The following is an 88,444-nucleotide window of genomic DNA, read 5'->3' as shown; positions in this document are numbered from 1 at the left end:
CCGCCCCCCCCCCCCCCCCCCCCGGCAGTGCGGGAGGGATTTACGTCGGCTCGGTGAGCCTGGCTGAACACGGTCCGGACGATCCTCACCGAATGGAAACCTTGCTTGAACTCGGCGACGGGCAGCGCTTCGGCAGCGAAGAGGAGGCGCTCGTCTTCGTCGAGCAGGCGGCGCGCGATTACGTCGACCGCTTGTTGGGAGGCGCTTGATGGCAGTGCGTAAGGCGGAGCAAAGCGTGACTGCGAGCATCGACAAAACCGCTGACGAAAGCGCTGCGGCAGGCTGGACCGCGGTCCGGCCGCGCGAGTACCATATCGACGTTGTCCGGGGCCGGCCAGTTCTCGCCGGCGCCGGTTCCCTGCCGGATCTTTCTGATGAGGCGACCATGGAAATTCGGTTTCCCGCGGACGCGCCCGCTTACCGCGACTCGAATCTGACCGTTGTCTTTCCCGCACTGGTGGACGGCGAGCCGGTGCCGTGCGCGATCTCGGTGGAAGCGCTCGAAGATCACTTCGGCGCCTACTCCGAGGACCTGGAAGGCTGGATGCGAGCGTTCGACGCCGGACGTCCGCGCATCGAAGCGGTCGCGCGCGAGCACTTGCAGATCAGCAACGGCACGCCCGTGCTGCTCAAGAGTGGCCACTTTCCGCCGGGCAACGTAGCGGGGTAGTGGCGCTGCCACACCACCGCCGTACCCGGACCGTGCTCGTATTCTCATTCAAGCCGCGCTCGCGGCGCTTCTGTTCGCTCCTGCATTTGCCGATGCCGACTCACGCGCGGCATCGAACGCATGGCGGATGCCTTCTTCATAAGACGTCCTGGCGATCGGGCCGATCAGTTCGGTCAACGCCGAGTCGTCGAGCACGACCGGTTCGGTCATCAGGTAATTCATCTCCACCAGTTCCCGCATCAACGGATTGAACAGGCCGAGTACGCGCAGCAGGGTTTTGCCCGCCACCATCAGCTTCGGTTGGCGGCCCGCCAGCGCGTAGGCTTGCCGCGCCACTTCGCGCTGCGTGATGGTGCCCGTGCCGGCGAGGTGCCACCATCGTCCATACGCTTCGGGCGTGCGGGTGAGCTGTTCGACCACCGGTCCGATATCCGGCAGATAGATGAATTCATGTGGCACATCCACGGGGCCGATCACCTGCGCGCGTTTGCCGTTAGCCGCGGCTTCGAACACGCCGTTCAGCAGACTGCGTTCGATACCCGGACCGTAGAAGTCGGGCAGGCGCAGCACGAGGGTCGAGAGGCCGTCCTTGCCATGCGCGGCCAGCACCAGATTTTCCTGCGCGAGCCGCATTTGGCCCTTGAACGTATGCGGCTCACGCGGATGGTTTTCGCGGATCGGATTGCCGCGGGCACGGCCGTACGGATACACCGTGCCGATCAGAATGAAGCGCTCGACGCCCGCCGCGGTCACGCCGGCAAGCGTTCTCTCCATGAGCGGCGGATGCGCGGCGAACTGATCGTAGGGCACGCCGACCAGATAAATCACCGTCTGCAGGCCTTGCGACGCCGCGCGGATCGAAGCCGGGTCGTCCGGATTCCACGTGACGATCTCCGCGTGCGGATCGTGGCCGAACGCGGCCTCGAGCGGCTGGCGCGAGCGGCCGACTACCCGATAGTCGCGGCCCGCCGCGCCGAGCGCCGCCGCGATGATCTGACCGGCCGCGCCCGCGGCGCCGAATAAACCCACCTTGCCTGTGACTTGCATGACGACTCCTTGAAGCGGCGCCGCATCGCGTCCGCATGAGTTGCGACTGATGTTCGAAAATTTAATGAACACCGTTCAGTGAACAGTGTTCAGTTTAATTTGACTTTTCAGTTTGTCAACCCGAAAATGCTCGTCATGGGAATCGCCGAACGAAAGAACCGCCAGAAACAGGCACTGCGCGAACGCATCCTCGATGCCGCGCGGCGTATCGTGATGCGCGAAGGCTTTGCCGCGCTGTCCATGCGCAAAATCGCCGACGCCATCGAATATTCACCGGCCACGCTGTATCTGCACTTCGCAAGCCGCGATGAGATCGCGCAAGCGTTGTGCGCGGAGGGCTACGCGCAACTGCTGGAGACGTTCGTGCCGCTCGCGGGCATCGCCGATCCTGCCGAGCGGCTCAAGGCGCTCGGGCGGGCTTATGTGGCATTCGGCGTCGCGCATCCGGAAACGTACCGGCTCATCTTCATGGAAGATCCGAGCTACACCGGCGCGGCGTTGGGTGGCGCGGCGAAGGGTAAGGCGGTGGCGGGCGAGGGCAACGGGATCACGGCGTCTGACGAGGCAAGCGGCGAAGCGGCCGCACCCGAGGACGATCCCGGCGAGGCCGCCTTGCACATCATGATTTCCGCGCTCGAAGAACTGAAAGCGGCGGGGCGTCTGTCGGCGTCGATGGATGTGGCGGTGTGGGCCGAGGCCTTCTGGGCGAACCTGCACGGCATCGTTGCCCTGAACCTCACGTGTCCCGTGTTTCCGAGCGCGCCGCTCGATACGGTGGTGGAGGTCGCGCTCGACGCCTGGCTGGGCACATCGCACGCAACGCAACCGCAGAGCACCAAGACCACCGCCGGCACGCGCAAGAAAAAATCCCCTGATGTGCGCACCGAATCGTCAGAGGAGTCGGAGCCGGAGCCATACAACGAGCCCGCCGCTCAGCCTTCAGCCAAAAAATCGGCGAAAGCGGCGAGCAGTGTCAGCGTGCCCGCTCCTAGGCGCAAAGCCACGAGTGCGTGATAACGTTCAATTCCACCTCACTTTGCGCCGTTGCGCTTAGCTCTCCATGTCCATTTCCGCCTCGCCCGCCATCAGCGACGAAGTCGCGACTTACGTAGCCAACCGCATCGGTTTCATCGAACTGGAAAGGCCGAAGGCGCTCAACGCGCTGTCGACCGGCATGATTCGCGCGATGCACGCGGCGCTCGACCAGTGGCGCGAAGATCCGGACGTGCTCGCCGTCGTGGTGCGCAGCCAGCACCCGCGCGCGTTCTGCGCGGGAGGCGACATCCGCTTTCTCTACGAGTCGGCGCAGCGCGGCGCGCATGACGCGCGCGACACGTTTTTCATCGAGGAATACCGGCTCAACCACGCGATCTTTACCTATCCGAAGCCGTATATCGCGTTGATGAACGGCGTCGTGATGGGCGGCGGCATGGGCATTTCGCAGGGCGCGCATCGCACCGGCGGTCTGCGCGTCGTTACCGGTTCGATCAAGATGGCGATGCCCGAAACCCGCATCGGCCTCTTTCCCGATGTCGGCGCGGGCTGGTTTCTGGCCCGCACGCCGGGCGCGATCGGCCGCTATCTGGCCGTGACCGGCGAAACGATCGGCGCGGCCGACGCGCTCTACGCGGGTCTCGCCGACACCTATATGGACGACGCGGCGTTGCCCGCGCTGGTCGACACCTTGCGCGGCGAGCGGTTCGAGCGCGGCGCGGACGTGGTGGCGTGCGTCGAACGCGAGACGCTCGCGCATCAGGTCGTGCCGCGACCGGAGGCGTCGTCGCTGGCGAACGCGCGTGCGTTGATCGATCGTCACTTCGCGTTGCCGGATGTCGCGCGGATTCTCGCGTCGCTCGAAAGCGAGCGCAACGGCGGCGGCGACGCCGCCGATTGGGCCGAACAGATGATTGCGGTGTTGCGCGAACGTTCGCCGCTGTCGATGGCGGTGTCGCTGGAAGTGGTAACGCGCGCCGAGGGTTCGATGGCCGATGTGCTGCGTAGCGATCTCGATCTGACGCGCTCGAGCTTTCTGCACGGTGACACGATCGAAGGCATTCGCGCGCGCATCATCGACAAGGACAACGCGCCGCGCTGGCGCTTTGCGCGCATCGAAGACGTGAACCCCGCCGAGGTCGAGAAGATGTTCGAGAGCCCGTGGCCGGCGAACGAACACCCGCTGCGGGATTTGCGCGGTTAAGGCGCGAGCGATTCCAAGTTCAGCATGCTATGCGGCCCTTGCCGGCGGCATAGCGTTGCGACTGACCCTGCGGCCAAGCGGCCAAGCCGCTCATTCCTCGTCTTCACTCGCCATGAACGCGCGCATGAACACCAGCGCGCCCCAGCCCCACATCGCATTCGCCGCGAATCCCACGGAGAGGCGCGGCAGCATGTTGCCGCTCGGCCAGATGCCGCGCAGCGGATCGATCACGAACACACTCGCCGCTGTCAACGCAATGCCGCCGAACACGAAGGCCGGCACCCACGGCGCACGCCGATGCGGCGCGACGCGCAAGAGCCACGCCATCAGCACGGCCCAGACCGCGCTCCAGATCGCATTGGCGATGAACTCAGGCAGCCCGAGCGGTAAAAACGGCGCGGTCGAAAAACCGGTCGGGTCGATCATCCCGGCTGCATGCAGCAGCGCCAGCGTCGATTCGTGGAAGAACAGGGAAGCCAGAAAACCGGCGACGAACGGCAGGATGAGTTTTTGCATGCATTGCACCGCCAAGGTACAGGCGGCGTGGTTCGCATGGCCTGTACCGGGATTATTGGAAACGTGCGCCATTATATATAGTGACCCTGCCTTTCCAGCGTGCACAACGCGCAACATCCGTATGCTTTAGCGTCGGGCTAATCACGAAAGTGGAAAACCTAAGCTAAAAAAAATCGTTCAAAAGCCGCAGCCCGATCCATAGACTGTTTCTCCATGCAGACGGTGTTTGCCGCCGTCGCCGTTTAATCGAGCGCATGACGCGCACGTTTGGTCGAGGGAAGCCGTCGCGATGTCCTGCCTGATGCCGATCTTCACCCGCCACATGGCGCGCGCGCGCCGGTGGGTCCGCTGTCGCCGCTAACCGGCGCCGCTACCGAATTTTTCCGCCTCTTTGCGATGCACCGTCCGGCTGTGTGCCGGATGGATGGGCGCGGCCGGCGTGTGCGCGAACGCTCGACGCACCGTATTCATTCAATCCAGTTTCGACCATGCAGGAGCAGCAAATGAATGTGTTCTGGTTCATTCCGACTCACGGCGACAGCCGCTATCTCGGTACGTCCCAAGGCGCACGCGCAGCCGATTACGACTATTTCCAGCAGATCGCCGTCGCCGCCGATACGCTCGGCTACGAGGGCGTGCTGCTGCCGACGGGCCGCTCGTGCGAGGACGCATGGGTCGTCGCGTCGAGCCTGATCGCCGCGACCAAACGCCTGAAGTTTCTGGTGGCGATCCGCCCTGGCATTTCGTCGCCCGGATTGGCCGCGCGCATGGCGGCGACCTTCGACCGCCTGTCGAACGGGCGTCTGCTGATCAATGTCGTGACCGGCGGCGACGCGGCCGAACTGGAAGGCGACGGCGTGTTCGTCGACCACGACACGCGCTATGAAATCACCGACGAATTCCTGCACATCTGGCGCAAGCTGCTGGCCGCCTCGCACACCAACGACGCGATCGATTTCGAAGGCAAGCATCTGAGTTCGAAGGGCGGCAAGGCGTTGTATCCGCCCGTGCAGAACCCGCATCCGCCGCTGTGGTTCGGTGGTTCGTCGCCGGCCGCGCACGACATGGCGGGCGAGCATATCGATACCTATCTGACGTGGGGCGAGCCGCCCGCAGCGGTGGCGAAGAAAATCGCCGATATTCGCGCGCGCGCCGCGGCGCATGGCCGCCAGATCAAGTTCGGGATTCGTCTGCACGTGATCGTGCGCGAGACGGAAGAAGAAGCGTGGGCCGCCGCCGACAAGCTGATCAGCAAGCTCGACGACGAAACCATCACGCGCGCCCAGGCCTCGTTTTCGAAGATGGACTCCGAGGGTCAGCGCCGCATGGCCGCGCTGCACGGCGGCAAGCGCGGCGGCCGCGCGGAGCTCGAGGTTTATCCGAATCTGTGGGCGGGCGTCGGCCTCGTGCGTGGCGGCGCGGGCACGGCGCTGGTCGGCAGCCCGGAGCAGGTGGCGGCGCGCATGAAGGAGTACGCCGATCTCGGCATCGACACCTTCATTCTGTCGGGCTATCCGCATCTGGAAGAGTCGTATCGCTTCGCCGAGCTGGTGTTTCCGCTGCTGCCGAACCGTCAGAACAAGGTGTCGAATGGACCGCTGTCGGGGCCGTTCGGCGAGATCGTCGGCAACAACTATCTGCCGAAGGCGGCGAGTTCGAGCTGAACTCGCGTGTTGTGAGCAGCAGGCATCACCACCGATAAGCAATGAGGAACGCAAGCATGGCTCAATCCACTGTGAGCGCCGGGCAGCACGAAGGCGCCGAGGCCGGCGTGGCTTTGAACGCGTTGCGCCGGATCGGCGCGCATCTCGCGCCGTGGCTCGCGCCGCTCGCGATTCTGCTGGCCTGGGAATTCGCCGCGAGGAGCGGCGTGCTGTCGACGCGCGTGCTCCCTGAACCGCTCGCGGTCGTGAAGGCCGCGTGGTCGCTGATCCAGTCCGGCGAAATGTGGGCGGACGTGAAGGTCAGCACGTGGCGCGCGGTGTCGGGTTTCGCGATTGGCGGCGGTATCGGCCTCGTGCTTGGACTCGCGACGGGTCTGTTCAAGCCCGCCGAGATCGCGCTCGACTCGACCGTGCAGATGATCCGCAACATCCCGGCGCTGGCGATGATTCCGCTCGTGATTCTGTGGTTCGGCATCGAGGAGCAGGCGAAGGTGTTTCTCGTCGCGCTGGGCGTGTTTTTCCCGATCTACGTGAACACCTTTCACGGCATTCGTTCGGTCGACGCCAACCTTATCGAAATGGCGCGCAGTTATGGCGTGAAGGGTTTCGCGCTGTACCGGCACGTGATTCTGCCGGGCGCGTTGCCCTCGATTCTGGTCGGCGTGCGCTTCGCGTTCGGGCTGATGTGGGTCACGCTGATCGTCGCCGAAACCATTTCCGCGCAATCGGGTATCGGCTACATGACGATGAACGCGCGCGAATTCCTGCAAACCGATGTGGTGGTGGTCGGCATTCTGCTCTACGCGGCGCTCGGCAAACTCGCCGACGTGCTGGCCAAGAGTCTCGAGCGCGTCTCGCTGCGCTGGCACCCGGCCTATCAACGAGGAGCGAAATCATGAGCGCAACGACCTTGTCCGCGTCGTTCGGCGGGATTGCCGGCAGCGATCTCGAAGCCGAGTTGGCGCAAGCGCGCACCGTCGATCATGACGCGCATGAAGCTGCGGACCGCGAATATGCCGATGCAGCGCACCATCATCAGGCGCGTGTCGATACGGCGCTGTCGGCCGGCGCGCTCGCGCGCAACGACGCCCGCCGCGCCGGGGATTATTCGGTGGAATTGCGCGGCGTCGGCAAACGTTATGGCGAGCGCCAGGTGCTGTCCGATTTCAATCTGTCGATCGAACGCGGCAGTTTCGTGGCGATCGTCGGCCGCAGCGGCTGCGGGAAATCGACCTTGCTGCGGCTCGTCGCCGGTCTGGAAAAGACCACTTCGGGTGTGCTCGAAAAGCGCACCGAGGAAGGCGGCCCGCTCGACACCCGCATCATGTTTCAGGACGCGCGTCTGCTGCCCTGGAAGAGCGTCCTGCAAAACGTGATGCTCGGCCTCGGCCGCAGCGCCCGTGAGGACGCCCGCGCCGTGCTCGCCGAAGTCGGCTTGCTGGAGCGCGCCAACGACTGGCCCGCGCAGCTTTCCGGCGGTCAGCGTCAGCGGGTGGCGCTGGCGCGGGCGCTCGTGCATCGGCCGCAATTGCTGTTGCTCGATGAGCCGCTCGGCGCGCTCGATGCGCTGACGCGCATTGAGATGCACGCGCTGATCGAGCGGTTGTGGCGCGAGCATCAATTTACCGCGCTGCTGGTCACGCACGACGTGCATGAAGCCGTGGCGCTCGGCGACCGGATCCTGCTGATCGAAGAAGGGCGCATCGCGCTCGATCAGCCGGTGCCGCTGGCGCGTCCGCGGGCTCGCGCGTCGGCCGGTTTTGCCGCGCTCGAAGAACATGTGCTGCAACGCGTACTGAAGACGGCGCCGAATGACGACGCGCTGTCCCACCGCGCATACGACGCACGTGACGAAGGCCGTCTCAGGCGGCCGACGGAAGTTCGCTGGGCCGTTTGACATTGCTTGACTGACTGTTTCTAAATCGCTTTTCTGGAGTCACTCGATATGGGCATTTCCGCAATCAACGTACGCAATCAGTTCAAAGGCAAGGTCAAGGAAATCATCCGCGGACCGGTGGTGTCCGAAGTCGATGTGGATACGCCGTTCGGTATCGTCACCTCGGTGATCACCACACGCTCCATCGACGAACTTGAGCTGACGGTCGGCTCGGAAGTGATCGCGCTGGTGAAGTCGACGGAGGTGTCGATCGCGCGCCTTTGAGGCTCGCTATTTTGCGTTCGCGCCGCTGGCGGGCGGCTCGTGCGTCATCCTGTCGTTGGTCGGCTTGGTCGGACGCTTGATCGGCATGTTGTCGGGATTGCTCGAGCCGCCTGAGCCCGAGGCGGACTCGGGCGGCTTGACCATCGACGAGTTGTCGTTTTGCGGCGCTGCCTGGGCCGGGTTTTTCGTCGTTTGTCCGGTTTGCCCTGCTTGTTGCGCGGTTCCCGGTTTCGCCGTCTGTGCGAATGCCACCGTGCCACTCGTGCCGGCTACCGCCAGCGCGACGCCCGCTGTCAGCGCCGCCCATCTGCTTCGCTCCATGTCTGTCCTCCTTGGCGATGCCGCCTGGCGGTTTCGCCGCTGTCACGCTGGTGGGATGACTCCAGCCACGCAACCCGCGTGCCTCGACGCGCGCCTGCATACGTCCCCGAAACTTGCTAGGATGAATTGAGCATGTAGACGGAGACGGCCATGTCGAAGTCATTGAGTCCCGAAGCGGTTGAAGCCTTGCGGCGTCTGAACGACGTCGGCGTCGGACAGGAGGCGCCGAAACTGGCGCAGTCCATCACAGCCGAATTGCTGGCGGGCGGCCTGGTTGCCGAAGCGAGCGGCGGCGACGTCGAAATCACCTGCAACGGCCGGCAATATCTTTCTGGCGATTGCGATTGATCGTCAGCGCAAGGTCGGCCTGACGCTCGGGCCGAATCGTTCCGCGAGCCGTCGAGCGTGCTCGCCGGACAAGTCTGGCCGTCACATTCACGGCGACACCACGGAGGCGCACATGGAGCCGAAGGGCCTCGACATGGGGGACTACCAGGAGCGCTATCAGGACTACGACATCGAGGTCGCCGTCGAGCAGGTGCTGACAGGCGTGAAAGCGCATTTTCGGGTGTTGCGAGGCGACGTGGTTGTGCTCGACTGGCGGCTCGTGCACATCGAGACCTTATGGTGCACGGAGCATGCCGCGGCCGAGGCGGGCTTCCAGGCGGCGCGCGCAGCGATCGACGCGGGCGGGCTGGCCGCCTAGCCTGGCCGCCTGCTCCTTGCGCGCCTGGGTGAAATTGCGAACGCGTTCGATTAAGCTGGCTGTCCCGCCATGACTAGCTGGAGACCGCTGTGCATTTCGCGCGTGCCATCCCGATCATCCGTATCTTTTCCGAGGAAAAAGCCCGGGAGTTTTACGTGGACTTTCTCGGCTTCACTGTCGAATGGGAACACCGGTTCGAAGAGAATTTCCCGCTCTATGCGCAGGTGCGGCGCTCCGATCTGATCCTGCACTTGAGCGAGCATCATGGCGACGCCACGCCGGGTTCGACGATTTTCGTGCCGATGCAGGACATCGACGCGTTTCATGCCGAACTTCAGCGCAAAGACTACAAATATGGAAAGCCGGGTGTTGAAACGTTGCCGTGGGGAAGGGTGCTGGAGACGGTCGATCCGTTTGGCAACCGGATCCGGTTTTGCGAATCGCCGAAGGGCGACTAGGCGGGCGATCAGTCGCTGAGCAGTAAGCGGCGTGCAATGGTGCGGCTTCAATGCCGCGTCAACGCAACTGGGCGCCGGCATCGATACTGCATGCGCGGCGCCCAGTTTACCGGTTGCCCTCGTGAGGCAGCCGGTTCAACGGCAACTGCTTAGTGGCCGAAGAAAACCGATTGCGGGCCCGAAACCGGCTCTTTGGCGCCCGATTGCGACGACACATTGTTCACGCCGCCGTAGGCATTCGATTCAGCGTTGGCGCGTTCAGCTGCGACGGTTTGTGCGTTCTGGCCTTGTTGCGAAGCCGGTGCGCCGACCGACGGACGGTAGAACGGTGCCGGGCCGTAGCCGCTAGCAAAGGCGGGAGCAGCGATCGAGGCAGAAACAGCAACCAGCAGGGCGGCGATGAGCTTGGTCTTCATGGTGTGACTCCGATAACGTTTCGACTTCAATTCAGGAAGGCGTCGCAGGGGCCGGTGAGGTGTGTCTGCAACGTCGATGGGAGGCAGTGTATACCCCTACTATTGAAAATTTGTGCCGATAATCTGAAATTACTGTTCTTGATTCTGAAATAATCGGCTGAAGGTAAGCGGGACAAGCGTCAGCGGTGTTCCGACCCCGCGGGCCAAGCGTTTTGGGCCGTCAAAGACCCGCGTGGCGGTGCGGGTTAATCGCAATTGGCAGCGGGGTGCGAATCGGCGTTCAGTCTGATTAGTTGCCTTGGGGAGCACTTCGATGGACCTGTGGATTCAACCGTGCGCCGACTGCTTCGAGCTTTTTGGCTTGCCGGCCGCCCATCGCCCGCATGACAACCTGACGTTGAATAGTCGCGGGGCAGTGAAGGACGAGCGAGCGGAGGAGCACTACACGTGCGTGCGCTGTCGAGCGGCGTTCGCGCGCGTCCTTGCCGGCGAGCCTCGGAAGCAGATATGGATGCTGTTGAACGCGGGGCAGCACTGATGGCTGATCTGTTCCGCGAGGGGCGACCGTTTCGCATGCTCTCGTGAGCCCGCTGTAAAGTTTTCGGCGCGCCTGCCGAAAACGGGAGCATGAAATACTTCTTCGACTACAAGCTCGCCGATAAATATGGCTATGGGATGGCCGTATATATCGCCGCTGAAACTTCCGATTTGCAGCGCGCGATCGATTTGACGAACGCACGACGCCTGCGCGCCGGCCGACGCCTGATCGAGGACGCGCGCATTGAGGACGTGGTATCGGCCATGCGCAACACCGACTTGCTGCAGGCTAAAACGGATGAGGGCGGAACGAACGTCTCGGGCGCGACTCGCTGAAGCTCAGCGTTTTGGTGTCAATCAATCGAAGCGCAGGTGACCAGTAGCCCGCCCGGGCCGGCGATTTCACGCCTTGCGGTAAAATCGGTGTTTTGAATCAAGCCGTCTGGCCGCCCCATGTCTTCACCTCACACTCCCAGTCCGCGCCGCGTATCGGTTGCACCGATGATGGACTGGACCGATCGTCATTGCCGTTCTCTGCATCGCGTGATCTCTCGCCATACGTGGCTTTACACGGAAATGGTGACGACCGGCGCGTTGCTGCATGGCGACGTGCCGCGCCATCTCGCGTTCACGCCCGAAGAAGCGCCGGTCGCTTTGCAACTGGGCGGCAGCGAACCTGACGACCTCGCGCGCTCGGCGAAGCTCGGCGAGCAATGGGGCTACGACGAAATCAATCTGAACTGCGGCTGCCCGTCCGAACGCGTGCAGCGCGGCGCGTTCGGTGCGTGCCTGATGAACGAGCCGCAACTCGTCGCCGACTGCGTGAAGGCCATGCGCGATGCGGTGTCGGTGCCGGTCACCGTGAAGCACCGCATCGGCGTGGATGCCGTGGAAGAGTATGGTTTCGTGCGCGATTTCGTCGGCACGATTGCGGAAGCCGGCTGCAATGTGTTCGTGGTGCATGCGCGCAACGCGATTCTCAAGGGCTTGAGTCCGAAGGAGAATCGCGAGATTCCGCCGCTCAAATATGAGTATGCATATCAGTTGAAGCGCGACTTCCCGGATCTGGAGATCATCATCAACGGTGGCATCAAGACGCTCGATGAAGTGGAGACGCATCTTCAACACGTCGACGGTGTGATGCTCGGGCGTGAGGCTTATCACAACCCGTATCTGCTGGCCGATGTCGATGCGCGCTTCTATGGTTCGACGGAAACGCCGCTGACTCGCGAGCAGGTCGAAGCGAAGCTGATCGAGTATTGCGCCGCTGAAATGGCGCGCGGCACTTATCTCGGCTCCATCACGCGCCATGCGCTCGGTCTCTATCGCGGCGAAGCGGGTGCACGTGGATGGCGTCGCGCGTTGTCCGATAGCAAGCGGCTCGCCGCGCGTGATCTGACCATCTTCGACGAGGCAAGACAGCATCTGCGCGAGCCCATCGAAATTTTTGAATAAAGGACTAGGCAAACGGGATTCTTGTTCGTATAATCTCGTTTCTTCATCGGCGAGCCAAGTTTTACGGCGAGTCAAGCAGATGTCAGTGGTGGCTGTAGCTCAGTTGGTAGAGTCCAGGATTGTGATTCCTGTTGTCGTGGGTTCGAGCCCCATCAGCCACCCCAAAGAATTCAGGCAGTAAAAGTTTTACGAACGGCGTTGTGAGAAATCACAACGCCGTTTTTGTTTTGGGTTCGCGGTTTCAATGCCCATGTCCTCCGTGGCCGCCACCGCCGCTGCTCCACGAACTTCCCCCGCCGCTAGCGCTGCTGCCGCCGTGAGATCCGCCGTATCCACCGCCATGCCAGCCACCGCCGCCGCCGTGCCATCCGTTTCCGCCATGCCATCCATGGCCGCCATGCCAGTACCCGCCGTGGTAACAGCAGGACCCACCCCAGCCGCCATAGATGCCGACGCTGCCATAAACCGGCGCATACGGCGGCCCGTAGGCATAGCCGTAATCAGGGTAATAAGGTTGCGCGTAGCCGTAGTCATATCCCGGTGCGACCGCGCATCCGGTCAGACTGGCCGTCACTGCCAACAGCGCCATTGATGCAATGAGCTTGCTCACGATTTTCTCCTTCGTATGTGATTCAGAAAAAACGCACGCGCAGGAGTTCAGCAGCATTTGTGTCCACAAATTACGGTTTGCGCATGACATGGCGCGGCGCTCAGACTTGCATGGCGATCGAAAGCCATGGCGATAAGGCGGGGCGACAAGCTTTCGAGACCTTACTCATGCGTCGTGCTGTAACAGTTAGTTAAATATTCGAAACGCAACTGTAGGGCGCGCCTGTTAAGTTGCCGTCAGACAATTACCTTCGACTCCCGACCGTGCCGCTTGCCGGGCTGGATGAAAAGATCGCACTCGCTCACTGTCAGGACCGCTCGATGCGAAGCCTGCAAAAATCCAGCCGTCAATGAAGCAAGATCCACAGCCGGCTACCGCATCGGAATGGCGCGCCGAAGGCGACGCTTGCGCCGCGCGCGGTGAACTCGACGCCGCGCTCCAACGTTACGAAACTGCCCGCGCGCTCGATCCTTCGGACGCACTCGTTCAGCAGCGCCTCGCGGCCACGCTCGCCGCGCTGAACCGTTTTCCCGAAGCCGTCGTCCGTTACCACGAAGCAATCGCGCTCGATCCGCGCGATACGGATTCGCATCACGGCCTCGGCTGGACGCTCGAGCAGATGCATCGGCTCGAACCGGCGGTGGAAGCCTATCGCGAGGCGACGCGCGTAAATCCGCAAGCCGACGGCTCGCACAACAACATGGGCAACTGCCTGCAGGCGCTCGGCCGTTTCGACGAAGCGCACGAAGCGTATCGCCGCGCGATCGAAGCCGCGCCGCAAGTGCCGCTGTATTACCGCAACTTCGTGCAGTCCAAGCGCCTCGCCGCCGACGATCCCGTGTTCCTCGCGATGGCGCGCCTCGTCGACGACGCCGCGTCGCTCACGCCGGCCAATCAGGCGGAGCTTCACTTCGCGTACGGCCAGGCGCTGTCCGACGTGGGCCGCAACGACGTATCGTTCGATCACTTCCTGAAGGGCAATGCGCTGCACCGCGCCGGCGTGCGGTACAACGAAGCGGAAACGCTCGGCCTGTTCGCGCATCTGCCGGAGCTGATGACCTCCGACGTGCTGGCGGCGAAGCGCGGTCTCGGCGACGCATCGCAGGCGCCGATTTTTATCGTCGGCATGCCGCGCTCGGGTTCGACCTTGATCGAACAGATTCTTGCGAGCCATCCTCAAGTGTTCGGCGCGGGCGAGCGCACGGAATTCGGCGAGGCGCTGGTGAATTGCATCCGCCGCGATCTCGGCGATCCGTTGCGGATCGATATCGAAGCATTGTGGGACGTCGGCGCCGCGCCGTTGCGCACGCTCGGCGCGGACTATCTGCGTCGCATGCGCAATGCGTTGCCGGAACTCCAGGACTTCGCTCAAAACGACGAGTGCAGTCCGGCTGCGAACTACACGCACTTCACCGACAAATATCCGTTCAACTTCATCAACCTCGGCCTGATCCATCTCGCGTTGCCGAACGCCCGCTTCATTCACAGCCGCCGCGCGCCGTTACCAACCTGCCTGTCGATTTTTTCGCGGATCTTTCACGACGTGCCGTTCAGCTATGATCTCGGCGAACTGGGCCGCTACTACCGCGCGTACGACGCCTTGATGGCTCACTGGCAACGCGTGCTCCCTGAAGGTGTGATGATCGAGGTCAAGTATGAAGAACTGGTCGGCGATTTCGAAGCCAATGTGCGCCGCGTGCTCGCGCATTGCGGGCTCGACTGGGACGAACGCTGTCTGTCGTTTTATCGGACCACTCGCCAGGTGAACACGGCCAGTTCCGCGCAGGTGCGCCGTCCGCTGTACAAGACGTCGCTGCAACGCTGGCAGCCGCAACGCGCGTTGCTGCAACCATTGCTCGAGGGCTTGGGCCCGGAACTCGCTCCGGCGTGTCACCACGAGGCTGACGAGGTCGCGGCCAGCGGCGCGGAGCGTCGCTCATGAGCGCGTCCCGCGGCGCCGTGATCTGGATGACGGGGCTTTCCGGCGCCGGCAAATCGACGCTCGCCAACGCCTTGCATCAGCGGCTGAAAAAAGCGGGGCATGCCGCGATCGTGCTCGATGGCGATGTGCTGCGGCGCGGACTGAACGCCGACCTCGGCTTCACGCCCGAGGACCGCACCGAGAACTTGCGGCGGGTCGCGCATGTCGCGGCGCTCTTCATGCAGCAGGGCTACGTTGTGATTGCCGCGGTGATTTCGCCGGAGCATCGGCATCGGCGTTCGGCGCGTGAAATTGTCGGTGACGGTTTCGTCGAAGTGTTCGTGAATGCCCCGTTGAAGGTCTGCGAAGCCCGCGATGCCAAAGGGCTTTACGCTCGCGCGCGGCGCGGCGAGATTCCGCATTTCACCGGCATTTCCGGGCCTTTCGAAGCGCCGCTCGCATCCGATGTGGAGATCGAGAGCGACCGGATGCCAGTCGACGAATCAGTGGATCGCCTGCTCGCGCATCTGGTCGCGACGGGGCGTCTGAGCGGTCAGCGCGCTTCGTCCTGAAACCCGGCGAGCCATGCGCAGATTTCTCACCCGGCCCACGACGTTTCGCTATACCGTTTCGATTTCTCGGGGACAGAAGGGGTGAAGCGTCGATGCCGACATTGCCGATACGAAAACTCAGGCTGAACGTCGAAACACTGGTGCTGGCGGCCGACCTGGCGGGCACGGTGGTCTTTGCGCTCGAGGGTGCGCTCAGCGCGATACGCGGCGGTCTCGACCTGTTGGGCGTGATGGTGATTTCGTTTGTCGCGGCGCTCGGCGGCGGCGTGATTCGCGATCTGCTGATCGGCGATTCGCCGCCGAACGCGATCCGCGACTGGCGCTATCCGGCGCTGACCTTCGTCACCGGTTTGCTCACCTTCATTTTCCACTCGACGGCGCAGCAGTTTCCCGTCGCGCTTGTCACCGTGCTCGATGCTGCCGGCCTCGCGCTCTTCGCCGTGGCGGGCGTGGAAAAAGCGCTGCTGTTCGGCATCCGTCCGTTCATCGCGATGTTGATGGGGACGGTCACGGGTGTGGGCGGCGGCGTGATTCGCGACGTGCTGCTGGCGCGCGTGCCGCTCGTCCTGCATGCCGACATCTATGCGACGGCTGCGTTCGCGGGGGCGTTCATCGTGGTGGTGGCGCGTCGCGCCGGCTTGCCACCGGGCGCCGCGGCGTTGGCGGGCGGCTCGGCGTGCTTCATCTTGCGCGTGCTCGCCGTGACCTACGGCTGGCAGCTGCCGAAGGTGTCGCCCGTTTAAGCGATGCGCATCGACCGTAGGCACACGCACACGCATATGCAAGGCGCGCTTCGAATCGGCTTCGCGTTACCGCAACAACCCGGCCGAATGATGCAAAGCCGGGTACACGCCGATGATGAACGCCGCATAGATGGCAGCCATCGTGACGCCGGCGGCGGTGCCCCAGATGTCGCGCGATGCGGCGCCCTGGCGGAAATGCACAGGCAGTCCGACGACGAGGTAGCCGATCAGGAAGAACGCGATGACCGCCCGTACCGGCGAGAGGTCGTGGCCGATAAATTCGAGCAGCGCGGACAAGCTGAATTCAGACATGGACAGACAGGCAAGATGACAGGCGGACGATAGCGCGAATCATGGAAGTTTGCGCGAAGACCTACGTGGATTAAAGTCCATTCAGCCGGCAAGGTACAAGCAAAAGACTGTATAAATTTGTACAGGCCTACATTGCTTGCACGATGCCTGCAGGGCAACTTTCAGCCATGCTTCACGGCGCTTCACGCGGCTTTCACCGGGAGGCGATCAGCGCTTGCGCAACGGCTCGAGCAGCGACTTCAAACCGTTGTGATCGATCTCGTGCATTAACGCCAGCAGCCGGCCGATTTCGCCCGGCGGAAAGCCTTGGCTAGCAAACCAGTTTAGATAATGACCGGGCAGGTCCGCAATGATGCGGCCTTTATATTTCCCGTAAGGCATGACGCGCGTGACCAGCAGTTCGAGATGTTCGGGATTCATTGCAGAAGGGTCGGCGCTGGGAAACCGCCGCGACACGTTTTGCGCGGCAAAGCGGGCGGCGCCCGCTGGAACCGCATTTTAGCCTGCCCTGCAGGTATCGCGCGGGCATGGTAACGTCATGCGCTTTTCGTTCAACCTATCAACAGGACAAGTTCAATGGAATACCGCAGACTCGGCGACTCCGATGTGCAGGTTAGCCTGATCGGTCTCGGCACCATGACGTGGGGCGAGCAGAACACGGAGCAGGAAGCGCACGCGCAGATCGATTACGCACTCGATCACGGCGTCAATCTGATCGACACCGCTGAAATGTACCCCGTGCCGCCGCGTGCCGAGACGCAGGGTTCGACGGAGCGCTTCATCGGCACGTGGCTCGCGCAGCATCGCAGCGCCCGCGAGAAAATCGTGCTGGCCACCAAGATCGCCGGCCCGGCGCGTCAACCGCACAACCCGACCCATATTCGTGGCAAAGGCAACCAGTTCGACCGCAAGAATCTGACCGAAGCGCTCGACGACAGCCTGAAGCGCCTGCAAACGGATTACGTCGATCTGTATCAGCTGCACTGGCCGGATCGCAGCACGATGACGTTCGGCCGCCCCGCGTATCCGTGGGTCGACGACGCCTATACGGTGCCGATCGAAGAAACGCTGTCGGTGCTCGCCGAATTCGTCAAGGCGGGGAAGGTGCGCCACGTTGGCGTGTCGAATGAAACGCCGTGGGGCGTCGCGCAGTTTCTGCGCGCGGCCGAAAAGCTCGGCTTGCCGCGCATCGTCAGCATTCAGAATCCGTACAGCCTCGTCAATCGCACGTACGAAGTGGGTCTGTCCGAGTATGCGCATCGCGATCACATCGGCTTGCTGGCTTATTCGCCGCTGGCCTTCGGCTGGCTGACGGGCAAGTATGAAGGCGGCGCGCGTCCGGCCGGCGCCCGCATCTCGCTGTTCGAGCGCTTTCAGCGCTACAGCAAGCCGCAAGCGGTGCAGGCGATCACGCGCTACGTCGAGCTGGCGAAGCGTCACGGTTTGTCGCCCGCGCAATTCGCGCTCGCGTTCGTCAATAGCCAGCCGTTCGTGACCAGCAATCTGATCGGCGCGACCTCGCTCGATCAGTTGAAGGAAAACATCGCCAGCGCCGAGGTGAAACTCTCGCCGGAAGTGCTGGCGGAAATCGACGCGCTGCATGAGTTGCAGCCGAATCCGGCGCCTTGATGCGCGAGCGTTGAGCGCATGGTTTGGGTCCGGCTCGAATCATGCGTGACTGTGCCCCGGCTTCGCGGCCGGGGCGTTCGCAAGGCGGTGGTGTGCTTCGCTTCCACAACGCCGCCGCCTTGACCTCGACGTACGCTCTCAGCGGATTTTCAGCTTCCCGCGTACAGCATAAAGCGCGAGCAAACTCGCCACCGCACAGAACATCAGATAGAAACCAGGCGCGAGCTTGTTGCCGCTTGCGTCGATCAGCCACGTGATCACGAACGGCGCAAAGCCGCCGAACACTGTCACGCCGATGTTGTAGCTCACCGCGAGCCCGGTCGCACGCGTCTGCGTCGGGAAAATCTCCGACATCAACGCGGGCAGCGCGCCGAAATACGTCGCCTTCAATACGCCGATCCAGATCAACGCGAGCAGCATCGTCGCGAACGAGGGATGCGCGTTCATATACATAAAGGCCGGATACACCGTCACCAGCATCAGCACGGCGGCCGTCGCCATGATGCGGATGCGTCCGAGGCTATCGGACAGATGGCCCGCGAACGGCGTCAGCACCGTGAGCACCACGCCGGTGGCGAGTGTCGCCGCGAAGCCGGTCGAGGCGGGCAGGTGCAGCTGCTTGATCGCGTAGGTCGGCATGTACAGGATCATGTAATTGGCCGCCGTCGAAATGATCAGCGAGCCGACCGCCAGCGTCATGCGAACCTTCTGCGTGCCGAACAGGTCGCGCAGCGGCGTGCGGGCTTTGGGCTCTGCATTGAACTCCGCGCCTTCATCTACATAGCGGCGGATGTAGAAGCCGACCGGACCGATCGCGAGGCCGAACAGAAACGGCACGCGCCATCCCCATGATTCGAGTTGCGCGCTCGTGAGCTGGCTCGTCAGCAGCGCGCCGAAACCGGAGGCGAGCAGCGTCGCCATGCCCTGGCTCGCGAACTGCCAGCTACCCATGAAGCCGCGGCGCTCGGGCGCATGTTCGACCAGAAACGCGGTGGACGCACCGAACTCTCCGCCCGCCGAAAAACCTTGCACGAGCCGCGAGAGCATGATGCCCGCGGGCGCCCACAGGCCGATCGCCGCATACGGCGGCATCACGGCGATCGTCAGGGTGCCGATCATCATCAGCGCGATCGACAGCAGCAGCGACGCCTTGCGTCCGGCGCGATCCGCGAGCGAACCGAGCACGAGTCCGCCGAGCGGCCGGATCATGTACGAGATGCCGAAGGTGCCGAGCGTGAGCATCAGCGAGATCGCTTCGGTGCGCGCCGGGAAGAACAGCTTCGCGATGGTCACCGCGAAGAAACCATAGACGACGAGGTCGAACCATTCGAGCGCGTTGCCGATCGACGCCGCGAGAATGATGCGATGGACCTTCGCGGCGGACGGCCGCGCGGCGCTGGCTTGCAAAGTGGACGTGCTCATCGTGGACGTGCCTCGTGACAGATGCGGATAACGGCGGCTTGCGCCCGGTTGGTCCGGGCGTCGCTCAGGTTGCGGCGTGAGGTACGGCGCGCGGCGAGTTCTCGCCGAGATCCCAGAAGAGGCCCGCCATGATCTGCAGGCCTTCGCGCACGACCGGGCCGAGCAGGTGCTCGTTCGGCGCGTGCTGCGAACAGGCGGGGTAGGAGTGCGGCACCCAGATGGTCGGCAGGCCGAGCGTGTCGGCGAACACTTCGTTGGGCAGCGTGCCGCCCAGATTCGGCAGCACGGCGGTCTTCTTGCCGGTGGTCTGCTCAAGCGAGGCGATCGCCCAGGTGACCCACGGATCGTCCGGGTTCAGACGCGTGGCGGGCGCGCCGCGCTCGACGTCGATCCGCACCTGCGAGAAGCCGTGCGCATCCAGATGCATGCGCAGATGCCGTTCGAGGTTGTCCCAATCGGTGCCGACCACGAAGCGCAACTGGCAATGCGCGAACGCCGACGACGGGATCGCATTGACCGGGTTCTCCGGATTGCCAGCCTTGAACGCGAGTATTTCGAAGCTGTTCCAGCCGAACACGCGCTCGGGCGCGGAGAGGCCGGGCTCGCCCCAGTTCTCGTCGACGGCCGGATCGCCCGGGCCGCCGCCTACCGTGATATCCGCGAGAGCACGGCGCACCGCTTCGGGAATCGGCGGCGGGCGCAAACCGGCGACAGCGATCACGCCGCGTGCGTCGACGAGGCTCGCCAACGCGTTCGCGAGCACCGTGGCCGGATTGCGCAGCAGACCGCCCCAATTGCCCGAATGATGCGCGCCCTCGCGCAGATTCAACGACAGCTTGAAGTTCACCGAGCCACGCGAGCCGAGGAACACGGTGGGGCGGCGCGCGGCAAGACGCGGACCGTCTGAGGCGATCAACACGTCGGCGGCCAGTTCTTCACGGTGCGCGTGGCAGATCGCGTCGAGTCCGGGCGAGCCGGTTTCCTCGCCCATCTCGATCAGCAGCTTCGCGTTGAAGCCGAGCTTGCCGTCGCGCGCGGCGAGCACGCTCGCCAGCGCGGCGAGGTTGATGCTGTGCTGGCCTTTGTTGTCGGCGGTGCCGCGGCCGAACCAGCGCTCGCCATCGACGGTCACGGCCCACGGCGTGAGCGGCGCGCGCCACTGGCTGTCGTAGCCGCGCACCACGTCGCCGTGGCCGTAGATCAGCACGGTCGGCAGATGGTCACCCTCGTGGCGGCTCGCGATCAGGAAGGGCCCGAAGCCATCCACCGGATTCGTGACGATGCGCGTGCGGAAACCGAGGGCCGCCGCTTCGGGCGTGATCTCGTCGGTCAGATACGACAGCAGTGTGGCGGCGCGATCGTCCTCCTGACTTTCGGTGCGAAAACCGACGCGACGGTTGAGGGTCTCGAGAAAGGCGCCGGATTCGAAATGCTGGGTGGCGTGCTCGATGGCCTGTGTGCGGCTCATGGGTGTCTCCAATGCGGGCGGAATGTGGGGGCGGGCGGCGCGTGGTCTTGTCTGATTTCGATTGGACGTGGCCTGCAGCTTCGAACCGATTCTAGAAGGCCGTTTTTTTTGTCACAATGATCGTCTTTCGAAGCTTGCGTTGCCGAAAAGGCAAAGCTCGCTGCATTGAGTTGAAGCGCTCGCGGACATTGGCTCGGCGGCGCATACCGTTGAACGAGGCACAAGGCATGGCACTTTCGCTGCATGGCATCGCGCTGCGCTATTTCGTCGAGGTCGCTCGCACCGGCTCGCTCAGCGACGCGTCCGCGCGCTTGCATGTCGCTGTCTCCGCGATCAGCCGGCAAGTGGCGCGGCTCGAAAGCGACCTCGGCGTGGCGCTCTTCGAACGGCGTCCGCGCGGCATGGCGCTCTCGGAAGCCGGCGAGCGCCTGCTCGCCTACGCGCAGCGCAGCCTGCTCGAAGCCGAGCATGTGATGAAGGAGATCGGCGGCCTCGAGACCTTGCATGGCAGCATGATCAAGGTGGCGAGTTCCGAAGGCTTCGCCGCCGACTTCCTGCCCACCGCGATGGCAAGCTTCCGGGTTCAGTATCCGGGCATCGACTTCACGCTCTCGGTCATGTCGCCGGGCGAGGCGACCCGTCAGGTGCGCGACGGCGACGCCGACCTTGCGTTGACCTTCAGCCTCGCGCCGGAGAAGGGCGTCAAGGTCGAGCACACGGAACGCGCACCGGTGCTGGCGCTGCTGCGCGCCGATCATCCCTTGGCCATGCGCGCGAAGGTGTCGCTCGCCGACTTGCAGCGCTACCCGCTCGTGCTGCCTGAACCCGGCACGACGATTCGTCAGTTGATCGACATTACCTGTGCGCTCGAAGGCGTCCTGCTCGAGCCCGAGCTCACCTGCAACAACAGCGGCGCCATGTACCGCTACGCGCAGAAGTCCGGCGCGATCATGTTCACGGGCCTGCTGTCCGTGCGCGATCGTTATGCCGGCGACGGCTTCGTCGTGATGCCGATGACGCATCCGCAGATGCGCCAGCGCAGCATTCAGGTGCAGACCATGGCGGGGCGTGCACTGCCGCAGTCGGTGAGGGCATTCCGGGATCATCTGATCGCGGAAATCGCGGGCGCGAAGCCAGCCGATGCGGCTTCCTCTAAGGCCATGCGAAAGCGCGGCAAGAGCACCCGCTGACGGCTCCAGGGCTTGGAAAATCCACGTGGCATCAACGCGGCGAAACAGGGTTTGCGAGCGCCCGCGCACCACGAAGCAGGCTGGCCGCATGCGTGCGATAGCGATCCATTCGCTACCAAATGAAAGGCAAATGTCCCAGCCGGAACGCGAATCACGACCTAAACTGTGGTGGACGGGGCGGGTTGAAGACGCGGACTGCACGGCAGGCAATGCTGCAGTGCACGCACCGAAGGAAGTCACCTTGGGGACACCGGTGGTAGGATTCAGCCCGAAAAATGGACAGCGGCGCGCGCTCGAATTCGCGTGCCATCCACAACAGAGCGATAGGACTCAGGACATCGAATGGCGCAACAAAAAACAAACCCAAAACTTGAGCAGGCGCTGACGCGCGGGGATCTCGCAATCCGTCAGGCGAATTCGGCGCGGGCCACGGCGTTGCTGCGCGCGTTGGGCAAGATGATCGTGGACGCGTCGGCGACGATCGGCGTGGAAGCCTTCACACTGATTCCCGACGGCGACAAGATCTACGATCCGGCCGATGGGCTGTGGCCGCAGGAACTGCAGATTTCGCTCGACGGTCCCGTCGAAGAAGCCGATCCGGACGAAGTGCGTACGGTCCGTCTGATCGCCGACGATCCGGGCACGGTGTTCCGGGTCGAGTGGCAGCGCGCCGACGGCAAGATCGGGCGTCAGGACGGCGGCCCATTCGCCACGGTGGCGTTTATCTCCGACGTGGACATTCCGTGGACGGACGACGAGGACTAAGCAAGCCCGGCTCGCGGCAGGCGCCGATGCCAGGTTGATTGCGGGTATCCGCGCCTGTGGTCCGTGGTTGTCGAAAGCCGGAAAACCTACTTCATCATCCGGCGCCGAAACAGAATCGCCGACACGATAAACCCGCCCACCGCATACGCGGCCAGCACGGCCACATGCCACAGCGCATTGTCGACGGGCCGGCCCAGCATGGCCGGCCGCATCAAGTCGACGGCATGCGCCAACGGCAACAGCTGGGTGGCGCCTCGCGCCACTGCGGGCAGTTGCGACACGGGAAAGAACACGCCGGATAACAACAGCATCGGCGTCAACACCAGCGTCTGGTAAAACATGAAGAAGTCGTACGAAGGCGCAAGCGCCGTCACGACCATCGCGACGCTCGCAAACGCGAGCCCGGTCAGCACAATGACCGGCAACGCCAGCAGCATCGACGGAAAATTCGCGTAGCCCAATGCGCCGGCCACCAGCATGATCGCCGCGCCCGAGAGCGCCGCCTTGCTGGCTGCCCAGATCACCTCGCCGAGCACGATGTCGCCGAGTGTCAGCGGCGTATGCATGATCGCTTCCCAGGTGCGCTGCACGTGCATGCGCGAGAAGCCCGAATACATCGACTCGAAACTCGCCGACATCATCACGCTCGAGGCCACCGTGCCCGCCGCAAGAAACGCGATATACGACACGCCGTCGACATGCCCCACCATCAGCCCCAGCCCGAAGCCGAGGCCGAACAGATAGATCATCGGATCGGCCAGGTTGCCGAACATCGAGGCGATCGCGAGCTTCTTCCACACCAGATAGTTGCGGCGCCACACGGCGATCCAGTTGCTTGCGTTCGCGGGAAAGGCGGCGAAGGCTTCCTGTTTCGACGGCGTATCGCCCGGGGTTTCGTAAGTGCGTGCGTCCATTGCGTGTCTCGTGCGGTGTTCCTCTACGGAACTTCCTTTTGGGGTGTCTTTGTATCTGTAGCGCGTTGCGTGCGAGTCCGGTCTCGATGCGCCTCTAATCCTGCATCTCGCGACCGGTGAGCCGCAGGAACACATCCTCCAGATTCGCCGGTCGATGCAGATAGCGCAGATCCGCGCGCTGCTTGAGCCGCGCATGCACCGGCTGCGCGTCGTTGACATAGCAGAACAGCGTCTCGCCGCTGATCTCGGTGCGCTCGACGAGCGGCGCCAGTTCATCGCGCAACGCCACCGGATCGGGCCCGAAGATCTCGATCACATCGCAACCGATCTCGGATGCGATCAACGCGCTCGGCGCGCCTTCCGCGATCTTGCGCCCTTCCTCGATCACGCACAGCCGGTGGCAGAGCCGTTCGGCTTCTTCCATGAAGTGCGTGGTCAGCAGAATGGTCTTGCCGCGCGCGAGCAAGGAGCGCAGCCGCTCCCAGATCAGATGCCGCGCCTGAGGATCGAGGCCGGTGGTCGGCTCGTCCATGATCAGCACATCGGGATCGTTGACGAGCGCGCGCGCCAACGTGAGGCGCCGCTTCATGCCGCCTGACAATTCGCTCACGCGCGCGTCCGCCTTGCTCTCGAGCCGCGCGAATTCGAGCAGCGACGGCACCATCGCACGGCATTGCGCGGCGCTCAGACCGAAGTAGCGGCCGAACACCAGCAGGTTCTCGCGCACCGTGAAGTCAGGATCGAGATTGTCGAACTGCGGCACCACGCCGACGCGCGCCCGCGCCACGCGCGCGCGGCCGGGGATCGGCTCGCCGCACAGACGGATCCTGCCCGCATCCGGCGCCGCGATACCGAGCAGCATGCGCAACGTGGTGGTTTTGCCCGCGCCGTTTGGGCCGAGCAGGCCGAAGCATTCGCCGGCGTTGACATGAAACGACAGTCCATCGACGACCGTTTTTTCGCCGTAGCTTTTTTTGACCTGATGAAATTCGATGGCGGCTTCGGGCATGGATCGAACGAGTCTCCGGAAAAGACGTGAATGACGCGAATGGCCGGGGGAGGCCGCCTATTCTAGGGCATCGGCGGGACGCTGTTGGTTCGCCCCCGACAGTCCGAAGCGGGTTTCTTGCACTGCGGCATCGGCGCGCGGAGGACCCGCGGGCGGCTCGCGCACCTGTTTAGGGCGTCGTTAAGGGGCAGTTAGCGCACAGTTAGCGTTTTCCATCCCTTGCAACCTGAATTGCGGCGCACCATGATTAATTCAGATCGCGCGTCCCGCGCGAAGGGAGAAAAATCATGGCGAGCTACCAGAAAATCCTGCTGTGCTACGACGGCTCGCGTGAAGGCCGCAAAGCACTACGTTGCGGCGCCGACCTGGCGTTGGATCTGAAAGCGGAAACGCACTTGTTGTCGGTCGTCGACATGCGTTCGAGCATTGCGCAAAGCGCGGGCCTGTTGACCGACGTGGCCTGTGGCAGTTTTGAAAAGACCGCGCGCGACATCCTGCAGGAAGGCGTGGACTGGCTCACGGAGCGAGGCGTGAGCGCCCAGGGGCATTTCGCGTTCGGCCATCCGATCGACGAGATTGCCAACCTCGCCAATGAATTGCATGTCGACCTGGTCGTGGTCGGCCACCGCTGCCGCACGGGCTTGTCGCGATGGTGGATGGGCGCGGGCAATACGCCGCTGCTCGACCGTGTCTCGTGCAGCATTCTGGTGGCGTGTTCTTCAGCGCAGGAGCAGCAGCAAGCGGCGGCTTGAGGCGGGCTAGTCACGCGACCGGCCGCCTCGGCCTGACGGCATCAGGTGATCACTCGTTCAGGTTGACCGCGGCCAGCTTCCACGTGAATACGCCCTCGCGCTGGAAGATCGCCGAGTAACGCGCGTCGCCGGCGCCATGCTGGTACGTGACGACGAACTCGTTGAGGCCGCGATAGCCCGCCGTGGTTTGCGGCGGTTGCGGTGGCGCGGAGTTGACATTGGCCGCGTTGCCGTTTGCGGGAGCTGCAGGCGCAGGTGCGGTCGCAGCGGCGTCCGGCGGATTATTTGCGGCCGGGGGCGCGGGCGGTCGCTCGCCCGGATCGCCGCGCGGCGGCATGCCGTTCAGCAAGGCCGCCACGCCGTCCGGTGTGGCATACGCATCCACGAGCGGACCGATCAACGCAACGCCGATCATCGCGCCAATGGCGGCCAATGGATTGCCGTTGCTGTGCGCGCCAAGCCGCCGTGTCAGCAAGCCGGCGACTTGCTCCTTCAGGCTCTCACGCAACGCGGGGAAGTCGACATACTGATTGACGGTTTGCGCGTCGCGCGCATCGGCCGCGCGTTTGAGATTGTTCAGCGCGATGTACGGTGTCGCGTAAGCAAACCCCAGCGCGGCGATCACCACGATCACGATCAGCGTGACTATCAGCGGCCGGGTGGCGCCGCCATGCATGCCGCGCTTGCTGCCGCGCTTGCTGCCGCGTTTGGTACGTTTTGAAACTGCCATCGAGTGGGACTCTCCATCAGGTGTGATCTAACGTGGACCGCAGCCACGCGAAAACGATCCCACGCAATACATCTCTCGCTGTCCCGTTCAAGACCCTTCAAGACCCCTCAAGACTCGAACACCGCCCCATGCACGTTGGCTTCATCGGCGATGCAGCGGTCGATCATGCGGCAAACCGCGTCCATCGTGCCGACCATGATCAGACGCGACGGCCCGTGATAAACCCGCACCGGTGCGCGACGCGCCGGTTCCGCCGTATTCAAGCCCGAATTCAACGACACGCGGGCAAATGCCGGCATCGACGACGGCAGGCTCGGCGCGGCCTCGGGCGAGTCGAACAGCGACGGCGTGCCGAGCGTGGCCGCCTCGATCAATGAGCAGGGCACCAGCTTGCGAAGATGGCGCAGACGACCGAACTGGCGAAAGGGCAGCAGGCGGGCAAGACGTTCCATGAGACTCTCCAGGCGATGCAACGTTGATGCGGCGTTGGCGCGGCTTCTTATTTTGTCGAACGGGCGAGAGGGTTAAAACTCGCCGGGGCGGATCAGCCCCACGGCGATACCCTCCAGCGCGAACTCCGCACTGCCGGTTTCAACGAAGATGTTTTCGTAATCGGGATTCTCGGCGATCAGCTCGAGCCCGTTCGGCCTGCGCTTCAGGCGCTTGACCGTGACGTCGTCACCAAGCCGGGCAATGATGATCTGGCCGTCTTTGGCTTCGCTGCGCTTTTGCACCGCGAGCAGGTCACCGTCGAAGATGCCCGCGTCGCGCATGGACAGCCCGCGCACCTTCAGCAGGTAGTCGGGCTTGCTCGAGAACAGCGCCGGGTCGCACGCATAGTGCTGCGAGATATGTTCCTGCGCGAGGATCGGGCTGCCCGCGGCAACCCGCCCGATGAGCGGCAGCGACAGTTGCATGATGCTGGCGTGCGGCAGCGTGAACTGGTGCGGCGAGTCTTCCGGGCCGGCCAGCAGGCGAATGCCGCGCGATGCGCCGGCCGCGAGTTCGATCACGCCCTTGCGAGCCAGCGCGCGCAGATGTTCTTCTGCCGAGTTGGCCGAGCTGAAACCCAGCTCGGCGGCGATCTCCGCGCGGGTGGGCGGAAAGCCGGTGCGTTCGATAGCCCTGCGGATCAGATCGAAAACCTGCTGCTGTCGTGCGGTGAGTTTGGTCATGGCGCCACTGTATGTATGAACAGGTGACTGTATTTTTATACAGTATTCGGCGCAATTCAAGCTTTACTTTAAGTTCGGGGTGAAGGGTGTCGTTCCAGCGCCGTCAAGCGACGCTCAAACACCCGTTTTCGTGCCGCAACGCCTTATCCAGCTGTCATTACCACTTTTGCGTATTAAAGAATGAAGAAACATTATTTTTAATGATGAAAGCCCTTCGATAGACTGGCCTCCAGTTGGCGCTCATGTGCACGTGACCGCGACGTAAAAAGACACCACACGCTGTTTCAGCGGACACAACGCGGAGAAAGTTGACATGGATCACCAAGGTACGGGGCTGGCAGGCAGGACGAAAAAACTGATCGCGGCGCTCGCATTGGGCGCGGCGGGCGCGCTCGGCGTGATGGCGCAGGCGCACGCCGCCGACACGACGCTGCTGAACGTGTCCTACGACCCGACCCGCGAGCTGTATCAGGACGTCAACCAGGCGTTCGGCAAGGAATGGAAGGCGAAGACGGGCGAGACGATCACCTTCAAGCAGTCGCACGGCGGCTCGGGCGCCCAGGCGCGCTCGGTGCTCGACGGCCTGCAGGCCGACGTGGTGACGCTGGCGCTTGCATACGATATCGACGCACTGGCCGGCAAGGGTTTGCTGGACAAGGGCTGGCAGAAGCGCTTGCCGGATAACGCGTCGCCGTACACGTCGACGATCGTGTTTCTGGTGCGCAAGGGCAACCCGAAGCACATCAAGGATTGGGACGATCTGACCAAGCCGGGCGTGTCGATCGTCACGCCGAATCCGAAGACCTCGGGCGGCGCGCGCTGGAACTACCTCGCGGCCTGGGCGTATGCCGAGCATCAACCGGGCGGCAATGATCAGAAGGCCAAGGAATTCGTCGGCAAGCTCTATAAGAACGCCGGCGTGCTGGATTCGGGCGCGCGTGGCGCGACCACCAGCTTCGTGCAACGCGGTATCGGCGACGTGCTGATCGCGTGGGAAAACGAAGCGTTCCTGTCGCTGAAGGAATTTGGTCCGGAGAAGTTCGAGATCGTGGTGCCGTCGGTCAGCATTCTGGCGGAGCCGCCGGTCGCCGTGGTGGACAAGGTCGTCGACAAGCACGGTACGCGCAAGGTCGCCGAAGCGTATCTGAACTTCCTGTATAGCGAGCAAGGGCAGGAGATTGCGGCGAAGAACTTCTACCGTCCGCGTTCGAACAAGGTGCCGGCTGAGCTGACCGCCAAGTTTCCGAAGCTGAAGCTGTACACGGTGGACGATTCGTTCGGCGGCTGGGCCAACGCGCAGAAGACGCACTTTGCCGATGGCGGCGTGTTCGATTCGATCTATCAACCGCAATAACACTGCCGATGCCGGAACCGGCATAGGCAACGAAGCGGCGCGGCAACGCGTCACTCCCGAGCGCGCCCATGGGCGCGCTTTTGGCCGCCAGGGCCCGGCGGCCAGCAACACGAGCATCAACCTGAACGAGTAACGAGCATGACGACGTTGACCTTCCGAAAACCGAGCGCGTTGCCCGGTTTTGGCCTGACACTCGGCATCACGGTGGCTTATCTGAGCCTCGTGGTGCTGATTCCGCTTGCGGCGACCTTTCTCAAGACCGCGACGCTCGACTGGAGCCAGTTCGTGCGCGCGGTGAGTTCGCCGCGCGTGCTCGCGTCGTATCGGCTCACCTTCTTTTCCGCGCTCGGCGGCGCGCTGATCAACGCGGTGTTCGGTTTTCTGGTGGCGTGGGTGCTGGTGCGCTACACGTTCCCGTTCAAACGTATCGTCGACGCCGTGGTCGATCTGCCGTTCGCGCTGCCCACCTCGGTCGCCGGCATTTCGCTCGCGGCCGTGTACGCGGGCAACGGCTGGATCGGGCAGTTCCTCGAACCGCTCGGCCTGAAGATCGCTTTTACGCCCGCGGGCGTGCTGGTCGCGCTGACGTTCATCGGCTTGCCGTTCGTCGTGCGCACGGTGCAGCCGGTGCTCGAAGAGTTCGAGCGTGAACAGGAAGAAGCGGCGGCGTGCCTCGGCGCCTCGCGCTGGCTGACGTTTCGCCGCGTGGTGTTGCCGGCGGTGTTTCCGGCCTTGTTGACGGGCTTCGCGTTGGCATTCGCCCGTGCGCTCGGCGAGTACGGTTCGGTGATTTTCATCGCCGGCAATGTACCGATGAAGTCGGAAATCACGTCGCTGCTCATCATCACCAAGTTGGAGCAATACGACTACGCGGGTGCGACAGCGCTGGCGGTGGTGATGCTGGTCGTGTCGTTCCTGATGCTGCTCTTCATCAACACTTTGCAGTGGTATTTGCAGCGCCGCACGAGTCGCGGCGGTGCAGGCCCGGCGCCTGCCGCTGCGAGTGTCGCGGCGATCGGTGTCGGCGGAGGTGCGCAATGAGCCGCCGCGCCGCGAACGAAGTGAATGGCGTGAACAACGCCGTAGCCGTGGCACCGCGCGCGCCGCTGAACGTCGCGCGCCGGCCCGATCCGGTCACCGAGCCGCCCGTTGTGCGCTGGATTCTGACCGGCGTCGCGCTGCTGTTTCTCGCGCTGTTTCTCGTCGTGCCGCTCGTCGCCGTGTTCTATCAGGCGTTGAACAAGGGGCTCGGTTTCTATCTGGAATCGCTCGCCGATCCGGACGCGCTCTCGGCGATCAAGCTCACCGTGATCACCGCCGCGATCGCGGTGCCGCTGAACCTCGTGTTCGGCCTCGCGGCTTCATGGTGTATCGCCAAGTTCGAGTTCCGCGGCAAGGCGCTGCTGACCACGCTGATCGATCTGCCGTTCTCGGTGTCGCCGGTGATCTCGGGCTTGATCTATGTCTTGATGTTCGGCGCGCAGGGCTGGTTCGGCCCGTGGCTGCAGGACCACAACATCCAGATCATTTTCGCGGTGCCGGGCATCGTGATGGCGACGATCTTCGTCACGTTCCCGTTCGTCGCGCGTGAACTGATTCCGCTGATGCAGGCACAAGGCAACGACGAAGAAGAAGCCGCGCACGTGCTCGGCGCGTCGGGCTGGCAGATCTTCCGCCGCGTCACGCTGCCCAACGTCAAATGGGGCCTGCTGTACGGCGTGATTCTGTGCACCCGCGGGCGATGGGCGAGTTCGGCGCGGTGTCGGTGGTGTCGGGCCATATTCGCGGCCAGACCGACACCATGCCGCTGCACGTCGAAATCCTCTACAACGAATACAACTTCTCGGCGGCGTTTGCCGTGGCGTCGGTGCTGGCTCTGCTCGCACTCGTGACGCTCGGGCTGAAGCTGCTCGCCGAGCGCCATATGTCGGCGGAACTCTCGGCCGCGCGCGATGTGCCCGCGTACGCCGGGCCCGTCACGCCGCCGGCCAATGCCACACACGCAACACACGCAACACGCGCAACGCAAACAACGCATGCATCGCAGCAACACCCGCTCAAGCAAGGAGAGCTGTAATGGGTATCACCGTTCGTAACCTGCAGAAGCGCTTCGGCGATTTCGTCGCGCTCGATAACGTCTCGCTCGACTTTCCGCCGGGTGAACTGGTTGCGCTGCTCGGGCCGTCGGGTTGTGGCAAGACGACCTTGCTGCGCGTGATCGCGGGACTCGAATACGCCGATGGCGGCCAGGTCGTGCTGCAAGGCCAGGACGTGGCGACGGTCGGCGCACGCGAGCGGGAAGTGGGCTTCGTGTTCCAGCATTACGCGCTGTTCCGTCATATGACGGTGTTCGAGAACGTGGCGTTCGGCTTGCGCGTCAAGCCGCGCAAGGAGCGTCCCTCGGAAGCGGTGATTCGCGAGAAGGTGCATGAACTGCTCAAGCTCGTGCAACTCGACTGGCTCGCGCAACGCTATCCGTCGGAATTGTCGGGCGGCCAGCGGCAACGTATCGCGCTCGCGCGCGCGTTGGCGGTCGAACCGAAAGTGCTGCTGCTCGACGAACCGTTCGGCGCGCTCGATGCGAAAGTGCGCAAGGAACTGCGCAGCTGGTTGCGGCGCCTGCACGACGATCTGCACATCTCGACGATCTTCGTTACGCATGATCAGGAAGAAGCGCTCGAAGTGGCCGACCGTATCGTCGTGCTCAATCGCGGGCACGTGGAGCAGGTGGGCAGTCCGCAGGACGTGTACGACCATCCGCAAACCTCGTTCGTCTACGAGTTTCTCGGCGCGGCCAACCGTTTGCACGGCAATGTCGACGCGAGCGGTTTCGTGGTTGACGGCGCGGCGCTGCCGGTCTCGATCAAGGCCGATTTCAGCGGCCCCGCGTTCGCCTACGTGCGTCCGCACGATCTGCAGTTGTATCCGCAGGCGTCCGGCCATCGCGAAGGCATCGTCGTCGACGTGCGGCGCGTGGTGACGCTGGGCGGCTCGGTGCGGGTCGAACTCGCGGGCCGCGAGGGCAACCTGCTCGAAGCCGAACTCGATCGCGAAGCATGGCGCGATCTGCAACTCTCCATCGGCGACGGCGTGACCGCGGTGCCGCGCGCCTTGCGCGTTTTCCCGGCGCAATGAGTGCCAGCAAGCGCAAAGCAACACGACTCCGTGTTTCAATCAAACTCAAATAACTCAACTCTGGCTGAACCGGAGACATCAAGATGAATTTTCAGCAATTGCGCTTTGTGCGCGAAGCCGTGCGTCAGAACATGAATCTGACCGAGGTGGCGAACGTGCTGTACACGTCGCAGTCGGGCGTATCGAAACAGATCAAGGATCTCGAGGACGAACTCGGCGTCGACATTTTCATTCGACGCGGCAAGCGTCTCACGGGTCTCACCGAGCCGGGCAAGGCGGTGCATCAACTGATCGAGCGGATGCTGCTCGACGCCGAGAATCTGCGCCGCGTCGCGCGCCAGTACGCTGACCAGGATAGCGGCCACCTCGTCGTGGCCACCACCCACACGCAGGCGCGTTATGCGTTGCCGAAGGTGATCCGTCAATTCACCGAGGTGTTCCCGAAGGTGCATCTAGCGCTGCGTCAGGGCAGTCCGCAACAGATCGCGCAGATGATCATCAACGGCGAAGCGGACATCGGCATCTCGACCGAAGCGCTCGACCGCTTCCCGGATATCGTCACGTTCCCGTGCTATTCGTGGCATCACGTCGTGGTCGTGCCGAAAGATCATCCGCTGGTGGGCCGCCCGAATCTGACGCTCGACGAGATCGCCGAATTCCCGATCGTCACGTACGACCAGGATTTCACGGGCCGCTCGCATATCGACCAGGCGTTCGCGAAAGCGGGTGCGTTGCCCGACGTCGTGCTGACCGCGATCGACGCCGACGTGATCAAGACGTATGTCGAACTCGGCATGGGCATCGGCGTGGTCGCGGCGATGGCTTACGATCCGAAGCGCGATACGGAACTGGTCGCGCTCGACACGCAGCATCTGTTCGAGGCGAGCACGACACGGGTCGGTTTGCGCAAGGGCGCGTTCCTGCGCGCGTACGCTTATCGGCTGATCGAGATGTTCGCGCCGCAGTTGAACGAAGCGGATATCGCCGCGCAGTTGCGCGAAGCGGTTTAAGGAATGCGCCCGGCTGTCGAGGTCCGGCGCGAAAGGCCAATGGCGCCGCGCGGATCGTCCGCGGCGTCAGTGTGAACTTCATGCGGGCGGCGGCTGGCCTTGATGCAAACGGCACGCAAACTCGTGGCGCACAGAGTGCTGGCCTCATCCAGCTCCGAAACGAACGGACATCCGTTTTTTCACGCATGGCGGCGTGCGGCGCATCGCTTACAATCGCCGCCATGAATACTTCGACTTCTTCCTCCGCTATACCTTCAGACGAAGGCGCCACGCCGCTGCTGCCGCGCATCGTCGTCCTGGCGACCGGCGGCACGATTGCCGGCGCGGCCGCGAGCGCTACCAATACATCCGGTTATCAGGCCGGTGTGATCGGTGTCGAGCAACTGCTGGCCGTGGTGCCGGCCTTGTCCACGGTGGCGCGAATCGAGCGCGAGCAGATTGCGAGCGTCGACAGCAAGGACATGGCAATGCCGCTGTGGACCACGCTCGCGCAACGCATCAACACGCTGCTCGCCGACGACGACATCGACGGCGTGGTGGTCACGCACGGCACCGACACGCTCGAAGAAACCGCTTACCTGCTGCATCTGACCATCAAGTCGGACAATCCCGTCGTGCTGACGGCGGCCATGCGCCCGGCGTCGGCGCTGTCCGCCGACGGCCCGCTGAATCTGCTGAACGCCGTGACGGTTGCGGCGCACGCAGCCTCGCGCGGGCAGGGCGTGCTGGTGGCCTTCAACAACAGGATCCATAGCGCGCGCGACGTGGTCAAGACGAGCACGTATGCGGTCGATGCTTTTCATTCGCCCGAAATCGGCGCGCTCGGCTGGGTGCAGGACGGTCGCGTCGAATTCCAGCGCGGCGTGGTGCGTCCGCATACGCTCGCGACCGAATTCGTGATCGGCGCGAAGTGGCCGCATGTGGAGATCGTCGTGAGTTACGCGGGCGTCTCGCGCATTGCCGTGGACGCGTTGGTTGCCGCTGGTGTGCGTGGCATCGTCGTGGCGGGCACGGGCAACGGCTCGATTCACGCTTCGGTGCAGCAGGCATTGGCCGATGCCGCTTCGCAAGGCGTCGCGGTGGTGCGTGCTTCGCGTGTGGGTTCGGGACATGTGATGCGCAACGGCGCAGCCGCCGACGACGCACTCGGTTTCGTCAGCGCAGGTTCGCTGAATCCGTACAAGGCACGCGTGTTGCTGATGCTGGCATTGGCCGCGGGCGGCACAGGACCGGTTGCGTTGCAGAAGACTTTCGATACGTACTGATTGATTGAGCACGGACGGCCCGGTTCAAAGTCGCAACCGTGTCTCGCGCATGAAGCTTAAATGACAACGCGGCGCCCAGGTCATCGACCCGAGCGCCGCGTTGTCGTTTCAGCTTGAGGTTTGTCGCTATCGCCAGAGATAGGCGGTGTCGGCAAGCAGCTAGTCCGCCAGATCCGCAGGCAACTTTCCGCCGTTCGCCGCCAGCGCTTTCATCACCTGCTTGTGCAGCCAGATGTTCATGCTCGCCGAATCGTTCGTGTCGCCGCTGTACTTCAATTCCTTGGCGAGCTCCTTGCGATGATCGAGGCTGCTGTCGACGCCGAGCGCCTTCAGCGTGTCGACGATCGAGATCCGCCAGTTCAGCGTTTGCCCGCTCTCGCTCACGAACTGGTCCATCACGACAGCGACGTCGACGTCGGCCAGCGGCGCGGGCGCCGGTGCAGCCGCCGGCGCAGCAGCTTGCGCCGCTGCCGGATCCGGTGTCGGCTCAACCGCGGGCGCAGGCTGGTCGGGCTTCGCTTTGCCGAAGAGCTTGTTTACGATGTCACCAAAGATGCTCATTCTGAATCCTTTGCAGAGGGGTTACTGGCGCGAGCACATTCCGCTCACGGGTTGAACACTGGTTGGGAATCGGGCGAATGGTGCAGAGGACATGCGTTGCCTTGATCGGCAAGCCGCACTTGAATGCCGATACGCCCGCAACCAGACTCAACGAGTGTAGGAGAAAAGCGCGAGCCGATGTGTCAAAAAAGGTCGTGCAAAGGGGACGGAGTTGCAAGCAAATGCAAGCGGACTTGCGAGCACACGTGCGAGGAGACCTGCAAAGAGACGTGTCGGCAGGCGGCGTCATGACGCACCCGCTGCGAGAGTTTGGCCGAAAAAGCATAAGCATCGTTAAACATGAAATCCGACAGCCGGACACCCGACGACGACGTCTGACCGACCAAGGCTTCCCCGGCGCCGCCGGGTGCCGCTGCGGACCCCACTTGCCGCTCTCAGCCCAGAGCGGCACGATTTGCCCGTTCCGCCGTGCTTGCCGCACGACGAACCGGGCGCCCCACCTGCGACTGCCATGACGTTGAGCATGCAACGATCACGGCAGTCCGTATCACTTCCTCAAGCTGCCTTGGCTTCGCTGCCCGGCGCTTGCGCGACTTCGTAATTCGCCATGATTTCGAGCGCGCGCACCATCGCCGAGTGATCCCATGCCTTGCCGCCATTCGCCGCGCATACGCTGAACAGTTGCTGCGCGCTTGCTGTATGCGGCAGGGCGATACCCAGCTTGCGTGCGCCGTCGAGTGCGAGGTTCAGATCCTTCTGGTGCAGTTCGATACGGAAGCCCGGATCGAAGGTGCGCTTGGTCATGCGCTCGCCGTGCACTTCGAGAATCCGCGACGAGGCGAAGCCGCCCATCAGCGCTTTGCGCACACGTTCCGGATCGGCGCCCGAGCGCGAGGCGAACAGCAGCGCTTCGGCCACCGCTTCGATGTTCAGCGCGACGATGATCTGGTTCGCGACCTTGCAGGTCTGACCCGCGCCGTTGTCGCCGATCAGCGAGATGTTCTTGCCCATCACTTCGAACAGCGGCCTGGCCGTGGCGAAGGCTTTTTCCGGACCGCCCACCATGATCGTCAGCGTCGCTTCACGCGCGCCGACTTCGCCGCCGGAGACCGGCGCGTCGAGATAGTCGACGCCGAGCGCGTTGATCTTCTTCGCGAACGCTTGCGTGTCGAGCGGCGAGATCGAGCTCATGTCGATCACGAGCTTGCCCTTCGAGAGGCCGGCGGCGACGCCGTCGTCGGCGAACAGCACATTGGCGACGTCAGGCGTGTCCGGCACCATGATGATGACGATGTCGGCGGCTTGCGCGACAGCGGTCGAATTCGCGACGACGCTCGTCGTTTTGCTCAGATCTTCCGGCACCGGGTATGCGCCATTCACGAACAGCGAGTGGCCGCCCTTGATGAGGTTGCGCGCCATGTGCGCGCCCATGATGCCGAGGCCGATGAAACCGATCTTTGCCATGTGTCTAAATCTCCAGTGTTGTTTGGTGTCCCGCAAGGGGACGTCCTTCGGGGCGAGAAGCGCCTGATCCGACCGATCAATGCAGCGATGCGGCGCTCAGGCGGCGGCGTGAGCCGCGCCGCGGGTTTGCCCGGCCACGCTCTGCACCCAGCCGAGGCCGGCGGCCGTGGTCGTGCGCGGTTTGTATTCGCAACCGACGTAGCCGTCGTAGCCGAGCGAGTCGAGCAGATCGAACAGGAACGGGTAGTTGATTTCGCCGGTGCCCGGTTCGTTGCGGCCCGGGTTGTCGGCGAGCTGGATGTGTGCGATCTGCGGCAGGTTCTTCTTGATGGTCGCCGCGAGTTCGCCTTCCATCCGTTGCATGTGATAGATGTCGTATTGCAGGAACAGATTGTCCGAACCGACTGCGCGAATCACGTGGAGGCCTTCGCCCGAGCGGTTCAGTGCGAAGCCCGGAATGTCGTAGGAATTGCACGGCTCGACCAGCAGCTTGATGCCGGCCTTCTTCAGTTCGCCCGCGGCGAAGCGCAGGTTGTCGACGATCGTCGAGCGTGCCTTGTCCGCATCGACGCCGGCCGTCGGAATGCCGACGAGGCAGTTCAGTTGCGGCACCTTCAGTGCGGTCGCATATTCGATCGCGCGGCCGACGCCTTCCTGGAACTCGCTCACGCGATCCGGCAGGCACGCAATGCCGCGTTCGCCCGCTTCCCAGTTACCCGCGGGCAGGTTGTGCAGCACCAGCTTCAGGCGGTTCTGCTGAAGACGTTCGCTCAATTCAGCGATCTGATACGGATACGGAAACAGGAACTCGACGGCATGAAAGCCCGCGTCCGCCGCAGCCGCAAAGCGGTCGAGGAACGGGACTTCGTTGAACAGCATGGTGAGATTCGCTGCAAATTTCGGCATGGTGCGTCTGTCTCTCTGGTCGGTCAGTGGAATAACTTTCGTGAGGCGGTTCGGTGTTGCTGAACCGCGCTCAAGTGATGCTTATTTGTTCAACACGTCAGGCCGCTCAGTCGAGCATGCTGATCGCGGTCGGTGCGTCTTCGCGCTTCGCGGCCAGTTCTTCGAACTCGTTGATCGCGTCGATCTCGGTGCCCATCGAAATGTTGGTCACACGCTCGAGGATCACTTCGACGATCACCGGTACGTTGAACTCGGAGAGCATCGACTGCGCCTTCAGCAGCGCGGGCTTCAGTTCTTCCGGCTTGAACACGCGGATCGCCTTGCAACCCAGGCCTTCCGCCACCGCGACGTGATCCACGCCGTAGCCGTTCATTTCCGGCGCGTTGATGTTCTCGAAGCCGAGCTGCACGCAGAAGTCCATGTCGAACGCGCGCTGGGCCTGGCGGATCAGGCCGAGGTACGAGTTGTTCACCACCACATGCACATACGGCAGCTTGAATTGCGCGCCGGCTGCCAGTTCTTCGATCATGAACTGGAAGTCGTAGTCGCCCGAGAGCGCCACGATCGAACGTTGCGGGTCGGCCGCACGCACGCCGAGCGCTGCCGGAATCGTCCAGCCGAGCGGGCCCGCCTGGCCGCAGTTGATCCAGTTGCGCGCCTTGTAGACATGCAGGAACTGCGCGCCGGCGATCTGCGAGAGACCGATCGTGCTCACGTAGCACGTGTCGCGGCCGAACACCTGGTTCATCTCTTCGTAGACGCGCTGCGGCTTCATCGGCACGTTGTCGAAGTGCGTCTTGCGCAGCATCGTCTTCTTGCGTTGCTGGCAGTCGGCGACCCATGCGCCGCGGTCCTTCAGCTTGCCCGCGGCCTTCCATTCCTGCGCCACTTCGACGAACAGTTCGAGCGCGGCCTTGGCGTCCGACACGATGCCCAGATCCGGGCCGAACACGCGGCCGATCTGCGTCGGTTCGATATCGACGTGCACGAACTTGCGGCCCTTCGTATACACCTCGACGCTGCCCGTGTGACGGTTCGCCCAGCGGTTGCCGATGCCGAGCACGAAGTCGGAGGCGAGCATCGTCGCATTGCCGTAGCGGTGCGAGGTTTGCAGGCCGACCATGCCGGCCATCAACGGATGGTCGTCGGGAATCGCACCCCACGACATCAGCGTCGGGATCACCGGCACGCCGACGGTTTCAGCGAACGTGACGAGCAGGTCTTCAGCGGCTGCGTTCAGCACGCCGCCACCCGAGACGATCAACGGCTTGTCCGAGTTGTTCAGCAGCGTGAGCGCGGCTTCGATCTGTTTGCGCGTCGCTTTCGGCTTGTAGACCGGCAGCGGTTCGTACGTGTCGATGTCGAATTCGATTTCGGCGAGCTGCACGTCGATCGGCAGATCGACCAGCACCGGACCCGGACGGCCCGAGCGCATCAGGTGGAAAGCCTGTTGGAACACGCGCGGCACCAGCGCCGGTTCACGCACGGTGACGGCCCACTTGGTGACGGGCTTGGCGATCGATTCGATATCGACGGCCTGGAAGTCTTCCTTGTACAGACGCGCGCGGGGCGCCTGGCCCGTGATGGCGAGAATAGGAATGGAGTCAGCCTGAGCCGAATACAAACCGGTGATCATGTCGGTGCCGGCGGGGCCCGACGTGCCGATACACACGCCGATGTTGCCCGGTTGGGCGCGCGTATAGCCTTCGGCCATATGCGACGCGCCTTCGACGTGGCGGGCCAGCACGTGGCTGATGTTGCCTGCCTTGCGCATGGCCGAGTAGAACGGGTTGATCGCTGCGCCCGGAACGCCGAATGCGGTGTCGATGCCTTCTTTTTCGAGCACCAGCACGGCTGCGTCGACGGCTCTCATCTTGGCCATGAATGTCTCCTGAATGTCTGGGAATGGGCGAATTAAACGTGTTGAGTGCACTTTAGGCTTGACGTAAAGGTTTGATAAGATCAGTCCGGGTCGCTTATTTCGAAACAAAAAGTATGGAATGGCCCGCAGCCTGGCGCCCGGCCAGTTGGAGACAAAAATGGACCGCTTCAAACAGATCGAAACCTTCGTGCGCGTCGCGGACGCGGGCAGCCTGGCGGCCGCCGCGCTGGAGGAGGGCGTGTCGCCGGTGATTCTCGGCCGCCGCATCGACGCGCTGGAAAAGCGCCTCGGCGTCAAACTGATGTACCGGTCGACGCGCCGGCTGGTGGTCAGCGAAGACGGTGCCGCGTTTCTGGAGCGCTGCCGGGGCCTGCTGACCGAGTGGGATCAGGCGGAAAACGAACTGAGCGCCGGGCGGCGCGCCGTGAACGGCCATCTGATCGTGTCGGCGCCGGCCGCGTTCGGGCGCAAGCACGTCGCGCCGCTCGCGCCGACGTTTCTCGCCGACAAGCCGGAATTGCAGGTGTCGTTCAATCTGACCGACCGGGTGGTGGATCTGGTGCGCGAGGGCTACGACCTGTCGATCCGCATCGGCGGCGCGGTCGATCCGAATTTCGTGGCGGTCAAGCTGGCGTCGAACCGGCGCGTGGTGTGCGGCACGCCGGAGTATTTTCGCCAGCACGGCAGGCCGAAAACACTCGAAGACCTGCCGCAGCACAACTGTCTCGCGTTCAATCTGCAAGGCGGACAGAACCGCGGCTGGTACTTCCGCCGCAACGGCAAGCTGGCGACGGTGCGGGTGGGCGGCACGCTCGACTGCAACGACGGCGAGCTGCTGCACCGCTGGGTGTCGGAAGGGCTCGGGCTCGGCTGGCGCTCCACGTGGGAGATCCAGCAGCAACTGGCGCGCGGCGAGCTGGAAACCGTACTCGACGAATTCGCGCTGCCCGACTACGACATTCTCGCGGTCTATCCGCAGCAGCGGTATGTGCCGGCCAAGGTGCGGTACTTCATCGATTATCTGAAAGAGGTGTACGCCAGCGAGGATTACTGGAACCGCCCGGCTTACTGACAGGCGGGGCGCGCGGCGGCCCGGTCGGATTTTTGGCGGATTTCGTTCGGCGGCGGGAATAAACTTCGCAAATGCCCGGTTATGCGCTGTAGAGAGTGTCACGACGAGCTCCATCGCATAGCCCGCAATGCCCTGGAGGGCCGAGGTGGTCCAGACCGATTCAGAACCTGTCCGCGCGCACGGCGAGTCCGAAGCAGCGAGGAGCCGGCGCTTTCAGCAGATGGCGCTGCCGCACCTCGATGCCGCGTATAACCTTGCGCGCTGGTTGTGCGGTAACGCCAGCGATGCCGACGATGTCGTGCAGGAAGCCTTCATGCGCGCGTTTCGCTTCTTCGACACCTTTCGCGGCGATTCGGCGCGGCCGTGGCTGCTGGCGATCGTGCGCCGCACCTGGTACACGGAATGGCGACGGCGGGCTTCGTCGCACGAAACGGTCGAGTTCGACGACACCATGGACGACGCCACCTTCGACGGCTGGAGCGTGGGCGGCGCCGACCCGCAAGCGCTCCTGATCCGCGACGAGGACTCGAAGCTCGTGCACGAGGCGCTCGCGCAGTTGCCGGTCGAATATCGGGAAGTGCTGATGCTGCGGGAGCTGGAGGAGATGGGCTACAAGGAGATCGCGGCGGTGGCCGACGTGCCGATCGGCACGGTGATGTCCCGGCTCGCGCGGGGGCGTCGCAAGCTTGCCGCGCTGCTCATGGAGAAACAGGGGGGCGCAGTGGCGTCGCACAGGTCGTCGACGTGCGCGGGGCCCGGCCCAGGTAAATCGGCCACGGCGAGCGTGACCCCATTGCGGGCGTCCGCCAACGGCCGGCCACTCAACACGCCAGGCGGCAGCGCCGCCGGCAACGCTCAGGAGACGCCAGATGGACTGTAACGAAGCGCGGCCGCTCCTCGACGCGAACGCCGATCACGAATTACCCGCGCCGGATGCCCTGCGCGTCCAGCAGCATATCGAGAGCTGCGCCGGCTGCCGGCGCGAAAGCGAGAACCTGCGGGCCTTGAGTGGCGCGGTGCGCGCGGCGCCCTATCATCGTGCGCCGCAGTCGCTGCGTGAGCGGATCGTCGCCGGGTTGCCGCCCGTCGAGGAACCGGTTGCGGCGGCGGAGGTGCCGGTTGCCAACGTCAAGACGCCGCCGCGCGAGCGTGCGCGGCGGGGCTGGCTTGATCGCTGGCTGGACGGCTGGCGCGCGCCGCAAGGCGGATTTGGCTGGCCGACGGGCGCGGGCGGCTCGGTTGGCTCAGGCGGCGTGTTTGCGCGCGGCTGGCTGACGGCGCTGGTCGTCGCGTTGTGCGCGGTCGCGGCGGGCGTGGCGTTGAACCTGCGCCGGCCGGCGGACTTCGGGCCGTTCGCCGACGAACTGGTGGAAAGCCACGTGCGCGCGCAGGTGTCGGGGCGCGACATCGACGTGATTTCGACGGACCGGCATACGGTCAAGCCGTGGTTCAATGGCCGGCTCGACTATTCGCCGCCGGTCGAGGATCTGGCGGCGAACGGCTTCGCGCTGGAAGGCGGGCGTCTGGACTACCTCGCGCATCAGCGGGTGGCCGTGCTGGTGTACCGCTACCAGAAGCACGTGATCGACGTGTACGTCTTTCCGCAGACCGGTTCCGGCGGTACAGGCCGAGACACCGGCGGCGCGGTGCCCGCGACGCTCGGTCGGGAAGGCTACTCGATCGCGCACTGGAACGCGGAAGGCATGACCTGGTGGGCGATCTCGGACGCCGCGCCCGACGCGCTGAAGGGGCTGGAAGTGGCGTTGAAGGCGCGGCTGCAAAGCGGCAGCGAGCGCACGGAAGCGGGCTCGTAGACTGCAAACGGCGGCTTGGCGGCCTGGGCGGGCCGCCTGGCCCGGGCGGCTGCTCTTGCTTAACGCGAAAAGGCTGACCGCCCGTTTCAGCCTGCCCGGCACGAAATGCCGCATCCGGCTTCGCGGCGCCACCGCCTAAACCCTTGAAAACACACCCGATTCACGCGCCGCAATAACGGGATATCTTGCAACCCGGCCCCATTCGGGTTACACTCTTTGGCTTCTCACTTGCCACACCGGTTCCGACGCCCGGGTGGCTTTAATCCACAAGGAGTGTGTATGCGTCATTATGAAATCGTCTTTATCGTGCATCCCGATCAGAGCGAGCAAGTGCCCGCCATGATCGAGCGTTACAAGAGCACGATCACGTCGCACGGTGGTCAGATCCACCGTATCGAAGACTGGGGCCGTCGCCAACTGGCCTACATGATCGAGAAACTCGCGAAGGCTCACTACGTCTGCATGAACATCGAATGCGACCAAACCACGCTCGACGAGCTGGAACACGCATTCAAGTTCAACGACGCCGTTCTGCGTCACCTGATCGTCAAGATGAAGAAGGCCGAAACCGGCCCGTCGCCGATGATGAAGGAAGTGCAGCGCGAAGAAGCCAAGAAGTCGGCTGCTACGCAACCGTCCGAAGCGCAGGCTTAAGACACACTATTTAAGCTACCAGATTCAGCGTCGTTCTCGCCAAAGGCTACATGAACCGGCTGCAACTCACGGCCAGCGTCGTCGAACGCGAACCGGTGCGGTACACCCCCGCCGGCGTTCCGATTGCAGGCTGCACGTTGCACCACCGCACGGAAGTCGTCGAAGCCGGCATCGCCCGGCAAGTCGAACTGACCATGCAGGCAGTAGCCGCAGGCGAGGCGAGCGGTAAGCTGGAAAGCTGTCAGATGGGCGTAGAAACGCTCTTCACAGGCTTTCTGGCGAAAAAGCATCGCAACGCAAGAACTCTGGTATTTCACATCACAGCATTGCAGGACATTGGAAAGGACTGAACATGCCCCGCCCGACTGGTAAGAAATTCGACAAGCGTCGTCAGCAACAAAATCCGCTCTTCAAGCGCAAGAAGTTCTGCCGTTTCACGGCCGCTGGCGTCGATCACATCGACTACAAGGACCTCGAAACGCTGAAGGACTTCATCGGCGAAAACGGCAAGATCACGCCGGCGCGTCTCACGGGTACGAAGTCGCACTATCAACGCCAGCTGGACACGGCAATCAAGCGCGCACGTTTCCTCGCGCTGGTGCCGTACACCGACCAGCACAAGGCCTAACCCGACGACGCGATAAGGAGTCTCCGAATGCAAATTATTCTTCTGGAAAAAGTCGTCAATCTGGGCAACCTGGGCGATATCGTGAAGGTCAAGGACGGTTACGCACGTAACTTCCTGATCCCGAACAAGCAAGCTCGCCGTGCAACGAAGGAAGCCCTGGCTGAATTCGAAGTGCGCCGTGCAGAACTCGAAAAAGTCGCCGCTGAAAAGCTGGCTGCGGCTCAAGCTCAAGGCGAAAAGCTGGGCGGCTCGACGGTTCAGATCAATCAGAAGGCTGGCGTCGACGGCCGTCTGTTCGGTTCGGTGACGAACGCGGACATCGCTGAAGCTCTGGTCAAGCAAGGCTTCGCAGTGGAAAAGGCGCAAGTGCGTCTGCCGGAAGGCCCGCTGAAGATGGTTGGCGAACACGCAGTTCAAATTTCGCTGCACACCGACGTTCTGGTCGATGTGACGGTGGCTGTGATCGGCGAGCACGTCTAAGTCGACCGCGTCTAAGCCGACCGCGTCTAAGCATCAAATAGCATCTGCCAGGAGGTTGCTGGCAAAAGGCAGGGGCCGGGGAACCGGCCCCTGTTTTTTTTGTGCCCGTTTTTTTGTTTTTCCCGCTCGCCGCAGCCGCCCGCGCGCCCCCGATTTGCCCGATAATCCCTCTCCATGAACGCACCGTCCAAAGATCCCCAACTCGAGTCGCTGAAAGTCCCGCCGCATTCGATCGAGGCCGAGCAATCGGTGCTGGGCGGCCTGCTGCTCGACAATGCCGCGTGGGACCGCATCGCCGACTTCCTGTCGCAGAGCGATTTTTACCGCTACGACCACCGCATCATCTTCGAGCACATCGGCAAGCTGATCGCGGCCACACGCCCGGCCGACGTAATCACCGTGTACGAGGCGCTCGGCACCTCGGGCAAGGCGGAAGAGGTCGGCGGTCTCGCCTATCTGAACGCGCTGGCGCAGAACACGCCGAGCGCGGCCAACATCCGCCGCTACGCGGAAATCGTGCGCGATCGCGCGGTGTTGCGCCGGCTGGTCTCGGTTGCCGATGAAATCTCGGCCGACGCCTTCAATCCGCAGGGCAAAGAAGTCCGCCAGCTGCTGGACGAGGCCGAGTCGAAGGTGTTTTCGATCGCCGAAGACGGCGCGCGCGGCACGCAAGGCTTTCTCGAAATCGGGCCGCTGCTCACGGAAGTGGTCGAGCGGATCGACACGCTGTATCACACCGCCAATCCGAGCGACGTAACGGGCACGCCGACCGGCTTTGTCGATCTGGACCGCATGACTTCGGGCATGCACGGCGGCGAGCTGATCATCGTCGCGGGCCGCCCGTCGATGGGTAAAACGGCGTTTTCGATGAACGTCGGCGAATACGTGGCGGTCGAGTACGGCTTGCCGGTTGCGGTGTTCTCGATGGAAATGCCGGGTTCACAGCTCACCATGCGTATGCTCGGCTCGGTCGGGCGGCTGGATCAGCACCGCATGCGAACCGGGCGCCTGACTGACGAGGATTGGCCGAAGCTCACTCACGCCGTGCAGAAAATGAGCGAGGCGCAGATTTTCATCGACGAAACCGGCGGTCTGAACCCGATGGAATTGCGCTCGCGCGCGCGCCGATTGTCGCGCCAGTGCGGCAAGCTCGGGTTGATCATCATCGACTATTTGCAGCTGATGAGCGGCTCGTCGTCGGGTGAAAACCGCGCGACCGAAATCTCGGAAATCTCGCGTTCGCTGAAGAGTCTCGCCAAGGAACTCGACGTGCCGGTAATCGCCTTGTCGCAGCTCAACCGGGGTCTCGAGCAGCGTCCGAACAAGCGGCCGATCATGTCGGACTTGCGCGAATCCGGCGCTATCGAACAGGATGCCGACGTGATCCTGTTCATTTACCGCGACGAAGTGTACAACCCGGACAGTCCGGACAAAGGCACGGCCGAGATCATCATCGGTAAACAGCGGAATGGTCCGATCGGCCCCGTTCGGCTCACGTTCCATGGCCAATTCACGAAGTTCGACAACTTTGCCGGCGCGCAGAATTTCTACAGCGATTGAGCGGAGAAGTGAAGCGATAACTGGAGCGTCGTTGTAACGGCGCTTTCAAAAGTGCGGCTCGGGTCTCGCAACGGTACAATGTGGCGGTTTTATGTCAGCCATAAATGTGACCAATTTTCGGGATCCCAATGTTCGGTCGATTCATGCCCACCGAGGGCAAGTTCTTTGAAATTTTCAATGCGCACGCAACGTGCATCGTCTCTGCAAGCCGCGAACTCGAGCTGCTGATCGACAACCTGCAGGACGCCGAGACCCATAAGCAAAACGTGCAGAAAGCCGAGAAGGCCGCTGACAAGCTCACGCACGAAACCATCGACCTGCTGCACAAGACGTTCATCACGCCGCTCGACCGTGACGAGATCCACAAGCTGATCACCACGATGGACGACATCCTCGATTTGATGGAGGACGTCGCCACCGCCATTTCGCTGTACGACGTGCAGGCCGTGACCTCCGAGGCGAGCCAGTTGGCGCACATCTGCACGGCAACCTCTGAGCGCGTGCAGTTCGCCGTGAGCCTGTTGTCCGACATGAAGCAGGCGAGCCAGATCCTGAAGGCCTGCGAGGACATCGACCGTCTGGAATCGGAAGCCGACCGCGTGCTGCGCTCGGCCATGTCGAAACTGTTCCGCGAAGAAGACAACGTCAAGACCCTGATCAAGCTGAAAGCGATCTATGAATTGCTCGAAACGATCACGGACAAGTGTGAGGATGTAGCGAACATCATCGAAGGCATCGTGCTGGAAAACGCATAATGCAATCGATACAACTCGCAATCTGGGTCGTCACCGGCCTGGTCGCCGTCGCGCTGATTTTCGACTTTATGAACGGCTTCCACGACGCGGCCAATTCGATCGCCACGGTCGTCTCGACCGGCGTGCTGAAGCCGCAGCAGGCGGTGGCCTTCGCGGCGGCTTTCAACGTCATCGCGTATTTCGTGTTCCACCTGAAAGTGGCGGCGACCGTCGGCAAGGGCACGATCGACCCGAATATCGTCGACCATTACGTGATTTTCGGCGCGCTGGTCGGCGCGATCGGCTGGAACATCATCACCTGGCACTACGGCATTCCGTCCAGTTCCTCGCATGCGCTGATCGGCGGCCTGGTGGGCGCGGCGCTCGCCAAATCGGGCTGGGGCTCGCTGAATTTCGACGGCCTGATGAAGACGGTCGCCTTCATCTTCATTTCGCCGCTGCTCGGCTTCGTGCTCGGCTCGTTCTTCATGCTGGCGGTGTCGTGGATCTACTTCCGTACGCCGCCGAGCAAGGTCGACCGGCGTTTCCGGCGCTTGCAACTGGTGTCGGCGGGCTTGTACAGCCTCGGCCACGGCGGCAACGACGCGCAGAAAACCATCGGCATTATCTGGATGCTGCTGATCGCGACCGGCTATGCGTCGTCGTTTGCGGATGCGCCGCCGCTGTGGGTGATTGGCGGCTGTTATCTCTCCATGGGCGTCGGCACGCTGTTCGGCGGCTGGCGTATTGTCCGCACGATGGGCCAGAAGATCACCAAGCTCAAGCCGGTCGGCGGCTTTTGTGCGGAGACGGGTGGCGCGATCACGCTGTTTACCGCGTCATGGCTCGGCATTCCGGTGTCCACCACGCATACCATTACCGGCGCGATCGTCGGTGTCGGCGCGACGCAGAAGCTGAGCGCGGTGCGTTGGGGCGTGGCCGGCAACATCGTGTGGGCGTGGATTCTGACGATCCCGGCTTCCGCGGCGCTCTCCGGCGCTGCATGGTGGCTCGGCCACCGCTTCCTGTAAGCGCGCGGCGGCGCTGGCCGCCGCGTTATCACACTCGGGGTTCGAAGCGCGCCGTCTAGATCAGCGGCGCGCTGCCTCCATCCATCGGGACGATTGCGCCCGTCACATAGCTCGCGCGGCGGCTCGCCAGAAACAGCGCGACGTCAGCGATTTCCTCCGGTTTGGCATAGCGTCCGAGCGGCACTTTGGCCTGCCCGCGCGCGAGCGCTTCCGCGCTCTCGATGCCTTGCTGCGTCGCTTCGAGCTTGACCGCTTCCTCGACACGCTCGGTCAGCGTCGCGCCGGGGTTGATCGCGTTGATGCGGATGCCGTAGCGCGCGTAATAGTGGGCGAGACCGACGGTCGCGAGCATCAGCGCGGCGTTCGCGGCGCCGCCTGCAATATGGATGTCGCTCGCGATCTTGCCGCCCATGCCGATGATGTTGACGATCGTGCCGGGCTCGCCGCCGTTGCTTGATTTGGCGCGCTCGGCCATGCGGCGCAGCACTTCCTGCTGGGGATAGATGTAGGGGAAGTATTTCGCTTCCATGGTGGCGCGGAACGCGTCGGCATCGAGCGTTTCCGGGTCGTAGCGGCGCGCGGCGCCGGCGCTGTTGATCAGTATGTCGATCGGGCCGACCGCGGTGCTGACTTCCTCGACGATATCGGCGGCGCTGTGCGGTTCGTGCAGATCGGCGCGGGTCCGGTGCACGTGCAGGCCTTCCTGCTTCAACTGCTCGTAAGCGCGCGCGAGGTTCGCGGGATCGCGCGAGACGATCGCGACTTTCGCGCCTTCGAGCGCAAACGCGCGGGCGCAGGCGAACCCGATTCCCTTGCTGCCGCCCGTGATCAACACCACCTTGTCTTTAAGCCCGAGATCCATCGTCATCACCCGCTGTCGAAAGAATATCGATGACGATAGCAGATCGGCGGGGTCGTTGTGGCGTGCGGGGCGATGGCGACGCGCATGATGGCGCGCAAGTTGGCGCGGCTGAGCCCCGCGTGGCGGCGTCAGTAGTTGCCGTTGGCGAAGCGGGCGATCGGATCGTCGTTGGTTTGCGTGGGGGCCGGCATGCCGCGCGAGGCCGTCGACGCGCGCATGATCTGCACGCTGCCATTCTCATCGGCTTGCTGCGCTTGTCGAGCCTGGCGCGCGGCGACGGACGCGGGCGGCGGTGGCTCGAACGCGTCGGCGGCGGCATCGATTGGATCGGGCGCGCGGGCGGCTGCCGTTTGCGGAGCGGTGTGTGAAGCCGTCGGCTGTTGTTGAGCGGGCGCGCCGGCGTCGTACGCGCTGGCTTGGGCCGCCTGAACCGGCGTCGGCGATACGGCGCCCGCCGCGCGCGCCTGCATCTGCGCTGCGCTCATTCCGGGCGGTGGTGGTTCGAACGGATCGGCTTGGGGCGTGGCCGCGGTCGTTGTCGGTTGCGCCTCAGTGGTCAACGGCGCGCGCGGCGTCGCCGCGACGCGGGCTGTCTGCTGCGATTGCGATTGGGGTTGCAGCGCGCCTGCGGCATAAACCGGCTGCTGTGTGGCTGTCTTCGCCGACGTCGGCGCCACGGCCGCCGCCGTACCCGCATAAGCCGGCGCCGTCTGCGCCACAGGCGCGACGCGCTCAGGCTGGGGCGCCGCCGCCTGATAACTCGGCGTATCGAACGGCGCCGGCGTCGCAGCCGGTCCGGCCACGCGACGAATCCCGTCAAAACGCTTGGCCCAATACGGATTGGTCAGATAGTCGAGCCGCACCGTGCCACCGGTCGACGGCGCGTTGACGAAGCGCAGCTTGCCCACATAAATGCCGACGTGCGAATGCGCGCGCCCCGTCGTGTTGAAGAAAATCAGATCGCCCGGGGCGATCCCGTCCGGTTCGATCGATTCGCCGCGCCCGCTCATGTCCGCCGTCGTGCGAGGCAGATTCACCGACGCCGCGCGCAAGACGACATAGCGAACCAATCCGCTGCAATCGAAGCCGCTGTCCGGCGTATTGCCGCCCCAACGGTATGGAATGCCGACGAGGCTCATCGCCTGAATCGAGATTTCCTCGCGGCCGATGCTGTGGTCGACGAAATTCGGGAAGCCGGGCGGCGGAGCATGATAAGCGCCGTTCGCCACTACAACCGAGCCGCCCGAGCGCGACGACGTTTTCTGCGGCGCGCCGGCGCAGGCGGCGAGCAGAAAAACGGTCAACAGCGAAAAGGCGAGTCGGCGCATGAAGACGAGGAGAGCGGTAAACGCCCGTTTAACGGCGAACGATGTCGGGATGGTAGCCCTTGGAACCTCGCTCCGGCAAGAATTCTTGACAAATTACATGAAGTTCGTGCGCTAAGTGTTGCCCGGCAAGAACGCACAGTCAAGAAAAAAGCCGCGTCCGGAATACTCCGGAGGCGGCTTCTGGTTAAAGCTAACTAACTGAAACTTAAAGAATTTCCGACGCGTAGTCGGCAAGGCGCGAGCGCTCGCCGCGCGCCAGTGTCACATGCCCGCTGTGCGCCCAACCCTTGAAGCGATCGACCACGTACGTCAAACCCGAACTGCCTTCCGTCAGATAAGGCGTATCGATCTGCGCGATGTTACCCAGACAGATGATTTTCGTGCCCGGACCCGCGCGCGTGACCAGCGTCTTCATCTGCTTAGGCGTCAGATTCTGCGCCTCGTCGATGATCAGATACTTGTCCACGAACGTGCGGCCACGCATGAAGTTCATGCTTTTGACCTTCAGGCGGGAGCGGATCAGCTCCTGAGTCGCGGCGCGGCCCCATTCGCCGGCTGCGTCGTCAGTCTTTTGCAGGACTTCGAGGTTGTCGTCGAATGCGCCCATCCACGGCTGCATTTTTTCCTCTTCCGTACCTGGCAGGAAACCGATGTCTTCACCGACCGGCACCGTCGCGCGCGTCACGATGATCTCGTTGTAGCGCTTGTCGTCCAGCACCTGCGCGAGACCGGCGGCGAGCGCGACCAGCGTCTTGCCGGTACCGGCCTGACCCAGCAGCGTGACGAAGTCGATCTCCGGATTCATCAACAGGTTCAGCGCGAAATTCTGCTCGCGGTTGCGCGCCGTGATGCCCCACACGTTGTTCTTGTGGTGGCCGTAGTCGCGCAAGGTTTGCAGCAGCGCCGTCTTGCCGTTCAGCTCGCGCACCAGCGCGTGAAACGCCGGCTCGCCGTTCTGCGGCTCGAGATAGACGAACTCGTTGACCAGCATCGAGGCGCACAGCGGACCCGTCACACGGTAGTACGTCGTACCGGTCTTGGTGTCCTGCCAGCTCTCCATGCCCTTTGCGTGCTTGGTCCAGAAATCCTGCGGCAGCGCGCGGATGCCGGAATACAGCAGATCGCTGTCTTCGAGCACCTGGTCGTTGAAGTAGTCTTCAGCGGGCAGGCCGAGCGCATGCGCCTTGATGCGCATGTTGATGTCTTTCGACACCAGCACGACCTGACGATCCATCCGGTCGCGCTGCAATGCACGCACCACGCCGAGGATCTGATTGTCGGCCTTGCCTTCCGGCAGACCTTCCACCGGCTCGATGGCGGTCAGCTTGGTCTGGAAGTACAGACGCCCGGACGCCTCGCGGCTGCCCAGACGCGCGAGCGAAATGCCGTCGGACATGTTGCCGGCGTTCGCCACCAGCGCGTCCAATGTGCGACTCACCTGACGGGCGTTGCGCGCGACTTCCGACATGCCCTTCTTGTGGTTGTCGAGTTCTTCCAACGTCATCATCGGCAGATAGACGTCGTGTTCCTCGAAACGGAACAGGCAGCTCGGATCGTGCATCAGCACGTTCGTGTCGAGCACGAAGAGCTTCTGGACTTCGGCCGGCTGGGTGCCGGTGCCGCGTTTCTTGCTGGTGCCGCGCGTGCTCGGGGCGACGGCTGCGGGTGTGCTGGCTTCGGCCTGCTTCGCGCTCGGCGTGCGGGCGACGACCGGCTGCGCAGCAGGCTCGGCTTGCGGACGGGTAGCGGGAACCGGTTGCAGCAGGGCGGCGGTCTGCTTCGATTTGCGGCCGGGCGCCGTTGCGCTGCGCGCCGGAGCGGCTTGCCCGGCGGACGCAGCAGGAGCGGCCGACGATGCCGGCACCGGCCGCAAGGTGGTCGCGGCATTGGCGGCGTGCGCCATCGGCGTGGCGACGTTCGCGCGGCCGTAGTCGGCCGACTCTGCGGATTCCCCGTCGGCAGCCTGTTTCTTCGCGGCGGAGCGCGCCGGGCTGGCGGCTTTGGCCTTGTATTCGTCAGGCGGCAGGAGATTGCCGAGCTTGCTGGGGGGGGTAGGCAAAGGCATGGTTTCCCTCGAATTAATCGGGTCACATATCGTGCGCCGCCTGTCGCATTCTGCCGGTGCCACTGAGTGCGCACGCAGATTGCGCCCGGAGGCGCGCATTCGGTCTAGAGATGCCGGTTCGCCTGGTCTTCGATCGGCTCCTTAACGGAAGCGCGTGGCCGAGTGAACGAACGGCTGCGCGCAATTAAAAAAGCCGCCGCCCCGGCGTACGGGGCAAGCGGCTCGCCTACAGTGCTCGCGTTGCACCTCACGACTCCGACGGAACCCAGGAAACGGGAAGCGGCCGTCAAGTCTGGCGCAGCGGCAAAAAATTGGGGTGTACAGGCACTCATTGCAACCCAATATAACGCGCCTCAAAGCGCTTGTACAGCCTCCAGAATATCGTCGACGTGGCCGGGCACTTTCACACCGCGCCACTCCTGGCGCAGCACGCCTTCGCCGTCGATGAGGAACGTGGAGCGTTCAATTCCCCGTACTTCTTTGCCATACATTTTCTTCATTTTGATGACGCTAAAGAGCGCGCACAGCGATTCTTCAGGATCCGAGATCAGCGGGAAGGGCAATTCGAGCTTTGCCTTGAAGTTGTCATGCGAGCGCAGGCTGTCGCGCGACACGCCGAGGATTTCCGCGCCGGCTTTCTTGAACTTCGGATACAGATCGCGGAACTGCAGACCTTCGGTCGTGCAGCCCGGCGTGTTGTCCTTCGGATAAAAGTACAGCACCACCTTCTTGCCCCGCAGCTTGGACAGCGTGATCTCGCCACCGGTAGCAGGGGCGGTGAAGTCGGGGATGGGTTGGTCGACTGCAATGGGCACGAGGTTCTCCGGTTGTGATGGCCTGCGCCGGATGAGTGCGGCGGCGTCGGCCTGGCATCGAGACTTGGGGGTGGGGCAGCCGGCGCGCGGCATGCTCTCGCGCGGCGGACGGATCGTCAGGGCCGGCTGCACGTTGATCAGTCAGGGCTGGACAATCAACTCGCCGGAGCGCCCTGGAATTTCGCCCCATGTAACAGGGTACGATGGCAGCGTGCTGCGGTCTAGCGTGGCGTAGTAATCGCCCATCGTCGCGAAGGTGTGGCCTTGCGCGCGCCAGCCTTCCAGAAGCTGCTCGAAGATCGGCGCGAGCTTTTGCCCTTCGAGTTCCGCATGCAGCGTGTACACCTGATCGTGGGGATTGTTTTCGGTGTGCTTCAACATCCATGCGGCGACGTTGTGCGCTTCGACACCGTCCACGCCGAGTACTTCGTCGAGCGTGGGCAGCGTGGTGGGCATCTGCACATGCGTGAGCGTGCGGCCGTCGACCACCGGCAGATACGGCGAGTGGCCGCGTCCGTCGGACGCGTAGTGCATGCCCCACGCGTCGATCTGTTCGAACGCATGGCCGTTCATCTGCCAGCCCGCCGCGCCGTGCGTGGTCGGCGGCGCGCCGAACACCTCGACGAAACGGTCGTGGCTTTGCTGCATCTGCGCCGTGGTCCATGCGCGATCTTTCGAGCGCACGTTGTCCTGCCAGTAGACGTGATCCCACGTATGAATGCCGCATTCAAAGCCGGCTTCGTGGATCGCGCGCATCTCCGCCGAGGCCTTGGCGCCGATGTCCGGACCGGGCAGCAGCACGCCGTACATCAGCTGCTTGACACCGTAGTGTTCGACCACCGAGGTACGCGAGACCTTTTTCAGAAAGCCGGGGCGCAACACGCGGCGCATTGCCCAACCGGTGTGGTCGGGCCCGAGGCTGAAGAGGAAGGTGGCGCGCGCCTTGAAGCGGTCGAAGATACGTGCGAGGTTCGGCACGCCCTCGCGGGTGCCGCGCAGCGTGTCGACGTCGATCTTCAGGACGATACGTGCCAAGGATCAGCCCTTATTGCTGTTCGACGAGCGCGCGCGCTTCGCCGACGTGGCCGCGATACGCTTCGAAAATCTTGCGCAGCGCTTCGTCGAAGGTCGACTTCGGCGCCCAGCCGAGTTCCTGCATCGTGTTGTCGATCTTCGGCACACGGTTCTGCACGTCCTGATAGCCCGCGCCGTAGTAAGCGCCCGACGACGTTTCGATCAGTTGCACCTGCTTGGCCGTGTCCGCGTACTCCGGGAATTCGGCGGCGAGCGTCAGCATCTTGTGCGCGAGTTCGCGCACCGAGAAATTGTTGGTCGGGTTGCCGATGTTGTAGATCTTGCCCGTGGCGATGCCGTCCTTGTTCTCGATGATCTTCATCAGCGCGCCGATGCCGTCGTCGATATCCGTGAACGCACGCTTTTGCGCGCCGCCGTCGACGAGGCTGATGTTCTCGCCGCGCACGATATGGCCGAGGAACTGCGTGACCACGCGCGAGCTGCCTTCCTTCGGCGTGTAGATCGAGTCGAGGCCCGGTCCGATCCAGTTGAACGGACGGAACAGCGTGAAGTTCAGGCCTTCCATGCCGTAACCCCAGATCACGCGGTCCATCAACTGCTTGGAGCACGCGTAGATCCAGCGCGGCTTGTTGATCGGGCCGTACGACAGTTGCGATTCTTCCGGATCGAACTGCTCGTCCGTGCACATGCCGTAGACCTCGGACGTGGACGGAAACACGAGGTGCTTGCCGTATTTGACGGCCGAACGCACGATCGGCAGGTTCGCCTCGAAGTCGAGTTCGAACACGCGCAGCGGCTGCTTGACGTACGTGGCGGGCGTGGCGATCGCGACCAGCGGCAGGATCACATCGCACTTCTTGACGTGATATTCGACCCACTCCTTGTTGATCGTGATGTCGCCTTCGAAGAAGTGCATCCGCTCATGATTGATCAGATCGCCCAGACGCTCGGTCTGCATGTCCATGCCGAAGACTTCCCAATCGGTCGTTTCGAGAATGCGTTTGGACAGGTGATGGCCGATGAAGCCATTCACACCCAGAATCAGGACTTTTTTCATGAGTAACGGGGGGTTTGGATGAGCTGGGCAAATTCGGCCGGAGTGACGACAGTCTCGCTGCCGTCGTGCTGGTGCCGCAATTCGTGGATGGCGATCGCGCGGCCGTCGCCGCATATCGCGAAAACGGCATTATCGCTTACGTGCAGGCCCGGGGGCAAATCCGAGCGAAGCGCGCCGGGCGCGGCGAGGCGGGCGCGCGTCACGACGAAACGCTGTTCTCCGATATCCGTGAAAGCGCCGGGATAGGGCGGCGCCACCGCGCGGATCAGGTTGTAGACCTGCTGCGCCGATTGTGTCCAGTCGATGCGGCCGTCTTCCGGCTTGCGTCCGCCGTAGTAGCTGCCGTGCGCGATGTCGTTCGGCAGATGCGGCGCCTCGCCCGCCAGCAGGGACGGCAGCACGCGCCACAGCGTTTGCTCCGCGGCCACGGTGACCTTGTCGAACACTTGTGCGGCGGTGTCGTCGGGCAGGATCGGCACCGGCGTTTGCGCGAGAATCGCGCCCGCGTCGGGCTTGGCGGCCATTTCGTGCAGCGTCGCGCCGGTTTCCGTTTCGCCGTGAATCACCGCCCAGTTGGTCGGCACGCGGCCGCGGTATTTCGGCAGCAGCGAGCCGTGCATGTTGTAAGCGCCCCGTGCGGCGAGCGCCAGCACGTCGACCGGCAGCATGTGGCGGTAGTAGAACGAGAAGATGAAGTCCGGGCGCGCGGCGCTTACCGCGGCGCGCAGCTCGGGGCTCTTCGGGTCGTTCGGCGTCAAGACCGGAATGCCGTGCTCGGCCGCGACGGAGGCGACGCTGCCGAACCAGATGTTTTCGGTCGGGCTGTCTTCGTGCGTGACGACGAGCGCCACGTCCACGCCGCGCGCGAGCAGCACCTGCAGGCAGCGCACGCCGACGTTGTGATACGCGAATACGACAGCGCGTGGCTTCATGGATTCGGGCCCTGATCGAGGAGCGGCGCGGCCTGCACGGCCTGCACGACGGTCTGGCGCGGCGCTTCGGTCACGGTCGTGCCGTCGCGCTGTTCGAGAATGGTCTGCACGAGGTAGCGTGGACGCGCACGCACTTGCTGATAGATCCGGCCGATATATTCGCCGAGCAGGCCGAGCGCGAAGATGATTACGCCGAGCAGGAAGAACGTGATAGCGAACAGCGTGAACACACCTTGCACTTCCGCGCCGATGATGAAGCGTCGAATCAGCAGCAGCACGAACAGTGCCGCGGACCCGAGCGACAGGATCACGCCGATGAACGACAGCCATTGCAGCGGCACGACCGAGAAGCCGGTGACGAGGTCGAAGTTCAGGCGGATCAGCGAATACAGCGAGTACTTCGATTCGCCGGCGAAACGCTCTTCGTGCGCGACTTCGATTTCCACCGGATTCTGCGCGAAGGTGTACGCGAGCGCCGGAATGAACGTGTTGATTTCACCGCAGCGATTGATCGTGTCGATGATGTGCCGGCTGTACGCGCGCAGCATGCAGCCCTGGTCGGTCATCTTGATGCGGGTGATGCGCTCGCGCAGCCGGTTCATCGCGCGCGAAGCCTTGCGGCGCCACAGGCTGTCCTGGCGTTGCAGGCGAATCGTGCCGACGTAGTCGTAGCCTTCGCGCATCTTGTTGACCAGCTTGCCGATTTCTTCCGGCGGATTCTGCAGGTCGGCGTCGAGTGTGATGACGATCTCGCCGCGCGATTGCTCGAAGCCCGCCAGAATCGCCATGTGCTGGCCGTAGTTGCCGTTCAGCAGAATCACGCGCGTCGTGTCGGGACGCGCGCGAAACTGTTCGGCGAGCAGGGCGGCGGATTTGTCGCGGCTGCCGTCGTTGATGAAGATCACTTCATAACCGGTGCCGAGCGCGTCGAGCGCCGGATACAGGCGCGCGAACAGCGCAGCCAGACCGGCTTCCTCGTTGTACACCGGGATGATGACCGACACTTCCGGTGCGGCAGCGCGATGTTCCGAATAAATCATTTCCGCTTATTTTCCGTATTGTTCGCAAATTTCATTGACCGCGCGGCACACGCGCTCCACGTCGCCTTCGTTCATCAACGTGAAGAGCGGCAGCGTGACGTTGGTCGCGCCGAACCGCTCCGCATGCGGGAACATGCCTTCCTTGAAGCCGCGCGCGCGGTACAGCGAGAACAGGTGGATCGCCGGGTAGTGCACGCCCGAACCGATGCCGCGCTCCTTCAACTGACCCATGAAGCCGGCGCGGTCGATCGACAGTTTCTCGAGCGGCAGCGTGATCTGGAACATGTGCCAGTTGCTGTTTTCAAGGTCAGCAAGTGGCAGGCCGACCCCCAGTTTTGACGCCGCGCCACCTTCCAAGCCCGCGAAATACGCGCGGACCAGTTTCCTGCGCTGCGCGAGGAAACGCTTCAGATGCGGCAACTGGCCGAGGCCGACGCGCGCGGCGACATCCGTCAGGTTGTATTTGCCGCCGAGCACGTCGCAGTCCATGCCGTCGAAGCCGGTGCGCGTGATGCCCTGCAGGCGGTATTTCTGCGCGAGGATCGCTTCTTCCTCGTTGTTCAGCACCAGCGCGCCGCCTTCGATCGAGGTCAGGTTCTTGTTCGCATGGAAGCTGAACGAGACCATGTCGCCCAGCTTGCCGATGCGCTCGCCTTTCCACGTCGAGCCGAACGCCTGCGCGGCGTCTTCGATCACGCGCAGCTTGTGGGCGCGGGCGATCTCGTACAGACGATCCATGTCGACCGGCAGGCCCGACAGATACACCGGAAGCAGCGCCTTGGTGCGCGGCGTGATGGCTTTTTCGAGCAGGTCGAGGTCGATATTGCGCGTGGCCGGGTCGATATCGACGAACACCGGCGTCGCGCCGACTTCATAGATCACGTTGCTGGTCGAAACCCACGACGCCGGTGTCGTGATGACTTCGTCGCCTTCGCCCACGCCGGCGATGCGCAGGCCGATCTCCAGCGTCGCCGTGCCCGAATTGAACGTGCGCACCGGACGGCCGCCGCAGAACTCGGAGAGCGCCGCTTCGAATTTCTGGTTCTGCGGGCCGGTGGTGATCCAGCCGGAGCGCAGCACGTCGGCGACGCCCTGAATCGTTTCCTCATCGATCTCGGGTTTGACAAATGGCAAGAACGGGACTGTTGACTGGCTCATGAATGCTTCGCTCGATTGAAAGGGCGCAACCCGAAGGGCGCGAAGTAAACCACACACTGAGCGCAAATTGTGCGCAAATCCAGGCCGCGGCAAAAAAGGGCGCAACCGCACAGCATACCGTGGTCAACCTTACGGATTCCTTAGCCGGTTGGGTTGCCCGCTTACGGTTTCTTTTGCCGTCTGCATCTTCCCAGTCGGCGCTGGCGATAAACAGTAATAAATTGTGTCCGGCACACCGTTGCCCAGGACCGCGGCATCTAGCTGCGCGCCAGCACCAGCACGCCGATCAGGATGATGCCGATACCGATCAGCTTCTGTACCGACAGCACTTCGCCGAACAGGTACCACGCCGCGAACGCATTGACGACGTAGCCGAGCGACAGCATCGGATAGGCGATCGACACGTCCACCCGCGACAGCCCGATGATCCACACCGCCACGCTGATCACATAACAGGCCAGCCCGCCGATGATCGGCGGCTGGGTTGCCAGGCGAAAGGCGATGGGCAGGATGTTCGCACGGGTGAATTCGAAGTGTCCAACGGCATTCGTACCGGCTTTGAGCAGCAACTGCGCACCGGCGTTCAACGTGACGCCTGCAAGAATGCAAAAGAGGGAAATCGGGTTCATCGAACGGTCAGATCCTGATATGGGGTCATTGTTGTGATTTTTCTACTGACGCGGGTGCCGATGCGTCGGTTGCCGGCGCGCCGGGCGCGGCCAGCGGCTTTTCCACCACCACGCGGCGCGAGTCACGGGCGATCACCTGCATCGGCAGGCCTTCCTTGAGGAGCCGGTCGTAGGTCGGCGGCGGGAGCAGTGCGAGCGCGTAGCGGTCGGCCTTCCAGCGCTCGATCCAGGCATCGATGGTCGGAATCCATTTCTGCGGCTCGACGGACACGCCGAACGCCAGTTCGTCCGGATGCTCGACCATGATCATGGCGTGGTCGACATAGAACGGCATCGTGTGATCGAGCACGCCTACCGAGTAGAACGGCGTATCCGCCGGCAACTTCGCGATCTCCGCCTTGATGGCGGGCGCGAGCGGCGCGCCGGAACTCAGGCGGCCGAACACGTCGTGACCCGTGCCGGCGATGGTGCCGAGCAGCAGCCACGCCGCCCCGAAGGTGGCGACGGCGCCGAGGCTGCCGGCCCGGCTGCGGCGGTTCAGCCACAGCGCGGCCAGCGTCAGCACGAAGGCGACCGCGAGCGCCGTCAGCACCCACGTGCGGTACTCCGCGTACAGTTCGGCCGGATTGCGGGCGCTGCCGAAGCGCGACATGAACAACGCGGCAAACGCGGCGACTACGAGAAAAAGTGCATAGCCGGCGAGATGGCGGCGCAGTTGTTCGCGCGTGACGAGCGGCAGGTACATGCCGATCAGCAGCGCGATCGGCGGCGCGATCGGCAGCGTGTAGGACAGCAGCTTCGAATGCGACGCGCTGAAGAACAGGAAGATGAAGACGGTCCACGTCAGCATCAGCGTGACCGGCGCGAAGCCGTTCGGCTGGCGCGGCAGGCGCCACGCGTGGCGCACGCTTTGCAGCGTCACCGAGAGCCACGGCAGGAAGCCGACGATCATCACCGGCACGAAGTAGTAGAACGGCCCCGGACGGTTCTGCTCGGGCGTCAGATAGCGCTTGAACTGCTGAACGATGAAGAAGAAGTTCAGGAATTCCGGGTTGCGCTGCTGCACCAGCACGAACCACGGCGTGACGATCGCGAAGAACACGATCAGGCCACCGATCAGATGCAGGCGCTTCCACACGGCCCAGTCGCGCGCGATCACCGTGTACAGCACGAGCACCGCACCCGGCAGGATCACGCCGACGAGTCCCTTGGAGAGCACCGCCAGCGCCATCGAGCCCCAGCACACCCACATCCAGCCGCGCACGCAGCCGGTCGGCAGGTTGGGCCGCTGCGCGAGCAGCAGCGCGCACAGCGTCAGCTCCATCCAGAAGGACAGGCCCATGTCGAGCGTGTTGAAGTGGCCCATCAGGTTCCAGTAGGGCGAAGTCGCCAGCACGATCGCCGCGAACACGCCGGTCGCCGCGTTGAACACGCGCGCGCCGGTGAAGCCGACCAGCAGCACGCCGGCAAAGCCCGTCAGCGCCGTGTAGAGCCGCGCCTGCCATTCGCCGATGCCGAACCACGCGAACGTGAGTGCGTTCGCCCAGGTTTGCAGCGGCGGCTTTTCGAAATACTTGTAGCCGTTGTAGCGCGGCGTGATCCAGTCGCCGGTCGTGAACATCTCGCGCGCCATTTCGGCGTAGCGGCCTTCGTCGCTCGGCAAGAGGTGGCGCCAGCCGAGCGGCACGAACCAGATCACGGCAAGGGCCAGCACCAGCAGCAAAATCGTGGTGCGGTTGAGCGGTAGCCTGGACGGCGTATCGTTCATGGATTTCAACCTTTGTGGCGACGCCGCGCGGGCGGCGAAGCGGTGTTGTTCGGAAATGGCGACCGGTCAGGCGGGCGGTCGCCCGCGAGGCGGCCGGTGCCTGGCGGGACGGCCATCCTCGGGGCGCGCGTGCATGAGACCGTCCGCGTGGCGTTCTGGTTGCGTGGCGACTCGCCGCTAGCCTCGACGGCGGCGCTTGCTTCACCTTCCGTCGACAGAGGTCGCTGCCGACGCGCGCGGCCATGCTCAGACTGGCGGTCCGGCAATCAATGGCGCGCAGTGTACGTTATCGGCCGTGACGCGGCCAGGGCGCGCGCTTCAGTGCGGTGGCGCGAACGCCCCGGACAAGTTGCACAGCAGCCCGCGCGCGCGTTGCAACCGACACGCTCCGGGTGCGGCAGCGCGACCACGGCTCTAGGCTTCGATCAGCAGCGCGGCCGCGACCTTGCGGCCCTCGGCCATCAGAATGTTGTACGTGCGGCAGGCGGCCTTGAAGTCCATCGTTTCGACGCCGATGCGCTTTGCGGTGAGCGCGGCGGTCAGGCGCGGATGCGGAAAGCGCAGCCGTTCGCCGCTGCCGAACACCACCACTTCGGGCGCGGAGTCGACCAGCATGGCGAAGTGCTCGGCACTGAGCTGCTCGAAAGAGGAGACGGGCCAAGGGATGACCGGCGCGTCCGGCAGCACGAGAATGCTGCCCGAATGGCGCACCAGATTGATTTCGACGTAGTCGGCGCCGTAGCCGGTGACGGTGTTGAGGGCGCCGCTCGAATCCTGATGTAATTTCAAATTGGTTTTCCGAAGTCGTCGTGAGACATCATGCGTGTGGGCGGCCTGACCGGGTTGAGCCGAGGCAGGGCGATTCGACGCGAGTGGGACACGCGCATGGGGCACAAACTGGCACAAACGGGGCACAAACGGGTCACAAGCGGGTCACAAGCGGCCGAAAAGGCTTGCCGTTGCGGTTGGTGCATTGCGGAAGTCGGCCAAAATCCGCTAAATTATAACTTTTTAGCCGCCTTGCGGCGCCCCTCGCTCATGCGCCGCCACAAGCCGCGCTGAGTTCACGGGTGCGGCCCACCGGCTACCCGCCTGGTTTTGCCCGCTTTCGGCCGCTTTTCGTCTGCTTTGTCTGTGTGTGTTCTGCTCGCTGCCGTACCGGTGCAATCCGCCGCTGGCGCGCCTGAGGAACGCACGTCTGTTCGCCCAAGCCATCAACCAGGATGAAGTGCCCGCCGTGAAACCGATTCTCAAATCCAACAAGTTGTTGAATGTCTGTTATGACATTCGCGGGCCCGTCCTCGAACACGCGAAGCGGCTCGAAGAAGAGGGCCATCGCATCATCAAGCTGAACATCGGCAATCTCGCGCCGTTCGGCTTCGACGCGCCGGACGAAATCATTCAGGACATGATCCTGAATCTGCCGGGTTCGTCGGGTTACTCCGATTCCAAGGGTGTGTTCGCCGCGCGCAAGGCGATCATGCATTACACGCAGCAAAAGGGCGTGCACGGGGTCGAACTGGACGACATCTACATCGGCAACGGCGCGTCCGAGCTGATCGTGATGGCGCTGCAGGGTCTGCTCAACGACGGCGACGAAGTGCTGCTGCCCGCGCCCGATTACCCGCTGTGGACCGCCGGCGTGAGCCTGTCGGGCGGCACGCCGGTGCACTACATCTGCGACGAATCGAATAGCTGGATGCCCGACCTCGACGACATTCGCGCGAAGATCACGCCGAACACGCGCGCGCTCGTGGTCATCAACCCGAACAATCCGACCGGCGCACTGTATTCGGACGAACTGCTGCTCGGCCTGATCGAGATTGCCCGCCAGCACGGCCTCGTAATCTTCGCCGACGAGGTCTACGACAAGATCGTCTACGACGGCAAGAAGCACACGTCCATGGCGGCGCTCTCCGAAGACGTGCTCACGGTCACCTTCAACAGTCTGTCGAAGAGCTACCGTTCGTGCGGTTATCGCGCCGGCTGGATGTTCATCTCCGGCCTGACCGCCGGCGAGAACCGCCGTCACGCCAAAGACTACTTCGAAGGGCTCGGCATTCTGGCGTCCATGCGCCTGTGCCCGAACGTGCCCGGCCAGTACGCGATCCAGACCGCGCTCGGCGGCTATCAGAGCATCAACGACCTGATCGTGCCGACCGGGCGCCTGTACAAACAGCGCGAACTCGCGTATGACATGTTGACGGCCATCCCGGGTGTGAGTTGCGTGAAGCCCGAAGCGGCGCTGTACATGTTCCCGCGTCTGGACCCGAAGATTTATCCGATTCAGGACGACCAGCAGTTCATCCTCGACCTTCTGCTGGAAGAGCGCGTGCTGCTCGTGCAGGGCACGGGCTTTAACTGGAAAACGCCAGATCACTTCCGCGTCGTGTTCCTGCCGAACGTGGACGATCTCGCGGATTCCATCAACCGGATCGCGCGCTTCCTCGACGGTTACCGCAAGCGTCACTCTGCCTAGCGCACAATAGGGCGTACGACGCGACTCCCATCGCGTCGCGCCGTCCGCCAGGCGCCACCCGTTTCCCTTTTAATCATCTACTCGAAAACACACGCTGCATGGAACCGATCAAAGTTGGACTGCTGGGCTTCGGCACGGTAGGCAGCGGCACCTTCACGGTACTGCGCCGCAATCAGGAAGAAATCAAACGCCGCGCGGGACGCGGCATCGAGATTGCGCGCATTGCCGTGCGCAATCCCGCGAAGGCGACAGCGGCGCTGGGCAGCGAAGCCGGCACGGTGGCGCTGACCGATGACTTCAACGCGGTGGTCGACGATCCGTCGATCGATATCGTGGCCGAAATGATCGGCGGCACGGGCGTGGCGCGCGACCTCGTTCTGCGCGCGATCAAGAACCGCAAGCATGTGGTCACGGCCAACAAGGCGCTGCTCGCGGTGCACGGCACGGAAATTTTCGAAGCGGCGCGCGCCAACGGCGTGATGGTGGCGTTCGAGGCAGCGGTGGCGGGCGGCATTCCGATCATCAAAGCGCTGCGCGAAGGTCTGACGGCTAATCGCATCCAGTACATCGCGGGCATCATCAACGGCACGACGAACTACATCCTCTCGGAGATGCGCGACCGCGGGCTCGATTTCGCGACCGCATTGAAAGCCGCGCAGGAACTGGGCTACGCCGAAGCCGATCCGACCTTCGACATCGAAGGCGTGGACGCCGCGCACAAGGCGACCATCATGAGCGCGATCGCGTTCGGCGTGCCGGTGCAGTTCGACCGCGCCTACGTCGAAGGCATCAGCAAGCTCGCGGCGATCGACATCAAATATGCCGAGGAACTCGGCTACCGCATCAAGCTGCTCGGCATCGCGCGCCGCACCGACAAGGGCATCGAATTGCGCGTGCATCCCACGCTGATTCCGGAAAAGCGCCTGCTGGCGAACGTGGAAGGCGCGATGAACGCGGTCGTCGTGCACGGCGACGCGGTCGGCACCACGCTGTACTACGGCAAGGGCGCGGGCGCCGAGCCGACGGCCTCGGCCGTGGTGGCCGATCTGGTCGACGTGACGCGTCTGCACACGGCCGACCCGGAGCATCGCGTGCCGCATCTGGCGTTCCAGCCGGACAGCCTGTCGAGCACCCCGATCCTGCCGATCGAGGAAGTCACGAGCGGCTACTACCTGCGTCTGCGGGTGGCGGACGTGACGGGCGTGCTGGCCGACATCACGCGCATTCTGGCCGACACCGGCATTTCGATTGACGCGCTGCTGCAGAAGGAATCGGAGCAGGTCGACGCGAACGGCAAGGGCGAAACCGACATCATCCTGATTACGCACGAAACGGTTGAGAAGAACGTCAACGCCGCGATTAAAACGATCGAAGCGTTGAAGACCGTTGTCTCGCAAGTCACGAAGCTGCGCATGGAAGCGCTGAACTAGGCCGAACTATGAACTACCTCTCCACGCGCGGCGCCGGAGCCGGCGAGCGCCATACCTTTTCCGACATCCTGCTGGGCGGTCTCGCCAAAGACGGTGGCCTCTACCTGCCCGCCGACTACCCGCGCGTCACGGCGGACGAACTGACGCGCTGGCGCACGCTGCCGTACGCGGACCTCGCCTTCGAGATCCTGTCCAAATTCAGCGACGACATTCCCGCCGAAGACCTGCGCGCGCTCACGCGTAAGACGTACACGGCGGCCACGTACTGCAACGTGCGCGACGACGAAAGCGCCGCGCAGATCACGCCGCTGAAAACACTGGGCGTCGAGAACGGCGCGCCGCTGTCGCTGCTGGAACTGTCGAACGGTCCGACGCTCGCGTTCAAAGATATGGCGATGCAGTTGATCGGCAACCTGTTCGAATACGCGCTCGCCAAGCACGGCGAAACGCTGAACATTCTCGGCGCGACCTCGGGCGACACCGGCAGCGCCGCGGAATATGCGATGCGCGGCAAAAAGGGCATCAGCGTGTTCATGCTGTCGCCGCACAAGAAGATGAGCGCGTTCCAGACCGCGCAGATGTACAGCCTGCAGGATCCGAACATCTTCAATATCGCCGTGGAAGGCGTGTTCGACGACGCGCAGGACATCGTCAAGGCCGTGTCGAACGATCACGCGTTCAAGGCGAAGTACAAGATCGGCACGGTCAACTCGATCAACTGGGCGCGCGTCGTCGCGCAGGTCGTGTACTACTTCAAGGGCTATTTCGAAGCCACGAAGTCGAACGACGAGCGCGTGTCGTTCACGGTGCCGTCGGGCAACTTCGGCAACGTGTGCGCGGGCCACATCGCGCGCATGATGGGCTTGCCGATCGAGAAGCTGGTCGTGGCGACCAACGAAAACGACGTGCTCGACGAGTTCTTCCGCACGGGCATTTACCGCGTGCGCAAGGCGGCCGAGACGTATCACACCAGCAGCCCGAGCATGGACATTTCGAAGGCGTCGAACTTCGAGCGTTTCGTGTTCGATCTGCTCGGCCGCGATCCGGCGCGCGTGCTGCAACTGTTCCGCGATGTCGAGGAGAAGGGCGGCTTCGATCTCGCGGCGAGCGGCGATTTCGCGCGCGTGAAGGAGTTCGGTTTCGTGTCGGGCAGCAGCAGCCATGACAGCCGCGTGGATACGATCCGCGACGTGTTCGAACGTTACGACACGATGATCGACACGCACACGGCCGACGGTCTGAAGGTGGCGCGCGAACATCTGCAGCCGGGCATTCCGATGATCGTGCTGGAGACGGCGCAACCGATCAAGTTCGGCGAGACGATCCGCGAAGCGCTGTTGCGCGAGCCGGAGCGGCCGGCCGCATTCTCGGGCCTGGAGTCGCTGCCGCAGCGTTTCGAAGTGCTGCCGGCGGATGCGCAGCGCGTGAAGGACTTCATTGTGGCGAAGGCGGGCGCTTAAGACGCGGTTGCCGTGAAGCGTGAGCGCGTTGTCCAGGGCTCACGCAGCCTGGCCGACATGCTCCAGGCGCCTCACGCAAAATGACGCTTGCCGCGAAGCCTCGCGGCAAGCGCTCAAGCTCCAAAAAACTCCCCTGATAACGCCCGCCGCCCAGGCTATCTGCTTCGACCGCTACAATATTCTTTTAACCTGCGGCTTCGAGACCTGAGATGTCCACACCCACGCCCCGCGCGCCGATGCTCGCCACCGCCGAAGCCTTGGCGACCCTGCTCAGCGCAGCGAGCCCGATTGCCGGCACAGAATCGATCCCCACGCTGGAAGCGCTGAACCGCGTGCTCGCGGCCGACGTCACGTCGCCGCTCGACGTCCCGCCGATGAACACGAGTTCAATGGACGGCTACGCGATCCGCACGGCGGATCTGACGACGCAGGGCAACAGCCGCTTGCCGGTCTCGCAGCGCATTCCGGCCGGTCACGCGCCGGAGCCCCTGAAGCCCGGCACGGCGGCGCGCATCTTCACCGGCGCTACGGTGCCGCCCGGCGCCGACGCGATCGTGATGCAGGAGCAAACCGAAGCCGCCGGCGCGGAAGTCACCATCCTGCACAGTCCGCAACCGGGCGAATGGATCACGGCGCAAGGCGCGGATATCCGCAGCGGCTCGGTCATTCTTCCGGCGGGCACGCGGCTCACGCCGCAGGCGCTGGGACTCGCCGCCTCGGTCGGTTGCGCCGAACTGGTGGTGCGGCGGCGCGTCAAGGTCGCCGTGTTCTTCACCGGAGACGAGCTGACCATGCCCGGCGAGCCGCTGAAGCCGGGCGCGATCTACAACTCGAACCGTTTCACGCTGCGCGGCCTGCTGGAGAAGCTCGGCTGCGAAGTCACCGACTACGGCATCGTCGTGGACAAGCTCGACGCGACCCGCGCGACGCTGCGCGAAGCCGCCGAGGCGCATGACCTCATCCTGACTTGCGGCGGCGTGTCGGTGGGCGAGGAAGATCACGTGAAGCCGGCGGTGGAGGCAGAGGGCCGGCTTGCGATGTGGCAGATCGCGATGAAGCCGGGCAAGCCGCTCGCATTCGGCGCGGTGCGCCGCGCGGCGCAGCGTGGTGAGGCGGCGGAGTCGGCTTCCGCTGCGGCATTGGCCTCGGCCTCGGACTCGGCGGAAACCTTCTTTATCGGCTTGCCCGGCAATCCGGTGTCCAGCTTCGCCACTTTCCTGCTGTTCGTGCGTCCGTTCATCCTGAGCCTCGCCGGCGTGCAGACGGTCGCGCCGCGCGCACTGTCGCTGCGGGCGGATTTCACGCAGAGCAAGGCCGACCGCCGCAACGAATTCTTGCGCGCGCGCATCAACCCGGCCGGCGGCCTCGATCTGTTTCCGAATCAAAGTTCGGCCGTGCTGACGTCGACGGTCTGGGGCGACGGCCTGATCGATAATCCGCCGAATCACGCGATCAGCGCCGGCGAGACCGTGCGCTTCATTCCTTTTTCTGAATTGCTGAACTGAGGCCGGCCAGAGCCGGTGGCATCCCGATGAAGATTCAACTCCGATATTTTGCGAGCGTGCGTGAAGCGCTCGACCTGGCCGACGAAACCGTCGACCTGCCCGACGGCATCGCGACCGTCGGCGATGTGCGCGCGTGGCTGCGCGTGCGCGGCGGCATCTGGGCCGACACGCTGGCTGAAGGCCGCGCGCTGCGCATGGCCTGCAATCACGTGATGACCAGCGCCGGCACGCGCGTCACCGAAGGCTGCGAAGTCGCGTTTTTTCCGCCTGTCACCGGCGGCTGAACCGCCACGCCGCTTAACCGCATAGGAGCCACAGATGCCCGTTCGCGTCCAGACGGAAGACTTCGACCTCACCGCCGAGGTCGCCGCATTGCGCGCGCGCAATCCGAAGATCGGCGCCGTGGCGTGCTTCGTCGGCACCGTGCGCGATCTGAACGACGGCAGCACGGTCGAGACGATGGAACTCGAACACTATCCCGGCATGACGGAGAAGTCGCTGGAGGCGATCATCGTGAGCGCGCGGGAGCGCTGGCCAGGCATCGAGGTATCGATCGTGCATCGGGTCGGCAAGCTCTATCCGCTCGACCAGATCGTGCTGGTGGCGACGACGGCCATGCATCGCGGGGAAGCGTTCGCGTCGTGCGAATTCGTGATGGACTACCTGAAGACCCAGGCGCCGTTCTGGAAGAAAGAGAAGACCGAGGCCGGTGAGCATTGGGTTGATGCCCGCGTCACCGACGACGCGGCGCTCGCCCGCTGGGGCATTGAATCGGGCAATCGGACGGGGGAATAGACGCGGCGGGTTCGGGTTTGCAGGATTCTGCGGGCCAAACAAGCATCTTGGCGCCACTCACGACGTTCTGAAGCGCTCCCAAAACTGTAACCGCTCGGGTGATGCTTTCCGGCCCGCCGGATGGGATAAAACGACCCTGAAGCCTGAACCCGGTTCATTCATCCCGCGCCCGGCCAATGATCCGCGCCGGAAACGGCTCGCCTGACGGACGCGCCGCGTGAGCCGCATCCTCACCGTCGCGCGGACGCCGTTTCGGCGCAACGCGCTCCAGCAGCGCCTGCTGTTCCTCCGGAATCTTGTAGTCCCAGCCGAAACGGCTCAACTGTAGACTCTGCGCGATCCGCAGCGCCGGTTCCATGAAGCGCACCGCCGCGGCAGGCTGATAACGCGATTCGACCGTATTCAGAAACAGATACAGCCAGCGGCTGAAGTGCTGCGGCTCGATTCCCTCGAGCGGCTGATGCGCCTGCTGCACGTTGCCGCGGTATTGCTTCGCGCCCAGCACGAGGCTGCCCCAGAACGTGCACATCTTGGGCAGGTGATCGTCCCAGCGGCCCGCCAGCGTCGCGTCGAATACAGGGCCGAGCAGCGCATCGGCACGCACGCGGTCGTAAAAGCCGTAGACGAGATCGCGGATATTCGCCTCGGTGGGTTCGGCGGCGCGCTCGACGACCGGCGCGGCAGGGAAGGACGGGTTCATGCAAATTCCAAAAGAATGCGGCTATTCATCGCGCCTCGCAATAGGGCGCCGCGGAGCGTCAGGAATGGCCTCAAATCGAGGCCGAATGGAAGGAAGTAGGATGCGAACACCCCGCTTTTCGTAAGAATGCCCCAGGCAGGAAACGTTACCATTACTGCCGGACGACCCACCCCGCCTGTCTGCGCAGAACCGGAAAATATGCGTAGCGCCTGCATCTTAGGGCGAAGCGACGGCCCACGGCAACCCTTGCATCGACGCGGTTATCTCCCGGATCGCGGCTTGCGCTCATTGCGATACCTGCACTCATGAGACTGACCGACTATACGGATTACTCACTACGCGTCCTGCTCTACCTCGCCGTTCGCGGCAGTGGGTTGTCGACGATCCAGGACATTTCAGACGCGTACGGCATTTCCAAGAACCACTTGATGAAAGTCGTGCAGCAACTCGGCGAACTCGGCTGGGTCGAGACCGTGCGCGGCCGCAACGGCGGCCTGCGGCTCGCGGAACAGACGAACGCGCTGACTGTCGGCGAAATCGTGCGCGCGACGGAAAGCGACTTTGCGCTGGTCGGCTGTTTTCCGGATCAGCACGGTGAGCGCCGTGGTTGCGTGATTACCGCGCAGTGCCGTCTGCGAAACACGCTCGAGGCGGCGCGCAATGCCTTCCTCGCGGAACTCGACCGTCATACCATTGGAGAGGTGGCGCAGCCGCACGGCCCGTTGGCCGCGCTGCTCGGTTTGAGCAACGTGATTCCTATTACGCCGGTCGCTTCGGCTGGTGGCGACTCTGCGTCGCTGGCCTGAATGCGCCAGGCATTTCTCTCGCGTCAAATGTTAAATAGTTGACGCTTGAGGCAAAAAAGCGCTTGAAACCTGGATAAAACGCCTCATTTTGGTGGTAATCGAAATTGGAGGTCGCTTGATGAGAATCGACAAACTCACCACTAAATTCCAGGAAGCGCTGGCGGATGCCCAGAGTCTGGCCGTCGGCCATGACAATCAATACATCGAACCGGTTCACGTCCTTTCGGCGCTCGTCGCCCAACACGACGGCTCGGCACGCTCGCTGCTCTCGCGTGCCGGCGTGCACGTGCAGGCGCTGCAAACGGCGCTCGGCGACGCCATGACGCGTCTGCCGCAAGTGCAGGGCACGGACGGCAACGTGCAGATCGGCCGCGAGCTGACCGGTCTGCTGAACCAGGCCGACAAGGAAGCACAAAAGCTCAACGACACGTTCATCGCGAGCGAGATGTTCCTGCTCGCGGTCGCGGACGACAAAGGCGAGGCCGGCCGTCTCGCGCGTCAGCACGGCTTGTCGCGCAAGTCGCTGGAAAGCGCGATCGCCGCGGTGCGCGGCGGCTCGCAAGTGCATAGCCAGGACGCCGAAAGCCAGCGTGAAGCGCTGAAGAAATACACCGTGGATCTGACCGAGCGCGCGCGGGCCGGCAAGCTCGATCCGGTGATCGGCCGCGACGACGAAATCCGTCGTTCGATCCAGATCCTGCAACGCCGCACCAAGAACAACCCGGTGCTGATCGGCGAACCGGGCGTGGGTAAGACCGCGATCGTCGAGGGTCTGGCGCAGCGTATCGTCAACGGCGAAGTTCCGGAAACGCTGAAGGGCAAGCGCGTGTTGTCGCTCGATATGGCGGCCTTGCTGGCCGGCGCCAAGTATCGCGGCGAGTTCGAGGAGCGCCTGAAGGCCGTGCTGAGCGACATCGCGAAAGACGAAGGCCAGACCATCGTCTTCATCGACGAAATTCACACCATGGTCGGCGCGGGCAAGGCCGAAGGCGCAATGGACGCGGGCAATATGCTCAAGCCGGCGCTCTCGCGCGGCGAACTGCATTGCGTCGGCGCGACCACGCTCGACGAATATCGCAAGTACATCGAAAAGGATGCCGCGCTCGAGCGCCGCTTCCAGAAGGTGCTGGTCGACGAACCGACGGTGGAAGCGACCATCGCGATCCTGCGCGGTCTGCAGGAAAAGTACGAGCTGCATCACGGCGTCGATATCACCGACCCGGCGATCGTGGCGGCGGCGGAACTGTCGCATCGCTACATCACGGATCGTTTCCTGCCGGACAAGGCCATCGACCTGATCGACGAAGCCGCGTCGAAGATCAAGATGGAAATCGACTCCAAACCGGAAGAGATGGATCGGCTCGACCGTCGTTTGATCCAGTTGAAGATCGAACGCGAAGCCGTCAAGAAGGAAAAAGACGAAGCGTCGCAAAAGCGTCTGCAATTGATCGAGGAAGAAATCGAGCGGCTGAATCGCGAATATTCGGACCTCGAAGAAATCTGGACTGCGGAAAAAGCCGCGGTGCAGGGCAGCGCGCAACTGAAGGAAGAGATCGAGAAAACGCGGGCGGAAATCACGCGTCTGCAACGTGAAGGCAAGTTGGAAAAGGTCGCCGAATTGCAGTACGGCAAGCTGCCGGGGCTCGAAGCGCAGTTGAAGGAAGTGACCAAGGCCGAGGCGAACGAGCAGAACAATCCGACGCGTCCGCGGCTCTTGCGCACGCAGGTCGGTGCGGAAGAAATTGCTGAAGTCGTGTCGCGTTCCACCGGTATTCCGGTGTCGCGCATGATGCAGGGCGAACGCGAAAAGCTGCTGCAGATCGAGGAGAAGCTGCACGCGCGCGTGGTCGGCCAGGACGAGGCGATCAGCGCGGTGGCCGATGCGATCCGCCGCTCGCGCGCGGGTCTGTCGGATCCGAACCGGCCGTACGGTTCGTTCCTGTTCCTCGGACCGACCGGCGTCGGCAAGACCGAGTTGTGCAAGGCGTTGGCGTCGTTCCTGTTCGATTCGGAAGATCATCTGATCCGTATCGACATGAGCGAATTTATGGAGAAGCACAGCGTCGCGCGGTTGATCGGTGCGCCGCCGGGATATGTCGGCTACGAAGAAGGCGGTTATCTGACGGAAGCCGTGCGTCGCAAGCCGTATAGCGTGATCCTGCTCGACGAAATCGAGAAGGCGCATCCGGACGTGTTCAACGTGCTGCTGCAAGTGCTCGACGACGGCCGCATGACCGATGGACAGGGCCGCACCGTGGACTTCAAGAACACGGTGATCGTGATGACGTCGAACCTCGGTTCGCAAGTGATCCAGTCGATGGTCGGCGAGCCGCAGGAAGCGGTGAAGGACGCGGTCTGGGAAGAAGTGAAGCTGCACTTCCGGCCGGAGTTCCTGAACCGGATCGACGACGTCGTGGTGTTCCATGCGCTCGACCGCTCGAATATCCAGTCGATCGCGCGGATCCAGTTGCAACGTCTGCACGAGCGGCTGGCCAAGCTCGACATGCAACTGGTGGTGTCGGATTCGGCGCTCGAGCACGTCGGCAAGGTCGGCTACGATCCGCTGTTCGGCGCGCGGCCGTTAAAGCGCGCGATCCAGCAGGAGATCGAGAACCCAGTCGCCAAGCTGATTCTGGCCGGCAAGTTCGGTCCGAAGGATGTGATTCCGGTCGAACTGGAAGAAGGCAAGCTGGTGTTCGAACGCGTCGTGCATTAAGCGAAACGCGTTCTTCGAAGAACGGAACGGCGGCGATCGAGCCGTTCCCGTCGACATTAAAAAGCGGCAACGAAGGTGACTTCGTTGCCGCTTTTTTTTATGCCCGTTGAATGCGCAAGCGGGCACACGGGCAGACGAGGCCGCCCGTGTTGTTAGGCGTTGCCTTTACCGAATAGCGCGGACAAGCCGCCGAGCGCGCCGAGTACGGTGGTGGCGTTCAGCTTGCCTTCGGCCGGCACTTCGCCTTCCGGCGTGGCCGCGTTGACGACGTGCGGCAGAATCTGCGACAGCAGGCCGGTGACCTGATCCGGCTGCACGCCGGCCTTCGCCGCGAGGTTGGTCACGGTCTCCGAGCCGAGCACGCTGTGCAGCGCGTCCGGCGCGATCGGCTGGTTCTCGCCGTTGCTGACCCACGAGGTCACGATGTCGCCGAGGCCTTTTTCCTTGAAACGGTCGATCAGGCCGTTCAGCCCGCCCGGCTGGCTATTGACGAATTCGAGTGCGGCCGAAACCAGGGCTTGCTGGCCACCGCCTTCGGGGGATTTGCCAACCAGGGAACCGAGTGTGTCGAGTAGGCTCATGACGGTCTCTCTTGAATGCCGACACGTGCTTGACGGGTCAGCGGGTGAAAACGCTGCGCGGTTGCGCGGCGCCGTGGAAGGAAGGCGGGCGGCGGCGCGGCGGCGCTGATGGTTCGTCGCGTGGGATCACGCGCGTATCACCTGGGCCGTTACGCTGCCGGCGCACAATCCTGTTTCGTACTCCGTTTCATTCTGTCCGGTCCTCGTTTCGTGCGGTCAGGCACCGCCCGAGGCCGCCGCAGCCGATGCGGCCTTGCTCTTCTTGGCTTTCTTCTTCGATGCTTTGGTATCCGAGGCATCAGCCGGCGCCGCCGCTGCCGCAGTAGCCGGCGCGGAAGCCGCTGCCGCCTCGGACGCCGCAGCCTTGCTCTTCTTCTTCGACTTCGACGCCTTCGCGCCGGAGGCATCCGCCGGGGCGGCTGGCGTCGTATTTGCAGCCGTGGTTGGCGCCGCCGTAGGCGCAGTAGCCGCGGGCGCTGCCTTGGTGCCGGCCGTGCTGCTCGGCTTCGCAGCGGGCTTGGCGCCGCTCGGCGGCGTGGACGAGCCATTGATCGTCAGTCCGGCCGCTTCGAGATTGGTTACCGATTTGGCTCCGATGCCCTTGACGCGCGTGGCGAGATCATCGGCGTCTTTGAACGGGCCATTCTTGGTGCGTTCGTCGATGATCGCTTTCGCATGCACCGGGCCAATACCCTTAACCGATTCGAGCGCCGCCTGATCGGCGGAGTTCACTTCGACGGCCGCCGCAAATCCGGCCGACAGCGACAAAGCCAAAGCAACGCAAAGCATTAAAAGCTTCTTCAGCATGGCAAGCACTCCATTGAGGGCAAAAAAGTGAGCCGCAAAGGGACGACTCAAACGACTCGGGACGACGCATCCTGTCAGCATTCGCTGCGCTTAAGCATAGAACAAATTGCGCGCCCTTATTTGCGAACGCGGACGATTTATACCGATCGATTCATGACAAGTAAATCAGTGTGAACAAGATTTAAACCTTTTGCCTCGTTATTAGGCTCTTATGAGTTTATCGATCAAACCCCCACGCCATAAAAAAATGACCGTGGAGACAAATGACAGCACGACGCGCTTGACTTAGAGTGCACTCGAAGTCCTAACCTGAGTTCCGTCATGTCGAATATCTCGAAAGCACTCACCATCGGGCAGGTCGCTGAAACGATCGGCGTTTCGACGCATACGCTGCGCTACTACGAACAGGCCGGGCTGATTCGCGCCGTCGGCCGCACGCAGGCGGGGCATCGGCTGTATTCGCCGGCCGATCTCGACTGGCTGCAGTTCGTGATGCGCCTGAAGGCGACCGGTATGCCGATCGCCGGCATGCAGGCGTTCGCGGCGTTGCGCGCGCAAGGTCAGCCGACGGTGGGCGCGCGCCGCGACATGCTGGTGGCGCATCGGGATGCGGTTTTGGCGCGAATCGCCGAGTTGCAGATCAACCTCGGCGCGATCATCGACAAGATCGCGTACTACGAAGCGGCCGGGCGCGCACCGGCCGCCGATCATTCGACACGACAGACCGACGAAACCCAGTCGCATTCACATTCGGAAGAGGACTCACCATGGACCACGCACACAACGACCGCTACACCCGAGGCTGGGACAAACTGAAGCAGATCGACGGCTCGGCCGGCGAGCAGGTGATCGCCGCGCTCGCGCCGATCGCGCCGGATTTTGGCCGTCTGCTGATCGAATTCGGCTTCGGCGATATTTACAGCCGGCCGCAACTCGATCTGCGCGCGCGTGAAATCGCCACCATCGCCTCGTTGGCCACGCTCGGCTCCGCGCAGCCGCAACTGAAGGTGCATATCGAGGCGGCGTTGAACGTCGGCTGCACGCGCGAGGAGATCGTCGAGGTGTTCATGCAGATGGCGCTTTATGCGGGATTTCCGGCGGCGCTGAATGCGCTGTTCGCCGCACGCGAGATTTTCGAGCGCCATGATCAGGCATTGAATGACGCGCAATCGGCGAGCGCCGCGCAGGTGCGGGAGGAGGAAACCCACGCGGGTTGAGATCCGCGAGGCAAGGGCGACAGCAAGGGTAGGGCGAGCGGCTGCTTGGATCAGCCGCTTTTTATTGAGCCTGCAACGCAACTAACGGTCTATTATTGGCAGCCACTACGACAGAGCGTATGTGGGCAGGAACCAAACAGCGGCTTATCAGGAAGAAAGCCCGGCCATTCTGCAGCCTACGACAGACAGCCCCGTCAAGCCGCCGAATCCGCCCGAAGCGCCGCCTCGGCATGCGAATACCGCTTGCTCACCACACGCCAATACATCAGCAAGCCGATGCCCGCAATCGCCAGACTCGCGGTATTCGCCACCCAGAAGCCACGCGCGCCGGTCAGCCATTCCGGCGTGACGCCGGTCACGTTGAAGCCGAGCACATAGCCGCCGCCGAGCCCGACGCCCCACAGCGCCACCGCGTAGATCACGGTCGGCACGACCGCCACCTTGTAGGCGCGCAGCACGAACGCGGTGGTGATCTGCAACGCATCGAACAGGTGGTAGCACACGACGATCAACACCAGCGGCAACGCCGCCGCCACGACCTGCGCATTCGGCGTATAGCCTTCGATGATGTAGGGCCGCAGCACCAGCACGATCGCGCCGTAACAGCAGGCGATCGCCATGGCCATCATGATGCCGTGACGCGACAGCGTGCGCGCCGCTTCCGGACGATGCGCGCCGAGCGCCTGCGCGACCAGCGTCGACGAAGCGATGCCGATCGACAGCGGCGTCATGTACAGCACCGCGCCGATATTGCCGGCGATCTGGTGGCCAGCCAAGGTCGTGGTGCCGAAGCGCGCAATGAAGAGCGCCATGAACGTGTAGGAGGTCACTTCGATCAGATACGACAGGCCCATTGGAATGCCCAGCCGCAATTGCGCCGCCTGGCGTCGCCAGACCGGCCAGCAGAACTGCGAGAAGATCGCGAACGGCGTGAATACGTCGACGCGCGTCAGCAGCAGCATGCCGAGTGCGGCCAGCGCCCAGTTGATCATGGTGCTGGCGAGCGCGCAGCCCGGCCCTCCGAGCGCCGGCACGCCGAACCCGCCGAAGATGAACCACGTATTGAGCGGTACCTTCAGCAGCAGCGCGCCGATCTGCAGGATCATCACGAGTCGCGGCTTGCCGACCGCATTGGTGATCGAACTGTAGACGCGAAAAGCGAGGCCGGCCGGCAAGCCGAAGGCCAGAATCCGCAGATACGCGACAGTGCGCTCGTGCAGCGCCTCGGGCACGCGCGCCAGCTGCAGCACGGGGCCCGGAAAAAACAGAATCAGGAAGCCGATCACGGTTAGCGCCGCCGCGAGCCACAAGGCCTGGCGAACTTCCTCGCCGATCTCGGTGTAGCGGCGCGCGCCGTAGAGTTGCGCGGTAATCGGTTGCAGCGCGGTCAGAATGCCGGTCAGGCCGATATATACGGAGATATAGATCGACGAGCCGAGGCCGAGCGCGGCCAGGTCGACTGCCGAGTAGCGGCCGACCATCGCCGTATCGATCACGCCGAACGCGATGATCGCCAGTTGGCCGATCAACACCGGCCACGCGAGGCCGGCGATTTTCCGTACGTCGGCGAGCATGCTCAGTCGGACTTCTTGTGCCAGTTGCGGCGTTTGACGACCGGCGGCTTCGGACGGTCGATGCGCACGTACAGACGGAAGCGTTCGTCACGGTCGGCCACGCGGCGGCCTTCCCACACCAGCTTCCAGACGAAGTCGGACATCGCGCTCGGTTCGCCGTAGTCCTGCGTGTCCTGACGCAGGATTACGTCGCAGTCCTGGTCGAAGGAGAAGTGCATGTCGCCGAAATAGGCGAAGGTCGCGATCTGCGCATTACCGAGGCGCACCGGTGAAATGCAGGTGTAGTCGTCCGGCAGATGGGCGGATATCTGTTCAGCGACGTCCTTATAGGTCCGGCTGTAGTTGACGACCGGCAGCCATAACGTCATGAGCAGCACCCACATCAAGGTGGTGCCGGCGCTCGAAAGCACCACGCTGCGCCACAAGACTTTCGGATGGCGCGCGAGACGCCACCGCACCAGCACGAACCAGCAGATCGTGACGGCGACCGCGCACACGAACGACAGGATCTTGAACTGCGGCGCGAAGCCCGGCGCGAGACGCGCGAGGTTGCGCGCGAGCGGATGCGGGAAGCCGGTCAGCCCCGCGATATAGACCAGCCAGACGAAGCTGCCGAGAATCGTGAAGCTCAGGAGCGCGAACCAGTCGATCGCGTTGATCGCGCCGCGCTTGAGCGTGGGCAGCGCGAAAGCGGCCAGCACTGCGAGCGGCGGCAGCAGCAGCATGTAAAGCCGGTTCGACTGATGGCTCTGCAGCACGACCAGCACGAACAGCGGCCCGATTACCGAAAGCGGAATGGCGACGTGCGGCGCGCGCCGCAGGCCCGACCAGCTGAACCATGCCCAGAGTGCCAGCGGCCACGCCGGCCAGGTGAAGAGCGGCAGATTTTTCAGCGCATAGCCGGCGACCGAGCCGGGCGGCCCGGCGAACGAACTCAAGCTGACGTGCACCCACTGATTGAGGTACCAGACGGCGTCGTTGGGGAAGGCGGCGAGCGCGGCGATCGGCCACGCCACGGACAGTGCGAGCGCGACCGGCAGACCCGCCAGCAGGAGCCAGCGCGAGCGTGTCTCGCGCACGATCAGGGTCATCGCCAGCGTGCCGAGCAGCAGTGCGCCGACCAGCACCGGGCTGCTGGCCAGGGTGACGAGCGCGATGGCGAGTCCCCAGATCAGCGCGCCCTGAATCGGCTTGTCGATCATGCGCACGAGCCCGTACACGAGCATCGCGATGCCGAAGAACTGCGCGAGCTGCGGCGTGGTTTCGTGGCCGCGCTCGGCGAGGCCGAAGCAGGCGAGCAGGATCAACAGCGCGCCGTCGGCGAGTGTGCGGCCGTAGTCGCGTGGTTCCGGCTCGCCGCCGAACGCGTACTTGAACGGCTGGACTTCGGCGCGGCGGCCGAGCAGGTAGGCGGCGTACCAGACGAACGCGCAGCCCGCGCAGAACATCAGGCCGGTGAAGACACGCGAGGCATTGCTCGCATCGACCCACGGCGCGAGCAGGCGGATCGCGCTGGCGCCGAACCAGTAGCCGAGCGGACCGTCTTCAGTGAGGTATTTGCCGACCAGATTCGGCAGCAGCCAGTCGTGCGCGCCGCCGTTCGCCATGGTCCACATGACGCCGAAGCCGGCTGCATCCTCGTTCTTCCACGGATCGCGGCCGAACAGTCCGAACGATGCGTAGACGATACAGATGGTCAGCAACAGCCAGCGCGGCAACGCACTGGTCGCTGAAGCAGTGAGGCGAACGACAGGTCTCATGCGGTGTGTGGATATCGGATAAGCGGTGCAGCCGGGACCGGACGGCATGTCCGGCTGGAATGGCCAATTTGGAGCATCCGGCATTGTAGTCGTGCCGTGCGATGCGCGTCACGGCCGGTAACGGCTCGCAACGTCGTTGGGAAAGCTGTAACACGAGTTCGGCGCTGCGCCGCGCGCGAGCGCTTGACCCTCGGGCATTGGCGATGAATCAGCCAGGCGACAAAAAAGGGCAGCTCGCGCTGCCCTTTTTGCTCCTGCTTCGCTGCCGGCCAAAGCCGGCGACGAGTCAGGTATTACTTCGCTGCTGCCTTGCCGGTAGCGCGCGAGCCGAACTTGTTGCGGAACTTCTCGACGCGGCCTGCCGTGTCCATGATCTTTTGCTGGCCGGTGTAGAACGGATGCGATTCCGACGACACTTCGATCTTGGCGAGCGGGTAGGTCTTGCCGTTGAATTCGGCGGTTTCACGCGTCTGGATGGTCGAGCGCGTCACAAACTTGAAGTCGTTCGAAACGTCGATGAACAGAACTTCGCGGTAATCCGGGTGAATGCCTTCTTTCATGGTCTTTCCTTTAATCTGGCGGTAGCCAACCCGCGTGCGACCGTATTTGAACGGACCGCATCTAGGCGCGAGCCACTTGCCTATGGTCGAAAAACGGCGATTATGCCAGAAAATCAGTCGCTTGACGACTTTTGCGCCGGCTTTTTGCTAACGGTGCATGCCGTTTTCACGGCTGTTTTGCAGGGTCGCGGCGCGTGTGCGCACCGGGCGGCGGCCGTTGCCTGGCGGGCGTTGCGCGTCAGCCGGACGTGAATGTCATGCCGACTCGCGCCGGATCCTGCCTGTAATAGCGTGCGAGCAACCGGTAAAGCTCCGGATACTCGGCTTCGAACGCCTGCGGTTGGACGAACAGCGCCTCGCTGCAAACGGCAAAAAATTCCGATGGGTGGTCTGCCGCGTACGGATCGATCAGCGAGTCGCGCTCGAAGCGCGCCCAGCGGCGCTCGGGCACCGCGTCGACTTTCGCGCAGAAGTGGTCGTAAGCGTGGTCGAACACGTCGGCCCACGCTTGGGAATCGAGCGGCGCGTGCCAGCGGCGAATGAGCGGTGGGTGGCCGTCCGCCTCGCCGTTCAGCATGTCGATCTTGTGCGCGAATTCGTGAATCACGACGTTATAGGCGTCCGAGCCGTCCGTCATCTGCGCGTCTTCCCACGACAGCACCACGGGTCCGCCTTCCCATGCTTCGCCGCTCGCGTCCTGTTCGACTTCGTGCACCACGCCGTCTTCGTCCTCGACGGTTTTGCGGATCACGAACTCGCCCGGATAGACGATCACGCCGACCCAGCCGCGATACAGATCGAGGCTCAGGTTCAGCACCGGCAGACACGCTTGTGCCGCGATCGCCACGGTCATCGCGTCGGTCAGCTCAAGCTCGTGCGCGGTCGAAAATTCCTTCTGCGCGAGGAACAGGCTCGTCAGTTCGCGCAAGCGCACGAGCTCCGGCGCATCGAGATGCGCGAGGAACGGCAGGCCGTCGAGCGTGGCCTGCCAGAGCGAATCGTCGATCGCGTAGTCGCGCAGCGCGCGCTCGCGCCGGCGTGTGCCGAACCATTGAGTCAGTTTCGAGAGCATGGCCTGAAGCAACCTTTAGTCGATCTGTTTTTGCCACGCGGCAAATAGGCCGCCGCATATCGCCACGCCGATCAGGAAGTAGAAGCCGTCCAGCGAGGCCAGAAAACTGGCCTGTTGCGCGACCGTGCGGCTGATTTCCACGATCGCCAGCGAGTGCGCCTCGGACGGCGAGCGGCCGGCGACGGCAAAGCCATTCGTCAGCGCGGCGAGCGAGTTCTGGAACAGAGGATTGTACGGATTCACGAACTCCGCGAGGCGAGTTTCGTGCAGCGCCTGCCGATGCTGCTCGACGATGATCACGGAGGCCGTCGCGAACGACATGGTCAGTTGCCGCACGATGTTTTTCAGCCGGTAGCCGTGCGTGAATTCTTCGATGGCGAAAATTCTGAATGTCAGATTGGCGACCGGCAGCACGATGAACAGCAACAACAGGCCGCGCAACAGCAGCGGCAGCAGCAACGCCGCTTCGCCGACGCCGGGCGACATGCGCGTCATCCACGCCGCCGCGAACGCGGCCACCGCGAAGCCGGGCACGATGATCCACTTCTTGCGCGGCAGCAGCTTCGCATAACGGAAATAGACGAACAGGGCACTCGCCGAAATCAGCGACGTCACGCCGACCAGTGGCCCGGTGTTTTCGACCGGATAGCCGAGTCCACTCTCGAGAAAGCGCGAGATCAGATAGCTGAACACGGTCGAGATGTAGTAGTAGAACATGTAGAGCACGAGCCCGACCTGGAAGACCTTCTCTCGCAACGCATTGAGGCGCACGAGCGGCGCGGGATGATGCCACTGGTGATAGGCGAACCAGCCTAGCGCGACGATCCCGGCGACGCTCAGCAGAATCAGTCCGGGCGACGCGCTGAACAACTGGAAGCGCACCTGCTGCATCACGATTTGCAGCGCGCCTTGTGCGAACGCGAAGATAATGTACGGCCAGAAATGGGCGGCGCCCCGTTCCTCTGGCAGGCGGTTGCCGGAGTCGGGCAGCGCGAGCAAGGCCAGCACGGCGAACAGCACGCCCACGGGCGCCGTGCACGCGAACAGCGCGCGCCAGTCGAAATGCCCGACCAGTTGGCCGCCGATCAGCGGCGCGAGCGCGCTGCTCAGGACGATCAGCACGAGAAACGCACGGGTGGCCGCGGGCCGCTGCTGCGGTTTGAAACTCATCTGAATCAGGATGCGGCAAGTGCCCATCATCGGCCCGATGAAGTAGCCTTGGAAGCCACGCGCGAACGCCAGTTCGATCGACGATTCGCACATCGCCGCGGCCATCGCACCGGCAGCATAGAGCAGCATGCAGCCGGCCACGTAGCGCCGGTAACCGAAGCGTTCGACCCACCATTGCTGCTGCAGGATGCCGAGCACCGCCGCGACTGCATAGGCGCTCGACGCCCACACCAGTTCATCGGGCGACGCGTTGATGCCGCCGGCGATATAGCTGGTGAAAAACGAGAAGATCGAGTTGTCGAAATAATCGAGGCCGGTGACGACGGCCAGCACCCAGGGGAAGAAATCGCCGCGCAGTTTTTCGACGCTGAACAACCGTACGCGGGATGACGTCGTGCTCATGAAGATTCGCCCGGCGTGGGGTCGTCAGATTCTTTTGCCTGCTTTGCGGGTGGCGCATTGCCCGCTTTGGCGCGCGCGCTGCGGCGCTGTTCGAGCAGCGCCTCTGCGTTCTCGCCAGCGAGGCGCCGCTTGAGATAGTCGAGGTCGGGGCTCAGTTCGGCGCGCAGCTTCTGCGCTTCCTTCAGTTCGCGGCGCATGCTTTCGATGCGCGCGTCGAGTGCTGCGACCTGTTGCTCGATGGCGTCGTGAATCTGCTGCAGCGATTCGGTCGAGTAGCGGTGGCCGCCGTCGACGGCCTCCAGCGGACGCTTGAGCATTTCGGTGACGCTGTGCAGCGAGAAGCCGAGCGAGCGCAAACGCAGAATGCGGCCGAAGCGCTTCAGATCATCCTCGTCGTAAAGCCGGTAGCGGCCTTCGCTGCGCGTGGGCGAAACGAGGCCGCGTTCCTCGTAGTACTTCAGGGTGCGCGCGGTGACGCCGAGACGTTCGGCGGCGTCGCGTACCGTCAGCAGAGTGGGTGAGTCCTTGGACATAGGCGTGTGACAGATATGACGGACTGGTTGCATTGTACTTCAACGTGTACGTTCACGTACATGTTGCTGCGCTAGACGACATCGACGTTGGGAAGCTGACGTGGTTTGCGCGCGACGCGGAGACGACAAAAAAGACGGACGAAAAAAAACCGCTCGTTTGCGACGAGCGGCTTTTCTATGCGATGCGGATGGAACGGCTAGTGCGGCAATATCGGCCCAAGGCCTTAGCTGCCACCGCCACGACGCATCATGTCGAAGAACTCGGAGTTGCTCTTCGTCTGACGGATCTTGTCGAGCAGGAATTCCATCGACTCGACTTCGTCCATGTCGTGAATGAACTTGCGCAGCACCCAGATCTTTTGCAGCACTTCGGGCTTGATCAGCAGTTCTTCGCGGCGCGTGCCTGACTTGTTCAGGTTGATCGACGGGTAGACGCGCTTTTCAGCAAGACGGCGCTCGAGGTGCACTTCCATGTTGCCGGTGCCCTTGAATTCTTCGTAGATCACGTCGTCCATGCGGCTGCCGGTTTCGATCAGCGCCGTGCCGATGATAGTCAGCGAGCCGCCTTCCTCGATATTGCGCGCCGCGCCGAAGAAGCGCTTCGGACGTTGCAGCGCGTTGGCGTCGACACCACCCGTCAGCACCTTGCCCGAGGCCGGCACGACGGTGTTGTACGCACGCGCGAGACGCGTGATCGAGTCGAGCAGAATCACCACGTCGTTCTTCATTTCGACGAGGCGCTTGGCTTTTTCGATCACCATTTCGGCGACTTGCACGTGACGCGCGGCCGGTTCGTCGAACGTGGAGGCGATCACTTCGCCCGCCACCGAACGCTGCATTTCGGTCACTTCTTCCGGGCGTTCGTCGATCAGCAGCACGAACAGCACGACATCCGGATGGTTCTGCTTGATCGCGTGAGCGATGTGCTGAAGCATCACGGTCTTGCCGGACTTCGGCGACGCCACCAGCAGGCCGCGTTGCCCTTTGCCGATCGGCGCGATCATGTCGATGATGCGGCCCGTGACGTTTTCTTCGCCACGCATTTCACGTTCGAGCAGCAGCACCTTGTTCGGGTGCAGCGGCGTCAGGTTTTCGAACATGATCTTGTGCTTCGAGGCTTCCGGCGGCTGGCCGTTGACCTTGTCCACCTTCACCAGCGCGAAATAGCGTTCGCCGTCTTTGGGCGTGCGCACTTCGCCTTCGATCGTGTCGCCCGTATGCAGGTTGAAGCGGCGGATTTGCGACGGGCTGATGTAAATATCATCCGTGCTGGCGAGGTACGAGGTTTCCGGCGAGCGCAGGAAGCCAAAGCCGTCCGGCAGCACTTCAAGCGTGCCGTCGCCGAAGATCGTGTCGCCCGTTTTGGCTCGTTTTTTTAGAATGGCAAACATCAATTCCTGCTTGCGCAGGCGGTTCGCACTTTCGATCTCGAGGCCATTGGCCATCTCGATCAATTCGGACACGTGCAGAGTCTTAAGCTCGGATAAATGCATACGGAGAACCCGCAGGAGAAGGTGCGACGAAATGAAATCTGGGAGGAGAGTGAGCGGAACCGCTCAAGGACTTACACGTCTTTTCGACGTTTTGCGGATTCTAGCATAGCACACGCCAGTTTCCGTCAGTGCGACGGCATGGCATCTTTCTTGTTGAGCGTGTTGCCGGCTGACAACACGCTCAACACAACGCGCCCGCGGGCCCCGGAAGGCTCGGAGCGCGCCGTTGCGACCGCTATTACAGGTTGCCGTCGAGGAACGCGGTGAGTTGCGACTTCGACAACGCGCCGACTTTCTGCGCGGCGACAGCGCCGTTCTTGAACAGGATCAGCGTGGGGATGCCGCGCACGCCGAACTTGACCGGCGTCGATTGATGTTCGTCGACGTTGATCTTGGCGATTTGCAGGCGATCGGCGTAATCCTTCGCGACTTCGTCGAGGATCGGCGCGATCATCTTGCACGGACCGCACCATTCAGCCCAGAAATCGAGCAGCACGGGTTTATCGGATTTAACGACGTCCTGTTCGAACGATGCGTCGCTAATATGCTTGATTTGTTCGCTCATTGTATGAATACCTCTATCGGTTCGAGGCCCGCCTGAATTGCTCGCCACGATACGTCAAAACCTAAGGAAACTTCCGTTCGCTTTGCCGCAATCGGAGCCTTTCGACACACGCCGGAAAAGGTGAAAGCCCGTTTCGGAATATGCGGAGAGCTCGCGCTTGCGGGTCATCCGTACGGCAGTTTAGCTTAATTCGCTATGCGTTGCCGGGGGCGATAGTACCCATCAGGGGCAGTGGGGCCAACGGCTGCCGATGAAGTGCCACCGTGTTTCATCAACCATGACGCAGCCTATCTGGAGGCTCCGCAGCCAAACTCAAGTGGCATCCGCACGGGTTGGTCGCGGCATTCGTCTATATGGTGTAAAGGGCGCGATTCGGCGCGCCGTTGACGCTTTGCTCGTATTAACAGTCGCACGACGGCCCAAGCGGTGATAGAATGTTTCGTGACGGGCCTCCTCGCATGGAGGGATGGTCAACCTGGTCAGGTCGGGAACGAAGCAGCCACAGCCGTTTTCCACCAGTGCCGAGGGTCGGGCTCGTCACCTTCCTTTTTCTGTTTTCTCTAGTTGTTCTCCGCGGGTTCTTCCGCGAACGCTTTCCATCTCCTGTTTTACCCTGAGTGCAGCGGCATGCAACCGTGCCTTATCGTGTTTTCGCGCGCCTTATCTATTTTTTTCTATCGGTCCGTTAGGCAGTTTCAATGAAGTGGCGCGAAGCGTTCGCGCGCCGTCGCGAATCGGTTTTGCGCGGCATCGTTACTGATACAATTTCCGGATGACCTATCAAGTTCTCGCACGCAAATGGCGGCCGAAGGATTTCGCTTCGCTCGTCGGACAGGAGCACGTGGTGCGCGCGCTCACGCACGCGCTCGACGGCGGCCGTCTGCACCATGCCTATCTGTTTACCGGCACACGCGGCGTCGGCAAAACCACGCTGTCGCGCATCTTCGCCAAGGCGCTGAATTGTGAAACCGGTGTGACCTCCACGCCGTGCGGCGTGTGCCGCGCGTGCCGCGAGATCGACGAAGGGCGCTTCATCGACTATGTGGAGATGGACGCGGCGAGTAATCGCGGCGTCGACGAAATGGCGGCGCTGCTGGAGCGCGCCGTCTACGCGCCGGTGGATGCGCGCTTCAAGGTCTACATGATCGACGAAGTGCACATGCTGACCAACCACGCCTTCAACGCCATGTTGAAGACGCTGGAAGAGCCGCCTTCGCACGTCAAGTTCATTCTCGCGACTACGGATCCGCAAAAGATTCCGGTCACGGTGCTGTCGCGCTGTCTCCAGTTCAATCTGAAGCAGATGCCCGCCGGCCATATCGTCTCGCATCTCGAGCACATTCTCGGCGAAGAGAAAGTGCCGTACGACGCCCAGGCGCTGCGCCTGCTCGCACGCGCGGCCGACGGTTCGATGCGCGACGCGCTCTCGCTGACCGATCAGGCGATCGCCTATTCGGCCAATCAGGTCAATGAAGAAGCCGTGCGCGGCATGCTCGGCGCGCTCGACCAGAGCTACCTGATTCGTCTGCTCGACGCGCTCGCGGACGGCGACGGCGCCGCGGTGCTGTCGGTCGCCGACGAGATGGCGTTGCGCAGCCTGTCGTTTTCGACGGCGCTGCAGGATCTGGCGAGTTTGCTGCATCGGATCGCGTGGGCGCAATTTGCGCCGTCGTCGGTGCTGGACGAGTGGCCCGAGGCGGCCGACCTGCGCCGCTTCGCTGAAGCGCTGAGCGCCGAGCAGGTGCAATTGTTCTATCAGATCGCGACGATCGGCCGAAGCGAACTGGGTCTCGCGCCGGACGAATACGCCGGCTTCACCATGTCGCTGCTGCGCATGCTCGCGTTCGAACCGGCGCCGACGGGCGGTGGTGGCGCAGTGGGTTCGGGCCGTGCGCCTGGCCAGGCGGGGGCGAGTGGGGCGAAACGCGCGGGTGCGCCGGCTGTGGCCGCGCACCAGGGCGCGTCGGGAGCGCCGGCGATCGCGGGTGCGAGCGCTGTGTTGGGGAGTTCGCGTGGAGCGAGCGTGGACGCCACTGCGCCGGTCCGCGAAACGCAGACTGGCAATGCTGCGGCAGTAGGTAAGGGCGCTGCGGCTGACGCATCGGTTCAGCCTGCGCAGCAAACCAATAGCTCGATTGAAGTACGGCCTGCTGATAACAGCATTCAAGCTACGCCGCCGGATTCTGCTCAAGGCATGGCAGCAGAGCAATCGCTTGATGCGCAGCCGGCAATCACCGCCGAGTCGGCGCCGGTTGTTCATGAGGTGAATTCAGCGCCGTTGCAGGCGGTGGACGATGCCGCCGCGACACCTGCGTCGCCAGTGTCGTCTGCAACCCCTGCGGCCGCCGCCTTGGCGCCGTGGGATGACGCGCCCGCCGACTCGGCGGTGAACGAAGCTTCCGTAACCGCTGGCGTTGATGGTTCGGCCGCAACTGAAATCCCCGCAGCCGCATCCCTCGACGACTCAGCGCCCGCGTCTTCGCTAAGCGCACCCGCAGCCGCCGCGCTCGCACGCACCGAGCAGGCCGCAGCAGTACCGTCTCAAGAGCCGTCACCCGCAGCCGATAGCGCGCCGCGTCGCGCAGGCGGCGCGAGCGCCGCACTCGATGTCTTGCGCAGCGCCGGTTTGAAAGTGTCCTCGGACCGTGGCCGCGCAACCGCGGCAGCGGCCGCGAAGCCCGCCGCGCCGGCTACGCCGAAGCCGGCCGCGCCGCGCGTCGTCGTTCCCGTGCCGACGCCGGGCGCCGCGCGCCGCGCGCCGCAGCAGGATGCCGCGCCAGCAGCCCCGGCCGCTCGCGCCGCAGGGGCAGCGCAGTCAGCGCCCGCGCAGCGTAACGGCGCCGAGCAAAGCGGCTCGTCGGTGCCCCCGTGGGACGACATGCCGCCCGACGAATACATACCGCTCACCGCCGCGGACGAAGGCTACTACGGCCTGCCGGACGACAGCTACATGCCTGTGTTCGACAGCGGCCCTGACGATGTCCGCGTAAGCGCGACGCCAGCGGCCACACCCGCGCCGGTGGTCGATCAACGTCCGCTGCCGCCCGCCGTGCCGCTCGATCCGCTGGGTTTCAAAGGCGACTGGCCGGCGCTCGCCGTCGACCTGCCGCTCAAGGGCATCTCATATCAGCTCGCATTCAACAGCGAACTGATGGCGCTCGAAGGCAACACGCTCAAACTGAACGTGCCTGTTCCGCAGTACGCGGAAACCTCGCAGGTCGCTAAACTGAAAACGGCGCTCGCCGACAAGCTCGGCCAGACTGTCGAGGTGCTGGTCGAAGTCGGTCCGGCGCGCCGCACGGCCGCCGCGCACGACGCCGCCCTGCGCGCGCAGCGTCAGCAGGAGGCGGAGCGCGAGATCGGCGCCGATCCGTTCGTGCAGTCGCTGATCCGCGAGTTCGGCGCGAGCATCGTGCCGGGCTCGATCCGCCCGATTACTCCGGACGCCGGTTCGAACGGCGCGCCGTCGGTCCACTGATTCGCCGCGCGATGCACCATAGCGCGTCCGATTTCCGAATTTCACGCTATCAAGAAGGAGCATGTCCATGATGAAAGGCCAACTCGCCGGGCTGATGAAGCAAGCCCAGCAGATGCAGGAAAACATGAAGAAGATGCAGGAGCAACTCGCGCTGATCGAAGTCGAGGGGCAGTCGGGCGCCGGTCTCGTGAAGGTGACGATGACCTGCAAGAACGACGTGCGCCGCGTATCGATCGACCCTAGCCTGCTCGCCGACGACAAGGACATGCTGGAAGACCTCGTCGCCGCTGCGTTCAACGACGCCGTGCGCAAGGCCGAAGCCACCGCCCAGGAAAAGATGGGCGGCATGACCTCGGGCCTGCCGTTGCCGCCGGGCTTCAAGCTGCCGTTCTGAACCAGGCCGCCGCAAGGCGGCGGGTCAGGCGCCGTAGCTGCTGTCGCCGCGGCGTGAACGGAACGCGCGAATTGCGCACGCTGCACGTGCCGTCTGTGCGGCACTCGCTGCGCGCGTGTTCCGGCTGGACCCGACCGGCCGTGGCTCGGCTGAAGTGCGCATCGCGCGCGCTTAACCGGGCCGTCGCCGGAATGATGTAAACCGATCGAATCAACCGCATCGCCACCCGGATAGCCGGGCACTACCCACTTCGACGCCGATCCGCATGAAACAACCTTCCGCCTTGTCGGCGCTCGTCGAAGCGCTGCGCGCGCTGCCCGGTGTCGGGCCGAAGTCCGCGCAACGCATGGCGTACCACCTGATGCAGCACGACCGTGACGGCGCCGAAAAACTCGGCCGCTCGCTGCTGTTCGCCACCGAGCATCTGCAGCACTGCGAGAAGTGCAACACCTTTACCGAAGCGCAGATCTGCGAGGTCTGCCTCGATGAAGAGCGCGATCCCACCTTGCTGTGCGTCGTCGAGACGCCCGCCGACCAGATCATGCTCGAGCAGACCATGACCTATCGCGGCCTCTATTTCGTCTTGATGGGGCGCCTGAGTCCGCTCGACGGCATCGGTCCGAAGGAGATTCATTTCGACCGGCTGGTCAGACGCGCGTCGGATGGCGTCGTCAAGGAAGTCGTGCTCGCCACCAATTTCACCAACGAAGGCGAGGCGACCGCGCATTACCTCGGGCAGACGCTCAAGGCGCGCGGCCTCGCCGTTACGCGCCTCGCGCGCGGCGTGCCGGTGGGCGGCGAACTCGAGTATGTCGACGCCGGCACGATCGCCCGCGCCATGCTCGATCGTCGCTCGATGTAGAAGGCGCCCGCCGCACGGCAACGGGCGTCAGGATCGGAACGGCTTTGCATGGGGCAGGAGTAGGCGCTAAAGCGCCAACTCCTGCCGACAGCTTTGCATGGGGCGGGAGTAGGCGCTAAAGCGCCAACTCCTGCCGACAGCTTTGCATGGGGCGGGAGTAGGCGCTAAAGCGCCAACTCCCGCCGACAAAGGAGACACATGAGCGCTACCTCTGAATCAGGCGCGAGCGCCGCGCCTCAGGATAAAACCGGCCCGCTCGCCGGCGTCAAGGTGCTGGAACTCGGCACGCTGATCGCCGGCCCGTTCGCCGCGCGCTTTCTCGGCGAGTTCGGCGCCGACGTCATCAAGATCGAAGATCCCAAGGGCGGCGACCCGCTGCGCAAGTGGCGCAAGCTCTATCCGGAAGTCGGCGGCACGTCGCTCTGGTGGGCCGTGCAGGCGCGTAACAAGAAATCCGTCACGATCAATCTGAAGGCCGAAGAGGGC

At 63.5% G+C, this 88,444-nt stretch carries 89 protein-coding genes, 1 tRNA gene, 1 other RNA gene and 2 pseudogenes (1 of these 93 running past the window's edge); 52 read left to right on the top strand and 41 right to left on the bottom strand.

The genetic code is table 11. From position 1 onward, the window contains the following. Positions 1-209, top strand: a 209-nt coding sequence (locus P0D96_RS10285; protein ID WP_408313281.1) for a hypothetical protein, incomplete at its 5' end; no start/stop codon positions are given. Beyond that, positions 209-670, top strand: a complete 462-nt coding sequence (locus tag P0D96_RS10280; protein ID WP_408288242.1) for a DUF1488 family protein — start codon at positions 209-211, stop codon at positions 668-670. The genes P0D96_RS10285 and P0D96_RS10280, both read left to right, overlap by 1 nt. A 48-nt stretch (positions 671-718) precedes the next feature. On the opposite strand, the gene P0D96_RS10275 is transcribed toward P0D96_RS10280, so the two are convergent. Continuing rightward, a complete protein-coding gene (locus P0D96_RS10275) occupies positions 719-1,717 on the bottom strand; it encodes an NAD-dependent epimerase/dehydratase family protein (RefSeq protein WP_408313279.1) in 999 nt (332 codons plus the stop codon). A 135-nt stretch (positions 1,718-1,852) separates the two neighbouring features. Between P0D96_RS10275 and P0D96_RS10270 the strand changes: the two genes are divergently transcribed. Together P0D96_RS10270 and P0D96_RS10265 are read left to right on the top strand one after the other, a co-directional pair. Beyond that, entirely contained in the window at positions 1,853-2,731 is an 879-nt protein-coding gene (locus P0D96_RS10270; RefSeq protein WP_408313277.1) for a TetR/AcrR family transcriptional regulator, read from the top strand. 46 nt (positions 2,732-2,777) lie between these two features. Further along, positions 2,778-3,914 carry an enoyl-CoA hydratase/isomerase family protein gene (locus P0D96_RS10265; RefSeq protein ID WP_408313275.1) on the top strand — a complete coding sequence of 379 codons (1,137 nt, stop codon included), beginning with the start codon at positions 2,778-2,780 and terminating at the stop codon, positions 3,912-3,914. Between the two features lie 90 nt (positions 3,915-4,004). Here P0D96_RS10265 and P0D96_RS10260 read toward each other — a convergent pair whose 3' ends face one another. Continuing rightward, on the bottom strand, positions 4,005-4,430 hold the full coding sequence (locus P0D96_RS10260) for a hypothetical protein (RefSeq protein ID WP_408288230.1): 426 nt from the start codon (positions 4,428-4,430) through the stop codon (positions 4,005-4,007). Between the two features lie 503 nt (positions 4,431-4,933). On the opposite strand from P0D96_RS10260, the gene ssuD reads away from it, so the two are divergent. From ssuD to P0D96_RS10240, 4 genes are read left to right on the top strand one after another with little or no spacing between them, the layout of a single operon-like run. Beyond that, a complete protein-coding gene (gene ssuD / locus P0D96_RS10255; protein WP_408313273.1) occupies positions 4,934-6,094 on the top strand; it encodes an FMNH2-dependent alkanesulfonate monooxygenase in 1,161 nt (386 codons plus the stop codon). 56 nt (positions 6,095-6,150) lie between these two features. Then, positions 6,151-6,993 carry an aliphatic sulfonate ABC transporter permease SsuC gene (gene ssuC / locus P0D96_RS10250; protein ID WP_408288226.1) on the top strand — a complete coding sequence of 281 codons (843 nt, stop codon included), beginning with the start codon at positions 6,151-6,153 and terminating at the stop codon, positions 6,991-6,993. Next, positions 6,990-7,991: an ATP-binding cassette domain-containing protein gene (locus P0D96_RS10245; RefSeq protein WP_408313270.1), complete on the top strand. Its 1,002-nt coding sequence runs from the start codon at positions 6,990-6,992 to the stop codon at positions 7,989-7,991. Before ssuC ends, P0D96_RS10245 begins: the two co-directional genes overlap by 4 nt. A gap of 48 nt (positions 7,992-8,039) precedes the next feature. Next, the gene (locus tag P0D96_RS10240) at positions 8,040-8,255 is read left to right on the top strand and encodes a TOBE domain-containing protein (protein WP_012432764.1); all 216 of its coding nucleotides are present in this window, start codon (positions 8,040-8,042) and stop codon (positions 8,253-8,255) included. Between the two features lie 6 nt (positions 8,256-8,261). Here the strand turns inward: P0D96_RS10240 and P0D96_RS10235 are convergent, their stop codons facing one another. Continuing rightward, on the bottom strand, positions 8,262-8,576 hold the full coding sequence (locus P0D96_RS10235) for a hypothetical protein (protein WP_408313268.1): 315 nt from the start codon (positions 8,574-8,576) through the stop codon (positions 8,262-8,264). A gap of 150 nt (positions 8,577-8,726) precedes the next feature. On the opposite strand from P0D96_RS10235, the gene P0D96_RS10230 reads away from it, so the two are divergent. The 3 genes from P0D96_RS10230 (at position 8,727) to P0D96_RS10220 (ending at position 9,740) form a co-directional block, all read left to right on the top strand. Then, positions 8,727-8,924: a hypothetical protein gene (locus tag P0D96_RS10230; protein ID WP_132374864.1), complete on the top strand. Its 198-nt coding sequence runs from the start codon at positions 8,727-8,729 to the stop codon at positions 8,922-8,924. Positions 8,925-9,036: 112 nt separating this feature from the next. Continuing rightward, complete coding sequence (locus tag P0D96_RS10225) at positions 9,037-9,282, top strand: DUF6566 family protein (protein ID WP_408313266.1); 246 nt, start codon at positions 9,037-9,039, stop codon at positions 9,280-9,282. An 89-nt stretch (positions 9,283-9,371) separates the two neighbouring features. Further along, positions 9,372-9,740, top strand: coding sequence for a glyoxalase superfamily protein (locus tag P0D96_RS10220; protein ID WP_132374862.1), 369 nt, complete (start codon positions 9,372-9,374; stop codon positions 9,738-9,740). Positions 9,741-9,889: 149 nt separating this feature from the next. Here P0D96_RS10220 and P0D96_RS10215 read toward each other — a convergent pair whose 3' ends face one another. Then, the gene (locus P0D96_RS10215) at positions 9,890-10,156 is read right to left on the bottom strand and encodes a hypothetical protein (protein ID WP_091794641.1); all 267 of its coding nucleotides are present in this window, start codon (positions 10,154-10,156) and stop codon (positions 9,890-9,892) included. A gap of 627 nt (positions 10,157-10,783) precedes the next feature. On the opposite strand from P0D96_RS10215, the gene P0D96_RS10210 reads away from it, so the two are divergent. The 3 genes from P0D96_RS10210 (at position 10,784) to P0D96_RS10200 (ending at position 12,312) form a co-directional block, all read left to right on the top strand. Next, positions 10,784-11,029 (top strand): hypothetical protein, encoded by a 246-nt coding sequence (locus tag P0D96_RS10210; protein WP_408313264.1) that lies wholly within the window; start codon positions 10,784-10,786, stop codon positions 11,027-11,029. Between the two features lie 117 nt (positions 11,030-11,146). After that, complete coding sequence (gene dusA / locus P0D96_RS10205) at positions 11,147-12,148, top strand: tRNA dihydrouridine(20/20a) synthase DusA (protein WP_408313263.1); 1,002 nt, start codon at positions 11,147-11,149, stop codon at positions 12,146-12,148. An 88-nt stretch (positions 12,149-12,236) separates the two neighbouring features. Beyond that, positions 12,237-12,312, top strand: a tRNA-His gene (locus tag P0D96_RS10200). Between the two features lie 77 nt (positions 12,313-12,389). On the opposite strand, the gene P0D96_RS10195 is transcribed toward P0D96_RS10200, so the two are convergent. Continuing rightward, complete coding sequence (locus tag P0D96_RS10195; protein ID WP_408175627.1) at positions 12,390-12,758, bottom strand: hypothetical protein; 369 nt, start codon at positions 12,756-12,758, stop codon at positions 12,390-12,392. Between the two features lie 349 nt (positions 12,759-13,107). Between P0D96_RS10195 and P0D96_RS10190 the strand changes: the two genes are divergently transcribed. The 3 genes from P0D96_RS10190 to P0D96_RS10180 all read left to right on the top strand — a co-directional run bounded on the left by P0D96_RS10190 (position 13,108) and on the right by P0D96_RS10180 (position 15,994). After that, the gene (locus tag P0D96_RS10190) at positions 13,108-14,700 is read left to right on the top strand and encodes a tetratricopeptide repeat-containing sulfotransferase family protein (RefSeq protein WP_408313261.1); all 1,593 of its coding nucleotides are present in this window, start codon (positions 13,108-13,110) and stop codon (positions 14,698-14,700) included. Beyond that, positions 14,697-15,251, top strand: coding sequence for an adenylyl-sulfate kinase (gene cysC, locus P0D96_RS10185; RefSeq protein WP_408313259.1), 555 nt, complete (start codon positions 14,697-14,699; stop codon positions 15,249-15,251). The genes P0D96_RS10190 and cysC overlap by 4 nt, the downstream gene beginning before the upstream one ends. Positions 15,252-15,343: 92 nt before the next feature. Next, a complete protein-coding gene (locus P0D96_RS10180) occupies positions 15,344-15,994 on the top strand; it encodes a trimeric intracellular cation channel family protein (protein ID WP_408313257.1) in 651 nt (216 codons plus the stop codon). A gap of 66 nt (positions 15,995-16,060) precedes the next feature. Here P0D96_RS10180 and P0D96_RS10175 read toward each other — a convergent pair whose 3' ends face one another. Next, entirely contained in the window at positions 16,061-16,306 is a 246-nt protein-coding gene (locus tag P0D96_RS10175) for a hypothetical protein (RefSeq protein ID WP_132374854.1), read from the bottom strand. Positions 16,307-16,513: 207 nt separating this feature from the next. Then, entirely contained in the window at positions 16,514-16,726 is a 213-nt protein-coding gene (locus P0D96_RS10170; RefSeq protein ID WP_132376917.1) for a DUF3820 family protein, read from the bottom strand. Positions 16,727-16,882: 156 nt separating this feature from the next. Here P0D96_RS10170 and P0D96_RS10165 point away from each other — a divergent pair, with 156 nt between their 5' ends. Beyond that, positions 16,883-17,935, top strand: a complete 1,053-nt coding sequence (locus P0D96_RS10165) for an NADP(H)-dependent aldo-keto reductase (RefSeq protein ID WP_408313255.1) — start codon at positions 16,883-16,885, stop codon at positions 17,933-17,935. Between the two features lie 138 nt (positions 17,936-18,073). Here P0D96_RS10165 and P0D96_RS10160 read toward each other — a convergent pair whose 3' ends face one another. Further along, the gene (locus tag P0D96_RS10160) at positions 18,074-19,357 is read right to left on the bottom strand and encodes an MFS transporter (RefSeq protein WP_408288194.1); all 1,284 of its coding nucleotides are present in this window, start codon (positions 19,355-19,357) and stop codon (positions 18,074-18,076) included. A 64-nt stretch (positions 19,358-19,421) separates the two neighbouring features. Beyond that, positions 19,422-20,825: a M20 family metallopeptidase gene (locus P0D96_RS10155; RefSeq protein ID WP_408288191.1), complete on the bottom strand. Its 1,404-nt coding sequence runs from the start codon at positions 20,823-20,825 to the stop codon at positions 19,422-19,424. A 227-nt stretch (positions 20,826-21,052) separates the two neighbouring features. Between P0D96_RS10155 and P0D96_RS10150 the strand changes: the two genes are divergently transcribed. Further along, the gene (locus tag P0D96_RS10150; protein ID WP_408313253.1) at positions 21,053-22,015 is read left to right on the top strand and encodes a LysR family transcriptional regulator; all 963 of its coding nucleotides are present in this window, start codon (positions 21,053-21,055) and stop codon (positions 22,013-22,015) included. A gap of 342 nt (positions 22,016-22,357) precedes the next feature. Further along, positions 22,358-22,780, top strand: a complete 423-nt coding sequence (locus tag P0D96_RS10145) for a hypothetical protein (RefSeq protein WP_106283591.1) — start codon at positions 22,358-22,360, stop codon at positions 22,778-22,780. An 86-nt stretch (positions 22,781-22,866) separates the two neighbouring features. Here the strand turns inward: P0D96_RS10145 and P0D96_RS10140 are convergent, their stop codons facing one another. Next, on the bottom strand, positions 22,867-23,694 hold the full coding sequence (locus P0D96_RS10140) for an ABC transporter permease (RefSeq protein ID WP_408288187.1): 828 nt from the start codon (positions 23,692-23,694) through the stop codon (positions 22,867-22,869). Positions 23,695-23,788: 94 nt separating this feature from the next. After that, positions 23,789-24,703, bottom strand: a complete 915-nt coding sequence (gene nodI, locus P0D96_RS10135) for a nodulation factor ABC transporter ATP-binding protein NodI (protein ID WP_408288184.1) — start codon at positions 24,701-24,703, stop codon at positions 23,789-23,791. Between the two features lie 287 nt (positions 24,704-24,990). Here nodI and P0D96_RS10130 point away from each other — a divergent pair, with 287 nt between their 5' ends. After that, positions 24,991-25,455, top strand: a complete 465-nt coding sequence (locus tag P0D96_RS10130; RefSeq protein ID WP_091794608.1) for a universal stress protein — start codon at positions 24,991-24,993, stop codon at positions 25,453-25,455. 49 nt (positions 25,456-25,504) lie between these two features. On the opposite strand, the gene P0D96_RS10125 is transcribed toward P0D96_RS10130, so the two are convergent. The 3 genes from P0D96_RS10125 to lexA all read right to left on the bottom strand — a co-directional run bounded on the left by P0D96_RS10125 (position 25,505) and on the right by lexA (position 27,360). Next, positions 25,505-26,185, bottom strand: coding sequence for a DUF2939 domain-containing protein (locus tag P0D96_RS10125; protein WP_408313251.1), 681 nt, complete (start codon positions 26,183-26,185; stop codon positions 25,505-25,507). A gap of 107 nt (positions 26,186-26,292) precedes the next feature. Further along, complete coding sequence (locus P0D96_RS10120) at positions 26,293-26,637, bottom strand: hypothetical protein (RefSeq protein WP_132374847.1); 345 nt, start codon at positions 26,635-26,637, stop codon at positions 26,293-26,295. A 72-nt stretch (positions 26,638-26,709) separates the two neighbouring features. Next, positions 26,710-27,360: a transcriptional repressor LexA gene (gene lexA / locus P0D96_RS10115; protein WP_012432789.1), complete on the bottom strand. Its 651-nt coding sequence runs from the start codon at positions 27,358-27,360 to the stop codon at positions 26,710-26,712. Positions 27,361-27,673: 313 nt separating this feature from the next. On the opposite strand from lexA, the gene P0D96_RS10110 reads away from it, so the two are divergent. From P0D96_RS10110 to P0D96_RS10085, 6 genes and pseudogenes are all read left to right on the top strand, one after another. Next, positions 27,674-28,714: a sulfate ABC transporter substrate-binding protein gene (locus P0D96_RS10110; protein WP_408288178.1), complete on the top strand. Its 1,041-nt coding sequence runs from the start codon at positions 27,674-27,676 to the stop codon at positions 28,712-28,714. 138 nt (positions 28,715-28,852) lie between these two features. Next, complete coding sequence (cysT, locus tag P0D96_RS10105; protein WP_408247270.1) at positions 28,853-29,755, top strand: sulfate ABC transporter permease subunit CysT; 903 nt, start codon at positions 28,853-28,855, stop codon at positions 29,753-29,755. Then, positions 29,752-30,791: pseudogene (cysW, locus tag P0D96_RS10100) on the top strand (sulfate ABC transporter permease subunit CysW). Before cysT ends, cysW begins: the two are co-directional and overlap by 4 nt. Further along, a complete protein-coding gene (locus tag P0D96_RS10095; RefSeq protein WP_012432793.1) occupies positions 30,791-31,849 on the top strand; it encodes a sulfate/molybdate ABC transporter ATP-binding protein in 1,059 nt (352 codons plus the stop codon). The pseudogene cysW and the gene P0D96_RS10095 overlap by 1 nt, the downstream one beginning before the upstream one ends. Before the next feature lie 83 nt (positions 31,850-31,932). Next, positions 31,933-32,859 carry a CysB family HTH-type transcriptional regulator gene (locus tag P0D96_RS10090; protein WP_106283582.1) on the top strand — a complete coding sequence of 309 codons (927 nt, stop codon included), beginning with the start codon at positions 31,933-31,935 and terminating at the stop codon, positions 32,857-32,859. A 221-nt stretch (positions 32,860-33,080) separates the two neighbouring features. Further along, positions 33,081-34,124 carry an asparaginase gene (locus P0D96_RS10085; protein ID WP_408313249.1) on the top strand — a complete coding sequence of 348 codons (1,044 nt, stop codon included), beginning with the start codon at positions 33,081-33,083 and terminating at the stop codon, positions 34,122-34,124. A 159-nt stretch (positions 34,125-34,283) separates the two neighbouring features. Here P0D96_RS10085 and P0D96_RS10080 read toward each other — a convergent pair whose 3' ends face one another. The 4 genes from P0D96_RS10080 to gcl form a co-directional block, all read right to left on the bottom strand. After that, positions 34,284-34,685: a DUF3597 domain-containing protein gene (locus tag P0D96_RS10080; RefSeq protein WP_408175606.1), complete on the bottom strand. Its 402-nt coding sequence runs from the start codon at positions 34,683-34,685 to the stop codon at positions 34,284-34,286. A gap of 555 nt (positions 34,686-35,240) precedes the next feature. Next, entirely contained in the window at positions 35,241-36,149 is a 909-nt protein-coding gene (locus P0D96_RS10075) for a 2-hydroxy-3-oxopropionate reductase (protein WP_408313247.1), read from the bottom strand. A gap of 96 nt (positions 36,150-36,245) precedes the next feature. Then, positions 36,246-37,055, bottom strand: a complete 810-nt coding sequence (gene hyi, locus P0D96_RS10070) for a hydroxypyruvate isomerase (protein ID WP_408175604.1) — start codon at positions 37,053-37,055, stop codon at positions 36,246-36,248. 106 nt (positions 37,056-37,161) lie between these two features. Then, positions 37,162-38,937 carry a glyoxylate carboligase gene (gene gcl, locus P0D96_RS10065; protein WP_408175603.1) on the bottom strand — a complete coding sequence of 592 codons (1,776 nt, stop codon included), beginning with the start codon at positions 38,935-38,937 and terminating at the stop codon, positions 37,162-37,164. Positions 38,938-39,094: 157 nt separating this feature from the next. Between gcl and P0D96_RS10060 the strand changes: the two genes are divergently transcribed. The 10 genes from P0D96_RS10060 to P0D96_RS10015 all read left to right on the top strand — a co-directional run bounded on the left by P0D96_RS10060 (position 39,095) and on the right by P0D96_RS10015 (position 46,910). After that, a complete protein-coding gene (locus P0D96_RS10060; protein WP_408175602.1) occupies positions 39,095-40,009 on the top strand; it encodes a LysR family transcriptional regulator in 915 nt (304 codons plus the stop codon). A 145-nt stretch (positions 40,010-40,154) separates the two neighbouring features. Next, positions 40,155-40,889 carry an RNA polymerase sigma factor gene (locus tag P0D96_RS10055; protein WP_408175600.1) on the top strand — a complete coding sequence of 245 codons (735 nt, stop codon included), beginning with the start codon at positions 40,155-40,157 and terminating at the stop codon, positions 40,887-40,889. Next, positions 40,879-41,823, top strand: a complete 945-nt coding sequence (locus tag P0D96_RS10050; RefSeq protein WP_408175599.1) for a zf-HC2 domain-containing protein — start codon at positions 40,879-40,881, stop codon at positions 41,821-41,823. The genes P0D96_RS10055 and P0D96_RS10050 overlap by 11 nt, the downstream gene beginning before the upstream one ends. A gap of 279 nt (positions 41,824-42,102) precedes the next feature. Continuing rightward, positions 42,103-42,477, top strand: a complete 375-nt coding sequence (gene rpsF, locus P0D96_RS10045) for a 30S ribosomal protein S6 (RefSeq protein WP_006048823.1) — start codon at positions 42,103-42,105, stop codon at positions 42,475-42,477. A gap of 50 nt (positions 42,478-42,527) precedes the next feature. Next, entirely contained in the window at positions 42,528-42,827 is a 300-nt protein-coding gene (gene priB, locus P0D96_RS10040) for a primosomal replication protein N (protein WP_007182110.1), read from the top strand. A 2-nt stretch (positions 42,828-42,829) separates the two neighbouring features. Further along, positions 42,830-43,105, top strand: coding sequence for a 30S ribosomal protein S18 (gene rpsR / locus P0D96_RS10035; RefSeq protein ID WP_007182109.1), 276 nt, complete (start codon positions 42,830-42,832; stop codon positions 43,103-43,105). Positions 43,106-43,132: 27 nt separating this feature from the next. Continuing rightward, the gene (gene rplI, locus P0D96_RS10030) at positions 43,133-43,585 is read left to right on the top strand and encodes a 50S ribosomal protein L9 (protein WP_132374835.1); all 453 of its coding nucleotides are present in this window, start codon (positions 43,133-43,135) and stop codon (positions 43,583-43,585) included. A 174-nt stretch (positions 43,586-43,759) separates the two neighbouring features. Then, complete coding sequence (locus P0D96_RS10025; protein WP_064269887.1) at positions 43,760-45,145, top strand: replicative DNA helicase; 1,386 nt, start codon at positions 43,760-43,762, stop codon at positions 45,143-45,145. A gap of 128 nt (positions 45,146-45,273) precedes the next feature. Then, a complete protein-coding gene (locus P0D96_RS10020) occupies positions 45,274-45,900 on the top strand; it encodes a DUF47 domain-containing protein (RefSeq protein WP_012432805.1) in 627 nt (208 codons plus the stop codon). Then, positions 45,900-46,910 (top strand): inorganic phosphate transporter, encoded by a 1,011-nt coding sequence (locus P0D96_RS10015; protein WP_132374806.1) that lies wholly within the window; start codon positions 45,900-45,902, stop codon positions 46,908-46,910. The genes P0D96_RS10020 and P0D96_RS10015 overlap by 1 nt, the downstream gene beginning before the upstream one ends. 55 nt (positions 46,911-46,965) lie before the next feature. On the opposite strand, the gene P0D96_RS10010 is transcribed toward P0D96_RS10015, so the two are convergent. From P0D96_RS10010 to P0D96_RS09955, 12 genes are all read right to left on the bottom strand, one after another. Further along, positions 46,966-47,772 carry an SDR family oxidoreductase gene (locus P0D96_RS10010; protein WP_408288156.1) on the bottom strand — a complete coding sequence of 269 codons (807 nt, stop codon included), beginning with the start codon at positions 47,770-47,772 and terminating at the stop codon, positions 46,966-46,968. A 128-nt stretch (positions 47,773-47,900) separates the two neighbouring features. After that, the gene (locus P0D96_RS10005) at positions 47,901-49,100 is read right to left on the bottom strand and encodes an NlpC/P60 family protein (protein WP_408313243.1); all 1,200 of its coding nucleotides are present in this window, start codon (positions 49,098-49,100) and stop codon (positions 47,901-47,903) included. A 205-nt stretch (positions 49,101-49,305) separates the two neighbouring features. Beyond that, the gene (locus P0D96_RS10000) at positions 49,306-51,165 is read right to left on the bottom strand and encodes a PhoH family protein (protein ID WP_132374804.1); all 1,860 of its coding nucleotides are present in this window, start codon (positions 51,163-51,165) and stop codon (positions 49,306-49,308) included. 353 nt (positions 51,166-51,518) lie between these two features. Continuing rightward, on the bottom strand, positions 51,519-51,980 hold the full coding sequence (locus tag P0D96_RS09995; protein ID WP_132374803.1) for a peroxiredoxin: 462 nt from the start codon (positions 51,978-51,980) through the stop codon (positions 51,519-51,521). Between the two features lie 141 nt (positions 51,981-52,121). Further along, on the bottom strand, positions 52,122-53,015 hold the full coding sequence (locus P0D96_RS09990; RefSeq protein WP_408175595.1) for a polysaccharide deacetylase family protein: 894 nt from the start codon (positions 53,013-53,015) through the stop codon (positions 52,122-52,124). A gap of 10 nt (positions 53,016-53,025) precedes the next feature. Continuing rightward, on the bottom strand, positions 53,026-54,072 hold the full coding sequence (locus P0D96_RS09985) for a bifunctional UDP-4-keto-pentose/UDP-xylose synthase (RefSeq protein WP_132374801.1): 1,047 nt from the start codon (positions 54,070-54,072) through the stop codon (positions 53,026-53,028). Continuing rightward, positions 54,069-55,004: a formyltransferase gene (locus tag P0D96_RS09980; RefSeq protein ID WP_408313240.1), complete on the bottom strand. Its 936-nt coding sequence runs from the start codon at positions 55,002-55,004 to the stop codon at positions 54,069-54,071. Before P0D96_RS09980 ends, P0D96_RS09985 begins: the two co-directional genes overlap by 4 nt. Continuing rightward, positions 55,001-56,044, bottom strand: coding sequence for a glycosyltransferase (locus P0D96_RS09975; RefSeq protein ID WP_132374799.1), 1,044 nt, complete (start codon positions 56,042-56,044; stop codon positions 55,001-55,003). Before P0D96_RS09975 ends, P0D96_RS09980 begins: the two co-directional genes overlap by 4 nt. A gap of 6 nt (positions 56,045-56,050) precedes the next feature. Continuing rightward, complete coding sequence (locus tag P0D96_RS09970; RefSeq protein ID WP_408175592.1) at positions 56,051-57,202, bottom strand: DegT/DnrJ/EryC1/StrS family aminotransferase; 1,152 nt, start codon at positions 57,200-57,202, stop codon at positions 56,051-56,053. 257 nt (positions 57,203-57,459) lie between these two features. Further along, positions 57,460-57,831 (bottom strand): SMR family transporter, encoded by a 372-nt coding sequence (locus P0D96_RS09965; protein ID WP_132374797.1) that lies wholly within the window; start codon positions 57,829-57,831, stop codon positions 57,460-57,462. Positions 57,832-57,856: 25 nt separating this feature from the next. Next, positions 57,857-59,599, bottom strand: a complete 1,743-nt coding sequence (locus P0D96_RS09960; protein WP_408313237.1) for a glycosyltransferase family 39 protein — start codon at positions 59,597-59,599, stop codon at positions 57,857-57,859. Positions 59,600-60,013: 414 nt separating this feature from the next. Next, positions 60,014-60,388, bottom strand: coding sequence for an Mth938-like domain-containing protein (locus P0D96_RS09955; RefSeq protein WP_408247224.1), 375 nt, complete (start codon positions 60,386-60,388; stop codon positions 60,014-60,016). A 439-nt stretch (positions 60,389-60,827) separates the two neighbouring features. On the opposite strand from P0D96_RS09955, the gene P0D96_RS09950 reads away from it, so the two are divergent. The 6 genes from P0D96_RS09950 to P0D96_RS09925 all read left to right on the top strand — a co-directional run bounded on the left by P0D96_RS09950 (position 60,828) and on the right by P0D96_RS09925 (position 67,268). Next, complete coding sequence (locus tag P0D96_RS09950) at positions 60,828-62,078, top strand: pyridoxal phosphate-dependent aminotransferase (protein ID WP_408175796.1); 1,251 nt, start codon at positions 60,828-60,830, stop codon at positions 62,076-62,078. A gap of 98 nt (positions 62,079-62,176) precedes the next feature. Further along, the gene (locus P0D96_RS09945; protein WP_408175587.1) at positions 62,177-63,508 is read left to right on the top strand and encodes a homoserine dehydrogenase; all 1,332 of its coding nucleotides are present in this window, start codon (positions 62,177-62,179) and stop codon (positions 63,506-63,508) included. Between the two features lie 8 nt (positions 63,509-63,516). Beyond that, on the top strand, positions 63,517-64,968 hold the full coding sequence (gene thrC / locus P0D96_RS09940; protein ID WP_132374791.1) for a threonine synthase: 1,452 nt from the start codon (positions 63,517-63,519) through the stop codon (positions 64,966-64,968). Positions 64,969-65,204: 236 nt separating this feature from the next. Beyond that, positions 65,205-66,473: a molybdopterin molybdotransferase MoeA gene (locus tag P0D96_RS09935; RefSeq protein ID WP_408288246.1), complete on the top strand. Its 1,269-nt coding sequence runs from the start codon at positions 65,205-65,207 to the stop codon at positions 66,471-66,473. Between the two features lie 26 nt (positions 66,474-66,499). Further along, positions 66,500-66,757 (top strand): molybdopterin converting factor subunit 1, encoded by a 258-nt coding sequence (gene moaD / locus P0D96_RS09930; protein ID WP_132374790.1) that lies wholly within the window; start codon positions 66,500-66,502, stop codon positions 66,755-66,757. Positions 66,758-66,791: 34 nt separating this feature from the next. Further along, entirely contained in the window at positions 66,792-67,268 is a 477-nt protein-coding gene (locus tag P0D96_RS09925; RefSeq protein WP_408288133.1) for a molybdenum cofactor biosynthesis protein MoaE, read from the top strand. Between the two features lie 154 nt (positions 67,269-67,422). On the opposite strand, the gene P0D96_RS09920 is transcribed toward P0D96_RS09925, so the two are convergent. Then, the gene (locus P0D96_RS09920) at positions 67,423-67,968 is read right to left on the bottom strand and encodes a group III truncated hemoglobin (protein ID WP_408313232.1); all 546 of its coding nucleotides are present in this window, start codon (positions 67,966-67,968) and stop codon (positions 67,423-67,425) included. Positions 67,969-68,273: 305 nt separating this feature from the next. On the opposite strand from P0D96_RS09920, the gene P0D96_RS09915 reads away from it, so the two are divergent. Next, positions 68,274-68,774, top strand: coding sequence for an Rrf2 family transcriptional regulator (locus P0D96_RS09915; RefSeq protein WP_408175583.1), 501 nt, complete (start codon positions 68,274-68,276; stop codon positions 68,772-68,774). Positions 68,775-68,892: 118 nt separating this feature from the next. Further along, the gene (clpB, locus tag P0D96_RS09910; protein WP_132374786.1) at positions 68,893-71,490 is read left to right on the top strand and encodes an ATP-dependent chaperone ClpB; all 2,598 of its coding nucleotides are present in this window, start codon (positions 68,893-68,895) and stop codon (positions 71,488-71,490) included. A gap of 152 nt (positions 71,491-71,642) precedes the next feature. Here the strand turns inward: clpB and P0D96_RS09905 are convergent. Both P0D96_RS09905 and P0D96_RS09900 read right to left on the bottom strand, forming a co-directional pair. Continuing rightward, positions 71,643-72,101: pseudogene (locus tag P0D96_RS09905) on the bottom strand (YidB family protein); the annotation flags it as partial. 186 nt (positions 72,102-72,287) lie between these two features. Continuing rightward, on the bottom strand, positions 72,288-72,878 hold the full coding sequence (locus P0D96_RS09900; RefSeq protein ID WP_408175581.1) for a ComEA family DNA-binding protein: 591 nt from the start codon (positions 72,876-72,878) through the stop codon (positions 72,288-72,290). 321 nt (positions 72,879-73,199) lie between these two features. On the opposite strand from P0D96_RS09900, the gene P0D96_RS09895 reads away from it, so the two are divergent. After that, positions 73,200-73,694, top strand: a complete 495-nt coding sequence (locus P0D96_RS09895; RefSeq protein WP_408313229.1) for a MerR family transcriptional regulator — start codon at positions 73,200-73,202, stop codon at positions 73,692-73,694. After that, on the top strand, positions 73,646-74,095 hold the full coding sequence (locus tag P0D96_RS09890) for a carboxymuconolactone decarboxylase family protein (RefSeq protein WP_132374782.1): 450 nt from the start codon (positions 73,646-73,648) through the stop codon (positions 74,093-74,095). The genes P0D96_RS09895 and P0D96_RS09890 overlap by 49 nt, the downstream gene beginning before the upstream one ends. Before the next feature lie 194 nt (positions 74,096-74,289). Here the strand turns inward: P0D96_RS09890 and P0D96_RS09885 are convergent, their stop codons facing one another. The 8 genes from P0D96_RS09885 to trxA form a co-directional block, all read right to left on the bottom strand. Next, positions 74,290-75,669: an MATE family efflux transporter gene (locus tag P0D96_RS09885; protein ID WP_408313225.1), complete on the bottom strand. Its 1,380-nt coding sequence runs from the start codon at positions 75,667-75,669 to the stop codon at positions 74,290-74,292. A 2-nt stretch (positions 75,670-75,671) separates the two neighbouring features. Then, entirely contained in the window at positions 75,672-77,429 is a 1,758-nt protein-coding gene (locus tag P0D96_RS09880; protein WP_132374780.1) for an ArnT family glycosyltransferase, read from the bottom strand. 293 nt (positions 77,430-77,722) lie between these two features. Further along, positions 77,723-77,989 (bottom strand): type B 50S ribosomal protein L31, encoded by a 267-nt coding sequence (locus P0D96_RS09875; protein WP_064269917.1) that lies wholly within the window; start codon positions 77,987-77,989, stop codon positions 77,723-77,725. Positions 77,990-78,227: 238 nt separating this feature from the next. Continuing rightward, positions 78,228-79,061, bottom strand: a complete 834-nt coding sequence (locus P0D96_RS09870; RefSeq protein WP_408288112.1) for a M90 family metallopeptidase — start codon at positions 79,059-79,061, stop codon at positions 78,228-78,230. A gap of 15 nt (positions 79,062-79,076) precedes the next feature. After that, positions 79,077-80,633 carry an MFS transporter gene (locus P0D96_RS09865; protein ID WP_408313220.1) on the bottom strand — a complete coding sequence of 519 codons (1,557 nt, stop codon included), beginning with the start codon at positions 80,631-80,633 and terminating at the stop codon, positions 79,077-79,079. Next, on the bottom strand, positions 80,630-81,166 hold the full coding sequence (locus P0D96_RS09860) for a MerR family transcriptional regulator (protein WP_408313217.1): 537 nt from the start codon (positions 81,164-81,166) through the stop codon (positions 80,630-80,632). The genes P0D96_RS09865 and P0D96_RS09860 overlap by 4 nt, the downstream gene beginning before the upstream one ends. A gap of 224 nt (positions 81,167-81,390) precedes the next feature. Beyond that, positions 81,391-82,659 (bottom strand): transcription termination factor Rho, encoded by a 1,269-nt coding sequence (gene rho / locus P0D96_RS09855; protein WP_006048863.1) that lies wholly within the window; start codon positions 82,657-82,659, stop codon positions 81,391-81,393. A 238-nt stretch (positions 82,660-82,897) separates the two neighbouring features. Further along, positions 82,898-83,224 (bottom strand): thioredoxin TrxA, encoded by a 327-nt coding sequence (trxA, locus tag P0D96_RS09850; protein WP_006048864.1) that lies wholly within the window; start codon positions 83,222-83,224, stop codon positions 82,898-82,900. Between the two features lie 443 nt (positions 83,225-83,667). Here trxA and ffs point away from each other — a divergent pair. The 5 genes from ffs to P0D96_RS09825 form a co-directional block, all read left to right on the top strand. Then, positions 83,668-83,766, top strand: an RNA gene (ffs, locus tag P0D96_RS09845) — signal recognition particle sRNA small type. Between the two features lie 230 nt (positions 83,767-83,996). Next, a complete protein-coding gene (locus P0D96_RS09840; RefSeq protein WP_408313214.1) occupies positions 83,997-86,702 on the top strand; it encodes a DNA polymerase III subunit gamma/tau in 2,706 nt (901 codons plus the stop codon). Positions 86,703-86,769: 67 nt separating this feature from the next. After that, a complete protein-coding gene (locus P0D96_RS09835; RefSeq protein WP_007182071.1) occupies positions 86,770-87,096 on the top strand; it encodes a YbaB/EbfC family nucleoid-associated protein in 327 nt (108 codons plus the stop codon). Between the two features lie 265 nt (positions 87,097-87,361). After that, complete coding sequence (recR, locus tag P0D96_RS09830) at positions 87,362-87,958, top strand: recombination mediator RecR (protein ID WP_011488245.1); 597 nt, start codon at positions 87,362-87,364, stop codon at positions 87,956-87,958. A gap of 198 nt (positions 87,959-88,156) precedes the next feature. Further along, positions 88,157-88,444 carry the start of a CaiB/BaiF CoA transferase family protein gene (locus tag P0D96_RS09825; RefSeq protein WP_408175571.1) on the top strand. The gene runs 954 nt beyond the window's last position, so only the first 288 of its 1,242 coding nucleotides appear in the window; it begins with the start codon at positions 88,157-88,159; its stop codon lies off the right edge, out of view.

The sequence above is a fragment of the Paraburkholderia sp. RL17-347-BIC-D genome, from assembly GCF_046027915.1.
GTDB lineage: Bacteria > Pseudomonadota > Gammaproteobacteria > Burkholderiales > Burkholderiaceae > Paraburkholderia.
This window is presented reverse-complemented; position numbering and strand designations above follow the sequence as displayed.

Excerpts from the sequence above, each read along its gene's own strand:
- P0D96_RS10280 (WP_408288242.1), top strand. The coding sequence starts at position 209 with ATGGCAGTGCGTAAGGCGGAGCAAAGCGTGACTGCGAGCATCGACAAA.
- P0D96_RS10275 (WP_408313279.1), bottom strand. The coding sequence starts at position 1,717 with ATGCAAGTCACAGGCAAGGTGGGTTTATTCGGCGCCGCGGGCGCGGCC.
- P0D96_RS10270 (WP_408313277.1), top strand. The coding sequence starts at position 1,853 with ATGGGAATCGCCGAACGAAAGAACCGCCAGAAACAGGCACTGCGCGAA.
- P0D96_RS10265 (WP_408313275.1), top strand. The coding sequence starts at position 2,778 with ATGTCCATTTCCGCCTCGCCCGCCATCAGCGACGAAGTCGCGACTTAC.
- P0D96_RS10260 (WP_408288230.1), bottom strand. The coding sequence starts at position 4,430 with ATGCAAAAACTCATCCTGCCGTTCGTCGCCGGTTTTCTGGCTTCCCTG.
- ssuD (WP_408313273.1), top strand. The coding sequence starts at position 4,934 with ATGAATGTGTTCTGGTTCATTCCGACTCACGGCGACAGCCGCTATCTC.
- ssuC (WP_408288226.1), top strand. The coding sequence starts at position 6,151 with ATGGCTCAATCCACTGTGAGCGCCGGGCAGCACGAAGGCGCCGAGGCC.
- P0D96_RS10245 (WP_408313270.1), top strand. The coding sequence starts at position 6,990 with ATGAGCGCAACGACCTTGTCCGCGTCGTTCGGCGGGATTGCCGGCAGC.
- P0D96_RS10240 (WP_012432764.1), top strand. The coding sequence starts at position 8,040 with ATGGGCATTTCCGCAATCAACGTACGCAATCAGTTCAAAGGCAAGGTC.
- P0D96_RS10235 (WP_408313268.1), bottom strand. The coding sequence starts at position 8,576 with ATGGAGCGAAGCAGATGGGCGGCGCTGACAGCGGGCGTCGCGCTGGCG.
- P0D96_RS10230 (WP_132374864.1), top strand. The coding sequence starts at position 8,727 with ATGTCGAAGTCATTGAGTCCCGAAGCGGTTGAAGCCTTGCGGCGTCTG.
- P0D96_RS10225 (WP_408313266.1), top strand. The coding sequence starts at position 9,037 with ATGGAGCCGAAGGGCCTCGACATGGGGGACTACCAGGAGCGCTATCAG.
- P0D96_RS10215 (WP_091794641.1), bottom strand. The coding sequence starts at position 10,156 with ATGAAGACCAAGCTCATCGCCGCCCTGCTGGTTGCTGTTTCTGCCTCG.
- P0D96_RS10210 (WP_408313264.1), top strand. The coding sequence starts at position 10,784 with ATGAAATACTTCTTCGACTACAAGCTCGCCGATAAATATGGCTATGGG.
- dusA (WP_408313263.1), top strand. The coding sequence starts at position 11,147 with ATGTCTTCACCTCACACTCCCAGTCCGCGCCGCGTATCGGTTGCACCG.
- P0D96_RS10190 (WP_408313261.1), top strand. The coding sequence starts at position 13,108 with ATGAAGCAAGATCCACAGCCGGCTACCGCATCGGAATGGCGCGCCGAA.
- cysC (WP_408313259.1), top strand. The coding sequence starts at position 14,697 with ATGAGCGCGTCCCGCGGCGCCGTGATCTGGATGACGGGGCTTTCCGGC.
- P0D96_RS10180 (WP_408313257.1), top strand. The coding sequence starts at position 15,344 with ATGCCGACATTGCCGATACGAAAACTCAGGCTGAACGTCGAAACACTG.
- P0D96_RS10175 (WP_132374854.1), bottom strand. The coding sequence starts at position 16,306 with ATGTCTGAATTCAGCTTGTCCGCGCTGCTCGAATTTATCGGCCACGAC.
- P0D96_RS10170 (WP_132376917.1), bottom strand. The coding sequence starts at position 16,726 with ATGAATCCCGAACATCTCGAACTGCTGGTCACGCGCGTCATGCCTTAC.
- P0D96_RS10165 (WP_408313255.1), top strand. The coding sequence starts at position 16,883 with ATGGAATACCGCAGACTCGGCGACTCCGATGTGCAGGTTAGCCTGATC.
- P0D96_RS10160 (WP_408288194.1), bottom strand. The coding sequence starts at position 19,357 with ATGAGCACGTCCACTTTGCAAGCCAGCGCCGCGCGGCCGTCCGCCGCG.
- P0D96_RS10155 (WP_408288191.1), bottom strand. The coding sequence starts at position 20,825 with ATGAGCCGCACACAGGCCATCGAGCACGCCACCCAGCATTTCGAATCC.
- P0D96_RS10150 (WP_408313253.1), top strand. The coding sequence starts at position 21,053 with ATGGCACTTTCGCTGCATGGCATCGCGCTGCGCTATTTCGTCGAGGTC.
- P0D96_RS10145 (WP_106283591.1), top strand. The coding sequence starts at position 22,358 with ATGGCGCAACAAAAAACAAACCCAAAACTTGAGCAGGCGCTGACGCGC.
- P0D96_RS10140 (WP_408288187.1), bottom strand. The coding sequence starts at position 23,694 with ATGGACGCACGCACTTACGAAACCCCGGGCGATACGCCGTCGAAACAG.
- nodI (WP_408288184.1), bottom strand. The coding sequence starts at position 24,703 with ATGCCCGAAGCCGCCATCGAATTTCATCAGGTCAAAAAAAGCTACGGC.
- P0D96_RS10130 (WP_091794608.1), top strand. The coding sequence starts at position 24,991 with ATGGCGAGCTACCAGAAAATCCTGCTGTGCTACGACGGCTCGCGTGAA.
- P0D96_RS10125 (WP_408313251.1), bottom strand. The coding sequence starts at position 26,185 with ATGGCAGTTTCAAAACGTACCAAACGCGGCAGCAAGCGCGGCAGCAAG.
- P0D96_RS10120 (WP_132374847.1), bottom strand. The coding sequence starts at position 26,637 with ATGGAACGTCTTGCCCGCCTGCTGCCCTTTCGCCAGTTCGGTCGTCTG.
- lexA (WP_012432789.1), bottom strand. The coding sequence starts at position 27,360 with ATGACCAAACTCACCGCACGACAGCAGCAGGTTTTCGATCTGATCCGC.
- P0D96_RS10110 (WP_408288178.1), top strand. The coding sequence starts at position 27,674 with ATGGATCACCAAGGTACGGGGCTGGCAGGCAGGACGAAAAAACTGATC.
- cysT (WP_408247270.1), top strand. The coding sequence starts at position 28,853 with ATGACGACGTTGACCTTCCGAAAACCGAGCGCGTTGCCCGGTTTTGGC.
- P0D96_RS10095 (WP_012432793.1), top strand. The coding sequence starts at position 30,791 with ATGGGTATCACCGTTCGTAACCTGCAGAAGCGCTTCGGCGATTTCGTC.
- P0D96_RS10090 (WP_106283582.1), top strand. The coding sequence starts at position 31,933 with ATGAATTTTCAGCAATTGCGCTTTGTGCGCGAAGCCGTGCGTCAGAAC.
- P0D96_RS10085 (WP_408313249.1), top strand. The coding sequence starts at position 33,081 with ATGAATACTTCGACTTCTTCCTCCGCTATACCTTCAGACGAAGGCGCC.
- P0D96_RS10080 (WP_408175606.1), bottom strand. The coding sequence starts at position 34,685 with ATGAGCATCTTTGGTGACATCGTAAACAAGCTCTTCGGCAAAGCGAAG.
- P0D96_RS10075 (WP_408313247.1), bottom strand. The coding sequence starts at position 36,149 with ATGGCAAAGATCGGTTTCATCGGCCTCGGCATCATGGGCGCGCACATG.
- hyi (WP_408175604.1), bottom strand. The coding sequence starts at position 37,055 with ATGCCGAAATTTGCAGCGAATCTCACCATGCTGTTCAACGAAGTCCCG.
- gcl (WP_408175603.1), bottom strand. The coding sequence starts at position 38,937 with ATGGCCAAGATGAGAGCCGTCGACGCAGCCGTGCTGGTGCTCGAAAAA.
- P0D96_RS10060 (WP_408175602.1), top strand. The coding sequence starts at position 39,095 with ATGGACCGCTTCAAACAGATCGAAACCTTCGTGCGCGTCGCGGACGCG.
- P0D96_RS10050 (WP_408175599.1), top strand. The coding sequence starts at position 40,879 with ATGGACTGTAACGAAGCGCGGCCGCTCCTCGACGCGAACGCCGATCAC.
- rpsF (WP_006048823.1), top strand. The coding sequence starts at position 42,103 with ATGCGTCATTATGAAATCGTCTTTATCGTGCATCCCGATCAGAGCGAG.
- priB (WP_007182110.1), top strand. The coding sequence starts at position 42,528 with ATGAACCGGCTGCAACTCACGGCCAGCGTCGTCGAACGCGAACCGGTG.
- rpsR (WP_007182109.1), top strand. The coding sequence starts at position 42,830 with ATGCCCCGCCCGACTGGTAAGAAATTCGACAAGCGTCGTCAGCAACAA.
- rplI (WP_132374835.1), top strand. The coding sequence starts at position 43,133 with ATGCAAATTATTCTTCTGGAAAAAGTCGTCAATCTGGGCAACCTGGGC.
- P0D96_RS10025 (WP_064269887.1), top strand. The coding sequence starts at position 43,760 with ATGAACGCACCGTCCAAAGATCCCCAACTCGAGTCGCTGAAAGTCCCG.
- P0D96_RS10020 (WP_012432805.1), top strand. The coding sequence starts at position 45,274 with ATGTTCGGTCGATTCATGCCCACCGAGGGCAAGTTCTTTGAAATTTTC.
- P0D96_RS10015 (WP_132374806.1), top strand. The coding sequence starts at position 45,900 with ATGCAATCGATACAACTCGCAATCTGGGTCGTCACCGGCCTGGTCGCC.
- P0D96_RS10010 (WP_408288156.1), bottom strand. The coding sequence starts at position 47,772 with ATGGATCTCGGGCTTAAAGACAAGGTGGTGTTGATCACGGGCGGCAGC.
- P0D96_RS10005 (WP_408313243.1), bottom strand. The coding sequence starts at position 49,100 with ATGCGCCGACTCGCCTTTTCGCTGTTGACCGTTTTTCTGCTCGCCGCC.
- P0D96_RS10000 (WP_132374804.1), bottom strand. The coding sequence starts at position 51,165 with ATGCCTTTGCCTACCCCCCCCAGCAAGCTCGGCAATCTCCTGCCGCCT.
- P0D96_RS09985 (WP_132374801.1), bottom strand. The coding sequence starts at position 54,072 with ATGAAAAAAGTCCTGATTCTGGGTGTGAATGGCTTCATCGGCCATCAC.
- P0D96_RS09980 (WP_408313240.1), bottom strand. The coding sequence starts at position 55,004 with ATGAAGCCACGCGCTGTCGTATTCGCGTATCACAACGTCGGCGTGCGC.
- P0D96_RS09975 (WP_132374799.1), bottom strand. The coding sequence starts at position 56,044 with ATGATTTATTCGGAACATCGCGCTGCCGCACCGGAAGTGTCGGTCATC.
- P0D96_RS09970 (WP_408175592.1), bottom strand. The coding sequence starts at position 57,202 with ATGAGCCAGTCAACAGTCCCGTTCTTGCCATTTGTCAAACCCGAGATC.
- P0D96_RS09965 (WP_132374797.1), bottom strand. The coding sequence starts at position 57,831 with ATGAACCCGATTTCCCTCTTTTGCATTCTTGCAGGCGTCACGTTGAAC.
- P0D96_RS09960 (WP_408313237.1), bottom strand. The coding sequence starts at position 59,599 with ATGAACGATACGCCGTCCAGGCTACCGCTCAACCGCACCACGATTTTG.
- P0D96_RS09945 (WP_408175587.1), top strand. The coding sequence starts at position 62,177 with ATGGAACCGATCAAAGTTGGACTGCTGGGCTTCGGCACGGTAGGCAGC.
- thrC (WP_132374791.1), top strand. The coding sequence starts at position 63,517 with ATGAACTACCTCTCCACGCGCGGCGCCGGAGCCGGCGAGCGCCATACC.
- P0D96_RS09935 (WP_408288246.1), top strand. The coding sequence starts at position 65,205 with ATGCTCGCCACCGCCGAAGCCTTGGCGACCCTGCTCAGCGCAGCGAGC.
- moaD (WP_132374790.1), top strand. The coding sequence starts at position 66,500 with ATGAAGATTCAACTCCGATATTTTGCGAGCGTGCGTGAAGCGCTCGAC.
- P0D96_RS09925 (WP_408288133.1), top strand. The coding sequence starts at position 66,792 with ATGCCCGTTCGCGTCCAGACGGAAGACTTCGACCTCACCGCCGAGGTC.
- P0D96_RS09920 (WP_408313232.1), bottom strand. The coding sequence starts at position 67,968 with ATGAACCCGTCCTTCCCTGCCGCGCCGGTCGTCGAGCGCGCCGCCGAA.
- P0D96_RS09915 (WP_408175583.1), top strand. The coding sequence starts at position 68,274 with ATGAGACTGACCGACTATACGGATTACTCACTACGCGTCCTGCTCTAC.
- clpB (WP_132374786.1), top strand. The coding sequence starts at position 68,893 with ATGAGAATCGACAAACTCACCACTAAATTCCAGGAAGCGCTGGCGGAT.
- P0D96_RS09900 (WP_408175581.1), bottom strand. The coding sequence starts at position 72,878 with ATGCTGAAGAAGCTTTTAATGCTTTGCGTTGCTTTGGCTTTGTCGCTG.
- P0D96_RS09895 (WP_408313229.1), top strand. The coding sequence starts at position 73,200 with ATGTCGAATATCTCGAAAGCACTCACCATCGGGCAGGTCGCTGAAACG.
- P0D96_RS09890 (WP_132374782.1), top strand. The coding sequence starts at position 73,646 with ATGGACCACGCACACAACGACCGCTACACCCGAGGCTGGGACAAACTG.
- P0D96_RS09885 (WP_408313225.1), bottom strand. The coding sequence starts at position 75,669 with ATGCTCGCCGACGTACGGAAAATCGCCGGCCTCGCGTGGCCGGTGTTG.
- P0D96_RS09880 (WP_132374780.1), bottom strand. The coding sequence starts at position 77,429 with ATGAGACCTGTCGTTCGCCTCACTGCTTCAGCGACCAGTGCGTTGCCG.
- P0D96_RS09875 (WP_064269917.1), bottom strand. The coding sequence starts at position 77,989 with ATGAAAGAAGGCATTCACCCGGATTACCGCGAAGTTCTGTTCATCGAC.
- P0D96_RS09870 (WP_408288112.1), bottom strand. The coding sequence starts at position 79,061 with ATGCTCTCGAAACTGACTCAATGGTTCGGCACACGCCGGCGCGAGCGC.
- P0D96_RS09865 (WP_408313220.1), bottom strand. The coding sequence starts at position 80,633 with ATGAGCACGACGTCATCCCGCGTACGGTTGTTCAGCGTCGAAAAACTG.
- P0D96_RS09860 (WP_408313217.1), bottom strand. The coding sequence starts at position 81,166 with ATGTCCAAGGACTCACCCACTCTGCTGACGGTACGCGACGCCGCCGAA.
- rho (WP_006048863.1), bottom strand. The coding sequence starts at position 82,659 with ATGCATTTATCCGAGCTTAAGACTCTGCACGTGTCCGAATTGATCGAG.
- trxA (WP_006048864.1), bottom strand. The coding sequence starts at position 83,224 with ATGAGCGAACAAATCAAGCATATTAGCGACGCATCGTTCGAACAGGAC.
- P0D96_RS09840 (WP_408313214.1), top strand. The coding sequence starts at position 83,997 with ATGACCTATCAAGTTCTCGCACGCAAATGGCGGCCGAAGGATTTCGCT.
- P0D96_RS09835 (WP_007182071.1), top strand. The coding sequence starts at position 86,770 with ATGATGAAAGGCCAACTCGCCGGGCTGATGAAGCAAGCCCAGCAGATG.
- recR (WP_011488245.1), top strand. The coding sequence starts at position 87,362 with ATGAAACAACCTTCCGCCTTGTCGGCGCTCGTCGAAGCGCTGCGCGCG.